Here is a 115,343-nt window from a genome sequence, read left to right as displayed (position 1 = left end):
CCGAGGCGCTCACCTGAAAGCTCAGGCCAAGCTGCTGATCAACAACGTCGGTTCCGAACCAGAGCAACGTTCGGGCCAGACGGTCAAAAGATTCTTCAACCGTTCTTTCCCCGAACGGAGGCAGATACTCAGATTCAAACCAGGGGTCTGACATTCGCGTACGATCATGGTAAAGCGCGAAGGCGGCGTTGGAGTGAACCAGGTTCCGATTACTGGAGGGCTTGAGACCACCCTGCTCCAGTGACATCTGACTGGAAACCCAGGCTGTGTCGCCATCATTGCCCAGTTTCCGATGAGCAACGATGCTCGCTCGCCTGGGCCAGCCTGAGTGGCGCTCAAGCTCCAGATAACCTTTAACCCGCTCGGCCCGAACCTCCTGAAAGCCTCGCCCTGAATCGTCAGCCACCACTCCGGAGCCGATACCGGCGGACTGGAACTTCAGGGTAACGGTGTCCTCATCAAGGTGACTAACTTCATAGCGAAGCTCGGGCAACTCCAAGCCACCCTCAACCAGAGGAGGAACTTGCCAGGCCATACCAATCTTCAGACTTTGTTGCGGCATACGCGGCTGCCAGGCCGCCATGATGCTTAAACCACGCCGCACCAATGCCGTTTCGTGAACCATGCCATCGAGCTTTGCAACGGCATCCTGATTCCCGAACCTTGCCTGAACCACTTGTCCATGATCGTCAATACGCTCGACCACACCCGATGTCAGTAGATCCTTCATCGCCATCAGCGACTCGCTAAACGCAGGATCCTTGTCGGTTGTAAACAAAATGTGGCCATTTTTCAGCAACAGGGACGACAGAGAACGGGAGTTCAGTTCAGCGATGCCATCATCAACGGTGGTAACCTCAGCCTTCACCAAACTGGACAGGTTGTATTCAACCTCGGTGCCCGGGAAGCCGTCGGTCGCCCAGAACAGCATGGACTCACTAACGTGGAAATAACGGACATCCCCTGGCCGGGGACTGAAGGAAAGCCGCTCACTCTGAAAGTGGGAGCAGCCGGCAAGACCAACAAAAAACAGCAGCAGCGCTGCAACACTGGCGCGCATCAACATTCACCCCTCCGTGGGTATCTGGATAAATTCCGGGCCCATTATAGAGACCGATATCGCCGAATGCCTCCCCTTTCTCAACGTTCAACGCCAGAGTGTGAGGCAGATAGGGTATCCTGACCTGATGAACACATTGCGCGCGCCACAGAACCTTCACCGATTCAAAACACCGGCCATACGCCATCTTGCCTGGCTGTGTGAAGCACCCCAGTTGTTGGCATCACCACTCACGTTCTATCCGGCCCGGTTCCTTCCTGAGGATTATCTTTCTGTACTCACACACTGGGACACCCACCCAGAGTCCGTTCCCGAACGCTTGCTGACGGCCACGGAAAAGCGCCTGGGGCACTACTTTGAGCGCCTGTACGAAGTCATGTTGAGTGAGCTGATGGGCTGGCCAATCCTTCTGAAAAACCAGCAAATACGTAAGGACGGCCGAACCATCGGGGAACTGGATTTTGTGGTAAGAAATCCACAATCGGGAGAACTTGAACACCACGAAATCGCCATCAAATACTATCTAGGCGTTCCCGATCCGGACGGGCCTACCTGGTGGTATGGCCCCAATGCACAGGATCGGCTTGACCTGAAAACCGGCCACCTGCTGTCACGCCAGAGCCAATTAGCGCAGCGACCGGAAACCCAAAGTGTGCTGGCAGAACTTGGCATCGACGATACCGCCAGGCCGCGCATTTTCATGCCCGGATATCTGTTCTATCCTGACGAGCTAAAAGTTACGTTACCCGATACCGTACCGGACAATCACCTGACCGGGCAGTGGTGCTACGCCAAGCACCTGGACGCACAGGACACAACACGCTGGGTGCCGCTGAACAAGCCGCACTGGATCGGGCCCTGGAGCCAGGCACAAGAGCCTCAGGCCGACGAAGCCCGGGCCGCCATTCAACGGGTTGAAGACCGCGGAATTCCGGCCCTGTTTGCAGAAACAACGTGGCACCCCAAGTTACAATGCTGGGCAGAACACGACCGCTGGTTTGTCGTGCCCCATGGCTGGCCACAACAAAAGAGCTAATGCTTGAGAGCACATCCTCACCCCACAGGAGATCACCATGCAATATCTGCACACCATGATCCGGGTCAGCAACCTGGATGACACACTCCACTTCTTCTGCGACCTGCTCGGCATGGTCGAAATCAGCCGGAAAGACAGCGAGCAAGGCCGCTTTACCCTGGTTTTCCTGGCAGCCCCTGAAGATGAGGCCCGGGCACGGGAACACAAAGCCCCCATGATTGAGCTCACCTACAACTGGGACCCGGAAGAATACACAGGCGGTCGCAACTTCGGGCACCTGGCCTTCCGCGTAGACGACATCTACGCCCTGTGCGAGAAGCTACAAACCCATGGCGTGACCATCAACCGGCCACCAAGAGACGGGCACATGGCCTTTATCCGCACACCGGATGGCATTTCGATTGAGCTGTTGCAGAAGGGAGAGGCGCTACCAGTTCAGGAACCATGGGCGAGCATGGGAAATGTGGGGAGCTGGTGAGCCTGGCTCACCAACCATCACGGGACACTAGATATCCCGAACCCTCAGAAAACTGGCAAACCGGGGTAGGCCCGTGGCGGTCAATCCCCGGTACCGAAACGTAATGATGGTGCCGGGCTTTGGCGGACGCAGCCTGTCCTCCTCCGTGAATCCTGTGCCGATACGAAACTCCCGGCCGTCTTCCAGCCTTACTTCCAGAGACCCCATCATGCCACGGTACTTGCCCTTGCCGGGAAGAATGGCAACCACCGTAGCCTCCGTATCCGCATGAGTTTTCACTTTCAGCAGATCGTCAGAACGCCCTGCCAGGTAGTGACTGGCCTTGCGCTTGAGCATCAGCCCCTCTCCGCCCGCCGCAACCACCCGCTTCAGTTCGGACATCAGTTCGCGGTGACTCTCGATCGCGTACTGTTCAACCAGCACCAGATAAGGCGATTCAGAGGCCTCAACGATGGAAGCCAGATCCCGGTACCGTTCATCAAACGGTACATCCGGCACGGGAAGGTCAAACACGTGGAACTGCACCTCCCGCCACTCCCGCGCCACCGGTTGAGCCTTGCGCACAACACCTGACAGCTCGGCAAATCGCCCACGCCCGTTCCAGAGTTCGCCGTCCAGTGGCTGCGCCGGGAACTGCTCCGTAAACCAGTCCGGAGCCGCATACACATGACCACCCCGGGACCAGAGTTGGCTGCCGTCCCAGTAGGCTCGTACGCCATCGAGCTTTTCACTGAGCCAGTAGTCAGCCAGATTGATTCCCGGGTGGTAGATATTGGCCAGGGGGATGGCTGGGGGACTTGCAAGTGCCTGGCCGGCGGTGAGGTACAAAACTGCTGTAATTAGCAGGCTTCTGGCCTGCACGAGAGGACTTGCCATTCCTTGGCTCCCTTATCTTGAATTCGTGATCTTGAGTTTTCGTCTCGTTAAAACCTGATCAGAGTCTCAGCCCATTCAGGTAGTACGTCCTGACACAGTATCCAGTCTGCTCCGCGAAGCTCAGCCACCCGCAGGAACGGTTTTTCGGCGCTCGAGTTGTCGACGAGGTAGAGTTCATCCACCAGGCCAATGCTTGCCTTCACATTCTGCAAAGTACGAGGGATGCGCGTTTCGATTTTCTTCTCGGGAACACCATGGCCTCCCGACTTCACCCGAGTAGAGACTCGCGCCTTATTCAACTCCACCAACTCCAGGTGAAAATAAACCATTCGAATGCGAAAACCTGCGGCTTTGGCAGCGCCCAGGAAGTCCACCTTTGATGGGTGGGAGAACACCGTTTCAAAGCAAAAGCTGGCGCCTTCCTCCAAAAAACGAAATCGCTCCTTTTCTGCGATCAAGGCTGCCGCATAACTATGCTTCTCTGGCTCTTCGGGCCATAGGCTTCTGGCAATGTTATCTGCATTGATAAACGGCAAATTCCGGCGAGCAAGGAATCGCTCATAAAAGGTCGACTTGCCGGAACCATTGCCACCAACCAGTAACCATAGTTCAGGCTGCGTCATCTCGATCATTCAGTGCCACAAAAGCGCCATTTTTGAAAACACCGGTTTGCCGGGTGCCGTCGGGATAGATCGCCTGTAAATAGCCTGGTTTATCAGGCGAACACTGATACACGGTACGATTGTGAGCGATCGCTTTTGCCAGCTCACCCGATTCCCGGGCTGCATCTACCTCGGCCCATAAGTCATCACTGGATACCGGCTCCGGAACCAATGGTTCCACCCTCACCCGGCGATTGCCCTGAGCGATAGAGATCAGGTCCTCTGCCGACACTTCCCCGGCCACAATTTTGCCTATCTCCGCCCAGTATTCGATCTGCTTGGGTGTAGAGCGCCGCTGAAGCTGTGCCTCCGCTGAGGCTTCGCGAACCAGCTTGTCATCAATTCGAATTGCTGTTGCCATGATGCCCTCCTGCAATGATTGCCACGGCTGGTGCATACAGATTACTACAGGCGTTGCATTTTGCAACGGTTGGCAAATTACCGAGATGACAACTTCCGCTATTCAAAGATGTAGTCTCCACCTTCGTCTTTCCTCACATCCAAAAACCCCATGTGAGGAAATAGGCGAACCTTGCGGCAATCTACAATCCTTGTAACATCAAATTGGCCAAGCACCCACAGGCCTTTGCTTACGGTATTCTTCCATCGATATTTTGCCTAGCTGCGGAGTCAGCTTGCAGGTTCGGCCATCCCAGGGATAACTGGTCTGGCGCCGGTGAACCTCAGTCCAGCCCTCACCCTCTTTCCAGGCCTCCAGATTCAGGTCACGCCAATACCTTGGATTACGCCCCGTTTTTTTGTCGTATTCGGCGGTGACGGGGTCCAGGAGACGGAAGGGCTCAAGCCGTGGGGTATCGGGCAATGGTTGCGTCACATCCATGTAGGTCTGGAGCATGTCCCAGGTTGCCAGCACTTCAAACTTACTGGGTTCGATGGAGCTGAACGCGGTGTTGTGAAAGGATTTCTGGGTGTAACGATGCACCAGGATCAGCCGATAGAACACACCACTTTGCTGGATCACCCTATCTACGTAGGCATCGAACTCCACAAAGGGGGCTTCAAAAAAACGTCTACCACCCATGGCCAGTCGGACTTGACCGGTGATCCGGTTAAACTCGCTGCAGCCGTCCTCTAGCGTTTCGTCTAGTTTTTTATTGATGGTCTTTTCGAAGGGCTTGAGAAGGAATCCAACACCGGTACTCATGAGCCAGTTGGTAGTGGGACGAACAACCCAAAACGAGAACAACAGCCACGCTGGCACCAAGATGAATAGCAGTAGTAAATGCAGAAAAGCAGGAAAATCATACGATTCAGTTAGCTGCACCACTCCCCAAACAATTGAACCCAAGCCCCCAATTATTAATGTGAAAACCCAAATCAACGGCAACAAAAGAACCAAAAATTTAAGGCTTAACTTTTCATTCAGGAATCGAATCCGCTGGTGATCCCACCACCAATCTTTGGATATAAATTCCGGGTCAGTTTTCTCATGATCCTGAAGCACTTCAGCGTCTTGAATTGTGCTCAGATAGGGGATAATGCCCGCATAGGTGCCAACAGGCTGAAGATCCTCGCCAATCCGCGTGCGCTCTTTGGGCGATTTCGGCAAAGGACCAATCTCAGTCGCCCGAAAGGCAGCAGCCTCAAAGACGGAAACCTGATGACAGGCAGGCTGAAGATTCCCACCGACTCGTGGTTTGCTTGTTAAAGGTTCCGAATCGTTCAAATTTTATCCCGATAGTCATATCTCAGATTGGCCATGCACCTTTCGGGCGTTTTGCCGGTACGCTTCCATAGAGATCTTGCCTAGTTGCGGCGTAAGCGCCCATGACACTTTGCCATCACCATCCCATGAAACAAACCTGAGCCAACCACTGCTCACTCAACTCTGTCTAAGTTGAGTTTGCTGTTACTGAGGCTGGATACCAACACTGTGGACACCAGAATGACGGGTATCGCAACAAAATAAGTCGGAAAGCCAGCGTCACCAAAGATGTTTATTAAGGCCACAATCGCAACGATGGCCGCGCCAATCGTCAAGGCAAACACCGAAAGCTTTGCGTTGCGCTCTGAGTTTGCGTCAGGTGTGATCTTCAGCATGGCGTCGCACTCGCTGCAGGGGAGCGGCTCCGATCTTCCAAGCTGCTCCAGGTCCTCTTGTGATAATTGAATGGTGTTGTTACAGGCTGTACAGATTGCGTTTATAGCCGTGGTCATAATGTCTTCCTTGATGATGATTTAGTCCCTAATCATAGGTTCGATGCCTGCGGCACTCGATCCTCTTCACTGTACACCTCAGCAAACACCTCATAGGGCAAGCGCCCTGGATTGGCTCGCTGCTTCTGGCGTACTTTTTCACTCAGCCGCATCAGCTCCTCACTCGGCTTTGCCGATTGCGCTTCCGGCAGCGGTTCTGACCAACGTTGGACAGCCTCCGGGGTTGCCCGGCGGTTCAGGCGTTTCAGTTTACGAACTTCCCATTCCGTCAGGTGGTTGGGCAAAGTCCACAAGGTCAGCAGGTGGTAGCAGTACCAAAAGAACGGGTAGAACCAACCCACCTCGCCTTCGCGACGACGGCGACGCATTCGCTCACGGGCATTGTAGAAGGTATGGACACCTTCCCAGGGCGGGTCGCCGGGCTTTTGTAGTTCCAACGGGTCCTGAATCTCCGCCAGGCTGTTTACCTCGTATTCCATATAAGCCCGCAGCGCTTCCCAGGTGCTGATGGCCAGGGGTAGCCCCGCCGACATCAGCTCAAGGCTTGTGCCTTTGCCGGTCTTCGGATCCGTACCCCCAAAGCCAAAACCAAACTGACGCTGGACACCATACTGGGTAACCCCCTGGGCCTGAACCACCCAGGCTTGCAGCTCCTCCCAGGGCACGATGACAGGCGTATCCGAATCCGACGGCACCAGGCAGACTTCCCGGCGTTGGCGATTGAAGCGGGTGGGGACGACTCCCCGGAGTTTGAAGTAGGCTTGCACACGTGGGGAAAGGGCTATCAGCAAGATAGTGCCCCCCCCAACCACGCTCAGCTTTGCCCCAATCAAGAAAAACTGACCAAACAATCCAATACCATCCATCAGGCCATCGCCGATTGTTAAGCCTCCGAAAAACATCAGCACAGGGAGAACAATGCACGACAGAACAACAACCATCATGGGCATCGCGAGAGTTAACTGCCAGCCAAACACATTCGGTGTAAACGCCCCAAGTTCCAGATATTCGTCCGTAACCTCCGCCACAATATGGCTGTGATCAACGGGGGGCAAACCGGTGGGCAACGGAAGTGGCGAAAGATGGTTCACCTTTCCGCTTTTGAACGTGTCAGAGTTGCCTGCTCTGGGTGCCTTGGTATCTGCTATTTTCGTCATGCAACTGCCTCAATGGGAACAAATGGCCAATCGAGTTCCCACCAAACTGCTTGCTCAATCGGCGCCTCCTGAACCGGCAACAAGGGAAACTCGCTATCCGGCTTGATGCGCAGCATGTAGACACTTCCGGTGTAACGCTCTTCGGTGTGCAAGGTCTCTATCTTTACCATCAAGGCCAACTCGCTGGTCTCGCGTCCATGTTCGGTTTTCTGGTGTTTGGGTGGGTAGAAGCCAACTCGAAGAAAATCTGCCTGCTCGTTCACCCACAGTGTTTCCGACAACGGCGCCATTGCCCTAACCCAAGTCTCTGGGTCCCGGGAAAACATCCACCAACTCGCTTCTGGCTGAACAAGCCAGCAAGCGAGTGAAACCTTGCGGGGTGGTGCCCCTGTAATTGGCTTTTTCAAGGCATCTGCAGGCAAACCATAACAATTCAGGTAGAAACCCTGACGGCCATCTTCATTGTCCTCCGCCCGCGTTAGTGTCAAAAAATCGCGGGTTCTCTCCAGCGCCGCCAAATAATCGTCAATAAGATGATCCTTTCTCTTTCGTGGGTCATTGCTCCATGGCGTGCTACTAATCCACTCATCAAGCTGACTGCGAGTGTTGTAGTTGTAATACCACGTAGAACCGAGCTCGATTACTGTAAATGCCAACCCAAACAAATTAAGTCTGGCAAACAACGAAGCCAGCCGGGGGCCAGTAGCGGCCCAAGCTGTCGCGCGAGCCTTGGCAACATCACCACCAAGCGTTTGTGCAGCTTCCCTGCCGGCAGAAGCTACTTGCGCCCAAGCACGCACAGAGGAAAACGCTCCTACCATATTAGTAGCAGCTAAACCACCACTTCCGATCATTGCAGTAATCGCAGCATACTCGGCCTGCTGATTACCGGCTTTCACCGCATCCAGCCAATTACTGCGATGTTTATTGATGCTGAACCCTGAGGCTATAAAGCCCGCCACATATGCAAATCCGCCCAGAAAAGCATGCATTCTTCCCATCTGGGCGTGAACACCTTTTAGCTCTGCGCCCTTCCAGGCATTTGCCAATTGCTGAGCCCGTGCATTGAGTGCTGAATCAACAAATCCTTGCGCACACGCAAGCCCTGCAGCAGAGCTACCCCAGAACGCTTCAACGAGTGGCAAAGCAGAGCGTCGGCCACTACCAAAAGCATTCTCGCTTTTCAAGAATTCGTCAAAAGCACTCCAAAAATTCGCTAACTGCACAAAAAAGATCGCAACACCTATCGCATCCCCAAGCGCGTTCGCTGCCGGGACCGCTGGCGAACCTCTGCGTACCGACTGCAACATCCTTCCAACTTCCCGCTGATCAGCGGCGGCAGATAAGATTATCGAAACCGCAGCCTTACCGTTTGCGGCATCCGGCGGAGCAAGGGAGATTCTTGGATCTGATTCATCGATAGGGCTCAATGCTGCAGCAAGGCGCTCACCCAACAAGCGCTGCTCATCCCTTAGCGAATGGAACTGGTCGACCAACTGCTTCGCAGTCTCGGAACGATGACCATGTGTCGACTTCACCTTATCATGCTCGGAATTTACATCTGATATTTTCTCGTTCAACTGCATTATCTTGTGGAGGTTCACCTTGAACTCTTCCAACTCGTCAGCAGACGCCAACCGGAACTCAACTTGCCCGCTCCTTGCAGCATCTAACAACTTTCCCTTAAGGAAGAAAGGCAAGTTTCGAAAAATCTCATCAAGGGATGGCATTCGATCAGCATCCAATCCGCGATAGAGTTCCTCCATAGTATTCGCAATGCTGAGCGAGATCGCCGGCGATAAGGCATCACCGATTGCTGCCGCGCTGAGCCTTATCTCTTCTGACATAGCTTCCAGCGCGGGTAAACGGCCTGCTTCCGCCGTAGATAGAGACTCACCGTACTCCTTTGCCTTGGTTACAATGCTATATCCGGCCGCCATGATGCTGGCATAGGTAGTAATCAGTTCTGCACTCGATGCCTGGTCGGCCAGCGACAGCGTATAGAACATCGGCCGGCTATACTGTGGGTTCTGTTCCATCCACTCAGCTATCTTTTCCGCTGTCTCATCCGTGCGGCAGAGATCTTTCAAACATTGATATTCGAGCATGAGTGACGTATTGACCTGGCCCTCATTCTCCGGATCAAAATACCAGGCCGCCTTCTGAAAACGACTCTCAGTAACCAAGTTTGTTCTGTCTTCGGTAATTAATGCCAATTCGGACTGCCAGCGCGCCAGCTTCTCGCGTTGCGTTTGCATAAATTCATTCATGCGCGGACGGTCGATCAGGTCGTTAATTCCCTGCTTACCAAATCCGACGCCGTTCAAGGTATTCTTGAGATTGGTATTGTGTTGCTTCTTAAGGCGCTTGATCGCTTCAAGATGTGCATCTACAAAGCTTTGCTGCGCACCCGCCAACGCCTGGCGTGTGTAGTAGTCTTCCGTCTCTCCATTCAACCGGTCAGCTATTTCCAGATAATTTGAACGGTTTGCACCTTTACGAATTTCATCAAGCTGTGCCTGAAGTTCTGGCGGATGGGGTTGCGTCGTCACACCGATACCATGGCCATCGTCACTGTCGGTATTTAACCAGTCGGTTAACGCGGCGATCGCTTTCTCTTGCTCGTCTTGCGGCAGTTCATCCAGGCTTGAAACCATGGCTTGAACATCACTGTCGGAATGACTTCTCATCAAACCTACAACAGCTGCGTCGTCCATAACGGTAATGGACTCAATGATTGTGCCGAGCATGTAATCTCGTTCAACGCTTCTCGTTCCGTCTGGGCCTAAAGTCCATGCTTCAAGCCAACCAACAACATCATTCTGATGTTGAGCGAGGTCGAGCATAACCCCGACGTCATCACGGAGCACGATGCAAAGGCAATCACTCGGGTCTTCGATCTCCTGCTGACTAAGCAGCTTACCGAGCCGAGTCTTATGGTAATAGGGCTGATTTTCCCAGAAATAAGCCTCGTATTCCTGAGGGTTTCCACCATCTGTCATTTCCGGCTCAAAATCCTCAGCAAACTCCGCAACCCACTGGTTGGCCTGATCCAAAGTCAGCAGATGCTCCCCCCCGGAAACTGGAGAAGCATTCCGCAAGTCAATCTTTTGCATGAATTCCGGCCGTTCACTCGGGCTTCCCAGCACCTGCGCCTTTTTCTTGTCTGTCAGGCGTACCTCAGAAAAGCACACATACAAAATATGGTTGAGCGGGTACTCGAGTTTACCTTCATTATGTCCGGATAGTGCCCCGTCCTCGTAGACATACTCATGAAGACTTTCTGCCCCCTCATCAAGGATGTAAATGTAGCCGTCCCTGATAAGCCGATACCCAAGAGCACGGGATTTCAGCTCATAGGGCATTCCTGCAGTCTTCCCTTCAGGCGGAACTTCTACCCTGCCATAACGAATGGGAAGTAACTTAACGGTTGTGAGCAAAGGACAGCTTGCGGGTTGATTGCTTTCAGCCCCAGATAATTCCCAAGACTTGAGTTCATCACTATTACGATCGTTAGCTGGACGTTGTTTGCGCATCGTTATTCATCCATGATTATGTATGCGGAAGAAGTCGGTCGTTACGGTAACGATCCAATAAATACAGAAACTTATGACGAGGCCCAACATGTCCAAGTGAGCCGGCCTCTTCAATGATCTGATCCAGTTTCCTGAACGCATCTTCTATTATCGCCGGCCCACCAAGCCACTCCCTCACAGAGCTATCCAGCATCTCCCAAAGCGCCAAGTTGTCACGCCGGCGATTAAAAGCACAGAACGCAGCCTCTAACGCTTCGATATTTGTTTGAGCACTTTCTCTGTCTAGATCGTCTACAGTTCTATGCGGCTCTTGAATATGCCAAGTACCTTCGACCAGGTTCGGGCTGACAACTTGGGATAACAACTCCTGCGGCAAATCCCTGCCAGGAGTGATCAACCCTTCACCAATCACTCTGCGGGCCATTTCAGGATGAGCAATCCGGATTAACTCTTCACACCCGGGTACACGCTCAATTACGATAAGTTGGCGAAGATAGCCGCGCAGAGCATCAGGGCTATAATTCGTCACCAAAATATACCCCCACTCCTGGGCTGCGCCTCTTTCCACAAATGCGGCCAGCACTGGATCGCTCTCATCCTCCAACCAAACAATCCATGGGGCAAAATCACTCACCGGTTCCCAGCGGGTGCCAGCATACAAACACTCAGTTTTTGCAGCACCGCCGGACCACTCATAGATAGAGCGTGCAACATTCGATACCGCCACCCCATCCAGAATCAATGCAACAGTGCCATTGGATGGCCACTTGATGTGAGCGCAGGGAGGCTCAGACAATAAACAGACATCTACCATCAGGCTGGCCCCATCTCGCAGACCGCACATGTGGCGTTCCCTTTCATCAATGCCGCTTTCTGTGACTCAACATTGATTGGCCTGCGATCCAATCGCTGCGCAACATCCGGCAACACCACGGGGTCTGGATCTTCGGGCTGCTCACGATCCAAAGCGTGAGGTACAAGTGGCGCCTGAGCTTTAGCTCCACTCCCACTCCCCGGCGCCCCACCAGAATTAATCTTGATCCCCGGCCCACTCAACGTCACCCCACTCGGATCCAGCTTGATAAAGCTCCCCCCACCCGAGATAGTCAGTTCCACCCCCGCATCCAACACCACTTTCGCACCGGCTTTATGATGCACCTCGGTACCTGCTTCAGAGGCCATCGTTTGGGCGGTTTTCTGATGGAAGCTGCCTCCGATGTTCTGGCTGCAGTCGGCACCGATGGATATTCGGTTTTCGCCATCGGTGGTGCAGTGGTCGGCCGATTTTATGTGGCTGTATTGGTGGTTTTCGACAGTGTGGTGGCTGTCGTTCCTGATGACTTCGGTGCGGTTGTGTTCGGTGAGCAGGTCCAGGTCTTTCTGGGCGTGGATGTAGATCTGCTCTTCACCGGCTTCGTCTTCAAACCGCAGTTCGTTGCTGCCTTCACCCTTGTGGGTTTTGGTTTTCAGGGTGGTTCTTGTTTTGTGCTCCGGCAGCGCATAGGGCGGTGTGTTGGTCGCGTGGTAGGTGCGGCCGGTGATGATGGGCTGGTCCGGGTCGCCGTCCAGGAAGGATACGATGACTTCGTTGCCGATTCTCGGCAGGGCCATGAAGCCGTATTGGCCGCCAGCCCAGCCCTGGCTGACTCGGAGCCAGGCGCTGCTGTGTTCGTCGTTTTTCGAATAGCGGTCCCAGGGGAACCGGACTTTCACGCGGCCGTATTGGTCGCAGTGGATTTCTTCGCCATCCGGGCCGGTGACGATGGCCATTTGCGGGCCGTCCATGGTCGGCTTGTGGTCACACATCGGGCGCCAGGTTTTGTCGGCCGGGATGGCGGTGAATTCGTTGTGGTAGCTGGTGGGTTCACTGCCACCCTCTTCCTGCAAGGCCGTGGGCTGTTTGCCGGTGTGGGTGATGGCGGTGAGCAGCCATTCCCGGTTCAGGGCCTGGCTGTCGTGGTCCTGCAGGGTCACTTTGGCGCCGGCGGTGAAGTCGGCACGGTTGCTTTTGCCTTTGCCGAGGGCGGCGTCGTTTCTCAGGGCGTCCAGCTTCGACTGGGTGAAGGGCTGGCCACTGGCATCGGCTTTGTAGCGGCCGGGGTAGTCGTAGTGCTGGTAGTCTTCGCGGTGGTTGACGCTGCCGGCGCTGGTTTCGTGCATCAGGGCGTAGGCGGGGTTTTTGAAGGTGTAGTCTTTCATCGCCACAGAGGCGGCTTTGACTCGCTCTTCGTAGGCGAAGCTGAACACGCAGGCCTGTCGGGTGCTGCCGCCGGCCTGGGTGTTGCAGGCGACCGGGTCCAGTTTGGGGGCATCGCCGTGGTGGTCAGCGATAATCAGGGCCGGTTGTTCTTCGCCGTCCACACTGCCGTGCTGGTAGCGGTAGTGCCAGCCTTCTTCGGCGGCCAGGCGTTCAACGAAGTTGAGGTCGGTTTCCCGGTGCTGGACGCAGTATTCCCGTTCTTCCGGGGTGCGTTTGAGGTCAAACACGGTGTCGATGATGCCCCGCTCTTCCAGCAGGGTGCGTACGATGGCGTCGGTGCTTTGGGTCTGGAAGATGCGGCTGTTGTGCATCAGGGCCAGGCGCCACACGGGAGGCTGGATCACCAGTTCATAATGGGTGCGGCGGTGGCCGGTGTTGCCTCGGGCAAACTCGTTCACGACACCGGTAAAACGGCGTTGGGGCTGGCCATCCTGCCACACCACCAGGTCCACCGGTTGCTCCAGAATGTCGGCTGGCTGAACGTCTGGATCGGTGCTGGCCAGTTTCAGGCGGCCGTGAGACAGCGAAGACAGGCCTTCGGTGAGCACGAAACTGACAACAACAAAGTGATCGGTGGGGAATTCGCCTACACGGGCGGTGAACTGCAATCCGCTTGCCTGGGGCATGACTTCGATCCCTGAAGATTGGTGATTTGTATCTGACTCATCCTGAGCGAGGCCGATTATAACCTCACAACCCCGGATTACAAACCACCCTTCTTTGCGCTACTCCTCAAACAAAACCATAACTCTGGGGTCAGACCCCGATACATTTAGCCTCATCAAATGTCTTGGGGTCTGACCCCGTCTTCACAGTGCAGACCGTGTAATCCGGTAGGTGTTGAGGTTCAGGCTCGAATCCGTGTCGGCCAGTCCCCTTGCTTGCTCGAATTGAGCCAGCACCGAGTTAATCCGTTCTGCCACATTCTGCGCTCCGGACCGACCGATAACGACGGCTAACGGATTCACGCAGCTGGAACGCTCCCAAAGCAAATGAACCCCGCCTCGGTACCGTTCCTCATAACCGTCCGCCGAAAACCCTTTCCAGTTACCTTCACGCCAGGCCACCTTATTGTATTTTGCCAACTTGGCCACGGAGAAAACGTCCGCATCCAGGCGGGCGTCCGTGAGGTGATCTTCCAGGTAACTGGACAGTCTTACCGCCTCTGCCTGGCTGCAGTTACCTGGCTCACCGGCTTTCAGGCCGATCTCATAAATATACTGCGGTGGCGCGCCCACAGCTTTCTTGTCGTTCGTTGTATCCGGAGCGGTGCCGGGAACCTGATCGTAGAGCTTCTCTATGGTCACATACTCAAGCTGATCCATCGTATAGCCTGGCGAATGCTCGTCGAAGCCGGCCTGATAATCTTTGAAAAATGAAGCCAACGCTGCCGGTAGGTCACCATTCTGCTCTTTCGACAGGTCAACCTCAGCCTGCAGGATCATGGTCCTGGAATCTTCAGAGATAAAATTCCCGACCATTCCAGCCTGAAGCATGCGCCGCTCAAGATAGGGGCGTTCGTCTTCGTTGTAATCGTTGCGCTGGGAGACTACTCGATGATGGGTGCCGGTGCTCCGGTCGATAACGATGTGAGTGTGATCTTCGCTCCAGAGGGATTTTACACGAAACAATCCGAGTTCTCTCTGCTCCGACAAGTCCCGGTGCAGTTGGTGAATGTCGTGAAACACGGCGGGGGTCAGTACATCTTCAGTTTCCGATGTCGCAGAGACGCTCACGGAAACCCAGGCCGCCCTGTCCTCCGGCACCTCGCCAAACGAACGACGAAAGCTGCTGGTGGTCAGGCCCAGAAACTGGATCATTTCCGGTCGATGCAACAGCGCTTTCGTCAGCAGATACCCGGTGTACGGATTCGCTTCATCCATGCCGTCAAAGTGGTAGTCTTCGTCAACGAGAAAGCCCACCCCTTGAGCACCAGTCACCAACAGTCGCCCATTCTGCCCTTCGACCACTCCGGTCAATGCCCCCGGAGGCAGCTGCTCCTCCTGCAGAAACATCGCCTCTCCGACCTTGCGACGAGCGACCATTCCTTCGCTACCCACAAGTACCACGCTGCCGTCACCAAGTCGTGCACCGGCCAGGTAATTGGCGGAACTGGTGGCTTCAACTTCAGTCCAGGTGGCGCCGGCGTCCATTGTTTCCAAAACCTGCCCATGGGCACCAAATGCCAGAACTCTGTCACTCCCCAAATCGACCATGCCGAGAAGCGCTTTGCGGTCAGGCCCATACTTCCGGCTCCACTGATTTTCTCCCGGCGCCCGCACAAGTATCTCGCCGGCACCCGTCGCAATCAGGGCGTGACCACTGTCGAGCAACAGCGCGGCATTGTGGGCAGAAGGGTATCGCCCGGCTTCATAAACTTCGCGATACCAGCTCTCTCCGCCGTCCCTGGTGGCAAATATCAGGTTGTCATCGCCCACAATCAGCCCCATCTGGTCTTTGCCAAACGCAACGTCCATCAACGCTGGGCCCTGGTGCTCTTCAGTGGCAACATGGACCGGTTGCCAGTTCCTACCCCCGTTGGCGGTTTGCAGAACGACACCGTTGTGCCCTACAGCCCAGCCCCGCTTTTCCGATGCAAACTCAATCGCTGTCAACGTATGCTCAACGCCGGAACTGACCGAATGCCAGTTCGCTGCATTGTCATCAGAAAACCGGATAACACCCTCTTCACCCACCGCAAAAATGCTTTCACCGCTGTGTGCCAGCCCCATAAACACCCGTTGAGATGGCCCTGTCTGCTCGGCATCCGCAAGGCCAGAGGCCTGATACCCAACAACAGCGAGAGGAATGGCGAGCAGCAGTAAAATCAGACTTTTCTTCATCGGGTGATCATCCGTAATGCTGAATCTGAGGGTACATCCATGTAGAAGGAGCCTTCACCGACCTGCACACCGTTGTCATATTCAATGCTGAACAGGTGCTGACCGACATCTCCGGTTTCCAGAAACTCGCCGTGGGGAACGTCATCACGGTAGCTTCGTTTGTCCGTCATCCGGCCCGAGCGATCAAAGCTGTACTGGGCACCGTGGAGGGCACCCCGGCGATAGTGACCTTTCTCGATCAGCCGGCCACGCCGGGTGTATTCCAGGTAATCCCCATCTGGCTCGCCTTCATAGAAAGAGGTGACGATCCGGGTACCGGACTCTGTCACATGGTCCGCCGGGCCATGCATTTCCCCATGCTGGTAGGTGATAAATGCCCTGCGATTACCATCGGCATCAATGACCTCCATCAGGCCATGCCGCTTGCCGTTTTCGTAACGGGTTTCTTCCCGGCTGCCATCCCGCGCCACGCTCTGCCACAAGCCGGTTTTTTTACCGTTCTCGTAATCACCTTCAACCCGTTCCCCGGAGGACTCCTCGAAATAACGCCCGTTCAACACACCATCCACATAGTGCGCGGTTATGACGCTTCGCCAGTCCCTTTGGATGAACAGCCCCTGGTAACCCTTCGGCCCTTCCTCCTTGCGAGCAACGATATTGCCATCTTCGTCATACTCTTCCTCGAGTTCCCAGTCGGGCTTTTTGTGATACAGCTTCAGCAACTGCTCTGCCTCACCGTAGTCCTCTTCCCGCCGCTCAACTTCGTTGCCGCCATCATCCAGAACGCGAACCACATTGCGCTTTAGTGGCCCAAACTCGCGATAGGTCCGATCTTCACCTTCCGGTTCATGATGCTGGCCGACAAAATAGATCCGCTTCAAGGCACCACTCGGGTAGTAGCTCTTCTGAATACCCTGGCGCCGACCATTCGTATATTGCTCTTCCAGCACCAGCTGGCCGCTCAGGTACTCGGTGTATGCCCCGTCCTTTCGGTAGTTTTTCACCGTATAGGCGCGGGTAACCCGGCCCTCGGCGTCAAATTCCTGATAGTCGCCATCGATCAACCCACCGCCATAGTAGGTCACTTTTCGCTTTAGCTGACCGTTCGGGAAATACTCCTCAGACTCACCATGCTCAACCGGTGTAGACCGCCCGCAATTGCACACCTCATCGCGCGTGACGTAGTGGGTTTGCCGCGCCAGTTGCCCGTCGGGATAGTATTCCCGCACGTCACCAAGCAGTGCGTAGCGATTGAATTCAGGGGTGAGGGACTGGCCTTCCAGTGCCAGCTGACCGTCCGGATAACGCAGCACAATCCGGTACCTTTCTCCCTCTTGGACAAACGGCACTTCGAGATACTTTGCCCTGCGGTGGTCCGGGTCTGCTGCATCGAAGTAGCGCCCGTCTTCCAGCAGCCAGATGCGCTGACCGGCCTGAACAAACAGGGGGAAAAGCAGAAGAATAAAAACGAGTCGTCGGTTCATCATTACTGTGTCCATTACAAAGGTTCGGCCTGATCAGGGCAGCGGCGGGAACTGCACAGGCAGCTGTATGGATTCACGATGCACGCGGGCCGGATACCGCACTTCAGCCACGTCACCCCAGAACCGGAAACGACGGCCCACAGGTTGATCATCCATACTGAAATGGCCGTACACACCGTCAGTCAGCGGCTCCAGCGCCAAACCGTCTTTGCTGAACGCCATGAACGGAAGTTCGCTTCTCAGACCAAATCCTCTGCGCGCCCATTCAAGATTCTGGTGCAGCGCTTCAGACACCTCCACGGTGTTGTCATCCAGCCACCGCACTTCAGGATCAGAACCCGGAGCCGACGTTTTCATCTCGACCTCCGTTACGCAGTCCACCAGCACGTCAACCGCGAAATCATAAAAGAACGAGACACCGTGCCTTGTTGTCAGAAGACTCCCTTGCCTCTCGCCATAACTCTGATAAGAGAAATCAAGCGGGCTGCTCTGGTATTCCGGTGCACCGGCAACAGAGAGCTCACAACGGTCAGTCAGCCCATCGGGCAACCCAACACTGAGCCAGTTCGTGGCGAGGCCTCTCATGGATACATCGTCCGGGTGCAGCGACACATAGGGCAAATCTGACAAATGCTTGCGGTTGAGGAAGCGCTCACCAATGACCGCCCCGCCACTGAGAGTGGCGTCGGCCTTTCGGGCCACCAGTGTTCGGGCTTCCGTTCGGGTGCTGTGAAGGTAGACCGTCAGGGCATGAAAACTGGAACCTCCCGGCACTGAGATCTCGTAGAGCATCTCGCCACGGCGCTCCCGAAGCGGCTTCGCCAGAATCGCTGTGGCTACCTGGTCGGCGAACGGTTCTGACAACAGGCTGGGCGAGGCGTAATCATAGTCCTTGAGCAAGGCTTCCCTCAGTGGTTCAACAAGAGAGTGACTTGTTCTCGGAGTAAAGGCAGCAACCGGCTCTCCATTACGGTCAAGGGGCACCACACTGACCAATGGCTGGTCCTGGGGCAGAAAGCCTTCATCCCGGCTCATTCGGACAAGCGCCCGGTCGTGCGACCAGGAATCAACGGTCAGGGTGACTCCGGCTTCGGCCACATGGTGCTCGGTGTCCCCACGATTTAAAGTCAGGGTATACAGTGTATCCGGGGCGGTAACGCTCAGATCCACCTCTACCCGATCGACGAGTTCCAGCTGCTCACGGGTCAGGCCGTCACTCAAAAAGGGCCGCAGTCCGGAGCCCGTTGAAAGCAATGATTCATTCCAGGCGCTCGACAGGAACCACGGATTGACCTGTACTTCCTCCGAAACCGGTTTGCCCTCTTCATCAAGCAAACGCACCGCCATTGGCGCATGAAACTCAGCACTGGATAAGTCCAAACCGTGAGATTGGTAGTTCAAACCATACTTCTCGCCCGATTGTGCCGGGCCAAACCAAAGCAACGTTCTATCCAACCAGGCTAAAGACTCCTGCGGTGTGTGTTGACCAAAAGGCGGCAGGAAATAGTTCTGAAATAATTCGGTATCCGTCTTCAACTCATAGGAAGACATCGCGCGTTCTGCATTAAACCGGATACGGTCAAGATGGGTTACCGGGGTAATTCCGGTTTGCTCAAGGGTGATTCGACTGATCTGGGTCACCGGTTCGCCATCCAGTTCGGCATCCTCGGTAAACGTTGCCCCGGCCCTCAGGGGCCAGCCACTGTGCCGTTCAAGCTCGAGATAGCCCTCAACGCTTCGCGCCCCTTCGGCGTCACCCTCGCGCGTCCGGAACTTGAGCGTTACCGAATCTTCGTCGACATAGCTGACCTCATACCGCAACTCAGGCATCGTCACGCCCGCCACCTGTTGCGGCGGGGTGGTCCAGCTTGCGCCCGTGTGTGGTTTACTGCCAGCCAGGTCAACCAGATAAGGCGCTGAGATACTGAGGCCACGATGCAACATTTTTCGCGCCACATCCTCATCACTGCGCTCGGACCTCAAAATCGAAGCCAGGCGCGGGTCCGCGTAGGTGCTTTGCACCAACCTGCCGCTTTCAGACACCCGCTGCACAACACCTGAAGTCGCCAGGCCCTCCATCGCATTGGCGCCTGCACCGTAGGCCACGCCACCATTAGTGTTGAAGAGTTCGCGGCCGTGCCAGAAGAATCTGGTCCGAAGGGCACGGGAGCGAATCTCCGAGCCTCCGTCTTCCGGAACCTGGACATCGGTCCGGAGAAGACTGTTCATAACCAGTTTGCTCAGGGGCGCCAGGCGTTTCTCCCCGTCCCAGTATTCAACTCGCTCCGCCACATTAAAGTACCGAACGTCCCCCTCGGAGGGACGGAACGAGAGCTCCTCACGTGGATAAACAAAGTACGTTGCAGCGCCGACCAACAGAATCAGGCTACACACAACAAGAGCTCGCATTCGTCCCCTCCCTGGGAATCCATTCATTAATCTTCACCTGGAGCCGGAGGCTTCCAGGACTACAGTGCTGTACGTGTCACCCTGAAGGTGGAAAGTTCCAATTCACCCGCTTTGCCAAACTGCTCGAGCATCTCCTTCAGGTGGTCCTGCTGGTCACCCGCACCGTGTTTCCCGAACACCACCACCAGGGGATTCACGCAATAATCTACCTCCCAATAGCCGTAGACACTGCCGCCGTAGTCGTCGAAATCATCGGTGCTGTACCACTTCCAGTTTCCACGGTGGCGCACAATCCTGTTGAGCTTTGCAAGGTCCGACACCGCGAGTGCGGGGCCTGGTATCTTTCGGGTAGCAAGGTAGCCTGCAAGCTCGTCGGCAAGAACAAGCGCATCTTCTGTGCGGCCACAGCTGGAGGAATCGGAACTCGCGGTGCTGATCACATAGACGTACTCAACATCGGGCGTGGCGGTTTCATCATGACTCTGCGCCAGGTCCGCACTTTCGAGCCGGGCAAGCTCAACCGCTGCAACTTTGTAGGAATGCTCGTTACGGCCAGCCTCGACACCAAGACTTTTCAATGCCGAGAGAACGGTTGCGCGTCGGGTGTTATCCCCCTCTGCTGTGGCGTACCCCGGAATATCGACGAAGGCATTCACCGTCTCAAAATCGCTCGATATTACGTTTCCCAGCAAACCCGCACGGGCAATCCTCTGCTCAAGATACGGGCGTTCAGCGTCATCGTAGTCCGGCTTCTCATGCACAACTGGCACGCTGGTCAAATCACCGTAGGGTCCGTGTAGCATCAAGTAACTGTAAGTCTCAGGGTCCCATAGCGACCGCACATTACTGCGCTCAAGTTCGGGAGACGCCGCCACACGGCCGTAGAATTTACCAAGATCGTTGAAGACTTCCGGGGTAAGAACGTCGGCATCGGACGAACCGGCGCGCAAGGCCACCTCCACCCATTCAACGGCCCAATCGTCGCCAGCTGGCGAATACCTTGAAGAGCGTTTGGCAACAAGCTGAAGCACCTTTGGAAGCTCGGTGCGATACAGCAAAGACCGCGCAACCAGTTGCCCCGAGTACCCATCGGGGCCGGCGCCATCAAAGTAAAAAGCGCCATCCTGCTGGTAGCCCACACCCTGGGCGCCAGTTAGCACTAAACGGCCGCCCTCACCCTCCGCCACCGACGTCAGCGCAGCGACCGGGATGGGCACCTCCGGGAGGAACACATCTGCGCCCACAGCGCGGCGAGCGATAATACCTTCAGCTCCAACCAGCACCACCTCGCCATCCGCCAGCTTCAGCCCGGCAAAGTAGGCACCGCGGCTCGCGCTTTTCACCTCAACCCAGGTTTCACCAGCGTCACTGCTTTCCAGCACCACTCCATACTCACCAAACACCATCGCCTGGCGGCCACCCAAGCCCATCACGCCAAAAATCGATCCACCCCGGACTTCCTGCGTTTGCCAGGTCGTGTCACCCGGAGCCTTCCTCAGAATCTCCAGGCCACCGTACGTAATCAAAACGTGGCCACTGTCCAGAACAGCAACCGAACTCATGTCCGGATAATAAGGGCTGGCCCCGAACATTTCCCGGGCCCAGGTTTTGCCTCCATCCTGGGTGGCAAGAACCCATTCATCCGGCCCGATGACATAACCTTCGCCCTCTTTGCCGAACGCAATGTCGATGAACACCTGGTCTGGCTCTACAACACCGTCGAGACTGACCTTCTGCCAGCTACTACCGGCATCGTCGGAGTGTAACAACACCGCCCCGTGTCCGACGGCCCAGGCTTCGCGCTCTGAGGCAAACACCACGGCGGTCAGCATAACGTCGACAGCGGAGTCCACCACCTTCCAGGATTCGCCGTTATCATCGGATACCCGAATCGCACCACGTTCGCCTACCGCGATGAAGCGCGATCCGGCCCGGGCAATATCGGTATACACCTGTGTTGGCGCCAGTTCTGGAGCTTCTGCTGAAGGCTGGCTTGCCAGCGCTGCGCTCGCAAACGCCAGCAATCCAGTCAGGGCCAGCCTTAAAATCCAGGTTTTACGCATGAATTTCTTATCCTTTCACTGTCCTTGTTCGGAAACGACACCCGGCGTTCAACCGGCTTCAATAGAGGCCCGGGGCGGGCAGTTCACTGAGGGTAATTTCACGCTCACTCAAGAGCTCACCCTGCTCGTAGGTTTTAACCACCCGTATACGGCCATCAAGCTCTGTTTTTACCCACTCCCCGTGGGGTTGGCCGCCAAGGTAGCTGCGTTTCTCACGCAATTGACCCAACTCCGAAAAATGGTAATGAACGCCTTCTGGCTGCCCCTTCACAAATTGGCCCTGTTGAACAACACCGCCATCAAGAGTGGTCACCCGATAGTCGCCGTCTGGCTCACCGTGATAGAAGTTTCCAATAATCCGACGGCCATTCGGGCCGATGAAATCCGCCGGGCCATGCTTTTCGCCGTTGTGATATGTGACCAGCTCTGTGGGCGAACCGCCCGCGCTATAGCGCTGCAGCGTGCCATGCTTCTGACCGTTGGCGTAGTGGGCTTCTTCTTTGGTGCCGTCTTTGGCGGTAGTCACCCAAAGACCGTCTTTTCTGCCCTGTTGGTACTGACCTTTTTCAACAGTTCCATCGCGATTTTCTTTGAAATAAGCGCCGTGCTCTTTGCCATTAAGGTAGTGTGCCCGCACCAACCCGGACCATTCATCGGCCAGGAAAAGTCCTTGCAGCCCATTCTTGTCCTGTTCACGGCGATGGGTGAGGTTACCGGCGCTGTCATAGGTTTCCGTTAACTGCCATTCCCCGGCCTTGTGATCCAGCTCTTTCAAGCGGCCCTGCTCATCAAATCGCTGTTCAATCACTTCAGCGACATTACCCTTGGCATCCAGTGTCGTGACTTGCTTTCGCGAAAGCGTTCCGTCTTTGCGGTAGTGCAGGTCTTCGCCTTCGGGCTTGCCCCGGAACTGGCTGGCGGTGTAGCTCCTCGACAGAGTGCCATCGGGGTAGAAGCGTTTCTGGGGCCCTGTTTTTTGACCATCCTGGTAGTTCTCCTGCTCCACCAGAATGCCGTCTCTGTACGTTTCCACAAGGCCGTGGTACTCACCGTCTACCAGGGTAGCGACTTTCAATGGCCGCCCCTGCGAATCGAACTCACGGTATGGGCCATGACGACGGCCGTTTACGTAATGGGTTTCGGTAATGAGCTGGCCGGCCTCGTACTTGGCATAGGCGCCGTGATAACGCACGCCCTTCACCCCGTATTGAAAGGTCACCCGGCCCTCTTCATCGTAACGGGTGTATTCACCGTCCGCTTGCGTACCGGCGACGTAGTTCTCCATCCGGTGTAACTGACCATTCGGGTGGTATTCCTTGAAGGTGCCATGGCGGACAATCTGATCGGAGCCACAGTTGCACACTTCGTTTCGGGTAACGTAAGTGATCTCGCTCGCAATCTGGCCGTTCGGATGGTACTCCACAACCGTGCCGATCAACTTATCCCTGTCGAACTCCGGCGTCAGGGATTCGCCCTCAAGTGCCAGCTGGCCATTGGCATGGTATAACTCGGCCCGATAGCGCTCGCCGATCAGCGGTAAAGGCAGATCAACGTAGGTCGACTTTCGGTGCCAGGGGTTAATGGGATCGTAGTAGTCGCCCCCCTTTTCATACCATATCCGCTGGGTGGCCTCTGCCAGCAGCGGGGCCAGTAACAATGCAGTCAATATCAGTAGTCTGGTCATAATCTCTTCCTGAGTGCGAGACCTGTTCCATCAAGGCAGAGGCGGAAATGACACCGTTTCCAGACGGCTTTCTCGCTTCAGACCGGTCGGGTATTTGACCGTGTCGATCTCACCCCAGAACCGCAGCTGCCTGCCACGCGGCGCAGCCTGGTTTTCGTCCTCATCGGCACGGACAGGCTCTAACGGCTGAAGGGCCTCGCCTTCGCGATTAAAGGCAAGGACAGGCAGCTCCCGGAGATTGAACCGGTCCTGGACAGCGACAAGATCCTGATACAGCGCGTCGCTCAGTTCCAGAGTGCCTGTACCGGCCTTCTTCAGGTTCACAGGCCCGCTTTCGGGAACCAGAATGGTTTCGACGATCGCATCGGTCACACAGGTGATCTTCACGTCGACATCAAGCCCGTAGAAAAATCTCTGGCCGCGCTCAGAGATCAGATGACTGCCGGGGTATTCCGTAGAATTGCGAGAACCGAACATCATGATGGCCTCGTCGCTCTCTTCATTCTTCACAAAGGTGAGAGGGCTATCCTGGTAGACTGGCTTACCTTCCAGCTCCGCATCACAACGATTTACCTCGCCCTCAGGCGCGGCGACGTTCAACCAACCAGCCTCAACCCCCTGCAGCACAACGTCCTCAATGTTCAGAGGCGTAAACTCCAACTTGGGTGTGTAGTAGGCGTCAAGCGTCCGCTCACCCACCACGGCGCCACCCATCAGGGTTTCGACGGCACTGGGTGCAACAAACGTTCGGGTGTCTTTTTTGGTGGTATAGAGGTAGACCATGACAGCCTCGATAGGGTGGCCCTCCGGGGCGGAGACGTCATGCCACATGTCGCCATACTGCTCGTGGGGAGGCATGGCCATTATCCGGCGGGCTTGCCTGGCCCCGAACAGCTCCAGCGCATCCCAGAAGTCCGTGCTGGCGCCTTCCTCCAGGTACTGCTCTCGGGGCTCCTCGAACAACTCGTGAGTCAACCGCATCTTGAAACCCGCCAGCGGTTTACCCTCTGCGGACAACGGGATGGTGCTAAGCAGGGGGTAATCGCCCGGCAGATAGCCTTCCGGACGACTCAATCGCAACAGAAAACGATCCGGGCCCCACTCATCAACGGTCAGGGTCAGGCCCAGTTCCTCCACAAACTTCTCAGTGTCGCCCGGCTGGAAAGGCACGGTAATCAGCTGGTCAGGCAACGTGACCGGCACATCCAGCTCCAGGCGGCCGATTGCCTGCAGCTGTTCGTCAGACAACCCATCGAGCAAAAACGGATAACGGGTGGCGGGCGCTTCACTCTGGTTCACCAGTGCGTCCTGCACACGGTAACGTTTATCGACAGTGATCTCTTTACCCAATTCCTGCCCATCAGAATCCAGAAGCCGAACGGCACTGACCGGGTGGAAATCGAGAAGCCCGAGCTCTTCAAGCCCCAGGTCAACCTCAAGGCCTGCGTGGCCATCAAGGTACTCTGAACCAAACCAGAGCATGGACTTATCCAGACGCTCAAGGCTTTCTTCAGCGGTGAATGGCCCAAAAGGCGGCAGATAGTAGGTTGTAAACTCCGGACTGGCCGTATCAATGCCAAAACCCTGCAAAGCCGAACCCGCCCGGAACTTCAGGGTTTCGAAGTTCATTGCGGGCTCAATACCCGCTTGTTCGAGCCTGGCAATGGTCGACACCTCCACTTCCTGGCCTTCGGCCGTCAGAGTTGCCGCCACTTCGCTATAAGCCCTGAGCGGCCAACCGGAGCTTCGCTCAACCTGCAGATACCCCGAGGCTGTGTAAACCGGCGACTTACCACTGCGGCCTTGTTCGGAGTCTGGCTCGTCCATCGAACGGAACTTGAGGGTAACGGACTGCTCATCCATATGACTGATTTCATACTGCAAGGCGGGCAGCCTTTCACCGGCAACCTCGCGCGTCTCGGTTTGCCAGCGGGCACCTACTTTCAACTCACCCTCGGGAAACGCCGGCTGGTAAGTTGAAAGCACACTGATATCGCGCTGCAAGGTCAATCTCAGGATTTCAGGCAGGTATCTATCGGCAATCAGGGTGTCCAACACTTCCTGATCCCCGTATGCAGACTCCAACACTCGGCCATCACGGGCAACCTGATCAACCACACCCGCCTTCAGAAGCTTGACCAAAAGCTGCTTCCGCTCACTGAACTCCGGCACATTATCCGTATCCAGAACGATTTTATCGTCCTGACGCACAACGGCCTGCGCGGCCCGGGATTCAAGACGGGTAACACCACCGGCAGAGCTCAACACCTCATTTCGCAACAAGCTGGAAAGCTCCATGCGAGACCGGTTCCGCCCATAAGGGCCAGGCGCGACAACGTCAGTGGTTTGCTGAAAGGAAAAATAACGAACGTCGCCCACATCGGGGCTAAAGGCGAGCGTGCTCTTGGAAAACCAGAAATAACCGGCAACACCAAGCACCAAAACAAAAGAAAACGCGACGAGACTCCGCATCGTCATCCACCCCTCCATGGGCAATCAAACATCGAATGGGCCGCGATTATAGAAACCTCGCCCCCAAAACTCAACATGGGGTCAGACCCGGGGTCAGACCCCAAGACATTTCACCCCACCAAATGCACCGGGGTCAGACCCCGGGTCTGACCCCAATTCAGTTTGAGAGCCAAACGCTTTGGTAGGGTTTGAGGGTGAGAACCCCGGCCAGGTCGTCGATGGCCATGCCGGAGAGCAGGTCCGTCCATTGGTCGGTGCCGATGAGATTGATGTCACTGAGGGCGACTTGCTGCACCTCGTCGCTGATGTTGTGGATGCAGAAGATGGACTGTTCCCGGCGCATGCTCTGGCGCCAGAAGCCAAACAGTTGTAAGCCCAGGTGCAAAGTGAACTGGGTCGCGTTGGGGTGGAAGGCAGGCTGAGCGCGACGGATGGCGATCAGGCGTTTGAGTTCCGTGAATGCTGCGCTGTGGTGGCTGAGCGGGTCCGCCAGAGTTGCCTCCAGGCTGTCCAATTGCCATTGGCCCCGATTGATGGAGCGGAAGCGACCGGTGTGCTCTACCCGGGCGTGGTCGTTTTCGGTGGCCAGCAAGCTGTGAATGTAGAAAGCGGGAATGCCTTCCAGTGCCAGCATGATGGTGTGGGCGCACAGGAATCGCTGCATCTGGAAGTGGTCTGCGCCGCCCTCGGCGGTGCCTTTCAGGGCGTCCCAAAGGGCAATATTCATTTCATAAGGCTGGTCCCGGCCATCGGCGGTTCGCCGGTATGAGACTTTGCCGCCGAAAGATTCCAGAGTGTTGATCAGCCGCTGCTTCTCCTCATCGTCAAGCAAGCCATCGGTCGGCCGCAACCCAACGCCATCGTGGGAGGCGATGAAGTTCAGATAAGTGGTGCCCATCTGCGCTGGCGGCATGCTCATCAGCCAGGTCTTCAGATGCCGGCAATTGCCGGTCACCAGAGTATTGATCAGCAGTGGCGGCAGAGAGAAATTGTAGATGGCATGGGCTTCGTTGGCATTGCCGAAATAGGTCAGGTTCTCTCGATTGGGCACATTGGTTTCGGTGATCACCACGGCATCCGGTGTGTGATGTTCAATCAACAACCTCAGTATCTTGATCAGTTCGTGGGTCTGTTGCAGGTGAATGCAGGGTGTACCCGGTTCTTTCCACAAAAACGCCACGGCATCCAGTCGAAAGATCTTTACTCCCCGCGCCAGGTATTCCCGAATAATGCCGGCGAATTCGATCAGTACTTCCGGGTTGGCGAAGTTAAGGTCGACCTGGTCTTCGCTGAAGGTGCACCATACATAGCGTTCGCCGTCGTCGGTCTGCACCGGGTTCAGCAGGGGCGACGTGCGGGGCCGAACCACCTGGCTCAGGTCGTCTTTCGGGTTGCCTTCGAAGAAGTAATCCTTCCCGGGCCCCACCCGCTTGCGGAAATTCTCGAACCATCGACTGCGGGCCGACATGTGGTTGATCACAAGATCTGACATCAACTTGTAGTCAGCGGCGATGGCTTCAATATCGTCCCAGCTACCGTGGGATTCATTTACCGACAGGTAATCCATTACCGCAAAGCCGTCATCCGAACTGTAGGGGAAGAACGGCAGGATGTGCACAGCGCTGATGGATTCCCGAAGGCTGTCGTCCAGGAAACGTTTCAGAGTCACCAGCGGTTTCTCGCCCGGGCTTTGCACGGTATCCGCATAGGTGATCAGCACCACATCGGATTCACTCCAGTGGTTCTGGTGCGCCGGCGGTGACTCCGCAGCCGGAGCCAGCGCCATGGCATCCAGTAATTGATCCGCCAGGAACTCACAATCCAGCGCCGGGTACACCACCTCCAGCATGGCCACCAGTTTGCCTTCCAGCGTCTGGCTCATGGCCGGAACTCCTCGTTATCCAGCTCCACCGCCTCCAGCAGCTGTTCGCGGATATCGGGAATCGCACTGGTTACCCGGTTCCAGCTTGGGATGAACGGCGTATCCATGGGGTTGTCGAGGAAGTAGGCGCCTGCCCGCATCACATTCTGGGCGAACAGTTCTACGGCCTTCTCCTCCTTATGACGATCGAAGCTTAAGCCATTGATGATCGCATCGTTCTGGTAGGTCTCCACAAAATCCAGGGCAATGCGGAAATAGCTTGCCTTGATGGTACGGAACTTTTCGTTGGAAAAAATCTCGCCATTGGTGGCCAGTTTTCGGAACAGGGCTTTGGAGATGTCTACGCTCATCTTGGACAAACCGCGGCTCGCGTCTTCCGGCGACAATTCCTGGTGTTTATGGTCGTACACATCGGCCACATCCACCTGGCAAAGCCGGTTCGTGGCGTAGTTGCGCTTCATCTCGGACAGCACGCCGATTTCCAGTCCCCAGTCGCTGGGAATGCGCAAGTCATTGATCACATCGGTGCGGAAGGAGAACTCGCCAGCCAGCGGGTAGCGATAGCTGTCCAGGTAGTCCAGAAAATCATTGGGCCCGCAGACTTTTTTCAGGGCACGAATCAGCGGTGTGACCAGCAGCCGGCTGACCCGGCCATTCATGCTACCGTCTGCCACGCGAGCGTAATAGCCCTTGCAGAACATATAGTTGAAGCCCGGATTGGCCACCGGATAAATCAGCCGCGCCAGCAAATCCCGGGAGTAGGTCAGGATGTCACAATCGTGCAGAGCGACGGATTTGCTGACGCCCGAGGCCAGCACATAGCCAAAGCAGTACCACACGTTGCGGCCCTTACCCATCTCTGTTGGCGCAAGGCCCTGCTCGCGCAGTTTCATATCAAGGGCACGCAGACGGGGCCCATCGTTCCATAGCACCTTGAACGGTTGCGGCAGCTCCGAAAAGTACTCCAATGCATGGCGGTATTGCGCCTCATTGGCTCGATCCAGGCCGATCACAATCTCATTCAGATAGGGAACCTTGGTCAGCTCCTGGACAATGTTCTTAAGGGCCGGCCCTTCAAGCTCCGAATACAGCGAAGGCAACACCAACGACATGGGCCGGGCTTTGCGAAAACTCATCAGATCCGCCTCGATGTCTTCCACGGGGCGGCGCACAAGGTTGTGCAGGGTGGTGATAATGCCGTTCTGGTAAAAGTCGCCCATGGCGGCTCCTCCTTTACTGGTAGCCGTACTCAAACAACAGATTGAGCACGCATTCATTCCAACCCTCCGGGCCGGGTTTCAGGGAGCGCATGGCGTGTCGATCTGACGGCAACTGCACCTGGTCGCTCTTCACCCCGCGAATGACCACCGGAATGTCTGCCTCCTCCAGCATGCCCTGATCATTGGGGCTGTCTCCCAGTGCAATGGTGAGAATCGGCACCTCGCCATAGAACTCCTGATAACGCTTCAGCAAGAACCGGGCCCCCTCAGCCTTATCGAAGGTACCCATCGCATGCCAGAAACGCCCGCCCTGCACTAACCGAAAGCCTTCAAACTCAAGCGCAGCAATGAATTGCGCCAGTTCGGCCTCGGTTCCTTCCCACAACAAAGGTTCCGTACCCAGGCGCTGTTTGGCGCGCACAGCCTCGGCGTTTGTCAGCCCCGCCAGGGCCGCCAGCTCATCGGCAGAAAGATCCAAAAAGCCCCGAAATCGTGCACCCTCCTCCCGTCGCACCAAAAGCGTGCGCATAACCTCCGCGTAGGAGGCACCAAAATGAACCACCTCTTCCTCGGTGCAGTTCAGACAACCGGCAGGAATCACCACCGCTGCCCCGTTCTCCACAATAAACGGCGCCCGAAGGCCCATAGCCCCCTGTAAATCCCGCATCTCGGCTGCGGTCTTGCTCGAATTCAGTACCAAAGGAATCCCGTTCGCCGCCAGCCGCTCCATCGCCGGCAACGCCGCCCGCCAGCTGTAGCTGTGGTGATCCAGCAAGGTCCCATCCAGATCCGTAAAAACAACCAGCTGTGGTTGCATTTGCACCCCCTGCTCTGCACTCTGTGGGGTCAGACCCCCGAACATTTCATCGCACCAAATGCACCGGGGTCAGACCCCGGGTCTGACCCCATTCAATAACCGGGCCAAAAAATGAGCACCAATGCTTTCAAGGTGGAACATCGTTACCTGGAGTTGCCCGACAGTTTTTACACTCGGGTAAAGCCAACGCCACTGTCGGAGCCAAAGATTGTGTGTTTCAACCACGCACTTGCGGCGCAACTGGGCTTTCATGTTCAGGATGAGCAGGACTGGGCCGGGATTGGCGCGGGGGCGGAATTGCTGGAGGGGATGGACCCGGTGGCGATGAAATACACCGGCCATCAGTTCGGCGTGTACAACCCGGAGCTGGGGGATGGCCGCGGCCTGTTACTGTGGGAAACCGTGGCACCGGATGGCACCCGCTGGGACTGGCATCTGAAAGGCGCCGGCACCACGCCCTACTCCCGGTTTGGCGATGGTCGCGCGGTGTTGCGCTCGAGCATTCGGGAATATCTGTGCTCAGAGGCGATGCACGGGCTGGGCATTCCCACCACCCGGGCGTTGTTCATCATCAGCGCGAAAGACCCGGTACGCCGTGAATCCATCGAAACCGCCGCCGCACTCATGCGGGTAGCCCAGAGCCATATCCGCTTCGGCCACTTCGAGTTCGCCGCCCATCACGAGGGGCCGGACGTATTAAAAACCCTGCTGGAACACGTCATCACCCTGCACTTCCCGCACCTGATCAGCCTGCCGGAAGAACAGCGCCACGCCCGCTGGTTTGAAGAAGTGGTGGAGCGCACAGCCCGAATGATCGCCGACTGGCAGGCGGTAGGTTTCTGCCATGGCGTGATGAACAGCGACAACATGTCGATCATCGGCGACACCTTCGATTACGGCCCCTACGCCTTCCTGGACGATTTCGACGCCGGCTACATCTGCAACCACACCGACCAGGGTGGCCGCTACGCCTACAACCGCCAGCCGCAGATCGGCTTTGCCAACTGCCAGTATCTGGCCAACGCCCTGCTACCGATTATGGACGAAGACGCTGTTCGGGATGGCCTCAGCCGTTACGAACACGCCTACAACCAGCGCTTTCTCAGCAATATGCGAGGCAAACTCGGGCTGGAAGAAACCGAAGAATCTGACCTCAACCTGATCATGGACACCTTCAGCATGCTGCACGAGCACCGGGTGGACTACACCCACTTCTTCCGCGGAATCTCCAACCTGCACCTCCACGGAAACGCCCCGGTGCGCGACCTGTTTGTCGATCGCAGCGTGGCCGACGAATGGCTGGAACGCTATGAAGCCCGGCTGCAAAAGGAAACCCGCGCCCACGACGAGCGGGAACACGCCATGCGCCAGGCCAACCCAAAATATATCCTGCGCAACTACCTGGCCCAGCAAGTGATCCTCGAAGCCCAGAATGGCGATTACACGCCAATGAAAGAACTGTTGAAAGTGCTGGAAAATCCCTTCGACGAGCAACCCGACTTCGAACACTACGCTGCCACGCCGCCAGACTGGGGCAAACACCTCAACATCAGCTGCTCGTCCTGAATTGGGGGCATGAATCGGGGTCAGTTCAGAAGGACATTTGGAGAGGTCAAATGCACCGGGGTCTGACCCCGGGTCTGACCCCAGCTATTTGGTCGGAGCAAGCGCGTCCAATCTGGCGCCGTTCCTGATCATGTAGATCACCAGAAACACCGCCGGGATGCCCATCGCGGCAGACAGGGTGAAGAACTCCGCGTAGCCGAAGTCCGCCACCACGATGCCGGAGAAGCCGCCCAGGAACTTGCCGGGCAACGTCATCAGGGAGCTGAATAACGCGTATTGAGTGGCGGTGAAGGAGGCACTCGTCATGCTGGAAAGCCAGGCGATCAGCGCCACGTTGGCGATGCCACCGCTCAGGTTATCGGCACTGACCACCACGGCCAGAGTGACAATATCGGGTGGATGCTGGGCCAGCCAGACAAACAACAGGTTCGTGGCCGCCGTCAGAAAGGCGCCCGCCAGCAGAATCTGCCGAACGCCATACCGCACTACCAGCACACCCCCCACCAGGGAACCGACAATGGTCATCAGGAAGCCAAACACCTTGGTCACGTCTGCCACTTCGGTTTTGCTGAAGCCCATGAAGTTCAGGTAGAACGGGTTGGCCATTACTCCCATGGCGATATCGGAAATCCGGTAGACCGCTACCAACACCAGAATGGCGATCGCCAGCTCTTTGTAGCGCCGGAAAAAGTCCAGAAACGGCCCGGCAATAGCGGCATAAAACCAACCCACCAAACGGGCCAGCCGGGGTGGCAAATGCCCGCGTATGGCTGCTTCTTCTTCAATCCTGTGGGCAATATCCTGAGCCGCAGCAAAGTGGTTCACCTTCGGCTCCCGCACCAACAGCACGGTCACCGCACCTACCCCCACCAACGCTGCCATCACCAGATAGGACACCTCCCAGGACCAGAAGGCCGCGAGATACAGAGCACCCGCACCCGCCACCAACAACGCCAATCGGTACCCGAAAATGTAGGTGCCGGCCAACGCCGCCTGCAACCGCTCATCGGCAATCTCAATTCGGTACGCATCGATGGCCACATCCTGTGTGGCCGAGGAAAATGCCACCAGCAAACCGAACAGTGCCAGGGTTTCCGGCGCGGCTACCGGATCCACCGTTGCCATCAGGAACAACCCCAGCGCAATTCCGGCCTGGGCCAGCAGAATCCAGCTTCGCCGCTTACCCAGTAATCGGTCCAGCACAGGCAGCTTCACCCTGTCCACCACCGGCGCCCAGACCACCTTGATGGAATAGGTAATGCCCAGCCAGCTGAAAAAGCCAATGGTGGCGGTATCCACCCCAACATCCGCCAGCCGCGCGTTCAGCGTTGAGAACACCAGCAAAAACGGCAAACCGGCGGAAAACCCGAGAAACAGCATGGCCACTGCCTGCCAACGGGTGTAGGTGTAGAAGGACTCCCTGATCAGGGCCAGAAGGCTGCCGATTTGAATAAGTTATTCTCCTGGTCTTCGCAGAATCAATCGCGGAAGTTATTGAACTGCAGAGGAATATCCAGCTCCGCCTCGCGCAGCATGGCGATGGCCTCCTGCAGATCATCACGCTTCTTGCCGGTAACCCGCACCTTGTCACCCTGAATGCTGGCCTGCACCTTCATCTTCTTATCCTTGATCATTTTCACGATCTTCTTGGCCATATCCGTTTCAATACCCTGCTTCAGCGCGAAGTGCTGCTTCACCAGCTTGCCGGATTTGCTTTCGCCATCTTCCGCCAATGCCCGGCTATCCAGGTTGCGCTTGGCGAAAGCCATTCTCATCATATCCACCAACTGCTCCAGCTGGAACTCCTGCTCAGCGCTCAAGGTAACGCGCTTGTCTTCCAGCTCGATGTCGGCGTCTACGTTCTTGAAGTCCCAGCGATTACCCAGTTCACGCTTGGCCTGGTCCACCGCGTTTGTAACTTCGTGCATCTCAATTTCTGAAACAATGTCAAAAGAAGGCATAGTCGTTGTTCTCCCAAGGCCGCCGGGGGGTATACTGTGGCGACGTTTTCAATTCCGGATGTTAAAAACCGCCAAAGCATACCAAGAGCGGCGACTGATCGCATCTGACAATGGACTGGTAAGAAGTAGACAAACAATGCCAAATCTGGACTTACCCATTCTCGTAGTAGACGACGCCAAATTCAGCAGTATGGTTGTCGGCCGCACCTTGCGAAATGCCGGCTACCGCGACATACGCATTGCCAACAATGCACCCGCAGCCCTGAAGCTGATGGAAGAGCGGGCTGTTAGCGTGCTCATTGCCGACTGGCTGATGCCTGAGATGGACGGCCTGCAACTCACAGACCACGTGCGCCAGCAGGATGAGCAAGACAACCACTACACCTACGTGATCCTTCTCACCGCCCGGGAAAGCGTAGAAGCGCTGTCAGAAGCCTTCGACCGGGGCGTAGACGACTTCATCTACAAATCTGACATGACCAAACAGCTGATTCCCCGCATTTTCGCAGCCGACCGCATGGCCGACCGCCAGAACACATTGCTGCGAGCCAACGCCCTGTTGGTCGAAAACAACCGGGAGCTGGAATCCAGCAACATCATCGATCTGGAAACCGGCCTGTGCAACACCAAATACGGCCGCCAACGCCTTCAGAAAACCCTGCGCCACGCAGAATCCCGTGGTGGCGCGACGGCCTACGTTATGTGCGGCATCCGCAATTGGCAGGATTTGAAACGCAAACACCCTCCCAGCGTAATGAGCGAACTCAGCGTCGGCATTGCCCGCCGCCTGAGCACCCTGATTCGCCCCATCGATGCCCTGTGCCGGGTGGGCGACAACCAGTTTGCCATCGTGTCTTACTTCCCGAACAACGACCACTGCACCACCACCGCCTTCCGTCGTATCTTCGACGGCATCAATCACAAGGCGCTGAAAACCACGGCCGGCTACATCTCTGTCGAAGCCGGCATGGTGCTGTGCCGGTCCAACGCTGAAGACGGCACCCCAACGGTTCAGGACATGGAGCGCGCGGCCGTACAAGGCCTGGTAGACGCCTACGAAACCCGCCTCTTTACTGAAACCACACCGGAGTTACGGGAAGGTGTGTAGCCCACACAAACAGTAACACTGGGACACACATCACAAACAGACAACGAGAACGCAAAGCCCTATCCTGAAATTGTGGAATGAAGCAGTATCCACCCCATGGTGGAGGAGCCGAGTAGTACCTCCGCCGCCGTTGGGTGACCTTCCACAGGATCAACGAATTTTTCAGGCACTTTCGTTCTCCGAATTTTTAAGCCAGCTCCTATGAGCTGGCTTTCTTTTTTGTGGGTTATCAGCCCTCCGACACCTTCAAAAGCGCCGACCGTTTCAATTCATCTTCAACCGTCTCCGGCGCGATGTCCTGGCCATTAGGCCAAGTGATAGCACCATAACTGATGCCGACCTGCCGAAAATAGTCCAGATCTCTCAGCTCTCGAAATACGCCTTTATCAAGATAAGGCGCCATATCCATCACGCCCTCAAGGCCATCAATACGAACCACCTTCAGCCTATAGTCATCCAAAGGCTCAACACTCTTGATATCCCAATACATGCGTCTCTCCCCTAGAGTGGAGCAACCCTGAAAGGAAGCTCACCGCTGACTGCCAGTTCCCAGTCTACCAGCAATTCTTCCCGGTGCAGTTCAATCCACGCCTGAACCAATCGAAGCTGTTTTCGTGGCAAATTTCCCGCCAGTACTTCTCCATCATGCAAACTTACTGAAGCTTCATACTCGGCATACCGGGCGTGAATATGCGGAAGATTATGATGTTGATTATCCAACAGATACATTCTGACGAGAATGCCGTAGAACATGGATATTACGGGCATTGGTCGCTCTCCTTAGCGAGTTATCTAAAAGTCAGTTTTGCGATAATCCCCAGGCGTCTTCCCTGCAGCCGCCTTGAACTTCCGATGAAACGACGTCGTTTCACTGTACCCCAGCCGCAATGCGATATCCGGAATACTCATGGCGGTGTTACGCAGGTAGTCTTGGGCCATTTGCTGACGCACCACATCCAACAACTTCTGGTAAGAAGCACCCTCCTGGCTGAGTTTGCGCTGAAGGGTTCGGCTTGTCATGCCCAGGTCTTCTGCGACCAGATCTTGCCGGGTAATGCCGTCAGCTAACTGTTTCTGAATGCTCTGCTTTACCTTGCTGGTCAGATCGGTATCGGTATCCAATAGCGCCAACTGTGAAAGCGCATGGGCCTCAAGGGTTTTTCGCAATACCGGATCTGGTTGGCGAAGGCGCGTGGCAAGCAAATCCTGGCGCATGATAACCACATTCTCCGGTGCTTCGAACACAACCGGGCAACGCCAGCGCTCGCGATACGCCGCCTCATAATCTGGCCCCGGAGAGGAGCGTTTAAGGAAAACCCGGACTGGAGAGGCTTTATCATTATCTGCTAGCCAATGAGCATACTTAATCCAGGAGGCAAACACGTTATCAACGACTTGAGGCCAAACAACCGGGTCCGTAAAGTTACAGGTCCACACCAGAGAAACCTCTCCGCTCTTCATACGCATGCGGGTGGTACCCATGTCGCCCACCAGCTTTTCATAGGGCGCAATGCGAGTGATTGCTTCGCCCAGAGTGGCACAGCTCATGGTGATGTAACCAAGAACACTGTATGAACCCGGTTGCACAAAATCGCCGGTTTCCAGGCCCAGAATCGGATTGGCGGACCGCTCAGCCAATAAGCGCAGGAAGGTTTGGAATTGCTCGCCGTCGATGCGGCCCTCATCGCTCTCAAGGGTATCCGCCGATATCCCCGCCTGACCGAGCAGATCCGCAACGACAATGCCGTTGGCGGCGGCAAAGCGGGTGTATTGACGAAGGGCGGCGACGGAGGCGGTTCCGAGGGGTGTCATAGCTACGGCTTTCGTTGTTGGTATTTTGCAGAAGAGTATAACCAAAAACGCCCAGCATGGGGCTGGGCGTTTTTGATCAGATAAGCAGCAATCAGAGCTTGCGCCCCTTACCAGCAGCAATCCGCAACCGCAGGGCATTCAGCTTGATAAAGCCTTCTGCGTCCTTCTGGTTGTAGGCACCCTGATCTTCCTCAAAGGTGGCAATCTTTTCATCAAACAAGGAGTCGTCAGACTTACGGCCCACCACATCCACGTTGCCTTTATAAAGCTTCAGACGAACGGTACCGTTCACATAGGTCTGGGTCTGATCGATCAGCGCCTGCAGGGCTTCACGCTCCGGGGACCACCAGTAGCCGTTGTAGATCACCTCGGCGTAGCGCGGCATCAGGCTGTCTTTCAGGTGGGCCACTTCGCGGTCCAGGGTGATGGACTCGATGGCGCGGTGCGCCCGCAGCAACACGGTTCCGCCAGGTGTTTCGTAACAACCGCGGGACTTCATACCCACGTAACGGTTCTCAACGATGTCCAAACGGCCAACGCCGTTGTCACCCGCCAGTTTGTTAAGAGTTTCCAGCACCTCGTGGGCTTTCAGCTCTTTACCATCAACGGCAACTACGTCACCCTTGCGGTAGGTCAGCTCAACGTAGGTCGGCTTGTCTGGCGCGGCTTCCGGAGACACGCTCCAGCGCCACATATCTTCCTCGGCTTCCGCCCAGGGGTCTTCCAGGTTCATGCCTTCGTAGGAAATGTGCAGCAGGTTGGCATCCATGGAGTACGGGCTCTTGCCCTTCTTCATTTCCACCGGAATGTTGCGCTCTTCGCAGTACTTCAGCAGTTTTTCGCGGGAGTTCAGATCCCACTCACGCCAGGGAGCAATAACCTTCACGCCCGGCTTCAGTGCGTAGGCACCCAGCTCAAAACGCACCTGATCGTTGCCCTTACCGGTCGCACCGTGGGAGATGGCATCCGCGCCGGTTTCATTGGCAATGTCGATCAGCCGCTTGGCAATCAGCGGGCGGGCGATAGACGTACCCAGCAGGTACTCGCCTTCATAGATGGTGTTGGCGCGGAACATCGGGAACACGTAATCGCGCACAAACTCTTCGCGCAGATCCTCAATGTAGATTTCCTTAACACCCAGCGCTTCCGCCTTCGCGCGCGCCGGCTCCACTTCCTCGCCCTGGCCGATGTCGGCGGTGAACGTCACCACCTCACAGTTATAGGTATCCTGCAACCACCGAACAATAACGGAAGTATCCAGGCCACCGGAATAGGCCAGCACCACCTTTTTAATATCAGACATGCTTTTGCTCCAGACTGAACAGAATGGATGTGTTGAAAAGAAGGGCAACATTGTACGGGATGGCGGGGGGAATGGCTATAAAGCCCCTACCCTGCCAAAGGATAGGGGCACCACGGGAGGCCGTCGTGTAGCTTTAGCCAGCGGCCTGGGATTGCTGGCTGACAACTTCCTCGCGAATGCCATCCCAGCCATCTTTCACCGAACGCAGCAGGTTCAGCACTTCATCCAGCTTGGCCACGTCGTTCTTGGCGCTGGCCTCCAGCAGGGTGCGTTCCATGTATTCATACAGCGCTTCAAGCTGAGCCGCCAACTCACCGCCTTTCTCGAAATCAAGGAAAGCACGCAAGCCGCCGATAATTTCCATAGCTTTATTGAGCAGTTGCCCCTTGGCTGCGTAGTCTTTGGCCTGAATGCGAGACTTGGCCATATTGATGCGTTCAATCGCCCCGTTGTACAGCAGCTGAATCAGCTTGTGCGGGTCTGCATCGGTGATGCTGGTCTGGGTGTTAACGCGCTGATACGCCTGTAAACCGTTCATAAATAACCTCGTTTCACCGTCATCCGGTAGCCATGTGTTGGCGGGCCATACCCCAGTATAGCCGGTTTAATCGCTCTGTCTGTTCGGCGCCAGTGCCGCCAGCTGCTGTGTTACATAGTCGCGAGTGCTGTTGAGCTGGGCGATTAAGGAGTCGGCAGCACTGAACTGGGACACAAGCCGGGCCTGATAGCTTTCAATCCGCATGTCCAGCTTGATTCGATCTTCCTGAATTCGCTCCAGGTCCCGGTTAAGGGCATCGGTACGAGAGCTCAACGCACCATTAGCACCAAGAATACTCGTAATTGCATCAACCGCTCGCTCGCTCACACCCTCAATGAAATTGACCGAACCCCGATTGCCCAGATTACCGCCAGTAATGCGCACCTGCAGGCCCGCGGCATCGCCACCTGTACTGCTGGCCAGAAACAATACCTGTCCATCACCCTCTGCAACCTGGCCGTCGATGGTGCCCTGCACATCCAGGCCCGCGGTGCCCGTTTTAGCGGAAATACCAAGATCATTACCGCCTTCGGCCCAAACGACACTTACATTTGAGTTGCTTCCATAACTACCCGAAGTAAATCTGAGCGCACCCGTTTCATCCAGATCAACTTTGACGGACTCTCCCGCAGCCTTCAGCGGTATACTGGCGTCCATCTGACGCTGCACCTCAGAGACCAAGTCTTCAGCCGACGCATAAGTTTGTTGGGTTAACTGAATGGAAAAGTTCGTGGAGCCATTCACCATAAACTCTATAGAGTCATTGGCCTCACCGATTACAACACCGTCTGCAAGAGCGGCATCACCTGTCACGCTGCCTCGAGTGGCAGCCTGAGAGATATTAATATCGTAACTGCCTGGACGAGTATTGGAGCCACTGCGAACAAATTCGACTTGGGAATCTGTTGTTCTTCCCTGCTCCGCGAACAGCGCGGTTACATCGTCCGGGTTGGCGAGGAGCTGCTGCTGAAACTTCTGACTATCAAACTGTAACTCGCCCGACCGGAAATCCGTCCCGATGCCCACGTCTGCTAAACTGCGCACACTGGCGTTTTCCAAACCCGGGATAATATCGGTCAGCACACCCTTCAACTGGTTTTGGATATTACGAACAGTCGAATCACCCGTCAGAATACTGCCTTGGCCTGCCTCACTGTCAAAGGACGACAATTCGCGGATGGTGTTCTGAAGCTCATTGAACTTATCAACGAACGCCTGAACACGCTCGGCCACCGCAGCGGTATCCTGCTCCACTTTGACCGTTGACTTACCCACATCCGTGAGATTGAACGTCAATCCATCCACTACGTTCTCAACGGTATTTGTTGAGCGAGTAAGCAGCACTCCGTTGACCTTCATCTGGGCATCAGCGGCTGCAATTGTCTGCTCCATTGCCGGATTGGCCGTCGGATCTGCTGGATCAAACGCAAATCGAGCCAAACCCTCTGCACCCACAGTTTCGTTAGCTGAAATTTTGACGGCGTTAGCCGAGCCAGTCTCATCGGCAGAAAGAGTCAACCGGTAGCCGCTGCCCGTATCGATCACACCGGCAGAAACTCCTGCATTGGCTTCGTTAATGGCATTGGCCAAGCCCTGCAGTGTGTCATTACTGGAATCAATCGTTATCTCGGTGGTCTTGTCGCCTACCTGAAGCGTCATCGTGCCTTGACCAACGCTGGTGGCATCACGATCAGCGAATGTCTCAGTGCTTGCCAAAGCCTGGGCTTCCGCCAGAGCAACGACCTCAACACTATAGGAGCCTCGAGCCGCCTTGTTGGCATCCACCGACACGTCCACATTACCGCTCGATGAGGTGGCTGAAAACGACCTCATCGCATCGGCTGAGCCAAGCTGGCGCATAGGCAACCGCAGTTCTGTAACAGCACTACGCAGCATGCCATAGGCAGAAATCAGCGCCTCGGTACGCTCTGTTTTCTGATCCAGCCGAACTTCCGTCGGCCTACGCTCTGCAGCCACCAACTGATCAACGAGATCGGAAGTAAGAACTCCCGACCCAACACCTAGCGATGATATAACTGCCATAACCGTGCCTCCTCAGGGGGGCGAATGTCTCTACTGTTCAGTTTATCGGCAGCCAGCGGCAAAACTTTGCCTCTTTTCAGAAAATACCTATGCCAATTTGTAACAGCCTGTAAACGCAGAGCACCGCCGGCCCCTTATCGGGGGCGGCGGTGCTGAAATACCGTTGCCAACATAACCGCGTAAAGCGGCAAGCTTTTACACTTTAATATTGAACAACGTCAGCGGTTCATCCTGCTGCAATTTTTCTGCCAACCTCAATGCAACTTCGTCCGGCATTTGGCGAATCACTTCCTGGGTTTGCTGATCAACCACCTTCACGATGGTCTGGCCCAATTCGTTATCCACTTCAAACTGAAGATCCCGCTGCACAGTCTGCACGAAATCATTCAACTGACTGACCGCCTGATCAAGCTCTTCCCGCTGGGCTTCACTGCGCGCCTGCAACCTTTCAGCTTTAGACGGCTCCGAAGCAACCTGGGTATTTTGAACCTGGCGACCACCAGCAGACGAAGCAGCAAGGTCAGGGGCGTTCCGGCCCTCGGCCTGAGATGACGACAGTGCCTTGGCCGGCGACTGGGCGCCAGAGCGCACCAGTTTGAGATCCGGGCTATTCAGGTTAACGTCATTCATAGCGCTACCTCACTATCCTCAAACGGCGTAAAACCGGAGCCCGAAGGCTCCGGCTGTTGCCGTCAGTCCCTTACTGCAGGAGGGACAGAACCTGCTGCGGACGGGCGTTCGCCTGAGCCAGGACGGAGATACCGGCCTGCTGCAGCACCTGGGATTTAGCCAGGTTGGCAGTCTCTGCCGCGAAGTCAGCGTCCAAAATACGGCTATTGGAGGCGCTGAGGTTCTCTACAGAAGTACTCAGGTTGGCGATTGTGGACTCGAAGCGGTTCTGAACCGCACCGAGTTGGCCACGGAGTTCGTTTACGTTCCCCAGGGCAGAGTCGACTCGAAGGATGGCATTGTTGGCACCTTGAACATCGGAGATATCAAGGTCAACAAGGCTTCCCTGGCTCGCGGAAATCAAAGTTGTGCTGTCCAATGAGCCCGCAGAGGCAGAGCCAATCGTTCCAAAGTCAGCGAATCGTAAATCGTCAGATGCGGAAAGCTTGACAACTGTTGCGGTTCCGCTCAAAACCACCTCAGCAAAAAGCCCCCCAACTCCAGCTGCATTGATCTTGTCAGCTGCAAATTGCGCAATATTTCCACTTGTCGCGGAGAGACCCAATTCAGCCAAGCCAGAGGCAATTCCCCCTATTTCGATTGCAATGGCCTTGTCGTCCCCTTCACCGATTGAAACGGCCAGCGCGCGTCCAGACAGGTCAGCTGAAGCATCAAGGCTAGAACCGCTGGAGGTTGCAATATCGCCAATTTGGCCTTCGCGGGTTCCATTCTGAATATTGATAGAAATCGTTTCGCCTGCATTAGCGCCTACCTGGAAGCTCTGCTGACCAAAGGAGCCATCCAAAACTTTCAAACCGTTAAATGCAGTTTGACCAGAAATCCGATCGATCTCGGCGATCCGTTGCTGAACTTCGTCGTTTAGAGCCTCCCGATCGGAAGCACTATTACTCCCGTTGGCGGCCTGAACCGACAGTTCACGAATACGCTGAAGATTGTTTGTAATCTCATCGAGGGCACCTTCGGTGGTTTGCGACAAGGAGATGCCATCGTTGGCGTTTCGTGTCGCCACATTCAGACCAGAAATCTGTGACTGGAAGCGGGTAGAGATCGCCAAACCAGCAGCATCGTCCTTGGCAGAGTTAATCCTAAGACCAGAAGACAGACGCTCCAAAGCCTGATCGTTCATACCCTGGGACTTGCTCAGCTGGTTTTGAGCTGAAAGTGACGCAACGTTAGTATTAATACCGAGAGCCATAGTGCTTCTCCTTTAAAACCGTTTCAGTTTTGCTTAGTGAAGGCCAGGTCCCGTTTCTTACTGGAGGTGCCCGCCCTGTTAATTCAGTTAACGGCGGTTCGAAGAGCTTCTTTAGAAATTTGTTCTTCAGATATGTAAAAAAGTGTTTCAGGCCAACTCAGTCGCCAGAGACAGCATCTTCCACCAAAAACTCCGGATCTCTGTCACCGATGAATCGCCGAGCCCACGGATCATCTTCCAAAGGTCTCGGATCGATCATCACTCTCGCATAGTGGCTCGGCACTACTGCCAAAAACTCAAGAAAGCCTTTCTCCCACATCTTCATGAAAGTTTCTAAGCTTTCGCCATCTTCACAAGCCATACCGTGACAAACGCCAACATACAGAAAATGCTGCACAGCCCCCTTCAGCAACTGGTGGGTCATAAGCTGAGCACCGCTCACCTTCTCTTTACCGGGAAGCGGGCGAACTACGTTCTGTTGTTCACGAATATCGTTAACCAAAGTGCACAGGTCCCTACGACCTTTAAGCCTTGCAGCCTTAATCATTTTTGTATAATGACCGCACACGCGCTCGAGATCCTTGTGCACTTCCGTCAGGGCATCGTCAAACGAGTCCACATCAAGTGGTTCTGAGAGAACATCAAACGTTTGCGCAGTATCGAAATGAGCGTCAGAGTTGTGCTCCGCAAAGCGGTCAAGAAATTCGTGCTCGCAAAGCCACTGAGCCCCCTCAACGACTGCGCCATCAGCACAGTTAAAAATTTGGGGCGGTGTGCCGGAAGTTTTCAGTTTATAAATCAGCTCCTCCACTGAGCGCTTGGCTGAATAGTAGTCATTGCGGGTTAATACGGTACCACCATCCACAGCCGGCGTATTGAATACGCGACGCTTTTTGACAGTGGATTGAACCCGCTTCTGAATCTCCTCCGCAATGGCAGAATCCGTATCATCGCCATAAACAGATTTACTTGAGTGATCTTTGCTCGCATCTTCGAAACCGTAGTCCGTACCGAACAAATAGATCGTTCCGAAACCAAGCGAATGACCAATCGACAGGGCAGCATTTGTGACAGTGGGATTGCAACTGGTAAACGAACGATGCGATAGACCCAAAAGCGCTGGCTGAGTGTTATCAGCTTTAAAATAATAGAAAACTTTATCAAACAACGTGGGTACAAAGGGGTTTACCTCATTGACTGCCAAAAGAGGTATACCTCGAATTTCATCGCCGCCAATGTCAGACAAAAGCTGATAAATTAAGTAAGACGGGTCCAACTCGGCATGGTAATCAGGCTTTACTCCGTGAGCCAGAAGTGGGCGCAATGCTGTACCGGCACTCACGACAACGACCTGATCACGAACCTTCTTGAGGCTTTCTACCCGCTTATCCAAAGACGGCCCACTTCCAACGACCACCAAAGGCTTGCTTTGTACAATGGAGTCTGGCCTCGGCAAATACGCCCCCCCTCGCCGAATGTTGTGAGCAGTGTTGGAAAGGCGCATCAACTCATTGTCATAGTTTGACCAATTTGCAGCAACCACCGCCAAATCTTTTGCGTTCTCCATCACCGCCTTTGCCAACTCGACATCTGCAAGATGGTTATAGTAGGTCGAAAAAAACGGATAGAAAGGCACATCTTTGACCATATACTGGCTGACAAGGCGATGAATCTGTTCCGGCTGGTCAGCTTTACCAATGGCGAAAGTCAGAGAAAACCCTTTCCGGGAAAATCGTGAACAGATTTCCTCCCAATCAACAGTATACAAACTGACGGCAAACTTCTCCGGCTCCCGCTCAATGATGATTCCATTGATAATGGGAGTTTTTTTTGTAAGCGCATCAATGTGGTACCCCAACCCACAACCCAGAAATACCATTGACGGAAAAATGTTACCGCGAATGTACCCCTTGAAGTTCGATGGTTTAACCGGGCTTTGTTCGACAATATTCCGCAAAATTTGATCTGCGAAATTCTCTTTTTGATAGGAGGCCTCCCACGGTGGGGAAAATGTGCGAATTCTCTTAGTCTCTGGATTCTCGTTAAAAACCCTTTCGGCTTCTTCAATAGAGTACTCCCGGGCCAGCCCGTGGTAGCAGGACTTCCCGTTAGCCACCATATCCACATCATCTTTGCCTGGGGTTACAACCAACTCCACCCGTTGCAGCTCCATGCTGGCAAGCAGTTTGTATATATCTGGGCGACGTTTCTTGAAGAACTCTAGATTCTTCTGCAGCCGTTGCATAAATACTTTGCTGTCGTCCTGAGATTGTTGTACCTGCGATTTACGCTTCTTCGCCATGAATTACTCCGGAGGCAAGGTTCAAAACTTGATAAGCCCTGAAAAGAATAGACCGATTCTGCCACAGCGCCGCCGCAATCTCACACATAGATAAAGGTTAAGAACCGGCAAGTTCTTTCCCCGCACCAGTGCCATAATTCTGCCGCACGCATCTCCCAAGTGTCATAGATAATAAAATATAACCATATTTATCAGGGCCTTAAACATAGAATAAGATAACTGGCACGATCCTCGCTTGGTTTAACGGAAACGGCAATTCAACGATTTTTGTCCGACAAACTCATGTGTGGGTTTTCGGCACTCTGAGCAGGGAGAACTGACAATGCCTCAGATCATCAACACCAACATCGCGTCTCTGAACGCACAGCGGAACCTCAACAGTTCTCAAGCCGATGCCAACGTGGCCCTGCAGCGACTGTCATCAGGTTTGCGAATCAACTCCGCGAAAGACGATGCGGCTGGCCTGGCGATTTCTGAGCGCTTTCAGTCTCAGATTACCGGCCTCAATATGGCACAGCGGAATGCAAACGATGGCATCTCTTTGGCGCAAACCGCTGAGGGTGCGCTCGACGAGGTTACCAACAACCTGCAGAGAATCCGTGAGCTTGCAGTGCAGTCTGCCAACGCTACCAACAGCAATTCAGACCGGCAGGCGCTGAACCAAGAGGTGCAACAGCGCCTCGAAGAAATCAACCGGATAGCCTCTCAAACATCCTTTAACGGACTGAAGGTTCTGGATGGAACTTTCCGCACCCAAACCTTCCAGGTCGGTGCCAACACCGGTGAAACAATCGGTGTTAGCGGCCTTGATACCCGGGGTAGCCAGATTGGCGCGATCATTGACCAGTCACAACTCTTCTCAGATCTGGCACTGGAACCCGCGGTATCGAGTGGAATCGCACTGGACTTTGCGTCGGCCATTACCGGCGACATCGAAATTACACTAGGCACCGGCACGGATCAGAATGTCATCGGAACAGTACGGATCGAAAACGCCACCAACCGTGAAGAGTTCATGTCGCAATTCCGGGAGCAGGTACGTAACAATCCAGACATTGAGGGCGTTACAATTGAACCTGACGCAGTATCTGGCTCAGTGGTAATCGGCAATAGCCTTGACGAAGGTTACGAACTGGATTTCGGGGCATTTGCAACCCCTTCTGGTGTCACAGTCGATGCAGCGACTAACGCCACAACTGTTGATGAATACTTCAAAGACGGCGGCAAAATCACGTTCGATGTCACCGTCACCAATCCGGAAACCGGAGATGCTGTTGCAATTGAGGTAAGAGATGCAGTGTCGATCAACGACATCGTTGCAAAGGTAAATTCAGAGTCCAATCGAACTGGCGTAAATGCAAACCTCGACGCAAGCAATCGCAACATCATATTCTCTTCTCAGTTCGGAGCGCCATTCGAAATAGACATTGAGGCACTGGATATCGGCGGAGTGACCAGCAACGACATATCTATATCAGTGGACGGCAACCCGGATGTCGATTCCCTATCAGCTGATTTTATCGACATTTCGACGCGCGAAGGCGCTGACCGAGCCATGATCGCCGTCGACTATGCCATCGACACTATCAACGGCTTCCGCGCTGAACTCGGTGCGGTGCAAAACCGATTCGAATCCACGATAGCGAACCTGAGCACTACTTCAGAAAATCTCTCGGCCTCCAATAGCCGAATCCGAGATGCCGACTTCGCAGCAGAAACGGCTGAGCTGGCCCGCACCCAGGTACTCCAGCAGGCCGGCCTCTCCGTGCTGGCTCAGGCCAATGCCAGGCCTCAGCAGGTGCTCCAGTTGCTTCAAGGTTAAGTAGATTCTAGCCATAACAGCCGGGCTTCATGATCGGCTGTTATGGCCCACACCTAGCGATTTAAAACTCAACCACTTAAAGGCTGATTACTGTATCAAGGAGATCAAGCCTCTCCAATGTAGCTTTACCATCATAACCCGGCTTAGCCACTACATTGTGGTAGACCCCCGTATTAACTCTAATCGTCAAAACACCCAACGGGTTTAGGTTAACGAAGTCTTTGGCGGGATTGTCACCTATATAGACCATATCTTCCCACTCACATCCTTCTCTTCTGCGGATAAGATCGAAGCAATATATTGATGGCTTAGCGTTGCGTATCCCGTACCTGTGGGTAATGAATATCTTTCTAAAAAAACGAGAAATCCCAAGGGCTTCAACTTTGTTGTACTGAACAACCTTGTGGCCATCGGTCACGACATACAAAGGATATTTCAATGATAAGCGCTCCAGAAGATCTTCAACTCCGGGTGTCATCTGCAGGGAAGGAACATGGTGGCGATACACTTTCACACACTCCTTAACTAGTGAACGGGTGCACTTCCCATGAGAGGCTAACCAAGAGTCAAATATCGCCCCTCTACCCGATGCATTCAACACTCCCTGCATGTAGTCAAACGACTCGACGGGATTCCAGCCAAAACGCTCGTGCCCGAACTTTGCTACCGCGCCAAGCCCGCTCAATACGTAGGCTTGTTCGTCGTAGAGGGTATCGTCCAGATCAAATATCAGGATCATAAAGTGCAACATCCTGCGGCACACGAATCTGGCGAACCTCCACCTCGGACCGGTGAAAGGGAATCGCATCCAGATCCTGGCCGTCCAGTTCCAGCAAGGTCCAGTACCAGATATCCAGGCCGGCTGAGATTGAAGCCGTAGAAGCCCCGCCAAAGCGTGCGTTCAGTTCAATAATCTGTGGATGCCCTGCCTGATCAATAACTAACTGAAGCACTACAGGCCCCCGAAGTGCAAGAGACTCGAGTACTCTCACACATTCAGATTCCAGTGACGGATCTTTGAAAGTGGTTGTGACTACCGACTCACCATTGGCCACTTCATTGCGTTCACGCAATACAAGACCCTTTACCCTGTGGCAGCGGTCCAGCCAGGCATCCACGCTGATCTCACGCCCTTCGATAAACGGTTGGAATATGGGGTGAGACAGCCTTTTAGCGTGCGCCTTCGCGTCGTCTTCCGAAAGGTTTAATCCGATTAAACGGCTCCCTGCTCCATACCGCTCCTTAACGACAAAAGGTCCCGATCCCATCGGCTTTTCCCATGCAGGGATTACAGGGAGCTGGTTTAATTGTCCGAATTCTGCGAAGGCCAGCTTATCAACACAGATGGCAATTGCCTGAGGCTCACTGACAAGAATTTCAGTTCCACTTCTCTCAAATTCCGCCCGATTTTGGGCCCAAAAATCAAGCTCGCCATCGCGGGTAGGGATAATCAATTTGATATCATTGGAGTCACATAAAGCCATGATAGATTGGATATTTTCCCGATCTGTCGGAGGAAGATGAACAAAACCATCAGCAAAATATTTCGCATGAACAGACGAACAAACATCCCCAGCCATGACTAAAGGCACACGGGGCATACGCTTTGCCGCACTTTTGATCGCGCTGATTAATGGAATCTTTTTTCCAGCGCTGCTGACGAGAATGTTATGCTTAGAATTACCTTTAAACACCGGACGTTGTTCATTCTGCTGGAATGCTGCATGGCAAACTGAATCAATATACTCTCCATTGATCAATACATGTCGTCTCAACCGGCCCTCGAAAGCGAAGCCATTCTCTTGGAGAGCTTTTATATAATCGGGTCGAATATCGTAAGTCTCTGTTGTCAGCTTACTCAATTCCACAGTGTCAAATGCGAAACGCTTGATCATTTTTAAATAAACTGAAAAATAACTTTTTCTTTTCTTTATATCTTTTGATATTTCAGTATCAAGAAGAAATGATAGCTCGGCACGGCAATGTTCCCACGAAATGTGCACCAGGCCTCCATAGCCGATTCGCCTTCCTTTCTCAAAAAAAGTGAGGAGTATGTTTGCCGGGCGCTCCAGCTCCATGGTCGGCCAAATTGCTTGTTCGAAGTATTCCCTCTGCTGCGCCGGCGAAATAAGTTCGGATTGCCTGAGAACATCAATCTGGTCGTTCCGCCAGTTCCTGATATCTTCGATGTCGTCATCCTGGATAGTTCTCAGGGCGAACGAGTCCGAAATCACTTCCTGGGACTGTAAGCATCGATAGGCTCGTGCTTCTTTCATGGCAAACTCTTCTCTTGTGTATACCGCAACACCGCCTTACGCAGGCGAGAGGAATGCAGTGACATTTCGCCCCAGCCCTACATCAGCAAGCGCCTCGTAAAGACGATTCGCTCGCTCATCCCCTTTGTTGCCGATCAACTGCTCGAGCATCAACCTCGCGCGATGTGCATGTGGACCATTCTCTCGATCGACGACATAGTTGGAGCCAATATGTGCCAGGTAGAAATCTATAGGGAAGTCCGCCAGAACGCTGTGACAATGCCAGCCTGTCGCAGTGGCTGTCGACTTCAAGCTGTCAGACGTAAAATAGGACAGATGGTCAGGCAAGGCTATCCAGAAGCGCACTGGTATCTCGCCCCCTGCGAGGAGAGTTTCCTGCAACTCGCTAAAATCATTAGGCACTGTTACCACTAAAACACCTTCATCAGCAATCAGCTTTCTCAAAGATTTCAGCAGATCCAGCGGCTCGGTAACGTGCTCTAGAACGTTATTCAACCAGACAACATCATAAGTATTGCCATTGTGCATTCGGCTCTCTAACAACTTGAAAACATTCCCTTGCTCAACATTATTCAGAATATCGGGATTCATAGTCCGGAGGCCTTCGACAGAGTGGTCTATGCCCTCAATCTCCCACCCCCGGCGCTGAAACTCCGCCAATGCAAAGCCTTCTCCACAGCCAACGTCAAGAACGCGACCCGGCTTTTGATCTCCCCCTCGAACTTTCTCAACTTCATGAAGCCGTTGAGAAACTTTCATCAGGATAACGTCGAGCTCTTCCTCCGGGTAGCTTTTCCGGTAGTTGGCTCGCTCAGACTGATAGTATTTGTTGGTGTAATAGTCTGAGAGCTCCTGGTCACTTGGTTTATCGACAACCTCCCAGAATCCCAGTGAATTTCGTTTCAGCCCTTCAATATCCATAAGACGACCTCAAGCATCAATTTACGAAAAAACACTCCTCTGCACCTTAGAATATGTATTAAAAAAATCACTCAATAACTATATAGGACGTGAGGGGGCTGCTTGGAAGTCGACGAATTGCATATTTCTGAAGCCCAAAAACTTCCCTCAGCGCTGCAGTTTCGCCCGGAAACTCTGGGCAGTTCAGTTCATCAAATGCCAGAACACTACCTTTCGTGATATGGGGCACGATGGCTTTCAGGCAGTCTTTCGTCGGCTGGTATATGTCAAAGTCGAAATACGCAAGAGAAATAATAGTGTGCGGATTTCTCACCAAATAAGCCGGGAGTGTCTCGGATGCATCACCTTTGACCAACTCATACTTCTTTTTTTGAGGTATGGGCGAATTATCATTATGGAAGTTCAAAATACTTTCGAGATCCACTTCCCAATTCTCAGCAACACTATAATCTCCAGACTCGCATGCCATACCATCTTTTTTATCCACTGAAGGAAATCCTTCAAAAGTATCAAATCCAATTATTTTTCGGTTATGGTTATATGGTTCAAGCATTCCTCTCAGTGACGAAAAAAGAGCCATATTCTGCCCCCATCGTACGCCAAATTCCATAATCACACCGTGAACAGGAACGATCATTTCGTAGAGAGCCTGGATAAAATTTATTCTGGACAGATTTTGGCGCGTTAAAAATACACCTAAATTATCCAATAGCTCTCCATCTGGTATTGGACTATTCCTTAAGCTCTGAGAAAGACTGATCTTAGATGCCACCTCCGCTCGCGTTGATCCAACGATGGTATTGTGGGGCTGATCTGTGAGTTTTTCCATCGACCTCTACCTATTACCTTTTTAGAAATATTAGTTACGCCAGATACTCAAACTTCAATGCTTCGCCAAACGCGATATCACACGCCGCTTTCCTGCCAAGAACGTCAGGAAGATACTTCGGCGGCAGACCGTTTGCTGGACGAATTGATCGGACGTTTTCTTTGGTAAACTCTTCTCCCGCCTTGATCGATTTGACGGCATACAAGGACCTGCGATGTTTGAGGACTCCGGCTTCACTCTTGGTGGGGCGGTAGCTGGGCTTGCCAAGCGCGGACCAGGCAATCCTGCTGTGCTCCACCAGCCGTTGAAGTTCATGGGGCTCCAGCGAAAAAGCGCTATCTACACCACCTTCAGCGCGGGAAAGGGTGAAGTGCTTTTCAATCACACACGCTCCCAGTGCGACCGCTGTGGTAGCCACCACAGTGTCCATTGTGTGGTCAGACAGCCCGGTAAGCAGCCCTGTGCGCTCCCTCAAGTCAGGAATGGTGGCGAGGTTTGCCTCTTCGGGTGGAGTTGGGTAGGCACTCGTGCAATGCAGGACCACAATTTCGGTAGCTCCCGCTCCGCGCGCTGCCGAAACGGCCTCAGCAATTTCTTCAGCGGAAGCCATTCCGGTCGAAATGATCATGGGCTTACCGGTGCAAGCCACGTATTCAATCAACGGTATATCTACTATTTCCGGTGACGCGATTTTGTACGCCGGAGCACCTAGCTCTTCCAACATGTCAACAGCGGTTGGATCGAAAGGTGCAGAAAACAGCGTGATACCAACAGATCGAGCCTTTTCGAAAAGCTGCGCATGCCATTCCCATGGGGTATGGGCCTCTTCATAGAGTTCGTACAACCGCCGACCATCCCATAGCCCACCGTGTACCACAAACTCAGGCGCATCATGATCTATCGTGATTGTGTCTGCCCTATAGGTCTGCAATTTGATTGCATCAGCCCCGGCTGCTTTCGCTTCTTCAATCAGGCGGAAGGCTCTTTCAATATCTCCGTTATGGTTACCGGACATTTCAGCAATAATATACGGCGGAGTTTCCGGACCGATGGCGCGGCCATCGATTACAACCTTATCCGTTGTTGCTTCAGACATGATGGAGGTTACCTTAATTTAAAAGTGTCGTATCTGACGCCTTCACTGCCTGTACTTCATCTGAGACTGGAACATCCATTCAGCACGGATCCAGTCTTCTGGAGTGTCAATATCCTGAACCCGGTGCCGCGGCAGTTTTACGGGAACGGAATATTCCGCAAAAACCATTTTTTCTTCTCGCCAGGCCTGGGCAGTGCCCCAGTAAAACTGCCCGGCATCATGCCAGGCTTCTTCAAGGTCCTGGGACCGGGTGTTGAAATACTCGGGACTGAACATGGCTACGCGGCCGTTTTCAGTAATCCGGATGGCACGCTGAATCGGAAACCCAAAGCTGGTGACGGCAAACGCATAGTTACACTCAGCCTGACAAATCAACTCCCAGCCACGACGCAGGTCGTCAGGGGAAACAAAGGGCGCGGTTGCGTACAGGCAGCAGGCGTAATCCACCGGAGTCTCATTCTGCCCGAGCCACTCGACTGCATGGCGCATGACGGGCAGGGTTCCGGTGAAATCATCCGACAGTTCCGAGGGGCGAACAAAGGGCACCGAGGCCCCCCACTCACTGGCAACATCCGCAATTTTTGTATCGTCTGTAGAAACAACCACTTTATCAAAACACCCACTGGACCTGGCTGCCTCGATGGACCAGGCAATCATCGGCTTACCGCAGAATTCTTTAATGTTTTTCCGCGGGATACGCTTGCTCCCGCCACGGGCAGGGATTATGGCCACGCGATGCATTTAATTTTCGCTCCCCGCCAATGCGAGCTTTAATGTTGCAACCACCTGATCCTGCTGGTTGTCCGTCAGGCCTTGAAACATTGGTAAACTGATCGCCTCGCGGTAATAGGCCATCGCTTCAGGGAAAGCTTCAACCTTGAACCCCATTGCCTGATAGTAAGGCTGAGTATGCACGGGGATGTAGTGAACATTTACACCTATGCCTTGCTCCCGCAGGGATACGAAAACCTGCCGACGAGTCGTGGTAATTTTTTCCCGCTGCAGGCGAATCACATACAGATGCAAGCCGGAATAGCTATCCGCATGCTGCCAGGGCGTGGTTACGGGTAAATCGGCCAACAACTGGTCGTAACGCCGTGCCAACTCATGCCGACGCGCAACAAAATCATTTAGACGATCCATCTGGCTCACACCCAGAGCGGCCTGAAGTTCTGTCATGCGGTAATTAAAGCCTAGATCGACCTGCTGGTAGTACCAGGGGCCGTCCGGTTCGCGGGTCATCAGGCTCTGAGCCCGGGTGATACCGTGGCTGCGCAGCAGATTCATCCGGCTGGCCAGCTTATCGCTGTTGGTCAGAGCCATACCGCCTTCGGCTGTGGTGACGATTTTTACCGGATGGAAGCTGAAAACGGTAATGTCGCTGTAACGGCAATTACCGATGAACTCTCCCTTATATTTACCGCCAATGGCGTGGGAGGCGTCTTCAATAATGCTGAAGCCGTATTGTAGGCTCAGCTTATGGATGGCCTCCATATCGCACGGCTGGCCACACAGGTGAACGGCTACCAGTACTTTCGGCAGACGGCTTTCCTGCTTCGCCTGCTCCAGCTTTTCGGCCAGTTGTTTCGGGCACAGGTTGTAGGTTTGTGGATCAATATCCACAAAATCCACTTTCGCGCCGCAATACAAGCCGCAGTTGGCCGAGGCCACGAAGGTGATCGGCGTAGTCCAGAGCCAGTCACCCTCACCAAGTTCCAGAGCCAAGCAGGCAAGGTGCAAAGCCGAGGTCGCGCTGTTTGCTGCCAAGGCATACTTAGCGCCAACATGGCCCGCCACCATCGCTTCAAATTCCGGTACCTTCGGACCTTGGGTCAGAAAGTCTGACTGCAGCACCTCCAACACGGCATCAATATCTGCCTGACTGATGTCCTGCTTGCCGTAGGGAATCATGATCAGATTTTTCCGATTTCGTTATAGTTTCGGTCGATCCAAGTCTGCAGCTCTTCATCTGTCATCCAGGTTGAATTGTTGTCACTGGCATAGATGAAGCCTTCCGGTACCTTATTTCCATCTTTGATACGCTCTCTACTTGTACCCCAATTGTTGATATTCGGCAGTATCTTGAAGTGCTCCGGATATTCGTAAGTAAAGTAGGAGTCTTCCGCACTAATCATCTGTTCGTGCAATTTCTCGCCAGGACGAATTCCAACGATCTCCTGACTTGCTTCTGGTGCTACCACACGGGCTAGGTCCGTCATTTTCATGGAAGGAATCTTCTTAACGTAGATTTCGCCACCCACCATGTCTTCAAATGCGTGCCAAACCAGCTCCACGCCCTGCTCCAGGCTGATCATGAAACGGGTCATGCGCGGGTCGGTGATTGGCAGAACGCCCTTATCTTTGATGGACATGAAGAACGGGATAACCGAGCCCCGGGAGCCCATCACGTTGCCGTAGCGCACCACAGAGAATTTGGTTTCGTGACCACCAGCATAGGAATTTCCGGCCACAAAAAGTTTGTCTGAAGCCAGCTTGGAAGCACCATACAGATTAATCGGACTACTAGCTTTGTCCGTGGAAAGCGCAACAACGCCTTTCACGCGCTTGTCTATAGCAGCATCAATTAGATTCATCGCACCATTGATATTGGTTTTGATGCACTCAAAAGGATTGTACTCAGCCGTCGGTACAATTTTTGTTGCCGCAGCATGGACTACATAATCAACTCCATCCAAGGCCCTATACAAGCGGTCGCGGTCGCGGACGTCGCCGATAAAAAAACGAAGCCGGTCGTCCCCCTCAAACAGCTTGGCCATTTCCCACTGCTTCATCTCATCCCTGGAGAATACGATGATTTTTTTTGGATTGTATCGCTCGAGCGTCAGGGGGATGAACTTGTTCCCAAAAGAGCCCGTCCCGCCTGTTACTAGAATGGTTGAGTCTTGGAGCATTAACACCCTGCCTTTAGCCAAGTAGTATTTTCTCTAACAATAGCATCGTTGGCCAAAGTTTGAAGCATCCGGTTATACCGCGTTCGGAGAACAATGCACTCTGGGGTCAGACCCCAAGACATTTCACCTCACCAAATGCACCGGGACCTGACCCCGGGTCTGACCCCAAACTAAAAACTGGCACACCTTTCGCAGCACCCCTTCCAAACCCCGGCAAACCGTCAAAAAACTGCAGACCTTTGCCGCATCGAATCATGGCTGGTAACGAGGTGTTCCATGCAAGTACAACATCATAATGCTCATCTTCCCCGCTCGGTTCAGGCCCAGGTGGCGCGGATGGTTTTGCAGGCTAACCTGGCGTATGGGGAGTCCAACAGCAATGGGCTGTCCTATGTGCAGCGGCTGAAGGCCCGCAGGGAATGCCGTGACTATCTCGATCAGGCATTAGCGCTGGAGGCCGACAACGCCGCTGCCCTGGGCCTGCTGGGCCGGGTGGAGATGGACGATGGCCAGCTGGAAAAAGCCCATGCCCTGTTCAATGCTAGCCTGAACAGCCAGCCGGCGCAGGCCCAGCAGTATGCCAACCTCGGTTACTGGGCACTGAAAAGCGAACGGCCCGCCCTGGCGGAAGAGTATTTCCTGAAGGCTCTGGAATGCGACCGGCAATCTGCCGCCGCTTTCTGTGGTGTCGCCCACGCTAAACGCCTGCAGGGCCAGTTTGATGTGGCCTACCTGCACTATCGCAAGCTGCTGCAAACCGGTTCCGAATGGAATTCGGTGTACTCCGGCATGCTCACCTGCGCCCAGCACCTGCAGGTCCACAAAGCGGATGCCGAACTGGCACAAGACGCCATCGCCCTCCTTCGCAACGACGGTCTGCCCCACCAGGAAATTGGCCGGTTTGTCGGTGCGATCATTGAGCAGCAGTACGACTTGAACAACCCGAGTGCTGAAGTGTTCCTGGATGCCGCCGCAGAAGACGAACTGCTGATCCTCGCATTGCAGAAAACCCTGATGCCCAGCGCCGCCGTTGAGGAACTGGTGATTCTGCTGCGCCGCGCCATCATGGCCGAAGTTGCTCAAACCGCCAGCCTGCGAGACGAGCTCCAGCCTCTGTGCCTGGCCATTGCCGAATACGCAGACCGCACCGGTTACGCCCTGGCGGCCGAAGACGATGAAGAGCGCCTGGCCGCCACCATCAACGACAGCATTGTGGCGCAGTTCGCCGTACGCGAGCCGCAGGATGCCCTGATTGGCTCACTGATGACCAGTGCCATGTACGGCGCCCTGTTCCACCACAGCTTTGCCATGCAGCTCGGCCAATGGAACCTGGTGGACTGGCCCCTCGCCATGCAGCCGATGATGGCCGCCAGCTACTACCACCGGGCCGAAGAGGAAGCGGTTAAACAGAATTTTGACGAGAAAGCCGAAGAGCTCTGCCTGGCCAAGACCGACGTACCCCAGGCCTGGCCAACCTGGAGCCAACTGGCGTACCGCACTGAAACCAGCCTGAAATCCGTCATGGCACAGGAACTGGGCCTGACTACCGAAAACCTGCCCGCCACCCTGCGCATCCTGGTGTGCGGCGCCCAGTCCGGCCAACGTGCCATGGAACTGGCGCAATACCTGGACGACGTGGAAGTGATCGCGGTGGATGAGTCCCTGGCCAACATCGCCAAAGCGACCCGCATGGCCCACTCCCTGAACATGGACAACATCGTGTTCTGGCCCTGGTCCATCGCCCAGCGGTTTGTGGCAGACGGCCACCAGGTGCACTGGGTCGAAGTCGGCCGCTTGCCGTCACCGGCCATGACCGAACTGTCTCTGGCGGCCCTCATCAACAGCGCCTCCGCCCGCGGTGCCGTGGTTCACCTGCACACCGGCATGGCGGAACAAACATCCGCCGACAAACAAGTACGCCGCCTGGTCGACGAACACCACCTGCAACCAACCCGAACCACCCTGCGCCAACTCCGCCGCATGGTACTGGCCAACCGGAAAGACACTATCTGGGCAGAGTTGCTGAAGGACGACGACTTCTACAGCCTCGGCGGCTGCCGCGACCGCTGGTTCCGCCCGCAGGACGCGAGCCAGCTGAAAGAGCTCCTGGCCCTGGTCAGCAACGAAGTGGAATGGAAACTCATCAAAGCCCGGGACGAAGACGGCCACAGCCTGGCCACCGCCCCGGTGCAACGCCAGATTCAGGCAGAGGCCCTCGGCAGCGAAGTGCAGAGTTTGATGGGGCAGAATTTGAGCGTTTACTTCCAGCGGCGGAGATGAAATAACGGGGTCAGACCCTGGCCTTTAATGACAAGCTTAAGGCTTGTCATTAAAGGCCAGGGTCTGACCCCGTTTTTTAGTTTGAGAGACACGGTAGGTTCAGGTAGCTTTCACCTTTCAAAAATCTACCGGTACCCACACTCTGCCATGCTCGTTACTCCAGCAAATCTTAACCTGAACTTCGATAGCAACAGCCTGCAGCGCGGTAAGCGTTATTTCAGTCAGGGGCGGGTGCAAAACCTGGTGCGTGAAACCGAGGGCATGAGCATTCAGGTGCTGCGGGCGGAGGTTTCAGGCAGCCAGCGTCAGCTTTACATCACCGAGGTTCGGTTCGATCGCTATCTGCCGGGGAAAATCAGCAGTTTCTGCAGTTGTCCGGTTGGAATTCGGTGCAAGCATGCCGCGGCGGTTATTCTGCAGGCCAATTATGAGGAAGACATTCGCACCGAAAAGAGCGAGCCGAAAACCGGCAGCCGGCCTCCCAGCCACACTGCTGAAACCTGGCTGGAGCGTGCGGCCGCCTTTTCAAACACTGACAACCAACCGCCCAGCCCGGAGTGCCTGGTCTACCTGCTCCACCTGGAGCCACACCGAAACCAGCAAACCCTGTCGGTGAACAAGGTTCGGCCTCGTAAATCCGGGGGCTATTCGAGCGGCGCCAAAACCACGCTCTGGAGCCGAACAAACCTGGAATACGACCGCCCCAAATACCTGCAGGAAAGTGACATAGCGCCGCTGACCTGGCTGGGTGCCATGCCGACCGCGTTTCGTGTTTCACCGGTTCTGGAGGGAACCACGGGTGCCTATTTTATTGAATCGGCGCTGAAAACCGGCCGTCTCTTTCTGGAGTCCAGCCAAAACCCGCCGCTGCAGCCCGGCGAATCTATAGAAACCGGGTTTGAGTGGGTGCAATTGGCAGACAAACAGCACTGGCAGCTGGTCAGCAAGGCGCTGCCTTCGCACATTCATCTGTTAAACACCTCGCCCACTTACTACCTGGACGAAAAAGAGCTCCGCATAGGCCGTGTTGCCCATTCGCTGGATGCCCAGACCACAGCCCTGCTCCAGCAGTGCCCTCCCCTGTCGGAACCTCAGCTGCAGGCGGCACTCCCAGCCCTCGCCCCCATCATCGAAAAAGCCGGCGCGGTGCTGCCAGACTCGTTCCAGATGCCAACCCTGGTACAAACAAGCCCAAAGCCAGTGCTGCAACTCTATAGCCTTCAGCATCCTGACCCCGCGGCCATGCCGCCGTTGCTGATGGCAAGGCTGTTATTCAGCTACGACGGGCACCGGGTATCCTTCTCAGAAAAGGATCCCCGGGTACTGGTGCAGGGTTCCGGAACACCAGCGCTGATTATTCGGGACGAAGATGCGGAAATCGAATTACTCCACCGCAACCTGCCCGAATTCCGGATGGCAGGAGTAATGACCGATGACCTGGACACAGACATGGTCAACGCACTGCCCCACAGCAGCTTTCTCGATTTCACTCTACCAAGCCGCAAAGACTGGCTGGATTTCATCGCCTTCGATTTGCCGAAACTGCACGCAGACGGCTGGCAAATCGAAATGGACGAGAGCTTTGATGTGCCGGTTATAGAAATCGACCAACTGCACGGCAGCCTGCAGTCGGATGAAGAATCGCCCGGCTGGTTTGATGTGGAAGTGGGCATCGACTACAACGGCACCCGGATTGACCTGATCCCCCTGCTGCAACAGGCGCTGGCCTACCTCGACATCGAAAACAACAGTGACGATGCCCTGCCGGAAACCCTCTGGCTCCATAACGGCGACGCCCTCATCCGGGTGGCTTCCGACCGCATCCGGCCACTGGCCCGAACCCTGCTGAGCCTGCTGGGCAAAGAGCGCAACGGCAAACTGACACTGCCAAAGCTGGACGCCGCCCAGGTGATGGGCGATGTGGAGGCCAACTGGCAAAGCAGCGCAGAATTGCGCAACCTCAGTGAAAAACTCACATCCTTCCAGGCACTGAGCTCTGTACCGGTGCCCGGCGAGGTCCAAGCACAGCTGCGCCACTACCAGCAAGAAGGCCTGAACTGGCTGATGTTCCTCCGGGAATTCGGCCTCGGCGGCGTTCTTGCCGACGACATGGGCCTGGGTAAAACCCTGCAAACCCTGACCTGCCTTCAAGCCGAAAAAACCGCAGGGCGGCTGAACGCTCCGGCTCTGGTGGTATGCCCGACCACGCTCATTGCCAACTGGGAGGCAGAAGCGGAAAAGTTCACCCCCGGCCTGAAACGGGTGATCATTCACGGCAACCGCAGAAAACCCCTGTTCGAACAGATCACCGACACCGATCTGGTCATCACCAGCTATCCGCTGCTGCACCGGGACCTTGAACAACACCAGAAACAGACCTACAGTCTAGCCTTTTTCGACGAAGCCCAGTATCTGAAAAATCCGGCAACCGTGATGTCCAAAGCCGCTCGCCGCCTGCCAGCAGAGAATCGCATCGCACTCACCGGCACCCCCATGGAAAACCATCTGGGTGAACTCTGGGCCCTGTTTGATCTTATTCTGCCGGGCTACCTGGCCGACCAGAAAAGCTTCCGCGAGTATTACCGCAAGCCCATCGAAGAACAGGGTAATCAAAGCCGTTACGCAGAACTCAGCCGCCGGGTGCGGCCATTCATGCTGAGGCGCACGAAAGACCAGGTAACCCCTGAGCTGCCCGAAAAAACCGAAATCGTGCGCAACGTAGAACTGAACCGCCAGCAGAAAGACCTGTACGAAACCATTCGCGCCACCATGGACAAGCGCATTCGGAAGCTACTGGCGGACAAAGGTGCCGCCCGCAGCCAGATTGAAATACTGGACGCCCTCCTGAAACTGCGCCAGATCTGCTGCCACCCAGCCCTGCTTAACCCGGAAGAAACCACCGGTTCGGCCAAGCTCGACTATCTGATGGACATGCTGGAACAGTTGCTGGACGAAGGCCGCCGGATCATCATCTTCTCGCAATTCACCAGCATGCTGGCGCTGATCGAAACCTCACTGAAAGAAGCCGGCATACGCTATGAAAAACTCACCGGCCAAACCAAAGACCGCGCCACCCCCGTCAAACGGTTTCAGAATGGCGACAGCCCGGTCTTCCTCATCAGCCTGAAAGCCGGCGGCACCGGCCTCAACCTCACCGCAGCCGACTGCGTCATCCACTACGACCCCTGGTGGAACCCCGCAGCCGAACAACAAGCCACAGACCGCGCCTGGCGAATCGGCCAGGACAAACCCGTTTTTGTATACCGATTGATCACAGAAGGCACCGTAGAAGAACGCATCCGCGCACTTCAGGCAAGAAAAAGCAAACTTGCGGATGGACTATACGGCAAAGCAGACTCATTCAGCGCCAGCATCACCGCCGAGGATATCTCCGTCCTGTTCGAAAAATGAATGGGGTCAGACCCGGGGTCAGACCCCACTATTAACGCTTAGTAATTGCTACAACGCGATCAACCAATCGGCCCACAAACTCGGCATTCAGGCAGGCAATCTCTTTAAGGAGAATGGATTCGTTGGCAGTGAATAACTTACCGGGGCGGGCGAAGCTTTGCCGATGCAACGTCCCGTGGGAAAAAGCATCTTCGCCCAACTCCAGCGACTCAGTGTCATAGGGCTTGCTTGTCACCTGGCACAAAATATAGTCGCCTTTCCCGGCACTTGCCAAAATCACAGCGGGTCTTAATTTCTGGCTACTGAGGTCCGAAAAAGGAAATCGGATCAGTACTACACTTCCTTTTTCAAATGCTCCCACGCCTCTTCTTCCTCATCCTTGAGCCAATCTTCCGCCAGCGCCGATTCGGCAGCGACCAGAACCTCATCTTGAGATTCATCTTCGTCCAACAGTGTAATCAAAACCCGGCGAGAGCCTTTAATGGACACTTTCTCCAGCCACTCAACCCGACCTTTCTCATCGATAACGGCTTCAACTGTGTGCAACACGCCAAGCCTCCTTAATGGATAACATTTGTACAATTATAACCCAGTTCAGGGCCTCTGTTGGGGTCAGACCCTGGCCTCTGATGACAAGCTGGCAGCTTGTCATCAGAGGCCAGGGTCTGACCCCACTACACAATTACATATAAGGGATCAAGGATTCGCCGTAGAGGTGCAGGTCTTCCAGGACTTGCAGCTTCTGCGGAGGGAGTTCCGGGTCAGCCGCCAGCTTCTGGAGTATCAGCCCGTAGTCTTCCAGTGAGCGCCAGCCTTTGCCGGGGCTCATCAGGCGTTGGCTGCGGAACTGTTCCCAGCGTTCGGCTTCTTCGCCGGTCAAGGTGCCAGGGTAGTTGCGAGCGCGGTAGCGGAAGAGCATTTCGGGTAGGCGTGGGTCTTCAAACGCCACGTCATGCTCGCCCAGGTCTTCTATTGGCTGGCTCAGCAGCCCGTTCAGTTTTTCCCGGTCAGATTTGCTGATGAAGCCACCAGCGTAGAGTTGTTCATCGGGGTCGGTCAGGTCGTTGCCGTCGAAGGATTTGTCAAAGGCCTGAGCAATGCGGGCTGGCAGGTCCGCTGCTTTGCGCAACTTCGCCAGGTTAGCCCTGAGCACATCCCCTTCAAGCTCTAGTTCCGCCAGGCGCTCCGGCGACAAAGTAGAAAGCATATTGGCCGGGGCCAATACCGGGCACTTGTTCAGCTGAACACCTTTTAAAGCAAATCGGCTAACACCCTCACCCAGCTCCGCCTGGGAAGTAAACACCCGCTCACGAATCTGCTCAGGGCTCGCAGCGATCAGCTCGCCCGGGTCCTGCCGCAGGTCATACACGATCACCAGATTCTTGTTGGTCGGGTGCTCCGCCACCGGAGCCACCAATGCACAACAACCGCGCGTGGCTGGATACTTGGCGGAAATGTGGAACACCGGCTTCATGGTGGCGGTATCGAGCATCTGGCGAGCGGCGTGTTTGTCTTTGTTGTTCAGAACAAAATCGAACAACTTGGGTTGTTTTTCCTTGATCAGCTTGGCGACAGCAATAGTGGCCAGAACATCAGACATAGCATCGTGGGCAGCTTCATGAGCGATGCCGTTGGCCACCGTCAGTTCTTCCAGGCGAAAGCTTGGGCTGCCGTCTTCCTTCCGGGGCCAGTTGATGCCTTCCGGGCGCAGCGCATACGTCAGCCGCACCATGTCGATGATGTCCCAGCGTGAATTGCCGTTCTGCCATTCCCGGGCGTAGGGATCGCGCAGGTTTCGGTACAGGGTGTGTCGGGTGACTTCATCGTCAAAACGAAGGCTGTTGTACCCTACCGCGCAGGTGCCGGGCTGACTGAAGGCTTCGTTGATCTGAGCGATGAACTCCGCTTCGGGAAAACCGTCTTCCAGCGCTTTCTGGGGCGTAATACCGGTAATCAGACAGGCTTCTGGGGAAGGCAGGTAGTCGTCCGCCGGCTTGCAGTAAATCACCAGCGGATCTTCGATCACGTTCAAATCCGCATCCGTACGAACCCCGGCAAACTGAGAGGGGCGGTCGTGCAACGGGTCAACGCCAAAGGTTTCGTAATCGTGCCAGTAAAAAGAGCGGATCAAGAGAAGACTCCTGCCTTGTGGATTAAGTGCAGGAGTCTAGCAAAATCAAAACAGGTTGTTACCCATATCCACCTGATGAGTACGTAGGCGATCAACCCCGGGACCCGTCAGTTTGCTCAAATCCACCGTCATATTGGTCGGCAAATTGATAAACACGCCTTTGCCGGCGTTAATAACATTCGCTCCGTCCAGGGTTTGCCAGTCGACGTTTTCATCACGCTGGAAGCCAATAAAGAAACCATCGGTAAAGGCTACGTCGCCCTCAGCCGCGCCTTCCGCGCCCACGATCACAGAGCGGAGGTTGGTGAGCGGCGCGCAGTTCACACCCGAAACACAGGAAACCGGCTCATTACCGGCAGGCTTTATTCCGATATACGAGGCACGGTAATTGGTGGCGGTTTCACCTTCCCCGGCAAACAGCGTGGTGTCATAAACTGTGCCAGACACTTCCTCGCGGAGCTTCAGGCCAGGAATGGCGCCACTGAAACTGGTGGTACGAGAGGAGACAGACCCCCGTGCCTGCTGGAAGCCCAAACGGAAGCCGGCCAGTCCGGTGGCGTCTTCAGCCAGTTCAATATAAGGGCGCTGTGCCTCGAAGGGGATCGGATCGCCTTCGTTATAGGTCACACCGTTGAACGTTTCGCCATCGGCACGGGCTATGTGCCCAAGCGCCAAATCACTTGCAGCGAAATCGGTGCCCCCATCAATCTGGCCAACTTGCACGTCATCGATATTGACCCGCGTTTCCACGTCCATACCCAGTGTCATCCGGGTAAAATCGTAATTCTGGCCGGCAATATTTTCAATCTGCATAAAGGCCTGCCCGGTCACCTCACCCATTGCATTGTCTGAAATGGGTGCTAATTCTGCCTGGGAAACGGGCGAAATACCCAGGCAAAACGTGGCAAGGGCAGCGCATCCGTACGCTTGCTTGTTCATAGATTGTGTCTCTGAATAATGTTTGTGAGCCAGATCCGACGCCCGACTCTCATGCCGCCCGTTTATTATGTTTTTCCGGTGCAGGCATACGGCTGTGTTTTTATATGTAACAAACTGTTTCTTTTTTGACCGCAGGCCAACTATAGCTGAGGGCTGCTCGTAAATAGAGTGAGCTGCATCACAATCAGCCATTACACGGCCGTCATTTGGAAACAAGCTTGAAGCTCGTCACAGGTTCAAGTTTTCAGCCGTGTAACCGTTAGCCAAATCAACAGTGTATAGAAAACCAAAGATGTAGCGCTCATGTACACATTCCAGTACTCTAACCCTCCTTTCAACACTCCCCGGGGCCCAAACTGTAAGCCATGAGCACCCAAATCCTGATCTGCGACGATTCTGCCCTCGCCCGCAAGCAAATGGCCCGTGCCCTACCCGCAGGCCTGGCAGATAACGTTCAGTTCGCCAATGATGGCGACGAAGCCCTGCAGATTCTGCGAAACGGCCAGGCCGAACTGCTGTTTCTTGATCTGAATATGCCCGGCATAGACGGCCACCAGGTACTTGAACACATCCGTAAAGAAGACCTGCCAGTGTTTACAATTGTCGTATCTGGCGACATTCAACCCGAAGCCCGGGAGCGGGTGCGCAAACTTGGCGCCATCGATTTCATCAAAAAGCCAACCGACACAGACATCGTGGCCAGCCTGCTTGAAGAGTATGGCTTCTATCGCCGCGAAGAGCTGAAAGCCGCTGCCGAGCAAGCCGCCAACCCGGAAGATCAGCCCAGCAAGGCACCTGAAATTTCCGTCAGCCTGAATGAATACCTGCAGGAAATTTCAAACGTTGCCATGGGACGCTCCTCCGACCTGCTGGCCCGCCTGCTCCGGGTATTCGTGCAGCAGCCGATCCCGAAAGTCGCCTTCATCGCCACGTCAGAGTTGCACATGGCCATTTCCGCTGCCGAGCGTGAGAGCAGCTACTCCGCCGTGTGCCAGGGGTTCACCGGTGCCGGCATTGCAGGGGAAGCTCTGCTGTTGTTTGAAGACGCCAGCTTCCAGGAAATGGCGGAATTGCTGCATTACGATGTAGTGGAAGGCGCGGAGGTCAACGTCGAAGTATTGATGGACATGTCCAGCATCCTGTTCGGCGCCTTTCTGAACGGTGTCAGCGATCAGCTCGCACTGAAACTCGGCCTCGGGCACCCAACCGTGCTGGGCCAGCACCGCCCGATCAATGAACTGCTGGAACATCACAGCAACCGGGAAGAGCAACTCCTGTGTATCGAAATCAGCTACGCTATTGAAAACCGAGATATTCGCTGCGACATGCTGGTTCTGTTTACCGAAGACTCCCTACCCTTCCTGGAAAAACGCCTCGAATACCTGGTGGACTGAACATGGCCTTTAAAACGCAAAACGCAGATGCTTTTCACTGGTTAATCGACATGCTCGAATCCGTCGAAGTTGGCCTGGTGGTGCTGGATCTTGAGTTCCGGGTTCAGGCCTGGAACGGCTTTATGGAAAACCACAGCGGCATCACCGCCAGCCAGATTCACAACAAATCCCTCTTCGACGAATTCCCGGACATACCCAAGGCCTGGCTCACCCGAAAAGTAGACGCCGTAGCCATGCTCAATACCCGGGCCTTTACTTCCTGGGAGCAGCGCCCCTACCTGTTCCAGTTCCGGAACTCCCGGCCCATCACAGGTACCGAAGAATACATGTACCAGAACCTGACCATCAGCCCCCTGAGTAGCACCACGGGCGAGGTGGACAAGGTGTGCCTGTTGATTTACGACGTAACCGAATTCGCCAGCAGCAAGCGGGCACTGGAACGCGCCAACGAACAGCTCGCCAAACTGAGCATGACTGACCGCCTCACCGGCCTCCTCAACCGCGGCACCTGGGAAAACCTGGTCGACGCAGAGTTCGAGCGCTACCGTCGCTATGGGCACGCCACCGCCCTGGTCATGTTCGACATAGACCACTTCAAACCCGTCAACGACACCTACGGTCACCTGGCCGGCGACGAGGTTATCCGCCACACCGCTCAGGTCACCCGCAATGGCGTTCGCCAATCAGATTCTGCCGGCCGCTATGGCGGTGAAGAATTCGGCATCATCCTGCCCGAAACCGACGCCGAAAACGCCCGCGTCATCTGTGAACGCATACGGGAAACCATCGAACAAAGCACCGTAAACACCACCGCGGGTGACATTCGATACACCATCAGCATGGGTGTCGCGCAATTAACAGACGAACCCGAAAACTATATGCAGTGGATGCAGAAGGCGGATGAGGCTTTGTACAAAGCCAAAGAAAGCGGGCGGAATAAAGTGGTTATCGGCGAGTGATTTTGGGGTCAGACCCCCGAACATTTGGCCTGCCTAAATGTCTTGGGGTCTGACCCCAGAAACAATTTCCTGGCTACTTGCGCGGAACGTTCGGGACATGATCGTGCCTACCTGACTGAACGAAGGCATCTTTGCGATGTGCGCATCTATTTGATCTGCGGTTTCAGTAAGCTTATTAGCCAGTCGCTTGAGGTCTTCGTTTACTTCACCCGTGGTCAAGCCGCAGGATTGGCGACCATAGACTTTCAAGTAATTCACAGGCCACCACAACTTTCGGCCAGCCAGGGTCAATGCAGGAACATCGTGGTGCAAGTAGGGCGTGGTGGACACAATGTCATATGTGGGTGCCAACCAGCGCTCACCAAAAGGTTCACTATACAGCAAGCCAAAATTCTTCAAATGGGCATCACCGTTACGAACGGCCCAGGAAACAAGCAAAGATCGAAACAGCCAACGAAGTCCCTCACGGCGATGCTTTGGCGAGAGAAATGACGAAAACGTCTTTGCCAGCCTTTCATAACTTCCAGAGTACTTATCCTGTGGCAGCAATCCTTGCAGAACACAGGCATCTTCAAAGCCCAACCAAGCGCCATCTGCCCGCCTGTCGAATCGAGACATGATGAACAACCTGCCATTATCAGAGAGATAGAACTCCGGTACCGGCAACCCGAATTCCTGGGCAAGGGTCATACAAAAATACTCGTTGGCGGCCAGTTGCGGGTAATCGTCGCCCGAGGCCTTAACAATATAACCCTCCGTGCGAAGCGTTGATTTTTCAGAGACCCGGGCGGGCACCAGCACCTTAGGTTGCACTCCCGAAATACCAGACCGGAGCGCATATTTTTCAACCAACTCCTCGAATAGCGAACCATCATCCCCAGCCAACAACCCGGCCAAAGATTCACCCTGATCTTGATCATCCTCGCCAGCGGAATCATCAGCGGTAACCACCACCCGGCCAACCTGATGCCGGCCCAGTGCCGCCAGCACCGTCAAATCTCCTGAGCCGTATACTTTGGCAACATGCTTTCTGATGATGTCACCCAAGTAGCCCTCTGGCAGGTTCTGGGCGAAGATAGGGTGCACGCCTCCGTCAAAGGCATAGGAAGTTTCGCCAACCGGCATCGTCACAGAGACAGACGACCACTCGGGCACCCCTTCACGATAAACAAATACTGCCGGTTCCGACCGTCCGGGCGAAAACACATCGCCAACGACAGCGCCGGCAACTTCTACCATGGCCCGACGCAAAGAAGTCATTCCCGCCCCCTCGCATTCTCTCGCTGGAGATCCTTTAACGTTGGCAATCCATCCACTGGTCTAACCGAAAACTCCAACCCAAGAATAGCCAGCACCCGCTCGAGTTTGGCGTACCCCATTTCTGGAAGGTGTTGGTTTTCGAGTTTGGAAATTGTCGTGCGGTCGACCCCTGCCATTTTCGCCAAAGCCAGCATGGACAAACCTGCACGCTTGCGTTCCTGACGGATATAGGGACCGAGTTCGAGAAGGGTCATGTGAATATACTCTACAAACCATCTTTAGATGGGATTATTGTAGCGTATATTCACACTTTTACCAGGAGCCTGCTATTAATCCTGCTGCCAGCTCTGAACAGCTTCCTTACCGTGCTTTTCACGCCACTCATTCAGAGTCTTGTGATTGCCGCCACGGGTTTTAACCACCTCACCGGTGTGCGGGTTTTTATAAGTCTTCATCGGGCGCTTCGCGCGGGTACCTGTGGAAACTTCCGCTTTGGCGCCTGTAATTGAAGGATCAATCGCGGCCAGAATCTGCAGGAAATCTCGTGGAGATTTGTCATAGTGCTTCATCAAATCACGAACTTTGTTTTCAAACTCCAGTTCGCCTTTGAGTGCCTGGTCGTTTTCAAGCTTTTCCAGCTCTGCCGCAAGCTTTTCCATAAGCTGTTTTTTCTGGTAATAATCGTTGATCTTTGCCATGGAAATATAACCTTATCTTTTGGACTTTGATTGCAGAATACATATGACCGAAAAGTCAGAGGCAATAATAATAAACAAATCAAGAATTGGCAAAGTATATTGTTTAAACCTTATTAATGAAAAAGGCTGACAACAATGTCAGCCTTTTTACATGGGGTCAGACCCCGGAACATTTCATACCACCAAATGTCTTGGGGTCTGACCCCAATATTATAACCTCAGGTCAGCGTGCCCCAGCGGCAACACGCCTTTCAGGTCAAACAGAACACCGTTACCATTGGCAAACGCCCGCAGTTCCTGCTCAGACAACTGAGCGTATTCCCGGTGCGGCACGGCCAGTAAAACCGCATCGTATTTACCCTGCTCAGGCTCAGCCACCAAGGAAATACCATACTCATGCACGGCTTCTTCACTATCGGCCCAGCAATCCGTTACATCTACCTGGCAACCAAAGTCCTCAAGCTCTTTAACCACATCAATAACGCGGGTATTCCGCAAATCGGGGCAGTTCTCTTTAAACGTCAAACCCATCACCAATACTCGTGAACTGGCAATGGTCTGGCCTTTTTTAATCATCGCCTTAACCAGTGCAGACGCCGCGTAAGGCCCCATGTTGTCATTCACCCGACGGCCCGCAAGAATAATTTCCGGGTTATACCCGATCGCCTGCGCCTTATGGGTGAGATAGTACGGGTCCACACCAATACAATGTCCGCCCACCAGGCCCGGCTTGAATGGCAGGAAGTTCCACTTGGTACCCGCTGCAGCCAACACCTCGTGGGTATCAATACCGAGCCGGGCGAAGATCATGGAAAGCTCATTCATCAACGCAATATTCAAATCGCGCTGAGTGTTCTCAATCACCTTTGCTGCCTCAGCCACTTTAATAGAGCTGGCCTTATGCGTACCCGCGGTAATGATCTCGGCATACAGGGCATTTACTTCATCAGCAATCTCCGGTGTCGAGCCGGAAGTGACTTTCATAATGGTTGTTACCCGGTGCTCTTTATCACCCGGGTTAATCCGCTCAGGGCTGTAGCCGGCGAAGAAATCCTCGTTGAACGCCAAACCAGACATTTTCTCCAGCACCGGTACACACACCTCTTCAGTGGCGCCCGGGTACACCGTGGATTCGTAGATAACGATGTCGCCTTGCTTCAGCACCTTACCCACACTCTCACTGGCCTTAACCAACGGGGTCAGGTCCGGTGTTTTGTACTCGTCAATCGGTGTGGGCACTGTGACGATATAGATCTCGCAATCGGCAATACCCTCCAGGGAGTCAGTAAACGACAGATGCTTCGAAGCCGCCAGCTCATCCGCTGAGACCTCACGGGTGAAGTCTACGCCATCCTTAAGCTCTGCTATGCGCTTATGGTTGATATCAAAGCCAACAACGGCCCGCTTTTCGCCAAAAGCCGCCGCCAAAGGCAAGCCAACATAGCCCAGGCCAACCACTGCGATTTTCTTCATCAATCCTCCAATTTTGGGGTCAGACCCCAAGACATTTTAACCGGTGAAATGTTCGGGGGTCTGACCCCAATCTTATGCGGCGCGCGTTGTAACTAACGGCCAAGCGCCACTTTCCTTGGCATCGATGACCACAATCTCGACGATCGAGCCGTCTTCGGCGTAGCTGACATGAGTGTTCCAGTCCTGGGAAACCTCTTTCACAATCGCTTTATCGCTGAGATGGATTGTCAAAATATCTTCTGATTCATCATAAACGGTACGCATATCATTAACCCTCCCAGGAAAAATGGTGCATTAAAGACAACTCCTGCTCACTGATAGCACGTGACTGCATGCGCTGAGCAGCATGCCGAGTAATCTGTACTTCCTTGGCGAATCGTTTCGAATGCATATCGTCTTTTCATCCTTGAACCTAAATCTACCCAGGTATCTTTACCTCAGCGTCACGTAACAACATCTGCAACTTCCCCTGCAAAGCGCGCTTCGCCCCCTCATCACCATGCACAATCCGAATCTCGCTGGGCGGTTGTGGAATACCCTCTACAAACCGCAACAAATCCTCCTGGCCAGCATGGGCGGAATAGCCGCCAACGGTGTGGACCTGCGCACGGATATCGTAGCGTTCGCCCTCCAATTCGACCCAACCGCCCCGGGGGCCAAACGTTAGAATGTCTCGGCCTGGAGTACCCGCTGCCTGGTAACCGACGAACAGGACATCGTTACGGGCGTCTCCCAACATCGCTTTCAGGTAATTTACCACTCTGCCGCCTGCGCACATACCGGAACCTGCAATCACCACGCAGGGGCGACGAGATTTCGCCAGGTAGTTTACGGCGTTCACGTGATCTTCATGGGAATTGATGACGGTCAGCTGTTCGAAGGAAAGCGGATGACGGCCGGAGTTGACCAGGGCGCGGGCTTCTTCGTCCCAGAAGGGTTTCAGGTCGCGGTAGATTTTGGTGAATTCGGCGGCCAGAGGGGAGTCTACGACGACTTCGAGGTTGTTCCACGTGAGAGGCTTGCTACGGGGTCTGTCCCCTTGGGGACTGACCCCAAACGCACCAAGCCTGGAGTCAGCCGCTGGCCTTTGGGTGGGGTCTGACCCCGAGGGGTCAGGCCCCTTTGTAGCCTGCCTGGCTTGGTGGTCAACTACCTGTTCATCACCAAACTCAGCAATCAGCCCTTCAATCTCATACAACAGCTCCTGAGTGCGCCCAATACTGAATGCCGGAATCAACACCGTGCCGCCGTCTTCAAGGGCATGCTCCAGAACAGCCTTCAAGCGGTAGCGCCGGGTTTCCCGGTCTTCATGATTCTTATCGCCGTAAGTACTTTCAATCACCAAACGGTCTGCCCGCTCAGGAGAAACCGGTTCCGGAAGAAGTGGCGAATGGCGTGCGCCAAGATCCCCGCTGAACACCACCCGCTCCTCGTAGTCGCCTACTCTGGCATCGCACTCCACATAGGCCGAGCCCAGAATATGTCCGGCACGCTGCAAGCGCACGGAAAGCGAACACTCACCTTCATCGAACACCCCATGCCACTCACCATAGGGCACCGGTACAACACGGGAACGGATGAGATCCAACACCCGATTGACCAAAGCCCGGTCCCGCGTGAAACCAATTTTCAGAGCGTCTTCCAGAATTTCAGGAAGCATGATGGCCGTGGGTTCAGAGCAAATGATAGGGCCGTCAAAACCGGCGGCGAGTAGGTAGGGAATGCGGCCCACATGGTCGATGTGCACGTGGGTGACGACCAGGGCGCGGATGTGACTTATGGGGAAATCGATGGCCAGGTCTTGGGCAGTGCTGCGGGTTTTGGCTTCGGTGCCTTGGAACAAGCCGCAGTCTATAAGGATGCCTTGTCCTGAAACCTGGAGTTCGTGACAGGACCCAGTAATACCGGTCACTGCACCGTGGTGGTAAATAGTAGTCGTCATAATAACTTCCATGTATTTAATTACAGTCCATCCGTAATAAAATCAGTCACTCAATCAACTATTCGACCTATGATATAAACTCTTCCGAGTGGCTGCACAAAAATAGCTCTCACAGTAAACCCTGTATAGCGGATTCGAACCATTATGGTCTGTGAAGCCGAAGGTAGCCAATAGGCACCAAACAATCCTCCAAGTCCACGACGCGAAATCCGGCCGTTAGCTAACTTCACCAAATTAAGATTGAGGCCTTACCGACTTCATATTGGGTCACACGAATCTTGCACCACTCCACCTAACGGATCGACACCGATCCGTTCGCCACCAACCAAAATCCCATCTAATTAACACTCTTCTAACCAGTAGAGCGCCCGGCTAACCTTCAGCATATATTCGCCAAACGCTCACTCCTCCGACCGAACCCAGAATCTCATATCCAACAAAAAGTCCAGCCCCACTAATTAATGACGTATATTTCACAAGCTTTTCTTCATCGCCTAAAAATAAAACTTCACCTTTCTTAAGCGAAAAATCCAAAACCTCTTTCGATGGAAACCCTTGTACTTTCCGTCCATCAATAGCTCCGGGATGCATCCAGGAACCATTAACAAAAACACAACTTGTAGCACTCTCGGCATACTCCCAAACTTTAGAAGGCTGAATCACAATCAACCGTTGAGGAAACGCTTGTGAATCACTGACAATTGAGCAGCCCTCTTCACCAACAGCGCCCTCAACAATTTCAATCATCGAAAAAATCTCTGATTTGGTCACCGCTTGAGATTTATTGACCGCCTTAAATATTGAAAAGTCATTTCTCACTTGGAACGACCCAAAAACGAGGATAGATACAATAATTATCGTGCTAGTAATCCCAAGTAGCCCTTTTGCCTTTGATGATATGCTCCACATAGCAACAAGAAACAATAGAAATATAATTGCCTGCTGAGCCCACAAAAACCATCGAGCAAAATCCACCGTGAGGCCTGAGGGCACGATACCAAAAGCCATTATCAACGATAAGAACATTGATGCCAGGCAAAAAAAGGATGCCTTAGCTAACCGCTCATCTTTAATCCAACGGCCAATCCCAAATGAAATCAAACTCAAAAATATTAGCAACAGTCCACGGAATGGTGAACCAGAGAGTCCAAAATTGCTATCCATAAAAATGACAATAGCAGGACGCTCCGACACAAGAACACCAAAGAGCGAGATGAGGCCAGAAATAGGGTTCCAGTCAAAACCTGCAGATCTTGGATCAAAAAGAGCTTCCCTAAGAAACAAAATCAGAAGCACAAAAACTGAAGATCCAATTAAAAAAAACCTCAACACTTGTAAAGCTCTAAACCTTCCTGTAGTGGTCAAGTGTTTTAGGCCACCGTCTTTTGAGTTTTCCAGTAGGCCTTCTCTGCCGCATTCGGCGGCAATCCACCGTTGTGTTTGTGCGGTCGCAGCGCACTGTAATAGCCGATCATGTAATCCGTGACCGATTGCTTCGCCGCGGCAAAGCATGGATACCCGATTTCCGGCACCCATTCTGTTTTCAGACTCCGGAAGAAGCACTCTGTCGGGGCATTATCCCAGCAATTCCCCCGTCGGCTGAGGCTCTGTTTCATCTGGTAGCTCCATAACAACTGCCGGAACCTCAGGCTTGTGTACTGACATCCCTGATCCGAGTGGAACATGACTCCTGATGGCTTCCCACGGGATTCATACGCAATCGTCAGGGCCTTCTTCACCAGATCCGTATTCGGTGATAGGGATATGGCCCAGCCCACCGGTTTACGGGAGAACAAATCGATCACAACAGCCAGATAAGCCCAGCGCGCACCGGCCCAAAGATAGGTGATGTCTCCGGCCCATACTTGATTGGGCTCCTCTACGTCGAACTCCCTGTCAAGAAGATTCGGAATATCCAGGTGCGGCTGATCGGCCTTCTTGTAAACGTGGCTTGGCGGCTGCGTACTGACCAGTCCCAGCTGCTTCATCCGTCGGCTGGCTCGGTAACGGCTCAGCGGTATTCCGGCCTGTGTCACCATGCTGGCAATCGTCCGTGCCCCGGCTGAACCATTGCTGGTCTCGTGGGCCTCAATAACCTGCTCTTGGAGTGCTTGCTCAGCGTCACAGGGCGTTCTATCCCGGTCACGCCATGCCCTATAGCTACTGCGATGCACCCCAAACACCTGACACAGGCGCTGCACCGCATGGCTCTCTTCAAGTCGCTCGATTATCGAGAATTGCTCAGGGAGTCCGACATCAAGAGAGCGGTAGCCTTTTTTAAGATTTCTTTCTCTTCCTCCGCCCGACGAAGGCGGCGCTTCAGTTCCTGAATCTCACGCTGCTCTGTGATCAGGGCCTCGCCTCTGGGCGCTTTGCCAGCCCGTTCGGAACGAAGTTTACGGACCCAGTACTCCATGGTGGATTTACCGACACCCATGGCATCGCAGGCAGCTTTCACTGTGTATCCTTGGTCGACCACCAGTTGGGCTGCCTCCAAACGGAATTCCGGACTGAAGTTTCTAGTTTTCGCCATCGTCTTCACCTGATTCATTATGTGAGTGATCATACACTCAAAATCAGGTGGCCAGATCCACTATGCCACTACACCCTTAGTGTAATCAGCTTCACCCCTAACTATTGGATCTATAAACTCATTTATGAGAGACGGGTCCATTTGGCCATCGCCATCTATTTTGACAACAATATCAACTCCGTCATGGACTGCGCTTTTATAGCCAGTGAGTACCGCGCCGCCGACTCCTTGGTTAGTTTCGTGATACAAAATTTTTATACGTTTATCCACTACATTTTCACGTACAAAATCACCAGACCCCTCAGGGCACTGATCATCAATAACGTAGATTGCATGGACCTCTTCACCTATAGAGGCGATTACGTCAAGAATATGCTTTTTAACTTTGAAACATGGAATCACTACACCGATTTTCATCGTTATCCTATCCTTCTCAGAATTCCAGGTAACCTAACTTTATCTTCGTGGCGGCCAAGCCAAGCTAAAGTCACTTGCGGTGAGCGATAGATTTGGGCTATAACAGGGATCATGAGCAATGTATTTGCCCCATTTTCTCATCATGTAGTTTGCCTCCTTGTTAAACCGTGCCACTTTCTCAGGGCTGTCCTCATAACCTCTAGTCGCTGATTCATGGTGGTAAAGTAAGGCATAGGGTGTCCATACGTTCCTTAAACCCATCTCCTTCAACTTGAGACAAAAATCCACATCGTTGAACGCAACGGTCAGATCTTCTTCATTCAAACCGCCAACTTTCTCAAAGTCTGATTTTTTTACCAGTAGACATGCAGCTGTGACGGCGGAGTATTCGTTAGTTACATTAAGACGACAGAAGTATCCCACGTCGTCACGGTGATAATTTAAGTGCACGTGCCCGGCCACACCACCTATACCTATAACAACACCAGCATGCTGTACGGTATTGTCCGGGTAGAGCAGCTTGGCACCGACAGCCCCCACATCTGGCTGAACAACAACACCCACCATTTCAGATAGCCAGTTAGGTTCAATAACTTCAATGTCGTTATTGATTAACCCTATAATCTCACCATTTGCTTCCGAAACGGCGGTGTTGTTCAACGCCGAATAATTAAATGGACGATCATCACGCTTCACACGAATAAATGAATATTGATCCTCAACCGTCGCAAAGTATTCCAGGCACTTGGGATCATCTGAACCATTATCAACAAGAATAATTTCATAATTCGGATAAGACGTTTTTTGGACAATGCTTTCAATGCATGTGCGGACTAGATCTAGTCCATTCCGGGTGGGGATAATTAAAGAAATGAGTGGCAAAACTTCCGGCAAAAGATATTGCACGCGATAACCGTAGGCATTGGATGTAACCTTTGCACTCACATTCAAGCGATCCAGATGTTCCTGAATTGCTCTCTCTCCGGCAAGGGCTGCGTAGGGCTTAGCATCTGCCCCCCCTGCGGTACTGGACGAATGAACACGCCAATGATAGAGCACATGCGGGATGTGTACGATCTGACTGTCATCTATACTTTCGATAAAACGCAAAGCAAGGTCGTGATCCTGCGCGCCCTCAAACCCCTCTCGGAATCCGCCAATGTCCTTGACGATATTCCGCTGATAAACCCCAAGGTGGCAAATCATATTCTGAGAATAGAAGAGGCTGCGGTTCCAATCACACTTAAAGTAAGGGTTATGTCTCTCGCCCGCCTCACTGATTTTATCCTCATCAGAATAGAAAAGCTTCGCATCTGGGTTGTCTTGAATCGCTTTGACAACTCGATACAGTGCCTGCTCGCTGAGCAGGTCATCCTGATCCAATAGTAAGACCCAATCGCCAGAAGCGACAGAGAGCGCGCTATTAGAGGCCGCAGATATATGACCGTTCTCTTTTCTGGACACCACTTTGATTCTGGAATCGTCTGTCTGCTTGGCCGCCAAATAACGACTTAATTCGGGATCAGTCGAGTGATCATCTGCTATACACAGTTCCCAATTTTCATAGTTCTGCGCGCGAACAGACTCAATGGCCTCGTCTAGCCAGGCAATATTTGCGTTATAAACCGGCATCACGATCGACAATAGGGGCTTATGGGGCAGTGCTCGAATTTCTTGCTCCATTTCAGAAATCGAAAAAGCCGCCGAAGCTTCGAATTCACTGAGCCATTTATGGTAATCGTTTCGCTGTCTATAGCCCAAATCAGAGGAACGTGTTGCCACGTGGTTGTAGCCCCGGAGAAGGCCCTGGAGGCCCTCCGATCGCCAAAGATTTTGAGCTTTACGAAGCGCAGGCTTGACGCCCCCCGCCAGTGCTATTGCGGCAAACACCATTCTGATCAGTCGAATGGGCTTGCGAAAAACCTTTCCCGACATTCTTACAGGAAACGTTAATTTCCAACTAGTTGAACTAATTAGATCATCTATCGTCTGATTGCTTTGAGCCAAGTGAGCCCCTAGCTCCGCAACGTTGGTGTTCGCTTCAGCAAGCTGCCTATTGGCAATATCAATTTCAGCCTCAAGATTCCTAACATCCTGCTTCAACGCAGCCATCTCCAACGCCGGGTGAAGCGCGTTATTGGAATGAGGATTGCTTTTTTGACTGAATTCCACAGCATTCGGGGCTGTACTCTCATTAAGGCCGGATACAACTGCCGCGTCAGAACCCACAACATGTCGGGTGCCGAGCAGGTTTTCTACCAGTGGCCGCTTCCTAACCACACAAATAGAGTTAATAAACTCAACCGAATGGATCGAAGCAAGTTGCTCCTCAGAAAAACGAACCTGGTACTTATCCGCAAAGAGATCCAGCAACTCAGAGCGGTCCATCTCAACACCCCAGTGCTCGAAATTCACCAAATCAGCCAGGTGCTTGAAAAAGCTCATCGAGGAATACGGGTCAAACAGACCGCCGCCAAACTCTTGCCAATAGCTGCAGTGCAGATCCTCAGCCACAAATACCCCACCCTCATTCAGGTGCGGAAAGTACCTGGAAAAACTGTGAACAATATCTTCAGAGGTGTGAGAGCCATCATCAATAATAATGTCAAACGTCGATGACTCAGTCAGTATGGCTTGCTCAGCGCTGTCGGTGTTGGCGTTCTCGACGATGACTGAAACCCTCTCATCATCGTATTTGAGCGCTTTGCATTTTTCGTTGATGTCACAGCCGACCAGAGACATTGCCTGGTCGAAATACTGACTCCATATCTCCAGAGACCCGCCGTTCTGGATGCCAATTTCCAGAAGGCGAACAGGTCGGTCTCTGTAGGGCTGAAAAATCCGATCGTATTCGTCTAAGTACAAACTCCACTTATCGGATACCTTACCCTGATGCTCTTGGTAAAACTCTCTCAACGTCTTCATGATTTTGCCACTAATGAAACATTTTTGAACTGAACGCCCACCAACCCCCAGCGCACTTTGCTGGATGACACATTGAGGATCACCGCGTCGTGCAGCCAATGGTGCTGAACGTTATTGTGCAGGTCACCTTCTGCGAACGAGGTCATAATCGAGTACTGGCCATTCGGCAGCATGGGTAACGTGAACTCGAATTCTGCCTCCAGCGTTTCTCCTTGTCGTACTTCGCAGGGGTTAAACGCTGTGAAGGGCAGCGTATTTTCGCCAAACAGGTCCTGGCCGAGCCGATCTTTCACAATAAAACCGATGATAGGCTGAGTGAAACTGTTTTGTGCTTCAACACAGACCCCAAGCCGCACGCGATCACCGCCTGAAAACACCGGGCTTGAATTGCCCTCACTATCGCGCAATGTAACCCGTGTTATTTTTGCCTCACCGGTCGTCCAACCGTTGGCATCATTCAAATTATCAACGACGTCATAGGAGGAGGCATACGGCTGAGGAAGCGACGCAGTAGTTGTATCCCTAGAGCGGTTGTCTGCTACTGACTCAGCGAGAACCGAACCATCCGTCACATCATTGGCGCTTTCGCCAACCGCGTTCAACTGTGCATCGTTTCCATAAATTTCCTGCAAGCTGTACTGCAGGTAGGCTTCGGATACGGAACGGGATGAGCCGATTTGCTGCACTTCCCCCTGGCTCAGCCAGATCGCGCTCTCACAGAGATTCTGCAAAGCCGCAGCGTCATGGCTTACGAACAGCAACGTACCCCGCTGCTGAAACGAGCGAATAAACCGCATACACTTCTGCGTGAAGATCGCATCGCCCACCGAAAGCGCCTCATCCACCACCAGAATGTCTGCGTCTACATGAGCAATCACAGCGAATGCCAAACGTACCATCATGCCACTGGAGTACGTCTTAGCCGGTTGATCAATGAAATCCCCGATTTCGGCAAAGCGGGCGATATCATCAAATCGTGCAGCCGTCTCTTCATTTGAGAGGCCGTATAGGGAGGCGTTCAGGAAGACGTTTTCACGCCCTGTAAATTCCGGATTGAAACCCGAGCCCAGCTCCAGCAAAGCCGCAACACGACCACTGGTCTCGATGCTTCCACTTGTGGGGTTCAAGGTGCCGCAGATCATTTGCAACAACGTGGACTTACCGCTTCCGTTCCTTCCGATTATGCCCACGGTTTCCCCGCGCTTGACGGTGAAAGACACGTCTTTTACCGCCCAGAACTCACGAAAATACGGAGTTGGCTGTTTGCCTACGGCGCGCTTTAAATGGGGAACAACCATCTGCTTGAGCCGATCACTAGGCTTATTAAAAATCTCGAAGCGTTTGCTGAGGCCTTCAATCCGAATAGCGATATCAGAGCACATCGGCAAACCCCTTTCGCGTTTTCTGGAACCAGGCAAAGCCCACCAAAAGGACAACCATAGCGATTCCCGTGTATACCAATAACCCCATAAAGTCCGGCACGCCGCGCCAAATAAGCACTTCCCTGGCCTGCTGGATAATGAATGTTAACGGGTTCGCCAAGAACAGCGGCTGGTATTGCTCAGGCAACCGCTCAATCGGAAAAAACACGGGAGACAGAAACAGCAAGACGGTGGCCACAATCCCCATCGTCTGCCCTATGTCGCGCAAAAACACGCCAAGGGACGCCAGAATATAAGCGACGCCCAGAGACAAAACCAATAAGGGCAGTAACACCAGAGGGAGAAATACGATCTGCCAGCCCGGTAAGCCGATCAGCAGACAGTGAGCCGCAAGCCACACTACCATGCTGATTGCAGCGTGAAACAACGCACTGAGCACCGCTGTAATCGGAAGGATTTCAAGGGGGAAAATCACTTTTTTGACGTAATTGACGTTGCCGAGTATAAGCGCTGGCGAGCGAGTCAAAATCTCCGCAAAAAGTGCGTGAACAATCAGGCCCACAAACAGCACGACGGCGAAAACGCCCTTTCCTTCTTCCTCTCCTTCGAGGGCAACACCCCATTTGGCCTGAAACACCACAGAGAAAACAAAGGTGAACACCGCCAACATCAGCAGGGGGTTGAGAAACGACCAGCCGATGCCGATCAGAGACCCGCGGTATCGGCCCACAACTTCACGTTTCGTGATCTGAACAATCAGTGCTCTATAGCCCAGGAAAGATCGTAACAACGCCAGCAAAGACAGCGGCTGTGGCGCATTCGGATTCATTCAAAAACCTCAGCATCCTTGAACAGCGGTGCCACACTGTCTTTCCCGGACAATGCAGGCTCGAGCGCTACAGGCCAGCCGATGTCAAGATCGGGATCATTCCAGATGATCGCGCGTTCACTCTCCGGGGCGTAATAATTAGTGGTTTTGTATAAGAATTCGGCGGTCTCAGACAGTGTGATAAAACCGTGGGCGAAACCGGGCGGCACCCACAACTGCTGCTTGTTCTCTGCCGAAAGCGTTGCTCCTACCCATTGACCAAACGTGGGCGAGCTTTTGCGAATGTCCACTGCAACGTCAAACACTTCACCCTGAACTACCCGCACCAGCTTTCCCTGAGCATGGGGCGGCATTTGGTAGTGCAGGCCGCGGAGCACACCCATTGCGGATTTTGAGTGGTTGTCCTGAACGAAGTTCACTTCGTAACCCACCGCCTCTTCAAACTGGCGCTGGTTGAAGCTCTCGAAAAAGAACCCTCGCTCATCCCCAAAAACCCGGGGCTCGAACAGAATAACGTCAGGAATTTCCAGTTTTGTCACTTTCATTACAGTACCTTGTCGTGCAGCGTACGCAGCAAATATTGGCCGTAACCGTTCTTTTTTAGTGGCTGCGCAAGCTCTTCCAGCTTGGCGGCATCAATCCAGCCATTGCGGAACGCAATCTCCTCTGGACAGGCCACTTTCAGGCCTTGGCGGTGCTCCAATGTCGCGATGAACTGGCCGGCATCGAGCAGGGAGTCGTGGGTGCCGGTGTCCAACCAGGCATAGCCACGGCTCATAATCTCCACATTGAGCTGCTGCTGCTCCAGGTAAATCCGGTTGAGATCGGTAATTTCCAACTCACCGCGAGCAGAGGGCTTCAGAGACTTCGCCATGTCGACCACCTGGTTGTCGTAAAAATACAACCCGGTTACTGCATAATTGGATTTTGGCTGCGCCGGTTTTTCTTCCAGCGACAACACTTTGTTATTGACGTCAAACTCGGCTACCCCGTAACGTTCGGGATCGTGCACGTGGTAGGCAAACACCGTAGCTCCGCTGTCACGCTCCATTGCACTGCCAAGCAACGAGTGGAAGTGATGGCCGTAAAAAATGTTGTCTCCCAGCACCAGAGCAGACTGATCATTACCGATGAAGCTTTCACCGATCACAAATGCTTGCGCGAGGCCGTCCGGAGAGGGTTGAACCGCATAGGCAATATTCAATCCCCATTGGCTGCCGTCGCCCAACAGTTGCTCGAACCGCGGGGTATCCTGGGGAGTGGAAATGATCAGAATGTCACGAATGCCCGCCAACATGAGCGTACTCAACGGGTAATAGATCATAGGCTTGTCATAAACCGGCAATAGCTGCTTGCTGATCGCGAGGGTAGCCGGATGCAGGCGGGTGCCAGAGCCTCCGGCGAGAATGATGCCTTTACGATTCATGGGTTATCCTTGTCCTTTCTGGATTTCAATCAGTTGTTCCACGGCTCGTGCTGCGTGCAGTCGCCAATCGGGCATCTCGATACCCAGAGCACGCTCGAGCGTTGTGCAGCCCAAGCGGGAATTAGCGGGCCTCCGCGCGGGCGTTGGAAACTCAGACGTTGGGATTGCCTCAATGGCATCCGGGTTCAACGTGAGTTGCAGCCCGCGCTTCCGGGCATGTTGTAGTACGAATGAGGCAAAGCCGTACCATGACGTCTCACCGCCGGCCGTCAAATGATACACACCGGTTTTTATCTGTTCGGCCCGATAGCCGGAAATGGCAAGCCCCGTGACATCCGCAATCAGTTCCGCGGATGTGGGAGCACCGATCTGATCCGACACCACGCGGAGCCCTGGCTTCTCTTGGCCCAGGCGGAGCATGGTTTTCACGAAGTTGTGGCCATGGCTCGCAAACACCCAGCTGGTGCGGAAGATCAGATGCGCGCAACCACTGGCCACAATCGCTCTTTCCCCATCCAGCTTGGTCTGGCCGTATACACTTTGAGGTGCGGCGGGGGCGTCTGGCGCATACGGTGTGACACCCTCGCCATCGAACACGTAATCGGTCGAGTAGTGAATGAGCAAAGCCCCGCTGGCTTTGGCGGCCTCCGCCATCACCGCAACGGCGTCTCGGTTGATGGCCCCGGCAAGCTCGGGCTCAGATTCTGCCTTATCGACGGCCGTGTAGGCGGCCGCATTCACAATGATGCTCGGGGCATGGGCGTCGATGGCTTCACGGATAGCGCCAGCGTCGGTCAAATCCACTTCGCTGCGACTCAGTGCCACCAGCCGCCCATGGGGCAGCAGGGTGCGGCGGAGTTCGGTTCCGACCTGGCCATTGGCACCAAACAGGAGAACCGTCATGAGTACTGGGCCTCTACCCATTCGAGGTACTGACCACTGGTAATGTTCTTCACCCACGCCTGGTTGGCCAGATACCACTCCACAGTTTTTCGAATACCGGTTTCAAACGTTTCAGCCGGCTTCCAGCCCAGTTCACGCTCAATTTTGCCTGCGTCTATGGCGTAGCGCCTGTCGTGGCCCGGGCGATCTTTCACAAACGTGATTTGTTCAAGGTAAGACTTCCCGGTTTCAGCCGGGCTGAGCTCGTCCAGAATGGTGCACAGTGTTCTGACCACTTCAATGTTCGGCTTCTCGTTCCAGCCGCCAATATTGTAGGTTTCGCCCAGCCTTCCGCCAGCCAGCACCGCACGAATGGCAGCACAGTGGTCGGAAACGTACAGCCAGTCCCTCACCTGCTGACCATCGCCATAAATAGGCAGAGCGCTGCCCGCCAAGGCGTTATGGATGATCAGGGGTATCAACTTTTCCGGGAAATGGTAGGGGCCGTAATTGTTGGAGCAGTTCGTCGTCACCACCGGCAGGCCATAGGTGTGGAAATACGAGCGCACCAGGTGGTCGCTTGCAGCCTTGCTGGCTGAATAGGGGCTGTTGGGTTGGTACTGATGTTCTTCGGTAAACGCAGGTTCGCTGGCGTTCAGGGTTCCGTAGACCTCATCCGTGGATACGTGCAGCAGGCGGAAGTCGGTTTTCGCATCTCCGTCCAGCGCGTTCCAGTAAGCGCGCACAGCCTCCAGCAAACGAAAGGTGCCCACAATATTGGTTTGAACGAACTCATCCGGGCCAAGGATGGATCGATCCACATGGCTTTCCGCCGCGAAATTCAGAACCGCACGGGGCCTGTACTCTTCCAACAACCGGCTGACCAAAACCTGGTCGCCAATATCACCACGAACAAACACATGGCGGCCATCGCCGTTCAAAGACTCTAAGTTTTGCAAGTTGCCGGCATAGGTCAACTTATCAAGATTGATCACCGTTTCCTCAGAATCGGCGAGCCAATCGAGAACAAAATTACTTCCAATAAAGCCGGCGCCGCCGGTAACAAGAATACTCATAAACCTATATTTTCCCAGTAATCGTTGCGAATAGAAGCCCGAGAGACCCAACTGCAGTTTGTCGATGCACGCCCGATTTTTTCAAGCTAACGACTCTTTTGCTAATCGGGCCGGACCTTGCTGCTATAAACAGGTCCAGACACTTCTGACAGTCCGGAAGCAATAAATGCCGCACACCCACCAAAGCGTCCAAATTCATGTCATTCCAACTTTTATAGCGGTTCCGAAAGACCATTTTCAGGCGTGCCAATTGGTCAAGAAGAGAGGTATTAGAACCAACAAGATTTGTCTCATGCTGCCGATACCTGATGTAAGAATCAGTATCGTAGATTACAGTGCCACCGGAACCTGTCACCAACATGTAAACCCACCAATCGTGACTTACCACCTCAGGCTGTCCGGCCGACACCACAAGCTCTCTGGCTGCGCGATTCAAAACCATAGTATTACCGCCGGCAATACTCTGTACCAGTGCGTTTCTAAAGGTAGGAGGCCGGCGAAAGCAGGTGGACAACCCAATGTCCACATTGCTCTCATCCACCAACAAAGTCCGGCCGCAATACACAGCCGGTATGTCCGGATTTAGCTTGGCCAACTCCCCTACCGCCACTTCGAGTTTATGCTCCAGCCAAACATCATCCTGGTCACTGAACGCGAAGTAGTCACCCGCTAAGCCTTGGTAAGCCAGCACGTGCAAAAAATTCGCGGCAAAGCCCTTACCAGGACCATCAATAACACGAGCAACATCAAGGCCGGCCAGGGAAAGCTCCCTCTCAATCTCCTTGCGCGCCTCTTTATCAGCACTGTCATCAGAAACAACAAACTGGAAGGGCGCAACCGTCTGTCGTGCAATGGACTCAAGCTGATCCCGTAAAAAATCTCTGCGGGGATGGTATGCGCACAGAAGAACCGACACCTTTGACTTACTGACCACTAAAAATCTCCTGAATGCACAGCTGAGTCGACATCAAGCGAACCTCAGGCAGCTCAGTTCTCAGAAGCTCTGTGGAAACTTCCAGGTTACCCACAATTCTTTCAACCATGTCGCCGCGCGATGCCAGCGCCCCCATCCACCTCATTACCTGAACCGGGAACGGAAACAGTCGAGCTTCGGTTCCGCTCGCAACAGCGAGCCCGCGCACAAGATCGGACACAGATACCGGGCTCGGATCTGCCACATTTAATGCATTAAAAGGCCAAGCTTTCAGGTTTAACAAACCGCGAACAACAGAGCCCAGATTCAATAAACTCAGAAGGCTGCGCCTGTTATCAATACTAGCCAAAGGCAGCGGAAATCCAGCTTCAGCCAAACGCTGCAAACGACGAAAGTTTGCTTTTGCACCAACGCCATACACCAGCGGTAAGCGCAAAGAGCATACATCCAGCTCACTTTCACCAAAGTGCTCTAATGTTCTCTCCGCATGAAACTTACTGCGCCCGTAATCGTCTTCAGGTAACCGTTGATCCGACTCATGAAACGGCAGGCGAAGGGATGTAGACTCCCCATATACCTTAACGCTGCTCAAGAACAATAACCGAGATACCCCAGAGCGAATACAGGCATCAGCAAGGTCTTTCACAGCCCTACAATTCACCCGGTGCAAGTAATCCTTTTGTTCCGGTGTATCCCCTAGTGGCTGATGAGCAATCGCTGCGCAATGGACAACGGTATCCACCCCCTTCAGGCACGAGTCCCAATCGGGGTTGAAACCAATATCACCAACAGCACGCGAATCCCCACCGCCACGACGAGTAATGCGAACAACCTTAAAACCTGCTGATTCAAGGTTCTGACAAAGGAAAGCTCCAACAAAGCCCGAGGCACCCGTGATTGCAACAACACCGGCCGAACATTGGCGACCAGAAAACTCAGCCATTCACCCGCCCAGCCCCAAGCCTCAACGCACACGCCGAAAACACCAAAAACAGCACCGAAAACACCAGCAAGCCGGAGCCCGGCACAGCATTGGCCATGAACGAAGCCGGCAAAAGCACAAACAGCATCACGGCCCCATACCCCAAAGTCACCGGTTTATGCTTGCCCAAACGCTGAGCTAACTTCTGATAAGCGTGAGAACGATGCGCCTGCAATACATTCTGGCCAGTCAACAGCCGCACTAACAGCGTGGTAGTCGCATCGGCAATAAACAATGCCAACAAAATGATCCAACTCCACATGCTGACCGTAGTCGTAGCAGCGGACAAAAGCATCAAAAAGCCGAGGGCAAACCCCAAAAAACCACTGCCGCCGTCACCCATAAAAATCCGCGCCGGGGGCCAGTTCCAGATCACAAAGCCCAGCACCGCGGCCAAGGTAAGCAAACAAATCCACATCCAGGTGTCTGGCCCCCAAATCATAAAATTGAGCGCCATTCCACCCAGCACCACAATGGCCTGCACAGCAGCCAGCCCATCAATGCCATCCATAAAATTGTAAAGATTGATGAGCCAAACCCAACCCAGCAGTAGCAATGGCCACATCAGAAATGCGGAAGAACTGTCTACCTCAAACCACAATACGGAAAATACCGGCAAACCAGGAATGGCCATCATGCCAAGCACCACCACTAACAAGTGCACACACAAGCGCCACTTGGCGGGCAGGTCGCCAAAGTCATCCCACACGCCAACGGCGAGCATCACAAGGCCCAGGGTGAGCATTGCCGCCATCGAAAAATCAGGCACCCAGTTAGAAATCGCAAAAGGAACCGTCAAAGCAAGAGACAGAATCGCGATGGCAATACCGCCACCGTGCGGGGTTGGCACCGTATGAGAGCCTCGGTCAGAAGGCTGCACCATGGCATTCTTATTAATGGCCCAAACGCGCAAACTGTAGGTAAGCGCGTAGCTGGCTGCCGCAACCAAAAGAAAAAAACCAATCATCATCAACGTCGTCAAGCTGCCACACCCACTTTAAAAACAAAAACGCCGCCTGAATATCGCAAACATCCACCCTAACCCAAGTGAAATCTGCCTATCCAAACGGCGCCCGAGGTTACCATAACTGCCGGTTAAAGTGTCATGAAAACCGCTTCATTTCGTAACATTGCACCACACCTGCTGCTACCGCAGAAGCATGACATTATCGCGAAGCTTTTCCTCCACTTCTCGATCAACCCCACACCAAACCAAATCAACCACACCCCCATTTGGCGCATAGCCCGTCCGCGCCTTCTTCAAAATATCCACCACTGCCTCACAGTCAAACATCTGGCTGGCCTGGCTTAGCTGGTTCAGGAACTCATCAACCAAAGCCCAGTTCAACGACACCTCACGCGCCATCATAATCCGGGGGTGGGTCGTTCCCTGCGGATTGTCGCCAATCAACAGTTCTTCATAGAGCTTCTCACCAGGACGAAGCCCTGAAAACACAATTTCGATATCGCCGCCCGGGTTCTCGTCACTCTTTTCCTCCAGCCCCATCAGGTGAATCATCTTCCGTGCCAGATCAGCTATTTTGACCGGCTCCCCCATGTCCAGAACGAAAACCTCACCGCCCTGCCCCATGCTCCCAGCCTGAAGTACCAGCTGGCTGGCCTCAGGAATGGTCATAAAATACCGGATAATATCCGGATGAGTGACCGTAACAGGGCCGCCGTCCCGAATCTGGTCCCGGAATAGCGGAACCACAGAGCCCGAAGACCCCAACACATTGCCAAATCGCACCATAGAAAACACAGTACCCGACTGCCGCTGCGCCAATCCCTGCAACACCAGTTCCGCAAACCGCTTACTGGCCCCCATCACGTTCGTAGGGCGAACCGCCTTGTCGGTGGAAATCAGCACAAACCGCTCAACACCCGCCGCAATCGCTGCTTCTGCGGTATGCCAGGTGCCGAACACATTGTTCTGAACACCTTCGATAACATTGTGCTCTACCAGCGGAACGTGCTTATAGGCCGCAGCGTGGTACACCGTTTGTACGGCAAACGTACGCATCACCGATTCACAACGGCGCCGGTGCGTTACGCTACCCAGCAAAGGGTGAATTTCTACCCCAAGCCCTTCTATGCTGTTAATAGCCTGCAGCTCACGCTCAATGCTGTACAACGAAAACTCAGATTGCTCAAACAGTACCAAAACCCGGGGCCGATGCTGGATAATCTGCCGGCAGAGCTCAGAGCCTATAGAACCGCCCGCCCCGGTCACCATCACCGACTTACCGTACAAGCTGCCCGCCACCTGAGCGTTGTCTGGCCGCACCGGGTCCCGACCCAGAAGGTCCTCAATTTCCAGATCCCGAATGTCGTTGATGCGCTTCTGCCCAGCAATCAGCTCCGCCATACTGGGCACGGTTTGCACAGGAATAGCCAAAGGCTCCAATTGCTTCAGTAACCGCTTGCGATCCACTCCAGAATCCACATCCAGCGCCAGTAGCAGGCGCTGAACACGGTGCAACCTGACCGCCTTTTCAATGTGGTTAACATCGTATACCGGCACCCCGTTAATCAAAGCCCGGTGGTTCGATTCCAGAAAACTGATAAACGCCACGGGCCGGTATTCCGTGCCCTGCTCCAGAGCCTGGCAAAGCTGCAGCCCAGTTTCACCCGCGCCCACAATCGCAACTCGCTCTTTATTATGCCGGGCCGGGTGCATCACCAACATCCGCACCCCCATGCGGCTGCCAGACACAAAAATAAACGCCAATGCGGCATAGATAACCGGCACGGAACGAGGCACCAATACCTCAAGCCAATAGCCCAACACAATAAGCATCAAGGCGGAGCCCGTTACACCGCCGATAACCGTCAGAAATGCCCGGTCACTCAGGTAGCGAACCACCGCACGGTACAATCCCAGGCGAACAAAAACGCCAATGGTGAACACCACCGTCAAGCCAGAAACCACCACTTGTTCCTGGTTCGGAACCCAGAACTGCTGCTCAAAACGAAGCGAAAACGCCGCCCAAAGCGCAAAAAACAACGCAATAACATCCGCCAACACAGAAATCAGGCGCTTGTGAAAACGGGGCAAGTTCAGGAATTTCTGGAACATTAACGCGATCCTTCGGCCATCACCGCAGTAGGTACAGCACAGGTTTTTTCGATCTCACTCTGTGTCAGCGTGGGGTGCACTAAAAACATCAGGCTAGTCTCCCCCAGCTCCCGGGCCACCGGCAAGCGTTCGCTCGGCTGCCAGCCAGTATTATCAAATGCCTTTTCAAGATAGATTTCAGAACAGGAACCCGAGAAGCAGGGCACGCCTCGGCTAACAATCTCATCCATGATACGGTCTCGACTCCAACCGGCTGACAGTTCAGAGGGCTCTACAAACAAATAGCACTTGTAGGCACCGTGTTCCAGGCCGGGCTGAATTTCCGGCACTCTCAACCCCTTAAGCCCCCTGGCGCAATCCATAATGGCATCCATATTGGCCTGCCGACGGTCACGCCAGTCTTCCATACGCCGCAGCTGAATGCGCCCAATGGCGCCCTGCATCTCCGTCATCCGCCAATTGGTACCAAAACTCTCGTGCAACCAGCGAAATCCTGACTCATGCTCACGCTCATACACCGCATCCCAGCTCTTACCATGGTCCTTATAAGACCACATCTTGGCCCACAGAGCCTTGTCATTTGTGGTCACCATGCCGCCCTCGCCGCCAGTGGTCATGATTTTGTCCTGGCAGAATGACCAACAGCCCACATGGCCAATAGAGCCCACCGATCGTCCCTTATAACGGGCACCATGAGCCTGGGCGCAATCCTCAATAACGTATAGCCCAAACTCCTCCGCCAGCGCCATAAAGCCGTCCATATCGCACGGCCAGCCGGCCAGGTGCACGCACACAATGGCGCGGGTACGGGGGGTAATCACCTGGCGCACGGATTCCGGTGTAATGTTCTGGGAATCCGGGCACACATCCGCAAACACCGGCACCGCACCGGCGGTAACGATACTGGAGGCAGACGCCAGGAAGGTGCGCGGCGTAACCACCACCTCATCGCCCGCGCCAATTCCCAACGCCTTCAACGCCAAATCCAGCGCCACCGTACCGTTGGCCAGGGCGATGGCGTATTCAGAATCCGCAAACTGCGAAAACTCCCGCTCGAACTCCCGGCACTCCTGGCCTGTCCAGTAATTCACTTTATTGGAGAGAAGCACATCGCGCACTGCATTGGCCTCTTCTTCAGAAAACGAGGGCCAGGGGGAAAAAGGTCCGTTCAGCATGGTTGCTCTGTTTGTCGTTTGAAAATTCGAATGGCGCTAAAAGCGAGATAGGGAGTGCTCGCTTGAGTTCGTATGATTCCCTAGAGTTGATTGGCATTCCTTTTCTTGGCCAGGATTTCGCTAAAAAAGCTCAGTATGGCTGCCAATTCTGGCCAGCTGCAACGTGCCGTTATCAACTCTGTAGATCAAAACCAGATCTGGCTTGATGTGACAGTCTCTGAAACCATGCCAGTTACCAGTCAGAGCATGGTCGACATTCTTGTCTTCCAATGGCTCATCACGCTGCAGCTTAGAGATAATGCGGCCCACCTCGACAATATCGGGGATAGGCAATTTCGTTACCTTTTTGAAGTCTTTTTTAAACTGGGTTGAGTATTCAAGGCTGTGCATGCGCGATTTTGCCATCCGTGAGCTCTTCTAAAAGGCTATCCAGCGACTCCGCGCGGTGCCCCCTCCCTTCCCTGAGTTCCTGCATAGCAGCAGTGCTCGTTTCGTTCGGCTGAGGCACCTTGATCTCAAAGGGAATTCCGCCGTGATTAATAACCGCTCGGGCGAACAACTTGATGGCCTGTGAAGGGCTAAGGCCAACCTCGTCACAAATATGCGAAAACGCAACCTTGGTGTCGTGGTCTATACGGGTGCTAAGCATCTCGGTTTTCATGATGCGCTCCATTTGTCTTACATTGTCAGACATTGTAACGCAAATTCCGGACAAATGATGATGTTCTTCATAGTGCTTCCTTACTCCCTGGAGTTAATTGGAAATCCTTTTTCTAGTCACGGACACTCACAGACCCACACGAACAAAGCAATTAAGGCTTACAAAGCCAACCAGTCTACAAAGGGGTCGTACTCCGCAGGGGTATGCCCCCACCCTTCTGCCAGCGCCAGTCACCAAAAGGCGGGTATATCCCTGCTCTTCTCAGCAATACCTGCACTATTCAAGCGCCGCCCCAACATCCTGACTACGCAGAATACGGACGATAACCACGCCACAGTCATCTAATCGGTAATAAATAGAATGACTTCTGTAGACACTCAGCCGGTAACCAGACCTCACATGCTCTATGGAAGGATACAACTCAGGCTGAGTAGCAATCTGTTCAATCCGCGCTTCCATGCCATCAGCGTAAATGTCAGCCTGACGCAATCCAAAATTCAGCAGTCCGAAAATATAAATAGACTCGAAATCCTCAGCGGCTTGCTCACTAAGCCTGTAACTTGCCATCCTCTATTAGCCTCTCCCTGGCTGCCCGACGAATCTCCTCCAGTGTGCGATGACTGAAGCCGCTTTCTTCTCCCTCTAGCAACGCTGCCCGTAATTGCTCCAGCCCGGCATTGCGCTCCTGATCCCTGCGGATCAAATCACGAAAGTATTCACTATCGTTTGTGAAATCACCACGAGCAATCCGAGACTTAACCCAGTTGCTCTGGGTATCTGTCAAAGTGATTGTCTTGCGAACAGTTGTCATAAAGCACCCCACCCCAAAAATCATACTATTGGTGCAGAATAGCATACTTTCCGGCTTACCAAACCAAGCAGTCTACAAAGGGGTCGTACCACGCAGGGGTATGACCCCACCCTTCTGCCAGCGCCTCAGGGGTTAACCTGACAAACTAAGCCACACTCTCACGCTTTGGGTGAGTCTGATCCCCCAACCCAGCCAACAGCCCCTGCACACTGATGTCTTCATCCAGGGCATCCCAGTGAATACCATGAACGCTCAGCTCAAAGTCTTTGCGGCTGGCACTATCAGCGTTCAACAAACGGGGAAACCAAACCAGCGGCGCACCAACCGTCCGGCCATCAGACAACAACACCCAAAGGTTATCCTCATCAAACCAGACTTTCTCAGGCGAAATAGTCATGCCACGCCCCCCTGGAGTTAATGGAAATTCCTTTTTCGCCACGGACACTCACGGACCCACACGGACAAAGCAAATACGGTTTACCAAGCCGGCCAGGCTACAACAGGGTCGTACCCTTCAGGGGTATGACCTCACCCTTCTGCTAGCGCCGATCCCCGTCAGTCACGGCCAAACAAATCCCGCGTATAAACCTTGCCTTCAACATCCGCCAAATTCTCACTCCGGCGATTGGCAACAATCACATCCGCCTCTTGCTTGAAGGCCTCCAGATCGCGAATAACCCGGGAGTGGAAAAACTCGTCTTCCTCCAGCTCCGGTTCATAAACAATCACCTCAATACCCTTGGCCTTGATGCGCTTCATGATTCCCTGAATGGCGGAAGCACGGAAATTGTCTGAACCAGACTTCATCACCAGACGGTACACACCCACCACCTTCGGATTGCGGGCAAGAATATCGTCGGCAATAAAGTCCTTACGGGTGCGGTTAGCATCCACAATGGCTTTGATCAGGTTGTTGGGAACGTCTTCATAGTTAGCCAACAGTTGCTTGGTGTCTTTCGGCAAGCAGTAACCGCCGTAGCCGAACGAAGGGTTGTTGTAGTGGTCTCCAATACGCGGGTCCAGCCCCACGCCATCTATAATCTGCCGGGAGTTCAGACCATGCCGGGCGGCGTAGGTGTCCAACTCGTTGAAGTAGGCTACGCGCATGGCCAGGAAGGTGTTCGAAAACAGCTTAATGGCCTCGGCTTCCGTGCTGTCGGTAAACAGCACCGGCACATCGCCTTTTAGTGCCCCCTGCTTGAGCAACCCGGCAAACACCTCCGCCCGCTCAGAGCGCTCGCCAACCACAATACGAGACGGATACAAGTTGTCATACAACGCTTTTCCTTCACGCAGGAACTCCGGCGAGAAGATAACATTGGCACAACCAAAACGCTCAGATACCTCTCGGGTGTAACCCACCGGCACCGCGGACTTGATCACCATCACGGCATCCGGATTAACCGCCATCACATCCTGAATAACCGACTCCACCGTTTTGGTGTTGAAGTAGTTGGTCTCCGGATCGTAGTCAGTGGGCGTGGCGATCACCACGTAATCTGCACCCTTGTAGGCCTGATCCTTGTCCAGAGTTGCGGCGAAGTTGAGGTCTTTATTGGCCAGAAAATCAGCAATCTCTGAATCTACAATCGGGCTTTTTCCGCTGTTCAACAGCTCCACTTTTGCTGGATCAATGTCCAGGGCAACTACCTCGTTGTGCTGAGCTAACAGCATAGCGTTGGATAAGCCAACATAGCCGGTACCGGCAATGGCGATTTTCATCTAATACTCCTGAAATTAATCTTTCCCTGGTACGCGATCACCTGCTCCCCTACCCGCCACTGTCATAAAGATGTACTTGAAGTAAGCGCCAACCGACAGGCTCGCCAACATCTTCTGGTCAGTTTCTGCCAGCAGCTCCGGCGTAGACATATCTATGTCATTCACCTGAGCCAATCCCGTAATTCCCGGCCGGGCAGCCAGCACACCACGGCTTTCACGCTCAGCAATCAGTTCTTCCTGATTAAACAAACAAGGGCGGGGCCCTACCAGGCTCATCTCACCCTTGAGCACGTTCCACAGTTGGGGGAGCTCGTCCAGTTTGGTGCGGCGAAGAAAGTGACCAAAGGGGGTTATGGCATCAGCGCTTGCAAGGTGACTGGCCACGGAAGCCGTATTCTTTTTCATGGTCCGGAACTTTACCAACGTAAACGGCTTTTTATTCCGCCCTACCCGCTGTTGCCGAAAGAGCGGCGAGCCAGTATCGAAGAAACCAATCACCCACAGAATCAACAAAACGGGGAAACCAAACACCAACCCAAGCAGGGAAAAGAAAAAATCAAACAGACGAATCAAGATACGTTCTCCGAATCAAAACAGCGGCGAAGCCCTTCTTCAACAGAAAGGGGCGGCTCCCAGCCCAACAGATGTCGGGCTTTCGAAATATCTACCTGCAAAGAGCCCAGTACACGTTGTGCTACATCCTTTTTGCCCATCAAGCTGGCTCCAAACATCAGCAATCCAGGCGGAACAGGAATCAAGCGGGCGGGTTTCCCCATGACTTGACCGATCCCCCGCAACAATTCAGTGGTTGAAAGATCGGTACCATCACCAGCCAGGAAAACCTGATTTGCGGCGGCCGGGTGGCCAATACAGGTAATGATCAAATCCACCAGATTATCGAGGGCTACCAACGAACGCTTATTGTGAACAGCACCAAGAGGTAGAGGTAAGCCTTTATGAACCAACTTAATCATTGTGGCAAAGTTACCCTTTACACCGGGCCCATACACTAGTGGCGGGCGGATAATTACCACCTCCATGCCGGTTTCCTCTGCCAAAGCTTGCAGCGCCTGCTCCGCTTCAAGCTTCGAGATTCCGTATGCGTCCTCTGGGGCTGGCAGCTGATCAGCCGTAAAGCGCATTCCCTCACCGGTTTCCTCGCCATTCACCTTGATTGAACTGACAAATACAAACCTGCTAACCCCGGCTTCGGCTGCCTGGCGAGCAAGGTTAAGGGTACCGTCAACATTTACCCTTCGGTACTCGGCTAATGGATTCTCGGTTTCATCGCGCATAACGTGGGCCCGCGCCGCTGCGTGGACCACCACATTTCGCCCGGCGAGCGCAGCATACCAATCCGTAGTGGCCTGCAGTTCGCCAACCGCAAACTCTTCACCACACTGAGGTGTACCGGATCGGCGAACGGCACACGCCAAAGAAACGCCCTCCATGCGTCCCAACTGCCGCGCCAACCCCTTACCAACAAACCCCGTCGCACCTGTTAACAGAACTTTCACAAGTTCAACCATCCATAGTTAACCATTGGCAGAAACCTCCTCATAGATCTTCACGTGCTGAGCGACGATTTTCTCGATAGAAAACGCCTCTTCTGCTAACTCGCGCCCTGCCTTAGCCATACGTGTTCGAAGCTCGGAATCTTCCACCAGTTTTTGAATCGCATCTGCTAAGGCAACAGAATCCTTAACCGGAACCAGCAGCCCCGTTTCATTGGGAGTGATTGCATCACGGCAACCCGGCACATCCGTTGTTACCACGGCCCGCCCACATGCCGCCGCTTCCACAAGACTCTTTGGCAGTCCTTCACGATAAGAGGGCAGGCAAACGATATTCGCTGCTGCGTATTGAGCAGCAATATCAGGGCGGAACCCCATTAGCTCGACTACCCCTTCTTTACGCCATTTATCAAGCTCCGCCTCCGTCACGCTGGTAAGGTTTCCGGCATCAGCAGAACCAATCAACTTCATCTCGACATCCACGCCGCGACTGCGCAACAGTCTGGCCGCTTCCACAAACTCAAATACACCTTTATCCCGCAACAGACGAGCAGCCATCACCACGACTGGCCTCGCGGCTTCAGGTTCAGGCAAACGAGAGTATTCATCCAGCGAAACGCCGGAACCGCGTATCATCCGGACATCACCTAGTTGAAGAGCGCCAAACGAAATCAGCGTATCTCGATCATCCGGATTCTGAAAAATAACTGCCAAGCGCTTCTGCTTTAACGCTGCCGAATACAGTTTAGCGATCAACCAGCGTCGAGCCCTTGCAAGCCCTGAATCAGCCAGAAACACTGTACCCAAACCTGAAACGGCTGCAACAACACCAGGTACCCGAGCGAGCCGCGCCGCGATGCCGCCATAGAGCACTGGCTTGATCGTTACAAGATGAACGACGTCTGCCCGAGCTCTGCGAAAGAGCCGAACCAAACTCACCAACGTTCTGAGCTCCACCCAGGGATTCTGGCCACTTCGCGCAAAACCAACCGAATGATGGATGAATCCCCTTGCCCGAATGCTCTGAACGCTGTCGCCGGGGGCGGAGGCAACGTGTACCTCGTACCCCGCTTTTTGGGCTGCAACGGCTATCGGCAACCGGTGCGACAGAAAAAACTCTGGGGCATTAACTACAAACAGTAGTCTTCTGGAATTGCCTGACAACGTGTGTTCGCCTTACGTGCTGGAATGTTATTGAGCCTTTCTTAATATTTGACCCGGCCGCTCACGCTGTGAATTACAACCGCAAATCCGCCTCACCCAAAGGCAACACACCCTTCAGGTCAAACAACACACCATCCGCCCTCAGATAACCGCGCAGGTCACCGGCACTCATGGCCGCGTATTCCCGGTGCGGCACCGCTACAATCACGCCGCTGTAGCTGCCCTGCTCCGGCTTTTCCGTCAGGCTGATGCCGTATTCATGCTCCGCCTCGGCACTGTCTGCCCAGCAGTCGGTTACATCCACCTGGCAGCCAAAGTCGTGCAGTTCTTTCACCACGTCAATCACCCGGGTGTTGTACCGAATTCCATGAGTGTCATTGCTGACGCCCCGATGCATCGTAGGCCATGTACTCCAAGGGTGTAGTTCTCCAGAATCTACGGTATGCGTGGTTAGTGACGATGCTGACTTTAAAAATCCATGAAGGTTTGCATTCGGGCGGTGCTTGAGATAAAAATCAATCACTCTCCATGGAACTTCATTCAACTCGTATACAAGCACTTTAGACACAACCACTTCTCCCTTTAATCATGATGCTGAAGGTTAACTGGACAGTCTCCAGCGGTGCGTTTCCTAAAAGTAAACGGTATTACTTTTCTCACGGAGCAATCAGCACAAACAAACAATACAAAAATGGCAATAAACGGGTATCTATAGCGTGCAGCTGTTCCGTAATTGAAAACAACCAACCCATACACTGTTAAAGCCAACGCCATAAACAGTAGCCAGAATATGAGTTTTTCAGGGGCTTTTTTCCACGATACCCTAACTAATAAAAACAGAACCATCAGAATAACCAGGTTTTCCCCTGCCTGAATGAGCTGCAGAATATTGGTCGCCTCCCACGGCAGAGGTTTTGCTAAAAAGTAAAAGCCACTTACCAGCCCCTCAAGTACAAATTCTGCCGGTGTTTCAAGAAACTCAACATCTGAAACATCCCCTCCATCTTCAACATACATAGCACCACGAAACTTATTTATCAGTGGTAATGCAACAGGAGAAACAGCAACCAGTGTTACTAGCCCTATCACCGAAACAACAACAGCCTTCGCAGCTGAAACCCCGGTTTTACGAATGCCGAACATTACATAAAGCAGCAGAACTGGTCCAAGAATGAAAAAGTTCTGGAACTTAATCATAAACAGAAGATAAAGTGGCAGTAACGCCAACCACCAACGACCTTCCCTCGCCCACTGAATGGCCATTACCATAAAGATAAAGATGAATGTATCTCTAAGCCCCATACCTGTATAAAGCGCCATGCTTGGATACAGAAGGAAAAACCAGACTGAGGCTGGCGTAAAAACACGCTTACTATAGAGCCAGAAAAACAGCGCGGCGTACAAAAATGTGTTAAAAAAACCAAGACTTAACGGCGTAACCGCTAAAGGGAAAGGTATTAATGCAAAAAGCGCCGCTGCTTGCTCCACATTGCCTTTTTGCCAGGCTGCCACCAGCGACAAATCTCCCCCGCGAATCTCGTTAAATGCGTGCCAGTATTTAAATGCATCCGGCATAAATGAGAAAGAGAACAAGACCCCGTTAAGGAAAAACGGAAGTAAGCAATGCAGTAACAGGACGAACTGAAAGATTGCAGGCACTTTGAGCCGCTGCCCGCATATCAAAACAAACAGGACGCACAGCATAAAATTAGGCAAATCGTAGAAACGCATGCCTGCAAATCCAGCGTCCAGTACCCAGCTCAAGTCAACCACTAATTATGATGCCCCGGCAAGTAAGGTTGAAAAAAGTTTAAAACCGCTCAAAGCCGCAAATCCGCCTCACCCAAAGGCAGAATGCCCTTCAGGTCAAACAACACACCATCGGCCTTAAGATAGCCGCGCAGATCACCGGCACTCATGGCCGCGTATTCTTTGTGGGGCACCGCCACAATCACACCGCTGTAGCTGCCCTGCTCCGGCTTATCCGTCAGGCTTATGCCGTATTCATGCAGCGCTTCGGCGCTGTCGGCCCAGCAGTCGGTTACATCCACGTGGCAGCCGAAGTCCCGCAGCTCTTTCACCACGTCAATCACCCGGGTGTTGCGCAGGTCCGGGCAGTTTTCTTTGAAGGTGAAGCCCATTACCAGCACTCGGGCATTGGCGATGGTGTGGCCGGCTTTGATCATGGCTTTCACCAGTTCAGCCGCCACATAGGGCCCCATGCCATCGTTGGTGCGGCGGCCCGCCAGGATGATCTCCGGGTGGTAACCAATGGCCTGGGCTTTGTGGGTGAGGTAGTAAGGGTCTACCCCAATGCAGTGGCCGCCCACCAGGCCGGGCTTGAACGGCAGGAAGTTCCACTTGGTACCGGCAGCGGCCAGTACTTCGTGGGTATCAATGCCCAGCTTGGCGAAGATCATGGCCAGCTCGTTCATCAGCGCAATGTTAAGATCTCGCTGGGTGTTCTCGATCACCTTGGCCGCTTCAGCCACTTTGATGGAACTGGCCTTGTGGGTACCGGCGGTAATGATATCCGCGTACAGGGCATCCACTTCCTCAGCAATGGCCGGGGTAGAGCCGGAGGTGACCTTCATAATGGTGGTTACCCGGTGTTCCTTATCCCCCGGGTTAATCCGCTCCGGGCTGTAACCAGCGTAGAAGTCCTCGTTAAACTTAAGGCCAGACACCCGCTCCAGCACCGGCACACACACCTCTTCCGTGGCGCCCGGGTACACGGTGGATTCGTAAATCACAATATCGCCGGATTTAAGCACCTTGCCCACACTCTCACTGGCCTTCACCAGTGGGGTGAGATCCGGGGTTTTGTAGTCATCAATGGGTGTGGGTACGGTAACGATAAACACCGTGCAGCCTGCGATGTCATCCAGGGAATCGGTGAACGACAACTGCGAAGCCGCGGCCAGTTCTTCGGAAGAAACCTCACGGGTAAAGTCCTCGCCTTGCTTCAGTTCGGCAATCCGCTTGGCATTAATATCAAAACCCACAACCGGGCGTTTTTCGCCAAAGGCAACGGCAAGGGGCAGGCCTACGTAGCCCAGGCCGATAACAGCAATTTTTTTCATAAGTTAATCCGTAACAAATCCACCAAAACCAGAAATCTACAAAGGGGTCTGACCCCACGGGTCAGACTCCCTACCCAAACCAGCGCCATTCACCAAACAGGCGTAACCACCTCAGTTCTCCAAATACCAAGGCATAGCCTTAGCAATCCCCTCACGAATCCGATACTCCGGTGCATACCCAAGCTTACTCGCCGCCTTACCAATATCGGCCTGGGAATGCCGAACATCCCCCGGTCGGAAATCCCGGTACACCGGCGCTTTGTCATACACTACGCCGTTCTCCGCCAGGGCACTCTTCAGCGCCGCGAACAGATCATTCAGCGTGGTGCGATCACCCACCGCCACGTTGTAAACCTCGTTCTTGGCAGAATCCTCCGCCGTGGCCGCCAGCAGGTTGGCCTGCACCGCGTTTTCGATAAAGCAGAAATCCCGGCTGGTTTCGCCATCGCCGTTGATGAACACATCCTCACCGCGCACCATGGCGGCGGTCCATTTCGGGATAACGGCGGCATAGGCACCATCCGGGTCCTGGCGCTTGCCGAACACATTGAAGTAACGCAGGCCAATGGCCTTGAAGCCGTAACTGCGGGCGAACACCTCCGCATACAGCTCATTTACATACTTGGTGACCGCATAAGGCGACAACGGCTTGCCAATGTTCTCCTCCTCCTTCGGCAACGCCGGGTGGTCGCCATAAGTAGAGCTGGACGCCGCATAAGTGAAACTCTTCACCCCCGCATCCCGCGCCGCCACCAGCATGTTCAGAAAGCCGGTGATGTTGGCCGCATTGGTGGTGATGGGATCATTCAGAGACCGGGGCACCGAGCCCAGCGCTGCCTGGTGCAGCACGTAATCCACGCCCTCGCAGGCCTGCTGGCAGTGTTCGAGATTGCGGATATCGCCTTCGATGAAGGTGAAGCGGGACCACTGTTCCGGCGACACTAAGGACTGAACTTCATCCAGGTTGCTTTGGTGGCCGGTAGCGAAGTTGTCCAAGCCTATTACGTGTTGGTTTAGTTTTAGGAGGTGTTCGAGGAGATTGGAGCCGATGAAGCCAGCAGCGCCTGTAATTAACCAGCGTCTCGGCTCTGACATTAACTGTTTGCACTGATCCTGATAATTAACATCGACGGACAACTTCATTTAAACCCCTAACTTTTAAATTTACCTAAGCAGCATTCGAAGAACATTCAGGCATTTTTTGGCACATTTTGAACCGAATATAAACGCATATGTCCGCCCCCGATGCGGCTTTTTCTATCTCGCCCCAGAACAGATACCAAAACATAGAAAATCATTGGCAAAAACATCCATTTCTGACGAACCGAAATACCAAGGTTAGCCGTAGTTAAAGCTAAAACAACCCAACAACCTAAAGAAAACAGAACCAAAAAAGACGTGTTTTCCGATTTGAATGTATATTTCCTGTTCTTCCAACTATAAACACCCATCAAAAAGACAATCAATAGCACAACATTGTCTAGCGAGGCCGCCAACTGAAAAACGGATCTTGCTTCAATAGACAGAGGCCGAAAAAGATATGTGAACAGTTGCATAGGAAAACTCATTGATGAAATATCAACTCCTCCTCCACCGTCCTGATTGTAGGATTGACGCGCTTCAATGTATGAACTTACTGCCTCAGGGCTGACTTGGCTTAGGCCTGCATAATTGATTGCAAAAGGTACAGCCAAAGCAGCGACTCCCGAACCAATCGCTATCAAAAGTGCGCGGGCGGCAAGCGAACGGTTGCTTTGCATTACATAACTGATGCACAAAGCCAACACCATGATGCCAGCAATATGCGGCCGAACCATAAACATGGCCAGAATTGAAAATGCCATCAGTAAATTTCGATGCTTTAGATCAAGCGCGGCCCACAGAGCTAAACCAGTGGCCATAAACGCGATTGAATCTTTACCTATGGCCACCGACCAAAAGCTGGCGGAAGGCAAAAACACGATCAATAGAACCAGCCTACGAGCCCAAAGTTTACTACCAGCTGACGCATGCCTTAAAGAGCTATAAAAAGCAAAAAGACCAACACTCCCGATTATATTGAACACCAAAAAAGAAGGAACATAACCGAAGCCCAAAACACTACTAAAAAAAGACAAGAAAACAACAACAAAGTCCGTCCCCACACTAAAGCTGACGGGACTCAGAGACCACAAATAATAAGTCGTTGCGTCAGCCACATCTGTAAGGGAAAAATAGATATAAAAAACACTAAAGAACGTGTGCCATATATACAGACATAAAACCCGGCTAAAAGGCGTTTTCGAATACCTCGACCACGAATAGGCCATGAAGAATCCAAAAATAAATACAATGCCGCTGTACAATACATCGACAATAGAGCCGAAGGGCGTCAACATGAGCGCGATTGTTCCATAACTATTTTCTTACCACTGCTCATAGAGCAACATTTACTGCTCTGCAAACCACGCCTGAAACATCAACACATTCCAAAGATGGTACTGCCAATTCATCTTGCCGCTCAGGTGCTGTGCCCACATAGTTCTGATAGGTTCCGGGTGGAAAAAACCTTCGCTTCTCAACCGTTGCTCGCTCAATAAAGACTCAGCCCATTCACGGAGTGGTCCCCGCAACCAAGCGTCCAACGGAATTCCAAATCCCGCTTTCGGGCGTTCGATAAGTTCCCGTGGCACATGTTTGTAGAGTACCTGCCTAAGCAACCATTTCCCCTGCCCATCACGAATCTTATATTCTAGGGGCATCTGCCACGCCAACTCGACAACCTGGTGGTTAAGCATGGGTACTCGTGTTTCCAAACTAGTCGCCATCGCCGCACGATCCACTTTTACTAAAATGTCGTCTGCCATATAGGTTTGGGCATCCATTGCCATCATGGCATGCTCAAGACTGTCGGTTTTGGGCCAGGCGCTGCTATTGGAAATGAGGGTTTCGGGCTCATTACCATTAATGACAACACTGGCCGGGTCATTCCAGTGACTGGTTAACTGGCGATAGAATGCATGGCCGTCAGTCAGTGATAACACATCCGCCAACTTCCGCGCCTTTTCACCCGGTATCGACAATCGTGCACGTTTTGGCAATATGGGTGAAAGCGTTTGAAAAAGGCGATCCCACTGCGCTGGCGTCATTGCACGCAAGGAAGCCGCACCAAACTTGCGAACGAAAGCTGGCAATCGCTGCACCGGCCCCCACACTTTTTGCGCCGCCATATAGCGATTGTAACCACCAAACAGCTCATCTCCACCATCGCCACTCAGCGCGACAGTCACATGCTGTTTCGCCATCTGACTTACAAGAAAGGTGGGGATCTGTGAGCTATCTCCGAATGGCTCACAAAACATCGTAGGCAGGCTCGGTATTACCCCAAGCGCATCGTCCGCGCTTACATACAGCTCTGTGTGATCCGTGCCTAGATGACGAGCAACCTGTTTGGCGTGTTCTGCCTCATTATAGCCTCCCTCTTCGAAACCAATCGTAAAAGTTTTTACTTTTCTATTGGACTGCGCCTGCATCAAAGCCACAATGGCTGAACTGTCTACGCCTCCACTGAGAAAGGCTCCCAAGGGAACATCTGAAAGCATCTGCTCTGAGACGCTAGCAGATAAACTGCTTTCGAGAAGACCAACCGCTTCAGAAGGACTTCCACAAAACTTGTTCGACTGACCATTTTCTACAACGTCAGTTAGACTCCAGTATGCTACGGGGTCCGCAGCTTTTGACTCGGCCACATCGCCTCTTACAGGAATCCGAACAAAATGCCCAGGCCTTAATTTTTGAATACCTTGATAAATGCTGTAAGGCGCAGGTATATAACAGTGCCGCAACAAAAGGGTTAACGCGTCACGGTCCACTTCCGCATTAAAAGCTGGGTGGGCTTTCAACGCCTTCAATTCAGATCCAAACAGTAGAACATCACCACACCAGCCCCAGTATAAGGGCTTCTCACCCATTCTATCCCGGGCTAGCGTTAACTCTTGCTCTTGTTTATCCCACAAGGCAAACGCGAACATTCCCCGAACCACTTGCAAAGTTGCCTCTAATCCCCAAGCCGTAAAACAGGCGAGCAGGGTTTCGGTATCGGATTGGCCACGCCAATTTGGCTCAGCCAAAAGACTCCGCAACGCCAGATGGTTGTATATTTCGCCGTTAAAAACCAAAACGTATCTGCCGCACTCAGAGTGCATAGGCTGATGACCTGCAGCAGACAAATCCAGAATCGATAACCGCCTATGCCCTATCGCCAAGGCTCCGTCGTCTGTTTGCCAATATCCTTCGCTATCTGGACCTCTGTGGCTGATTTGATCGCACATAGATTGAATGGTTGAACGACCAGAGGACTCTCCGTAGACAAAACCGGCTATTCCGCACATCAGCTGAAACTCTCCGACCGTTGCAAATCGCCAAACCAAGCATGCTCAAAATTCTCGACCATACTCTCTATCGAGAAATGCTCGACGATGCGATCACGACAAAACCGCTTTCTACTTGCCCATTTGTCAGGATTATTACGGCACTCACTTTCCATCGCCAATATAAGGTTCGCCAGTTCTTCCGGGCGGCCAGCAGGACAAACTGCCTTGGCGTCACCTATAATGTGCCTCGCATCACCGACATCGGTTGAAATGCAGGGCGTTCCACAGGCCATCGCCTCAGCAACAACATTGGGAAATCCTTCAGAACGGCTAGACAAGACGTGTAGATCTAGCGCATTCATAATGTCGGGTATATCAGCTCGAGGTCCAAGCAATTGAACGCGTGCCTCTAAATCAAGTTTTTCGATTAGCTCCAGCAGCTCCGGATTGTTTTCATCTATGTTGGTTCCGATTAAAACGCAGCGGAAATCATCTAATTCCTGAGCAATCAACTGAATAGCTCTGAGTAATGTTTCATGATCTTTTAAGGGGTCATACCTACCAACCATGCCTAAAAGAAAAGTATTTTCAGAAATTCCTAATTCGTTACGAACGCTGTTTCGTCGCTCTTTATCAACAGATAGGCGCGTTACGTCATACCCATTAAAAATGGTCTTCAGCTTTCTAGCAGAATAGCCAATTTCGGCATGCACCTTTTTTGCCTCTTCAGCACAGCAAATAATGCTGGCCGGAACCCAGCCCGAGATTCCGGCGCATAACCGAGCAATCGCACGTGTCGCGGCTGAACATCGCCCTTTTTCAAGTGAAGACATCCTCACCCCCCAGAAAACCCCGGGCACACCCGCAAACCGAGCCGCTAACCCACCAAAAAGGTCCGCATGGTACATCCAAGTTTGTACGCAGTCAGGCTGTTCTTTCTTGATGATTTGAATAAGTTTAAGCCACTTTCTCAAACTCAATTTACCGCGATCCATGCCAAGGCAATAAACTTTTACACCGCCCTTTTTTAAAATCGGTCCGTACTTCCCTTCATCGATTAAAGAGACCACAATGTGCTGCAACTCACTATTTAGGCAAAGCCTTGCCAGAACACCTTCCGCCCCACCGTCATTCAGCCCTGTAATCACATGCAGAACTTTCTTCATTGGGCTTCCAACCAAGCCTGAAACATCAACACACTCCACAATTTTCCAGAGTTATCACGCCGGCCTTTAATATGCTGCTGCCAGGCGTTGCGTATGGGTGCGGGATAAAAATATCCTTCCGCCTGTAAACGCTGCTCATCCAGCAAGGCCTCAGCCCAATCCCGCAACGGCCCTCTTAACCAATCACCCAGCGGTACAGAAAAGCCTTTCTTCGGGCGTTCAATTAGCTCACGAGGAACGTGTTTATATAGCACTTCCCTCAAAACCCATTTACCCTTGCCCTCTCGAATCTTCATGTGTAAAGGCAACTGCCAAGCAAACTCGATAATACGGTGGTCCAACAAAGGCACGCGTGTTTCCAAGCTGTTCGCCATGGCGGCCCGGTCCACCTTCACCAGAATGTCGTCGGGCATATACATCTGGGTTTCCATGGCCATCATCCAGTGTTCATAACTGTCGGTTTTCGGCCACAGATCGGGCGAACTCAAAACAGACGGAGGCTCGCAGGCGTTTCGCACCAGCATTTCAGGCTGCGTCCAATGGCTCATCATCAACCGGTAAAAGTCTTCTTTAGACCGTGCGGCCATTACCTCGGCCAGTTTAAGAAACTTATCGGGTGCAGGCGAACGCGGGATAACACCCGCCATCGCTGCCCGCAGTGGCCTTGGCACTTTGCTCAGTAAACGCCAGTACTTGGGCGCAAATTGGTAGGGTGAATAACCCCCAAACAACTCATCACCGCCGTCGCCGCTTAAGGCCACCGTTACGTGTTGCTTTGCCATCTTGTTAACCAGAAATGTCGGCAACTGGGAACTATCGGCAAAGGGCTCGCAATAAATGGAAGGCAAACGGGGAACCAGGTCCAGCGCATCTTGCGCTGACACGTACAGTTCGGTGTGATCAGTGCCAAGGTGCCTGGCCACTGCAGCGGCGTGTTCGGCTTCGTTATACCGTGGATCATCAAAACCTATTGCAAAAGTTTTCACCGGACGCGTTGCCTGTTTCTGCATTAGGGCAACAACAACACTGCTGTCGACCCCACCACTCAGGAAGGCGCCCAGAGGTACGTCTGCCAGCATTTGCCCACTTACGCTTTGCATGAGCAGGTTTTCCAGCGCTAAAACCGCATTGGCGTCGGCACCTTGAAACGGGCTTTCCCCCCCCGCTTTTATGGATTCATTAACCGTCCAGTAAGGAACAGGTACCGGTCTATCCACAAGCGAGCGAGCGTCCAAGTGGATATAGTGGCCAGGTGGCAGTTTAAACACATTTTTATAGATGGAATGCGGTGCCGGGATGTACTGGTGGCGCATGAATATCGCAAGCGCATCTCTGTTTACTTCACTCTCAAACCCGGGAAGAGCCTTAAACGCTTTAAGCTCTGAGGTGAATACGAAGCCACCTTTATGCCAGCCGTAATAGAGAGGCTTTTCACCAGCGCGATCGCGGCCGAGGGTCAATTGCTTTGTTTGCTTATCCCAGAGCGCGAAAGCAAACATACCCACGCATGCGGTTAGCGTATCTTCAATACCCCTTGCAGCAAAACTGGCGAGCAGCGTTTCTGTATCGGCATGACCTCGCCAGTCCCAGCCCTGTTGCTCACACTCCAACTTCTGCCGAATTTCTCGATGGTTGTATATCTCACCGTTGAACACCAACACATAACGCCCGCAAGGCGACTCCATGGGTTGGTGGCCTGCTGGTGAGAGGTCTATGATTGATAGGCGCTGGTGGGCAAGAAGAAGGTCATCTTCTCCGCTGTACCAATGATCTTGGGAGTCTGGGCCTCGATGTTGGAGTATGGCACTGACGTTTGAAACGGCAGCTTGAGCGGTTTTTGCTCCGATATTTAGGGTTCCGAAAATTCCGCACATTAGGTGAATGCACCACTCATATAACAGGATTTTTAAAAACGATGATGGATAAAAATTTATGGAGCGTCTGATTGATACCTTATTTTTCATCGAATAGCTTTTTAGCTGGAAAAAAACTTTTCAAATGAGATTTGGGCATTTTCAACCTATAGCCTGTTCCATTTTTTGGCCCACCTCCCCCAGTTTGGCAGAATTCAAGCGCACTAACCCTACGCCAGTATATTTATCAGCGATCGGCAGGTTGCTAAATGCGGGCAGCAAGTGCAATCGATTACTCTTTGAATCCATGAGCAACCTGCGATAGTGGTCATTACTGTAGCCGAAGACATGCCTTATACACCTGAACATATGCTCTACCTTGGTATAAACACTCGCTTTGCTTTTCTCGCCTTTCAGCTTGCCAACATCCAGCTTCTTGTGGATGTCATGACGTTTGACGATAAACCAAGAGACGTTTTCGCGGTGCTTGTGTCCATCCCGGCCTTAATGCAAAACTGCTCCGGCGTCTGTCACGCACATTCGCGGCTGTGGTATCCAGGCTAATGATCGGGCTCAGCATGTCATCGACACCAATGAGCGTCTTCATTCCGAGGTGAATCAGGCCCAGCGTGTTATCGAAGCAGACGTGCATCTTCATATCAAAGTAGTACCGCTTACCCTTCTTGGCCTAGTGCATCTCAGGCGATCCAACGATTCGGCCATGTTTGCCTCTCTCGTTCTTCATGGAACTCTGGGCAGAAAAGATGAACACCTCAATAACGCTGCCATCGCGCAGCATCAAGCTATACTTATCAAGTGTTTATTCAATTCTTTGAACAACATCTTGCCCAGACCGTGGCCTTCAGGGAAATGACGGAAATTGAAAATGGAGGTTTCATCCGGCAAGCGATCCAGCTTCAGGCCGCGAGGTGCAGCATGGATTAACTCTCATACAGGAGGTCTTCCATAACCGTGCCGCTTAGGTTGTAGCCAGCTACATGCAGTGGACTCTCCGCATCGTGAGCAGCGGGTACGTTTGCCGACCGATCTAGCTATTGAGAAAATACCGGTATGCCTTTTTCTCCACTTCCTTCCAGAGAATCAGCTTGTCCATTCGCTCAAGAAAGACCTCGCAACGGGGCCTGCGCTTTTTAATCTGGTACACGGCTTCGGACAAGGTGATCTGATCTATGGTGGCAAAGATCCTATGCGGTTAACGATGGCCGCATTATCGCTGATTTTGGAGGCTTATTCGGAGCCTCCCTAAACGAATTCAAATAATGCATTAAGCGCTTTTGATGGGCCCAAATATTTCTCGGCAAATACTTTTGATTCTGACGATATCCTACTTCGAAAATCAGCATCCTCTAAATGCCTGAGCCAGCTCGTTATTTCGCCTGGGGTGGACGCCGAACACACAGGGCTATTTTCTGGCCACGCTCCTGATTCCGTTAATCGCCAGTCGTTTGTAATTAAAGGCTTACCTAGCCATAGCGCATAACAGCCAATCGCACCGGGCCAGTGCGTTCCAACCTGATCGAAACAAATATCGGCCTTTCGGTAAAGTTCAAGCAACTCATAGAACTTCATTTCATCATGCCATACAACCAATTCACCTATACCCAAATCGTCGCATAATATTTCCGCCTTTCGAACATCAGGGCCTTTTCGAACAAAATGTATTTCAACATTCCTATTTTCACAACAGTACTCCCCAATGCCATATATTATAATGTCATTTCCCTTATTGTACTCATCATTCCCGTCATAAAAAGTTTCAAAATTAAATCGAACTCCGGAAAAAATAATCAGCTTTTCGCCCGCATTCTTGAAACTTCTATTCTCGTTTGCCAAAGGTTCGAAAGATATATCATGACGAGGAACATAGTTTACGCCTTTGTCAATCAACTTAGAGATAATCTCATCACCTGTAGAATTAAATCCTCTGGGGAAATATACTACTGAACTAGTGGAATAAAATCCAAAGAACTGCCGTTTTACAACAAACGGTATCAGCTTTTTGACGGCTGCGGCAGGTATGAATTTATAAAAAGATTGCTTTCCAAACGAACAACTTAATTTTTGCGCATTCTCCGTATCTGCCCACGTATCTAAATCCGAACCATGCGACAAGGCTATTTTAGAAATAGACTTTGGAAAAAACGGTAAAATTGAAACAAAGAAGCCATTTGCAACAATAGATTGTGGCTTTTGCTTTCGGATAGCACTCAATTTTTTCAATACCAGCCAAGCAAAAAAAGATCGAAAATATGGTAAAAACATTTGGGATTTTAGAGGAAATTCAACGATCCACTCAGGATAAGGATAGGAGATTTGTGGAAAGTGATTTTCTGGTCTATGAAGCTCATCGCTTTTGGGCGCATCCACAAAGTAAACTACATCATAACCCCTTTCCCGCAATTCCAGAGCATACATCATAGGCATTGCATTCATGCTTCCAAGGAACAGGATAGGACCAGCCGCTTTTGAGATAACTATCGTTTCCATAATCGTTAGACCCGTTTCGTCTTAGCTTTGAACCTTAACTGCTCTCGAACTTTACTTGATCCAAAGCTAGCTAGAAGTATGACAAATGCGGAATTCGCCAGAATAACTCCCCCTGCAGCTATCCGATCATAAGTTAAATCTTCGTTCAAAAACGCAAATAAAATATTCAGGAGCATCGGGATAAAAAGAATTTTGCAAACGTCCCCAGACAGCCATCCAATATGCAACCCTGGCACCAACCGCCCATGCACAAACCCCACCCAAAATAACAAATACCCGCCATTTACTCCCAACCAAACCCAGCCAGCGCCTACCCCGCCATAGAACGTAGCCGCAGCAATAATGCCAGGCATCAGCAGCGCCACCATTACCGCATTGCCAATCAGGTGGTAGCGCAAATTCCCAAGGGCGTATTGCAAATAGTAAGGAAACGCGCCTACGGCCAAAAAGCCATTGCCTATGGCATACAACCGCAGTATGGGCGCGGCCTGGGCGGCAAGTTCCCGGTCGCCGGTCCAGGCGAATAGCAATAGTTCTGCGTTAAAGGCGATCACGATAGCTGCAGAGCCCGCGATGATGGTCACGAGTTGTGTGGCGTTGCGGTATATCTGGATCATTTCCTCGCGCTTGCCTTCGGCGTTGAGGCGCGCCATTCGAGGCATGAGCGCGACGCTTACCGGGCCGCTGATCACCATAATACCGCTGGCCACCAGCACCGCCAGGGTGAAATAGCCGTATTCGGCCAATGGCAATATGCCGGAGAGCACCAGTTTATCGGTTTGGGTAACCAGTACCCACACAGACGATGTGAATGCAATGCTTAGTGCAAACTTCAGCACCGGCCTAACGGGTTTGAAAGACCAACCCACAGGGGCTGGAAGGGTGTTTTGATTGGGCGTCAGTTTTAAACTGAACAACCACAGCCCCATTATTTCAAATATTGCCACCGCCAACTGGTGCAAGAAAAACACCACCGGCGTAAAGCCGTACAGCGACATGGTGCCGAACACGGCTATAAAACGCAGAGTGGCGATCGCAACGTTGAAAACACTCAACCACACCAAGCGCTCCGAACCGGTCACCACGCCACGGTATAACCCCCCCATCCAACGCAGCGCAACGCTCACCGCCATGATCTGCACGGCCAGAATCACTTCTGTTACGTCCAGCGTTTCTGTGTTCAGCCATTGGTTGGCGATAACCTCTGAAAACAGCCATAAACCACCACCACCGATTACGGCCACGCCTGCGAAAATAAGCGTCAAGGCCCGCAATAACTGCCGATAAGCCAACGCCGACATGCTGCCACCGTGGTATCGCGCGGTCTCACGGCCTATGGTGGGCGTGAGCCCCATATCCAGCAGCCCGAACCAGGCTTGCAGCATGGTAAAAAAACCTACCAGCCCATAGGCTTCGGCGCCCATGTATTTGATGTACAGGGGCAGGATAAGAATGCCTACACCCGTCACATAGAGTTGGCTGGCGTAGTTGGCGATGATGTTTTTTTTGAGGGACACGTTAGCCTTGGTTTTTGCGCGAGTTTGTCATGCTGCTAAATCGGTCGTATTGATTTGCCTGTATTTCAAGATCTTGAAACGCAACGAGTCCGTATTACACCCAGACTTGCCTTAGTCCATACCCAGTTGGTTGTAACCTTTCTGGCCTTGCGGTGAATCTCCTATATACCGATATGCCTCTTGCTGGGCGTTTACGCGTTTTTCAAGGATAACACCGGCAACCCGAGTGCTTTCGTCTTTGCGTTTGAGGTAAAACGTAGTTACAAAACCTATAAGCAGGCCCCCACAACCAAAGGGGTGAAATTGAACAGGGTCTGTCGGAGGGGTATTGGGTAGTTGTGAAAGATATCAATAACAGAACGCACCGACTCTCACACGCAAAAGACTATGAAAAATTAACCATGCTTTTAAATCAAACCGCTCAGAACTCTGCCTTCAGGATGGACATATTGATCAAGCTTAGATATTCGCCATTTTTATAAACCGCTTGGCGGCGAACGCCATCAACTCTAAACCCAACTTTCTCATAAAGTGATTTTGCAACTTCATTTCTCTCTAAAACATCTAAATAGACAGAGTTTAGATTCAAATCATTAAAAGCATGCTTTAGTGCCGATACCGTTGCATACCTTCCTATACCACGACCGCGGGCTTGCGGCTCACCAATCCAAATCGCAAACTCGCACCTCCGCGAAATCCAGTCAATATTAAGAAGATAAACGGCCCCAACAATGTCATCGTCTAAACGACTACAAATAGCTAACCGAACACAATTTGCGCGATTCCTGTAATAATTAATTATCCAATCTTCGTCTACAGACTCTGAAATATATCTAAATGGTGCTCCCAATAAATCGATCAAATCGGCAGAGTTGCGCCATTCGTTAATCTTCTTGGCATCTGAATGCTTAAGCTCTCTAAGATAGAATTCTGTCATACGTTGCCCGATATACTTTTTCTTTATGAATTTCCAAAAAATACGGTCATTTCAATAAATTCACTAAACAATTAACGTGAGACAATGAATATCTCTGATCACAAGGAACAAACAGTCCATCGTTCACCATACACGCCTCAAAGCTCTCATCACTTACCTGAAATAAAACCTCGGTCCAATAACATGGCAAAAACACCCGCATTTTTATCAAATCTTCCCGTCTAATAGTGGGCAGCTTTGGCAAAAACGGATAGCACAGCGGCGCCGTATCCTTACTGATATCAATATTAAAATTATTTTTACTCTCAAGATTCTCATGAAGATAAGCAGCATTTCGATTTCTTGCCTGTTTTGCTGAATCAATATCAACAGAACGAAGTAATCTCTCGGTTAACTCCGACATAGCCATTACAGGCATCTCAGCTATGGATTGCTCGGCAGCAATGTACTCTTGATAAGCGTCTTCAGGGCTGTTGGTAAGCCTGCTAATCAGATGGGTGAGACGCGTATGGGAGCTGTCGTCTTTGTTCTTAGACTCTTTTACTCCCTGCTGATTTGTATAAAGCAAACCGCCATCTGGCAACCCAAAGAATTTACGAGGCGAATAGATGGTACCCAGGCAATCAAAAGGTTCGCTAAAAAACGCTTGGGCATTATCGATGATGACCGAATCTGAGCCATAGCGGTTAACAACTTTCTCTGCCTGAGCCTCACAGAGACCAAAATAATTCACATAAAGTAAAGGCGAAGATGAGGAGGGCTCTACTTTCTCAGCGATCTCAAAGTTCTGATCAATACTGTAAAAATGAATTTTTATTGCATTCGCTTTTACAGCGTTGATCATTGAGTCGCAAATATAACGCGGCATCCAGACGCTACGAATATCAAGCTGTAGCAGTAGGCTTACAAATGCCGACCTAGCGGAGTTGAACTTTAACGCCTTCTTTAACCAAGCGTCATCTCGTTCTGGCAACTCCAATTCCATGTAGCCACCAATGGCCTCATTCAACGACAACGCGTATATCCTTTTCCATGTTATCCACCATATCCAACATCTCATCCAAACTGGGATAGTTCAGGATCATAGTGCCTAGCGTATCATGGGAGCCACTGAAAACGCTTACCTTGGCGCCGGGTTGTACTTGCATGTCTTGCTCAACGATGTAACTTTTTGCCCGTTCAGACATGGATAGATCCTTGAATTTTCCATCCTCAATGGCGTGCACCATGTAACTCGACCAGAAGCCTTCAGTAGGCTTCATTGTCAGGCCGGTGCAGGGCAAGCCGAGTGCGGCGTCCACGGTGTAACTAATGAGGTCAACGCCCGTTGCGTATCGGATTACCTCCGGTATCAGGCAACCTCCGTTCCTAGGGCCGAGCTCGAGGAAGTAGAACTTGCCATCTTCAGAGAATACAAAATCAAAATTAAGAGCGCCTGTTTTCATTCCCAGCAATGTTAAAAGCCGCTGGCTTTCCTTGTGAGCTTCCTTCAGTAATTCGTCACTATGGGAGGTGGGAAAGGTTTGCCCAATGGGCACCAGGCCGTTGCACAGCTTATCGAAATGCTCGTCTGCCCAGCACCGGAACACCAGTTCCCCATTAAGCACAAAACCGTCACCGGCTACCTGATAACCTTGCCGAACAATTTTCTCTTCAACAACAACCTTTTTTTCACGGGAAAACTTGAGCGCGTGTTCAAAAGCTGCGCTGAACTCTTCTGCATTCTGTAAATGAGTAACACCTTTGCTGCCTGAAGAGTCGACGGGTTTTACGAACGCAGGCACGCCAATTTCTTGCAGCCACTCTTTAGCTTCGTCTTCTTTGTAAAACGCCTTTGAGCGAGGTACGTTGAAGCCGTGTTTTGCCAGGAAGTCACGAAACAGGTCTTTTCGTGCCAGAATCTCTACGGACTCATACGGGTTACCAGGCAAGCCCATTTTTTCAGCCACATAGGCTGCTGTGGGTGCAGCTGGGTCAGACGCATAGGCCACTATGCCGTCAATGCCCTCGTCACGGGCTACTTTAAGCACTGCCTCTTTGTCGGTAGTGGAAACGTTGTAATAACGATGGGCAAGTTTATGCCCGGGGTTATCCGGTAGATAATCGAGAGTAATTACCTCATGGCCTTGTTCAAGAGCGTATTTGATCGGCGGGATCTGAGTGGGTGCGCCGCCAAGGAACAAAACCTTTTTCATGCGTGAATTCCCTCTATCACAAACTCTGTAATTTTATCGATGCTTTCGACCGTAAGCTCTGAGTAGATCGGCAAACACAGTATCCGGCTGGCGATCTCTTTGGATACAGGCTGATCTACTTCTGCACCCAAACACGCCACCGATTCCAACGACGGATAGAAATACCGCCGCGCCATAACCCCATTTTCCTTCAGGGTGGCCCCTACCCGCACAGCCTGTTCCTCGCTTTCAAACACCACCGGGAAGTAGGCATAGTTGTAATCCAGTGCCTCCGGTTTCGCTTGCAGTTGCAGGGTCGGGCTTAAGGCTTCTTCGTAGTGATTCCACACGGCTTCACGGGCTTTCAGGTTTTCTTCCACTTCATCCAACACACACAAACCCATCGCCGCCTGCAATTCGTTCATCTTTGCGTTGATGCCCAGCTCATCAATGCTCTCCGGCCCGGTGATGCCGAAGTTGATCATTTTCTTCGCCCGCTCCAGGTCTTCCTTGCGCTTGAAGATGATGGCCCCGCCCTCGCCTGTGTGGAACAGTTTGGTGGCGTGGAAACTGAGGGTGGCGGCATCGCCGTGTTTGAGCAGGCTTTCGCCTTTGTAGTTCACACCGAAGGCGTGGGAGGCATCGTAGATGACTTTCAAGTTGTGCTTTTGGGCGATGGCACTGATGGCTTCTACATCGCAGGCGTTGCCGAAGACGTGCACGGGTACGATAGCCCGGGTGTTCGGGGTAATGGCCGCTTCGATGTTGGCCGGATTCAGGCACCAGGTGTTGGGGTCTATGTCTGCGAATACCGGCTGCACGCCGTCCCACTTCAGGGAACTGGCGGTGGCGATGAAAGTAAACGGGGTGGTGATGGCTTCCGGCTGTGCGCCGGGAGTTGCATCGCTCACGCACAGGGCGCGGTAGGCGATTTGCAGAGCCAGGGTGCCGTTGGAGACCAGCAGCAGGTTTTCAACGCCCAGGTATTCTTCCAGCCGTTGGGTGAGCTCTTGTACCAACTGGCCGTTGTTGGTTAGCCATTGGCGTTCGTAGATGCCATCTATGTACTTTTGGAGTTTTTCCCGGTTGGGGAAATAGGGTTTGGTGACGGGGATCATTTAATACGTTCCACAATGGCGAGTAAGTGATACAAGCTCTGCATTTTTAAGGCTGTTCTGTTTGCTGCTGCTTTGGTATCCAAGGCTCTCGATCAGGCACCGATAAACTCCGGAGTGGGATACTATCAGCAGGTGTTCGTGAGGTTCGAGTACGTTATTCAGGGCTGCAATCCGTTTGGTAAGGCTTTCCATGGATTCCACACTGGCTGAGGCGTTCATGGCTATTCGGTTCGTGCTGGTTTTCTTCATGCCCTCATAGGGCCCGAAGTCGCGCTCCGTCAGCCAGTCGGCAATGCGTACAGCCGGTGCTCCTGGGTGCTGCTGCGCTATGAGTTCGGCGGTTTGCCGTGCCCTGATCAGGGGGCTGGTTATGATCAGCTCTATGGGTAGCGTGGCAATCTTTTTAGCTGCGGCTTTTGCCTGATGAATACCAGTTTGGTTCAGTGGGAGGTCTTTTCGCCCCATCCACAGGTTGTTTCGGTTATCGTCGGTTTCGCCGTGCCGGATAAAGTAAAGCAAGGTCTTTTTTCTGGCTAGAACAGCAGGGCTTGATGAATTTGATGCTCTGCTGGGTATTGTTCTTTTAGCCACTCCGTCAGAGCGTTTGAAAGCTCAACGCCTTTCTCACGAAGCTCGCAGTATGACGGGCAGTTATCCCTGTCCTCTTTCTCGAGTCGCTCTAAGGTTTGGCGAATTTCTGGGTCAGAAATTTGTGCCAGGAAGTGTTCGTAAAGTTCCATCACTTTCCGGGTTTGCTGCAAGCCTGGTGCTGCCTCGTAAATTCGTTCCAGGCCCTGGTGGTCAAACCAGTCGCTGATTTTTTCCAGCGTTTGTTGCTGTGGCAAGTCAGCGGTTTCTGCTACGGCTACGATGCCGCTGAAATATAGAATCTTGCGCGAGAACCGAAGCTTTGCCTGGCGGAGCCCCCATTCTTTGTTTTGATCGCTGACTTTGTGCTCGAAGTCTGTGGCTATGGTGCGGTAATAGCGAATGATGTCATTCAGCAGAAAGCGGGCGAGTTTGCCGTCTGAACCGTTGGGCTTTATGTACCGAGCTAACAACTCTTGGCGATATTGACTGAAACGCTCTTCGCCGTAGAGCCATGTACCTTCTAGCAGAAAGAGCAAGCGCCGAGTGATGTCGGCGTTCTTATCATCTTTGCCGCCAATGTTACTGAGAATATCAGTAAATTTTACACATACCTTTGAGCCGAAGGTCTCTGTGCTGCCTGTATCCTTCTTTATGTAATCTTTTAGCAGGCTTTCTATACTATCTAACTCGCCGCTGATTACGTCTGTTGCATGCCGGTCTGAATCGAACAACACATATAAGTCTAAATCCGAAGCTTCCGAGGCCTCGCCCCTACTGTAAGACCCAGCCGTTACAATCGTTATTCTCTCTTTGTGGGGACTTTCAGCCAACAGTGAACTCAAGGAGCTGCGGATTTGCTTCAACTGTTGCTCGGTGAACTCATTTGCTTTAAGTAAAGCTGGATAGTCAGCTAATACGCTTTTATACACTGGTTGCATCCGTGCTTGTTATTTGATGATTGCAAACTTGAGTTGCCGGTTTCTGGAAGAAAAGTCCGGCAGTGATGTGGTTGCCGCAATCTTTGTACACTGGTAACGGCTGAAACCTCTCTGGCTTTCATCAAGGTAGTAACGGCGGGCGGTGTAGCCCACTTCCGCACCAGACATCCACTTAATACTAAGCTTCTGCGTGTTGATGCCCTGCAAACCTTCGAACAAGGTAACGTAGCGTTTTTTCCACTGCTTTTCGGAAGTAAAGATGTCCTGCTCTGACAATCCGCAGTTTTCGTGCTGAAAGTACAGCTGTGAGAGCTTGTCTGCTACCAGTCCGCGTTTGCTGGTGATTAGTCCTGCATACACTCGGTGCTTCATTTTCCAGAACTGATCCAGCTTTTCCCATGGGTTACTGATTTCCGGCAAAAATGACGCTGCGGCAATTTCTATTCGGTTTTGGCTTAGACTGGCTTTACTGGTACGACCAAACACCTGATGGCTGCGGGTTATCCCTTCTATCGTGTCGATATTAATGGGGCTGTTAAACAGGTCTCCGCCGTCAATATCCAGGGCGTTCTGGTCTATCAGGCTTATCACAAAAGAAAGATCTGTGTTCTTGGCC

At 53.2% G+C, this 115,343-nt stretch carries 97 protein-coding genes and 1 pseudogene (2 of these 98 only partly in view); 9 read left to right on the top strand and 89 right to left on the bottom strand.

Annotated elements, in window-relative coordinates:
* Positions 1 to 1,066, bottom strand: partial view of a hypothetical protein gene (locus tag QPL95_RS09710; RefSeq protein ID WP_303290783.1) — the 5' portion only. 1,127 nt of this gene lie to the left of the window's left edge; 1,066 of the gene's 2,193 nt are visible here — the first part of the coding sequence; its start codon is at positions 1,064 to 1,066; its stop codon lies off the left edge, out of view.
* A gap of 121 nt (positions 1,067 to 1,187) precedes the next feature.
* On the opposite strand from QPL95_RS09710, the gene QPL95_RS09705 reads away from it, so the two are divergent.
* Together QPL95_RS09705 and gloA are read left to right on the top strand one after the other, a co-directional pair.
* A complete protein-coding gene (locus QPL95_RS09705) occupies positions 1,188 to 2,096 on the top strand; it encodes a DUF1853 family protein (RefSeq protein ID WP_303290782.1) in 909 nt (302 codons plus the stop codon).
* A 37-nt stretch (positions 2,097 to 2,133) separates the two neighbouring features.
* Complete coding sequence (gene gloA, locus QPL95_RS09700) at positions 2,134 to 2,574, top strand: lactoylglutathione lyase (protein WP_303290781.1); 441 nt, start codon at positions 2,134 to 2,136, stop codon at positions 2,572 to 2,574.
* Between the two features lie 27 nt (positions 2,575 to 2,601).
* Here gloA and QPL95_RS09695 read toward each other — a convergent pair whose 3' ends face one another.
* The 18 genes from QPL95_RS09695 to QPL95_RS09610 form a co-directional block, all read right to left on the bottom strand.
* The gene (locus QPL95_RS09695) at positions 2,602 to 3,450 is read right to left on the bottom strand and encodes a DNA ligase (protein WP_303290780.1); all 849 of its coding nucleotides are present in this window, start codon (positions 3,448 to 3,450) and stop codon (positions 2,602 to 2,604) included.
* 47 nt (positions 3,451 to 3,497) lie between these two features.
* Positions 3,498 to 4,073 (bottom strand): AAA family ATPase, encoded by a 576-nt coding sequence (locus QPL95_RS09690; RefSeq protein WP_303290779.1) that lies wholly within the window; start codon positions 4,071 to 4,073, stop codon positions 3,498 to 3,500.
* Positions 4,060 to 4,473, bottom strand: coding sequence for a hypothetical protein (locus QPL95_RS09685; RefSeq protein WP_303290778.1), 414 nt, complete (start codon positions 4,471 to 4,473; stop codon positions 4,060 to 4,062). Before QPL95_RS09685 ends, QPL95_RS09690 begins: the two co-directional genes overlap by 14 nt.
* Positions 4,474 to 4,671: 198 nt before the next feature.
* Positions 4,672 to 5,799, bottom strand: a complete 1,128-nt coding sequence (locus tag QPL95_RS09680; protein ID WP_303290777.1) for a hypothetical protein — start codon at positions 5,797 to 5,799, stop codon at positions 4,672 to 4,674.
* 152 nt (positions 5,800 to 5,951) lie between these two features.
* A complete protein-coding gene (locus QPL95_RS09675) occupies positions 5,952 to 6,290 on the bottom strand; it encodes a hypothetical protein (RefSeq protein WP_303290776.1) in 339 nt (112 codons plus the stop codon).
* A gap of 32 nt (positions 6,291 to 6,322) precedes the next feature.
* Positions 6,323 to 7,447 carry a hypothetical protein gene (locus tag QPL95_RS09670; RefSeq protein ID WP_303290775.1) on the bottom strand — a complete coding sequence of 375 codons (1,125 nt, stop codon included), beginning with the start codon at positions 7,445 to 7,447 and terminating at the stop codon, positions 6,323 to 6,325.
* Positions 7,444 to 10,983: a toxin VasX gene (locus tag QPL95_RS09665; RefSeq protein ID WP_303290774.1), complete on the bottom strand. Its 3,540-nt coding sequence runs from the start codon at positions 10,981 to 10,983 to the stop codon at positions 7,444 to 7,446. Before QPL95_RS09665 ends, QPL95_RS09670 begins: the two co-directional genes overlap by 4 nt.
* Before the next feature lie 16 nt (positions 10,984 to 10,999).
* The gene (locus QPL95_RS09660; RefSeq protein WP_303290773.1) at positions 11,000 to 11,797 is read right to left on the bottom strand and encodes a DUF4123 domain-containing protein; all 798 of its coding nucleotides are present in this window, start codon (positions 11,795 to 11,797) and stop codon (positions 11,000 to 11,002) included.
* Positions 11,797 to 13,869, bottom strand: coding sequence for a type VI secretion system Vgr family protein (locus tag QPL95_RS09655; RefSeq protein WP_303290772.1), 2,073 nt, complete (start codon positions 13,867 to 13,869; stop codon positions 11,797 to 11,799). Before QPL95_RS09655 ends, QPL95_RS09660 begins: the two co-directional genes overlap by 1 nt.
* Positions 13,870 to 14,052: 183 nt before the next feature.
* Entirely contained in the window at positions 14,053 to 16,086 is a 2,034-nt protein-coding gene (locus QPL95_RS09650) for a YCF48-related protein (RefSeq protein ID WP_303290771.1), read from the bottom strand.
* A complete protein-coding gene (locus tag QPL95_RS09645) occupies positions 16,083 to 17,573 on the bottom strand; it encodes a toxin-antitoxin system YwqK family antitoxin (protein WP_303290770.1) in 1,491 nt (496 codons plus the stop codon). The genes QPL95_RS09650 and QPL95_RS09645 overlap by 4 nt, the downstream gene beginning before the upstream one ends.
* A 30-nt stretch (positions 17,574 to 17,603) precedes the next feature.
* The gene (locus QPL95_RS09640; RefSeq protein ID WP_303290769.1) at positions 17,604 to 19,979 is read right to left on the bottom strand and encodes a hypothetical protein; all 2,376 of its coding nucleotides are present in this window, start codon (positions 19,977 to 19,979) and stop codon (positions 17,604 to 17,606) included.
* Between the two features lie 59 nt (positions 19,980 to 20,038).
* Positions 20,039 to 22,042, bottom strand: coding sequence for a YCF48-related protein (locus QPL95_RS09635; protein WP_303290768.1), 2,004 nt, complete (start codon positions 22,040 to 22,042; stop codon positions 20,039 to 20,041).
* 58 nt (positions 22,043 to 22,100) lie between these two features.
* The gene (locus tag QPL95_RS09630; protein WP_303290767.1) at positions 22,101 to 23,726 is read right to left on the bottom strand and encodes a toxin-antitoxin system YwqK family antitoxin; all 1,626 of its coding nucleotides are present in this window, start codon (positions 23,724 to 23,726) and stop codon (positions 22,101 to 22,103) included.
* A gap of 30 nt (positions 23,727 to 23,756) precedes the next feature.
* On the bottom strand, positions 23,757 to 26,204 hold the full coding sequence (locus QPL95_RS09625; RefSeq protein WP_303290766.1) for a hypothetical protein: 2,448 nt from the start codon (positions 26,202 to 26,204) through the stop codon (positions 23,757 to 23,759).
* Between the two features lie 151 nt (positions 26,205 to 26,355).
* Entirely contained in the window at positions 26,356 to 28,080 is a 1,725-nt protein-coding gene (locus tag QPL95_RS09620; RefSeq protein WP_303290765.1) for a sugar phosphorylase, read from the bottom strand.
* Positions 28,077 to 29,300, bottom strand: coding sequence for a glycosyl transferase (locus QPL95_RS09615; protein ID WP_303290764.1), 1,224 nt, complete (start codon positions 29,298 to 29,300; stop codon positions 28,077 to 28,079). The genes QPL95_RS09620 and QPL95_RS09615 overlap by 4 nt, the downstream gene beginning before the upstream one ends.
* Before the next feature lie 13 nt (positions 29,301 to 29,313).
* Positions 29,314 to 30,117, bottom strand: coding sequence for a mannosyl-3-phosphoglycerate phosphatase (locus QPL95_RS09610; protein ID WP_303290763.1), 804 nt, complete (start codon positions 30,115 to 30,117; stop codon positions 29,314 to 29,316).
* 111 nt (positions 30,118 to 30,228) lie between these two features.
* On the opposite strand from QPL95_RS09610, the gene QPL95_RS09605 reads away from it, so the two are divergent.
* Positions 30,229 to 31,683, top strand: coding sequence for a YdiU family protein (locus tag QPL95_RS09605; RefSeq protein ID WP_303290762.1), 1,455 nt, complete (start codon positions 30,229 to 30,231; stop codon positions 31,681 to 31,683).
* Positions 31,684 to 31,767: 84 nt separating this feature from the next.
* Here QPL95_RS09605 and QPL95_RS09600 read toward each other — a convergent pair whose 3' ends face one another.
* Both QPL95_RS09600 and QPL95_RS09595 read right to left on the bottom strand, forming a co-directional pair.
* Positions 31,768 to 33,063 carry an MFS transporter gene (locus QPL95_RS09600; RefSeq protein ID WP_303290761.1) on the bottom strand — a complete coding sequence of 432 codons (1,296 nt, stop codon included), beginning with the start codon at positions 33,061 to 33,063 and terminating at the stop codon, positions 31,768 to 31,770.
* 98 nt (positions 33,064 to 33,161) lie between these two features.
* Positions 33,162 to 33,644 (bottom strand): YajQ family cyclic di-GMP-binding protein, encoded by a 483-nt coding sequence (locus tag QPL95_RS09595; RefSeq protein WP_303290760.1) that lies wholly within the window; start codon positions 33,642 to 33,644, stop codon positions 33,162 to 33,164.
* 136 nt (positions 33,645 to 33,780) lie between these two features.
* Here QPL95_RS09595 and QPL95_RS09590 point away from each other — a divergent pair, with 136 nt between their 5' ends.
* Positions 33,781 to 34,752: a response regulator gene (locus QPL95_RS09590; protein WP_303290759.1), complete on the top strand. Its 972-nt coding sequence runs from the start codon at positions 33,781 to 33,783 to the stop codon at positions 34,750 to 34,752.
* A gap of 229 nt (positions 34,753 to 34,981) precedes the next feature.
* On the opposite strand, the gene QPL95_RS09585 is transcribed toward QPL95_RS09590, so the two are convergent.
* From QPL95_RS09585 to QPL95_RS09545, 9 genes are all read right to left on the bottom strand, one after another.
* A complete protein-coding gene (locus tag QPL95_RS09585; protein ID WP_303290758.1) occupies positions 34,982 to 35,242 on the bottom strand; it encodes a DUF2442 domain-containing protein in 261 nt (86 codons plus the stop codon).
* 11 nt (positions 35,243 to 35,253) lie between these two features.
* Complete coding sequence (locus QPL95_RS09580; protein ID WP_303290757.1) at positions 35,254 to 35,520, bottom strand: DUF4160 domain-containing protein; 267 nt, start codon at positions 35,518 to 35,520, stop codon at positions 35,254 to 35,256.
* 24 nt (positions 35,521 to 35,544) lie between these two features.
* On the bottom strand, positions 35,545 to 36,564 hold the full coding sequence (locus QPL95_RS09575; protein WP_303290756.1) for an AraC family transcriptional regulator: 1,020 nt from the start codon (positions 36,562 to 36,564) through the stop codon (positions 35,545 to 35,547).
* A 91-nt stretch (positions 36,565 to 36,655) separates the two neighbouring features.
* A complete protein-coding gene (locus tag QPL95_RS09570) occupies positions 36,656 to 37,867 on the bottom strand; it encodes an argininosuccinate synthase (protein WP_303290755.1) in 1,212 nt (403 codons plus the stop codon).
* Between the two features lie 133 nt (positions 37,868 to 38,000).
* Complete coding sequence (fliS, locus tag QPL95_RS09565) at positions 38,001 to 38,405, bottom strand: flagellar export chaperone FliS (RefSeq protein ID WP_303290754.1); 405 nt, start codon at positions 38,403 to 38,405, stop codon at positions 38,001 to 38,003.
* A gap of 66 nt (positions 38,406 to 38,471) precedes the next feature.
* Entirely contained in the window at positions 38,472 to 40,448 is a 1,977-nt protein-coding gene (gene fliD, locus QPL95_RS09560) for a flagellar filament capping protein FliD (protein WP_303290753.1), read from the bottom strand.
* 195 nt (positions 40,449 to 40,643) lie between these two features.
* Entirely contained in the window at positions 40,644 to 41,078 is a 435-nt protein-coding gene (locus tag QPL95_RS09555; RefSeq protein WP_303290752.1) for a flagellar protein FlaG, read from the bottom strand.
* Between the two features lie 70 nt (positions 41,079 to 41,148).
* Positions 41,149 to 42,333: a flagellin gene (locus QPL95_RS09550; protein ID WP_303290751.1), complete on the bottom strand. Its 1,185-nt coding sequence runs from the start codon at positions 42,331 to 42,333 to the stop codon at positions 41,149 to 41,151.
* Positions 42,334 to 42,490: 157 nt separating this feature from the next.
* Positions 42,491 to 44,635, bottom strand: a complete 2,145-nt coding sequence (locus QPL95_RS09545) for a 6-hydroxymethylpterin diphosphokinase MptE-like protein (protein ID WP_303290750.1) — start codon at positions 44,633 to 44,635, stop codon at positions 42,491 to 42,493.
* Positions 44,636 to 44,957: 322 nt separating this feature from the next.
* On the opposite strand from QPL95_RS09545, the gene QPL95_RS09540 reads away from it, so the two are divergent.
* Positions 44,958 to 46,457, top strand: coding sequence for a flagellin (locus QPL95_RS09540; protein WP_303290749.1), 1,500 nt, complete (start codon positions 44,958 to 44,960; stop codon positions 46,455 to 46,457).
* 76 nt (positions 46,458 to 46,533) lie between these two features.
* Here QPL95_RS09540 and QPL95_RS09535 read toward each other — a convergent pair whose 3' ends face one another.
* The 8 genes from QPL95_RS09535 to pseB form a co-directional block, all read right to left on the bottom strand.
* Complete coding sequence (locus QPL95_RS09535; RefSeq protein WP_303290748.1) at positions 46,534 to 47,196, bottom strand: HAD family hydrolase; 663 nt, start codon at positions 47,194 to 47,196, stop codon at positions 46,534 to 46,536.
* A complete protein-coding gene (locus QPL95_RS09530; RefSeq protein ID WP_303290747.1) occupies positions 47,180 to 48,733 on the bottom strand; it encodes a GNAT family N-acetyltransferase in 1,554 nt (517 codons plus the stop codon). The genes QPL95_RS09535 and QPL95_RS09530 overlap by 17 nt, the downstream gene beginning before the upstream one ends.
* 36 nt (positions 48,734 to 48,769) lie before the next feature.
* Complete coding sequence (locus tag QPL95_RS09525) at positions 48,770 to 49,654, bottom strand: bifunctional 2-polyprenyl-6-hydroxyphenol methylase/3-demethylubiquinol 3-O-methyltransferase UbiG (protein ID WP_303290746.1); 885 nt, start codon at positions 49,652 to 49,654, stop codon at positions 48,770 to 48,772.
* Positions 49,655 to 49,721: 67 nt separating this feature from the next.
* The gene (locus tag QPL95_RS09520; RefSeq protein WP_303290745.1) at positions 49,722 to 50,483 is read right to left on the bottom strand and encodes a TylF/MycF/NovP-related O-methyltransferase; all 762 of its coding nucleotides are present in this window, start codon (positions 50,481 to 50,483) and stop codon (positions 49,722 to 49,724) included.
* A 34-nt stretch (positions 50,484 to 50,517) separates the two neighbouring features.
* Positions 50,518 to 51,579: a pseudaminic acid synthase gene (pseI, locus tag QPL95_RS09515; protein ID WP_303290744.1), complete on the bottom strand. Its 1,062-nt coding sequence runs from the start codon at positions 51,577 to 51,579 to the stop codon at positions 50,518 to 50,520.
* A gap of 42 nt (positions 51,580 to 51,621) precedes the next feature.
* Positions 51,622 to 52,320: a pseudaminic acid cytidylyltransferase gene (gene pseF, locus QPL95_RS09510; protein WP_303290743.1), complete on the bottom strand. Its 699-nt coding sequence runs from the start codon at positions 52,318 to 52,320 to the stop codon at positions 51,622 to 51,624.
* Complete coding sequence (gene pseC, locus QPL95_RS09505) at positions 52,321 to 53,490, bottom strand: UDP-4-amino-4,6-dideoxy-N-acetyl-beta-L-altrosamine transaminase (protein WP_303290742.1); 1,170 nt, start codon at positions 53,488 to 53,490, stop codon at positions 52,321 to 52,323.
* 2 nt (positions 53,491 to 53,492) lie between these two features.
* On the bottom strand, positions 53,493 to 54,491 hold the full coding sequence (pseB, locus tag QPL95_RS09500; protein WP_303290741.1) for a UDP-N-acetylglucosamine 4,6-dehydratase (inverting): 999 nt from the start codon (positions 54,489 to 54,491) through the stop codon (positions 53,493 to 53,495).
* A 276-nt stretch (positions 54,492 to 54,767) separates the two neighbouring features.
* On the opposite strand from pseB, the gene QPL95_RS09495 reads away from it, so the two are divergent.
* Together QPL95_RS09495 and QPL95_RS09490 are read left to right on the top strand one after the other, a co-directional pair.
* Positions 54,768 to 56,771: a hypothetical protein gene (locus QPL95_RS09495; protein WP_303290740.1), complete on the top strand. Its 2,004-nt coding sequence runs from the start codon at positions 54,768 to 54,770 to the stop codon at positions 56,769 to 56,771.
* A 147-nt stretch (positions 56,772 to 56,918) separates the two neighbouring features.
* The gene (locus QPL95_RS09490; RefSeq protein WP_303290739.1) at positions 56,919 to 60,182 is read left to right on the top strand and encodes a DEAD/DEAH box helicase; all 3,264 of its coding nucleotides are present in this window, start codon (positions 56,919 to 56,921) and stop codon (positions 60,180 to 60,182) included.
* A gap of 31 nt (positions 60,183 to 60,213) precedes the next feature.
* On the opposite strand, the gene QPL95_RS09485 is transcribed toward QPL95_RS09490, so the two are convergent.
* The 4 genes from QPL95_RS09485 to QPL95_RS09470 all read right to left on the bottom strand — a co-directional run bounded on the left by QPL95_RS09485 (position 60,214) and on the right by QPL95_RS09470 (position 63,252).
* Positions 60,214 to 60,543 carry a type II toxin-antitoxin system PemK/MazF family toxin gene (locus QPL95_RS09485; RefSeq protein ID WP_303290738.1) on the bottom strand — a complete coding sequence of 110 codons (330 nt, stop codon included), beginning with the start codon at positions 60,541 to 60,543 and terminating at the stop codon, positions 60,214 to 60,216.
* Positions 60,516 to 60,731, bottom strand: coding sequence for a hypothetical protein (locus QPL95_RS09480; protein WP_303290737.1), 216 nt, complete (start codon positions 60,729 to 60,731; stop codon positions 60,516 to 60,518). Before QPL95_RS09480 ends, QPL95_RS09485 begins: the two co-directional genes overlap by 28 nt.
* Positions 60,732 to 60,864: 133 nt before the next feature.
* Complete coding sequence (sbcB, locus tag QPL95_RS09475; RefSeq protein WP_303290736.1) at positions 60,865 to 62,313, bottom strand: exodeoxyribonuclease I; 1,449 nt, start codon at positions 62,311 to 62,313, stop codon at positions 60,865 to 60,867.
* 45 nt (positions 62,314 to 62,358) lie between these two features.
* On the bottom strand, positions 62,359 to 63,252 hold the full coding sequence (locus tag QPL95_RS09470; RefSeq protein WP_303290735.1) for a DUF6160 family protein: 894 nt from the start codon (positions 63,250 to 63,252) through the stop codon (positions 62,359 to 62,361).
* Between the two features lie 365 nt (positions 63,253 to 63,617).
* On the opposite strand from QPL95_RS09470, the gene QPL95_RS09465 reads away from it, so the two are divergent.
* Positions 63,618 to 64,646, top strand: a complete 1,029-nt coding sequence (locus QPL95_RS09465) for a response regulator (protein ID WP_303290734.1) — start codon at positions 63,618 to 63,620, stop codon at positions 64,644 to 64,646.
* Positions 64,647 to 64,648: 2 nt separating this feature from the next.
* Positions 64,649 to 65,605, top strand: coding sequence for a sensor domain-containing diguanylate cyclase (locus tag QPL95_RS09460; RefSeq protein ID WP_303290733.1), 957 nt, complete (start codon positions 64,649 to 64,651; stop codon positions 65,603 to 65,605).
* A gap of 33 nt (positions 65,606 to 65,638) precedes the next feature.
* On the opposite strand, the gene QPL95_RS09455 is transcribed toward QPL95_RS09460, so the two are convergent.
* The 47 genes and pseudogenes from QPL95_RS09455 to QPL95_RS09225 form a co-directional block, all read right to left on the bottom strand.
* Positions 65,639 to 66,844, bottom strand: coding sequence for a type II toxin-antitoxin system HipA family toxin (locus QPL95_RS09455; protein WP_303290732.1), 1,206 nt, complete (start codon positions 66,842 to 66,844; stop codon positions 65,639 to 65,641).
* A gap of 17 nt (positions 66,845 to 66,861) precedes the next feature.
* Positions 66,862 to 67,119 (bottom strand): helix-turn-helix domain-containing protein, encoded by a 258-nt coding sequence (locus QPL95_RS09450; RefSeq protein WP_303290731.1) that lies wholly within the window; start codon positions 67,117 to 67,119, stop codon positions 66,862 to 66,864.
* A 75-nt stretch (positions 67,120 to 67,194) separates the two neighbouring features.
* A complete protein-coding gene (locus QPL95_RS09445) occupies positions 67,195 to 67,563 on the bottom strand; it encodes a histone-like nucleoid-structuring protein, MvaT/MvaU family (RefSeq protein ID WP_303290730.1) in 369 nt (122 codons plus the stop codon).
* A 210-nt stretch (positions 67,564 to 67,773) separates the two neighbouring features.
* Positions 67,774 to 69,036, bottom strand: coding sequence for a Vi polysaccharide biosynthesis UDP-N-acetylglucosamine C-6 dehydrogenase TviB (gene tviB, locus QPL95_RS09440; RefSeq protein WP_303290729.1), 1,263 nt, complete (start codon positions 69,034 to 69,036; stop codon positions 67,774 to 67,776).
* Between the two features lie 72 nt (positions 69,037 to 69,108).
* Positions 69,109 to 69,300, bottom strand: coding sequence for a DUF2283 domain-containing protein (locus tag QPL95_RS09435; protein WP_303290728.1), 192 nt, complete (start codon positions 69,298 to 69,300; stop codon positions 69,109 to 69,111).
* A gap of 154 nt (positions 69,301 to 69,454) precedes the next feature.
* The gene (locus QPL95_RS09430) at positions 69,455 to 70,978 is read right to left on the bottom strand and encodes an MBL fold metallo-hydrolase (protein WP_303290727.1); all 1,524 of its coding nucleotides are present in this window, start codon (positions 70,976 to 70,978) and stop codon (positions 69,455 to 69,457) included.
* Between the two features lie 372 nt (positions 70,979 to 71,350).
* Entirely contained in the window at positions 71,351 to 72,343 is a 993-nt protein-coding gene (locus tag QPL95_RS09425) for a hypothetical protein (protein WP_303290726.1), read from the bottom strand.
* Between the two features lie 5 nt (positions 72,344 to 72,348).
* A protein-coding gene (locus QPL95_RS09420) for an IS3 family transposase (protein WP_303290725.1) occupies positions 72,349 to 73,511 on the bottom strand; the annotation gives its coding sequence in 2 pieces (ribosomal slippage) (positions 72,349 to 73,262 and positions 73,262 to 73,511; 1,164 coding nt in all).
* 60 nt (positions 73,512 to 73,571) lie between these two features.
* Positions 73,572 to 73,928, bottom strand: coding sequence for a glycosyltransferase family 2 protein (locus tag QPL95_RS09415; RefSeq protein WP_368389738.1), 357 nt, complete (start codon positions 73,926 to 73,928; stop codon positions 73,572 to 73,574).
* Between the two features lie 39 nt (positions 73,929 to 73,967).
* Entirely contained in the window at positions 73,968 to 76,853 is a 2,886-nt protein-coding gene (locus QPL95_RS09410; protein WP_303290724.1) for a glycosyltransferase, read from the bottom strand.
* The gene (locus tag QPL95_RS09405) at positions 76,850 to 78,235 is read right to left on the bottom strand and encodes an ABC transporter ATP-binding protein (protein WP_303290723.1); all 1,386 of its coding nucleotides are present in this window, start codon (positions 78,233 to 78,235) and stop codon (positions 76,850 to 76,852) included. The genes QPL95_RS09410 and QPL95_RS09405 overlap by 4 nt, the downstream gene beginning before the upstream one ends.
* A complete protein-coding gene (locus tag QPL95_RS09400) occupies positions 78,225 to 79,064 on the bottom strand; it encodes an ABC transporter permease (protein ID WP_303290722.1) in 840 nt (279 codons plus the stop codon). Before QPL95_RS09400 ends, QPL95_RS09405 begins: the two co-directional genes overlap by 11 nt.
* Positions 79,061 to 79,609 carry a dTDP-4-dehydrorhamnose 3,5-epimerase gene (gene rfbC, locus QPL95_RS09395; protein ID WP_303290721.1) on the bottom strand — a complete coding sequence of 183 codons (549 nt, stop codon included), beginning with the start codon at positions 79,607 to 79,609 and terminating at the stop codon, positions 79,061 to 79,063. Before rfbC ends, QPL95_RS09400 begins: the two co-directional genes overlap by 4 nt.
* A complete protein-coding gene (rfbA, locus tag QPL95_RS09390; protein WP_303290720.1) occupies positions 79,609 to 80,490 on the bottom strand; it encodes a glucose-1-phosphate thymidylyltransferase RfbA in 882 nt (293 codons plus the stop codon). Before rfbA ends, rfbC begins: the two co-directional genes overlap by 1 nt.
* A 3-nt stretch (positions 80,491 to 80,493) precedes the next feature.
* Complete coding sequence (gene rfbD / locus QPL95_RS09385; RefSeq protein WP_303290719.1) at positions 80,494 to 81,393, bottom strand: dTDP-4-dehydrorhamnose reductase; 900 nt, start codon at positions 81,391 to 81,393, stop codon at positions 80,494 to 80,496.
* Positions 81,390 to 82,448, bottom strand: a complete 1,059-nt coding sequence (gene rfbB / locus QPL95_RS09380) for a dTDP-glucose 4,6-dehydratase (RefSeq protein WP_303290718.1) — start codon at positions 82,446 to 82,448, stop codon at positions 81,390 to 81,392. The genes rfbD and rfbB overlap by 4 nt, the downstream gene beginning before the upstream one ends.
* Positions 82,449 to 82,452: 4 nt before the next feature.
* A complete protein-coding gene (locus QPL95_RS09375; protein ID WP_303290717.1) occupies positions 82,453 to 83,382 on the bottom strand; it encodes a glycosyltransferase in 930 nt (309 codons plus the stop codon).
* Positions 83,372 to 84,325: an NAD-dependent epimerase/dehydratase family protein gene (locus tag QPL95_RS09370; RefSeq protein ID WP_303290716.1), complete on the bottom strand. Its 954-nt coding sequence runs from the start codon at positions 84,323 to 84,325 to the stop codon at positions 83,372 to 83,374. Before QPL95_RS09370 ends, QPL95_RS09375 begins: the two co-directional genes overlap by 11 nt.
* The gene (locus QPL95_RS09365) at positions 84,318 to 85,346 is read right to left on the bottom strand and encodes a glycosyltransferase family 4 protein (protein WP_303290715.1); all 1,029 of its coding nucleotides are present in this window, start codon (positions 85,344 to 85,346) and stop codon (positions 84,318 to 84,320) included. The genes QPL95_RS09370 and QPL95_RS09365 overlap by 8 nt, the downstream gene beginning before the upstream one ends.
* Before the next feature lie 165 nt (positions 85,347 to 85,511).
* On the bottom strand, positions 85,512 to 87,443 hold the full coding sequence (locus tag QPL95_RS09360; protein WP_303290714.1) for a nucleoside-diphosphate sugar epimerase/dehydratase: 1,932 nt from the start codon (positions 87,441 to 87,443) through the stop codon (positions 85,512 to 85,514).
* On the bottom strand, positions 87,443 to 88,618 hold the full coding sequence (locus tag QPL95_RS09355; protein WP_303290713.1) for a DegT/DnrJ/EryC1/StrS aminotransferase family protein: 1,176 nt from the start codon (positions 88,616 to 88,618) through the stop codon (positions 87,443 to 87,445). Before QPL95_RS09355 ends, QPL95_RS09360 begins: the two co-directional genes overlap by 1 nt.
* 120 nt (positions 88,619 to 88,738) lie before the next feature.
* Complete coding sequence (locus QPL95_RS09350; protein ID WP_303290828.1) at positions 88,739 to 89,008, bottom strand: type II toxin-antitoxin system YafQ family toxin; 270 nt, start codon at positions 89,006 to 89,008, stop codon at positions 88,739 to 88,741.
* Positions 88,995 to 89,312, bottom strand: a complete 318-nt coding sequence (locus QPL95_RS09345; protein ID WP_303290712.1) for a type II toxin-antitoxin system RelB/DinJ family antitoxin — start codon at positions 89,310 to 89,312, stop codon at positions 88,995 to 88,997. Before QPL95_RS09345 ends, QPL95_RS09350 begins: the two co-directional genes overlap by 14 nt.
* Positions 89,313 to 89,555: 243 nt before the next feature.
* A complete protein-coding gene (locus tag QPL95_RS09340) occupies positions 89,556 to 89,846 on the bottom strand; it encodes a type II toxin-antitoxin system RelE/ParE family toxin (RefSeq protein ID WP_303290711.1) in 291 nt (96 codons plus the stop codon).
* On the bottom strand, positions 89,827 to 90,090 hold the full coding sequence (locus QPL95_RS09335; RefSeq protein ID WP_303290710.1) for a type II toxin-antitoxin system ParD family antitoxin: 264 nt from the start codon (positions 90,088 to 90,090) through the stop codon (positions 89,827 to 89,829). The genes QPL95_RS09340 and QPL95_RS09335 overlap by 20 nt, the downstream gene beginning before the upstream one ends.
* Positions 90,091 to 90,235: 145 nt before the next feature.
* The gene (locus tag QPL95_RS09330) at positions 90,236 to 90,487 is read right to left on the bottom strand and encodes a DUF2442 domain-containing protein (RefSeq protein WP_303290709.1); all 252 of its coding nucleotides are present in this window, start codon (positions 90,485 to 90,487) and stop codon (positions 90,236 to 90,238) included.
* A gap of 158 nt (positions 90,488 to 90,645) precedes the next feature.
* Positions 90,646 to 91,812: a nucleotide sugar dehydrogenase gene (locus tag QPL95_RS09325; RefSeq protein WP_303290708.1), complete on the bottom strand. Its 1,167-nt coding sequence runs from the start codon at positions 91,810 to 91,812 to the stop codon at positions 90,646 to 90,648.
* A gap of 15 nt (positions 91,813 to 91,827) precedes the next feature.
* On the bottom strand, positions 91,828 to 92,385 hold the full coding sequence (locus tag QPL95_RS09320) for a sugar transferase (protein WP_303290707.1): 558 nt from the start codon (positions 92,383 to 92,385) through the stop codon (positions 91,828 to 91,830).
* The gene (locus QPL95_RS09315; RefSeq protein ID WP_303290706.1) at positions 92,382 to 93,341 is read right to left on the bottom strand and encodes an SDR family oxidoreductase; all 960 of its coding nucleotides are present in this window, start codon (positions 93,339 to 93,341) and stop codon (positions 92,382 to 92,384) included. The genes QPL95_RS09320 and QPL95_RS09315 overlap by 4 nt, the downstream gene beginning before the upstream one ends.
* A 6-nt stretch (positions 93,342 to 93,347) precedes the next feature.
* Positions 93,348 to 94,490 carry a glycosyltransferase family 4 protein gene (locus QPL95_RS09310; RefSeq protein ID WP_303290705.1) on the bottom strand — a complete coding sequence of 381 codons (1,143 nt, stop codon included), beginning with the start codon at positions 94,488 to 94,490 and terminating at the stop codon, positions 93,348 to 93,350.
* Between the two features lie 73 nt (positions 94,491 to 94,563).
* A pseudogene (locus QPL95_RS09305) lies at positions 94,564 to 94,854 on the bottom strand (UDP binding domain-containing protein); the annotation flags it as partial.
* Between the two features lie 218 nt (positions 94,855 to 95,072).
* A complete protein-coding gene (locus QPL95_RS09300) occupies positions 95,073 to 96,254 on the bottom strand; it encodes a hypothetical protein (RefSeq protein ID WP_303290704.1) in 1,182 nt (393 codons plus the stop codon).
* Between the two features lie 56 nt (positions 96,255 to 96,310).
* Complete coding sequence (gene tviB, locus QPL95_RS09295; protein WP_303290703.1) at positions 96,311 to 97,573, bottom strand: Vi polysaccharide biosynthesis UDP-N-acetylglucosamine C-6 dehydrogenase TviB; 1,263 nt, start codon at positions 97,571 to 97,573, stop codon at positions 96,311 to 96,313.
* A gap of 111 nt (positions 97,574 to 97,684) precedes the next feature.
* Positions 97,685 to 98,668 (bottom strand): SDR family oxidoreductase, encoded by a 984-nt coding sequence (locus QPL95_RS09290; protein ID WP_303290827.1) that lies wholly within the window; start codon positions 98,666 to 98,668, stop codon positions 97,685 to 97,687.
* Between the two features lie 95 nt (positions 98,669 to 98,763).
* On the bottom strand, positions 98,764 to 99,951 hold the full coding sequence (locus QPL95_RS09285) for a hypothetical protein (protein ID WP_303290702.1): 1,188 nt from the start codon (positions 99,949 to 99,951) through the stop codon (positions 98,764 to 98,766).
* Between the two features lie 51 nt (positions 99,952 to 100,002).
* Positions 100,003 to 101,943 (bottom strand): asparagine synthase (glutamine-hydrolyzing), encoded by a 1,941-nt coding sequence (gene asnB, locus QPL95_RS09280; protein ID WP_303290701.1) that lies wholly within the window; start codon positions 101,941 to 101,943, stop codon positions 100,003 to 100,005.
* On the bottom strand, positions 101,943 to 103,091 hold the full coding sequence (locus tag QPL95_RS09275) for a glycosyltransferase (RefSeq protein ID WP_303290700.1): 1,149 nt from the start codon (positions 103,089 to 103,091) through the stop codon (positions 101,943 to 101,945). The genes asnB (QPL95_RS09280) and QPL95_RS09275 overlap by 1 nt, the downstream gene beginning before the upstream one ends.
* Positions 103,088 to 104,965, bottom strand: coding sequence for an asparagine synthase (glutamine-hydrolyzing) (gene asnB / locus QPL95_RS09270; protein ID WP_303290826.1), 1,878 nt, complete (start codon positions 104,963 to 104,965; stop codon positions 103,088 to 103,090). Before asnB (QPL95_RS09270) ends, QPL95_RS09275 begins: the two co-directional genes overlap by 4 nt.
* A 1,242-nt stretch (positions 104,966 to 106,207) precedes the next feature.
* Positions 106,208 to 107,452, bottom strand: coding sequence for a hypothetical protein (locus tag QPL95_RS09265; protein WP_303290699.1), 1,245 nt, complete (start codon positions 107,450 to 107,452; stop codon positions 106,208 to 106,210).
* Positions 107,453 to 107,457: 5 nt separating this feature from the next.
* Complete coding sequence (locus QPL95_RS09260) at positions 107,458 to 108,969, bottom strand: lipopolysaccharide biosynthesis protein (protein ID WP_303290698.1); 1,512 nt, start codon at positions 108,967 to 108,969, stop codon at positions 107,458 to 107,460.
* A 421-nt stretch (positions 108,970 to 109,390) separates the two neighbouring features.
* Positions 109,391 to 109,906, bottom strand: a complete 516-nt coding sequence (locus QPL95_RS09255; protein ID WP_303290697.1) for a GNAT family N-acetyltransferase — start codon at positions 109,904 to 109,906, stop codon at positions 109,391 to 109,393.
* 46 nt (positions 109,907 to 109,952) lie between these two features.
* Entirely contained in the window at positions 109,953 to 110,921 is a 969-nt protein-coding gene (locus QPL95_RS09250) for a hypothetical protein (RefSeq protein WP_303290696.1), read from the bottom strand.
* Complete coding sequence (locus QPL95_RS09245) at positions 110,908 to 112,101, bottom strand: ATP-grasp domain-containing protein (RefSeq protein WP_303290695.1); 1,194 nt, start codon at positions 112,099 to 112,101, stop codon at positions 110,908 to 110,910. The genes QPL95_RS09250 and QPL95_RS09245 overlap by 14 nt, the downstream gene beginning before the upstream one ends.
* Positions 112,098 to 113,198: a DegT/DnrJ/EryC1/StrS aminotransferase family protein gene (locus tag QPL95_RS09240; protein WP_303290694.1), complete on the bottom strand. Its 1,101-nt coding sequence runs from the start codon at positions 113,196 to 113,198 to the stop codon at positions 112,098 to 112,100. Before QPL95_RS09240 ends, QPL95_RS09245 begins: the two co-directional genes overlap by 4 nt.
* Entirely contained in the window at positions 113,199 to 113,717 is a 519-nt protein-coding gene (locus tag QPL95_RS09235; protein ID WP_303290693.1) for a histidine phosphatase family protein, read from the bottom strand.
* Positions 113,718 to 113,731: 14 nt separating this feature from the next.
* Complete coding sequence (locus QPL95_RS09230) at positions 113,732 to 114,718, bottom strand: nucleotidyltransferase domain-containing protein (protein ID WP_303290692.1); 987 nt, start codon at positions 114,716 to 114,718, stop codon at positions 113,732 to 113,734.
* Positions 114,719 to 114,736: 18 nt separating this feature from the next.
* Positions 114,737 to 115,343 carry the 3' portion of an HD domain-containing protein gene (locus tag QPL95_RS09225; protein WP_303290691.1) on the bottom strand. It continues 449 nt past the right edge of the window, so 607 of the gene's 1,056 nt are visible here — the last part of the coding sequence; the start codon falls outside the window, past its right edge; it ends in the stop codon at positions 114,737 to 114,739.

The organism is Marinobacter sp. SS5-14b, from assembly GCF_030541005.1.
Classification (GTDB): Bacteria; Pseudomonadota; Gammaproteobacteria; order Pseudomonadales; family Oleiphilaceae; genus Marinobacter.
This window is presented reverse-complemented; position numbering and strand designations above follow the sequence as displayed.

What these genes read in the sequence shown, in the direction of transcription:
- pseB (WP_303290741.1), bottom strand. Translation starts at nt 54,491, where the DNA reads ATGCTCCAAGACTCAACCATTCTAGTAACAGGCGGGACGGGCTCTTTT.
- QPL95_RS09660 (WP_303290773.1), bottom strand. Translation starts at nt 11,797, where the DNA reads ATGGTAGATGTCTGTTTATTGTCTGAGCCTCCCTGCGCTCACATCAAG.
- QPL95_RS09255 (WP_303290697.1), bottom strand. Translation starts at nt 109,906, where the DNA reads ATGACAGAATTCTATCTTAGAGAGCTTAAGCATTCAGATGCCAAGAAG.
- QPL95_RS09430 (WP_303290727.1), bottom strand. Translation starts at nt 70,978, where the DNA reads ATGACGACTACTATTTACCACCACGGTGCAGTGACCGGTATTACTGGG.
- rfbB (WP_303290718.1), bottom strand. Translation starts at nt 82,448, where the DNA reads ATGAGTATTCTTGTTACCGGCGGCGCCGGCTTTATTGGAAGTAATTTT.
- QPL95_RS09555 (WP_303290752.1), bottom strand. Translation starts at nt 41,078, where the DNA reads ATGAATGACGTTAACCTGAATAGCCCGGATCTCAAACTGGTGCGCTCT.
- QPL95_RS09575 (WP_303290756.1), bottom strand. Translation starts at nt 36,564, where the DNA reads ATGACACCCCTCGGAACCGCCTCCGTCGCCGCCCTTCGTCAATACACC.
- QPL95_RS09400 (WP_303290722.1), bottom strand. Translation starts at nt 79,064, where the DNA reads ATGAATCCGAATGCGCCACAGCCGCTGTCTTTGCTGGCGTTGTTACGA.
- QPL95_RS09405 (WP_303290723.1), bottom strand. Translation starts at nt 78,235, where the DNA reads ATGTGCTCTGATATCGCTATTCGGATTGAAGGCCTCAGCAAACGCTTC.
- QPL95_RS09330 (WP_303290709.1), bottom strand. Translation starts at nt 90,487, where the DNA reads ATGACTATTTCGCCTGAGAAAGTCTGGTTTGATGAGGATAACCTTTGG.
- QPL95_RS09525 (WP_303290746.1), bottom strand. Translation starts at nt 49,654, where the DNA reads ATGGATATTGAAGGGCTGAAACGAAATTCACTGGGATTCTGGGAGGTT.
- fliS (WP_303290754.1), bottom strand. Translation starts at nt 38,405, where the DNA reads ATGAACGGTTTACAGGCGTATCAGCGCGTTAACACCCAGACCAGCATC.
- QPL95_RS09530 (WP_303290747.1), bottom strand. Translation starts at nt 48,733, where the DNA reads ATGAAAGAAGCACGAGCCTATCGATGCTTACAGTCCCAGGAAGTGATT.
- QPL95_RS09325 (WP_303290708.1), bottom strand. Translation starts at nt 91,812, where the DNA reads ATGAAAATCGCCATTGCCGGTACCGGCTATGTTGGCTTATCCAACGCT.
- pseF (WP_303290743.1), bottom strand. Translation starts at nt 52,320, where the DNA reads ATGCATCGCGTGGCCATAATCCCTGCCCGTGGCGGGAGCAAGCGTATC.
- QPL95_RS09245 (WP_303290695.1), bottom strand. Translation starts at nt 112,101, where the DNA reads ATGAAAAAGGTTTTGTTCCTTGGCGGCGCACCCACTCAGATCCCGCCG.
- QPL95_RS09470 (WP_303290735.1), bottom strand. Translation starts at nt 63,252, where the DNA reads ATGAACAAGCAAGCGTACGGATGCGCTGCCCTTGCCACGTTTTGCCTG.
- QPL95_RS09450 (WP_303290731.1), bottom strand. Translation starts at nt 67,119, where the DNA reads ATGACCCTTCTCGAACTCGGTCCCTATATCCGTCAGGAACGCAAGCGT.
- QPL95_RS09640 (WP_303290769.1), bottom strand. Translation starts at nt 19,979, where the DNA reads ATGCGAGCTCTTGTTGTGTGTAGCCTGATTCTGTTGGTCGGCGCTGCA.
- QPL95_RS09465 (WP_303290734.1), top strand. Translation starts at nt 63,618, where the DNA reads ATGAGCACCCAAATCCTGATCTGCGACGATTCTGCCCTCGCCCGCAAG.
- QPL95_RS09355 (WP_303290713.1), bottom strand. Translation starts at nt 88,618, where the DNA reads ATGCTGAACGGACCTTTTTCCCCCTGGCCCTCGTTTTCTGAAGAAGAG.
- QPL95_RS09535 (WP_303290748.1), bottom strand. Translation starts at nt 47,196, where the DNA reads ATGATCCTGATATTTGATCTGGACGATACCCTCTACGACGAACAAGCC.
- fliD (WP_303290753.1), bottom strand. Translation starts at nt 40,448, where the DNA reads ATGGCAGTTATATCATCGCTAGGTGTTGGGTCGGGAGTTCTTACTTCC.
- QPL95_RS09370 (WP_303290716.1), bottom strand. Translation starts at nt 84,325, where the DNA reads ATGGCTGAGTTTTCTGGTCGCCAATGTTCGGCCGGTGTTGTTGCAATC.
- QPL95_RS09350 (WP_303290828.1), bottom strand. Translation starts at nt 89,008, where the DNA reads ATGCACAGCCTTGAATACTCAACCCAGTTTAAAAAAGACTTCAAAAAG.
- rfbC (WP_303290721.1), bottom strand. Translation starts at nt 79,609, where the DNA reads ATGAAAGTGACAAAACTGGAAATTCCTGACGTTATTCTGTTCGAGCCC.
- pseI (WP_303290744.1), bottom strand. Translation starts at nt 51,579, where the DNA reads ATGTCTGAAGCAACAACGGATAAGGTTGTAATCGATGGCCGCGCCATC.
- QPL95_RS09580 (WP_303290757.1), bottom strand. Translation starts at nt 35,520, where the DNA reads ATGCCCGTAATATCCATGTTCTACGGCATTCTCGTCAGAATGTATCTG.
- QPL95_RS09620 (WP_303290765.1), bottom strand. Translation starts at nt 28,080, where the DNA reads ATGAGCCAGACGCTGGAAGGCAAACTGGTGGCCATGCTGGAGGTGGTG.
- QPL95_RS09675 (WP_303290776.1), bottom strand. Translation starts at nt 6,290, where the DNA reads ATGACCACGGCTATAAACGCAATCTGTACAGCCTGTAACAACACCATT.
- QPL95_RS09495 (WP_303290740.1), top strand. Translation starts at nt 54,768, where the DNA reads ATGCAAGTACAACATCATAATGCTCATCTTCCCCGCTCGGTTCAGGCC.
- QPL95_RS09645 (WP_303290770.1), bottom strand. Translation starts at nt 17,573, where the DNA reads ATGATGAACCGACGACTCGTTTTTATTCTTCTGCTTTTCCCCCTGTTT.
- asnB (WP_303290826.1), bottom strand. Translation starts at nt 104,965, where the DNA reads ATGTGCGGAATTTTCGGAACCCTAAATATCGGAGCAAAAACCGCTCAA.
- QPL95_RS09690 (WP_303290779.1), bottom strand. Translation starts at nt 4,073, where the DNA reads ATGACGCAGCCTGAACTATGGTTACTGGTTGGTGGCAATGGTTCCGGC.
- QPL95_RS09630 (WP_303290767.1), bottom strand. Translation starts at nt 23,726, where the DNA reads ATGACCAGACTACTGATATTGACTGCATTGTTACTGGCCCCGCTGCTG.
- QPL95_RS09455 (WP_303290732.1), bottom strand. Translation starts at nt 66,844, where the DNA reads ATGGTAGAAGTTGCCGGCGCTGTCGTTGGCGATGTGTTTTCGCCCGGA.
- QPL95_RS09540 (WP_303290749.1), top strand. Translation starts at nt 44,958, where the DNA reads ATGCCTCAGATCATCAACACCAACATCGCGTCTCTGAACGCACAGCGG.
- rfbD (WP_303290719.1), bottom strand. Translation starts at nt 81,393, where the DNA reads ATGACGGTTCTCCTGTTTGGTGCCAATGGCCAGGTCGGAACCGAACTC.
- QPL95_RS09610 (WP_303290763.1), bottom strand. Translation starts at nt 30,117, where the DNA reads ATGCAACCACAGCTGGTTGTTTTTACGGATCTGGATGGGACCTTGCTG.
- QPL95_RS09490 (WP_303290739.1), top strand. Translation starts at nt 56,919, where the DNA reads ATGCTCGTTACTCCAGCAAATCTTAACCTGAACTTCGATAGCAACAGC.
- QPL95_RS09545 (WP_303290750.1), bottom strand. Translation starts at nt 44,635, where the DNA reads ATGGCGAAGAAGCGTAAATCGCAGGTACAACAATCTCAGGACGACAGC.
- QPL95_RS09615 (WP_303290764.1), bottom strand. Translation starts at nt 29,300, where the DNA reads ATGGGCGACTTTTACCAGAACGGCATTATCACCACCCTGCACAACCTT.
- QPL95_RS09650 (WP_303290771.1), bottom strand. Translation starts at nt 16,086, where the DNA reads ATGAAGAAAAGTCTGATTTTACTGCTGCTCGCCATTCCTCTCGCTGTT.
- QPL95_RS09445 (WP_303290730.1), bottom strand. Translation starts at nt 67,563, where the DNA reads ATGGCAAAGATCAACGATTATTACCAGAAAAAACAGCTTATGGAAAAG.
- QPL95_RS09290 (WP_303290827.1), bottom strand. Translation starts at nt 98,668, where the DNA reads ATGTCAGAGCCGAGACGCTGGTTAATTACAGGCGCTGCTGGCTTCATC.
- QPL95_RS09655 (WP_303290772.1), bottom strand. Translation starts at nt 13,869, where the DNA reads ATGCCCCAGGCAAGCGGATTGCAGTTCACCGCCCGTGTAGGCGAATTC.
- QPL95_RS09415 (WP_368389738.1), bottom strand. Translation starts at nt 73,928, where the DNA reads ATGAAAATCGGTGTAGTGATTCCATGTTTCAAAGTTAAAAAGCATATT.
- rfbA (WP_303290720.1), bottom strand. Translation starts at nt 80,490, where the DNA reads ATGAATCGTAAAGGCATCATTCTCGCCGGAGGCTCTGGCACCCGCCTG.
- QPL95_RS09285 (WP_303290702.1), bottom strand. Translation starts at nt 99,951, where the DNA reads ATGTTGACGCCCTTCGGCTCTATTGTCGATGTATTGTACAGCGGCATT.
- QPL95_RS09315 (WP_303290706.1), bottom strand. Translation starts at nt 93,341, where the DNA reads ATGGTTGAACTTGTGAAAGTTCTGTTAACAGGTGCGACGGGGTTTGTT.
- QPL95_RS09570 (WP_303290755.1), bottom strand. Translation starts at nt 37,867, where the DNA reads ATGTCTGATATTAAAAAGGTGGTGCTGGCCTATTCCGGTGGCCTGGAT.
- QPL95_RS09590 (WP_303290759.1), top strand. Translation starts at nt 33,781, where the DNA reads ATGCCAAATCTGGACTTACCCATTCTCGTAGTAGACGACGCCAAATTC.
- QPL95_RS09410 (WP_303290724.1), bottom strand. Translation starts at nt 76,853, where the DNA reads ATGAAGACGTTGAGAGAGTTTTACCAAGAGCATCAGGGTAAGGTATCC.
- QPL95_RS09335 (WP_303290710.1), bottom strand. Translation starts at nt 90,090, where the DNA reads ATGACAACTGTTCGCAAGACAATCACTTTGACAGATACCCAGAGCAAC.
- QPL95_RS09605 (WP_303290762.1), top strand. Translation starts at nt 30,229, where the DNA reads ATGAGCACCAATGCTTTCAAGGTGGAACATCGTTACCTGGAGTTGCCC.
- tviB (WP_303290703.1), bottom strand. Translation starts at nt 97,573, where the DNA reads ATGAAAAAAATTGCTGTTATCGGCCTGGGCTACGTAGGCCTGCCCCTT.
- QPL95_RS09520 (WP_303290745.1), bottom strand. Translation starts at nt 50,483, where the DNA reads ATGGAAAAACTCACAGATCAGCCCCACAATACCATCGTTGGATCAACG.
- asnB (WP_303290701.1), bottom strand. Translation starts at nt 101,943, where the DNA reads ATGTGCGGAATAGCCGGTTTTGTCTACGGAGAGTCCTCTGGTCGTTCA.
- QPL95_RS09705 (WP_303290782.1), top strand. Translation starts at nt 1,188, where the DNA reads ATGAACACATTGCGCGCGCCACAGAACCTTCACCGATTCAAAACACCG.
- QPL95_RS09435 (WP_303290728.1), bottom strand. Translation starts at nt 69,300, where the DNA reads ATGCGTACCGTTTATGATGAATCAGAAGATATTTTGACAATCCATCTC.
- QPL95_RS09240 (WP_303290694.1), bottom strand. Translation starts at nt 113,198, where the DNA reads ATGATCCCCGTCACCAAACCCTATTTCCCCAACCGGGAAAAACTCCAA.
- QPL95_RS09550 (WP_303290751.1), bottom strand. Translation starts at nt 42,333, where the DNA reads ATGGCTCTCGGTATTAATACTAACGTTGCGTCACTTTCAGCTCAAAAC.
- QPL95_RS09625 (WP_303290766.1), bottom strand. Translation starts at nt 26,204, where the DNA reads ATGACGATGCGGAGTCTCGTCGCGTTTTCTTTTGTTTTGGTGCTTGGT.
- QPL95_RS09695 (WP_303290780.1), bottom strand. Translation starts at nt 3,450, where the DNA reads ATGGCAAGTCCTCTCGTGCAGGCCAGAAGCCTGCTAATTACAGCAGTT.
- QPL95_RS09585 (WP_303290758.1), bottom strand. Translation starts at nt 35,242, where the DNA reads ATGTATTGGGATATCAAGAGTGTTGAGCCTTTGGATGACTATAGGCTG.
- QPL95_RS09265 (WP_303290699.1), bottom strand. Translation starts at nt 107,452, where the DNA reads ATGGAAACGATAGTTATCTCAAAAGCGGCTGGTCCTATCCTGTTCCTT.
- QPL95_RS09670 (WP_303290775.1), bottom strand. Translation starts at nt 7,447, where the DNA reads ATGACGAAAATAGCAGATACCAAGGCACCCAGAGCAGGCAACTCTGAC.
- QPL95_RS09275 (WP_303290700.1), bottom strand. Translation starts at nt 103,091, where the DNA reads ATGAAGAAAGTTCTGCATGTGATTACAGGGCTGAATGACGGTGGGGCG.
- QPL95_RS09600 (WP_303290761.1), bottom strand. Translation starts at nt 33,063, where the DNA reads ATGCTGTTTCTCGGGTTTTCCGCCGGTTTGCCGTTTTTGCTGGTGTTC.
- QPL95_RS09340 (WP_303290711.1), bottom strand. Translation starts at nt 89,846, where the DNA reads ATGGCAAGTTACAGGCTTAGTGAGCAAGCCGCTGAGGATTTCGAGTCT.
- QPL95_RS09345 (WP_303290712.1), bottom strand. Translation starts at nt 89,312, where the DNA reads ATGTCTGACAATGTAAGACAAATGGAGCGCATCATGAAAACCGAGATG.
- QPL95_RS09685 (WP_303290778.1), bottom strand. Translation starts at nt 4,473, where the DNA reads ATGGCAACAGCAATTCGAATTGATGACAAGCTGGTTCGCGAAGCCTCA.
- QPL95_RS09595 (WP_303290760.1), bottom strand. Translation starts at nt 33,644, where the DNA reads ATGCCTTCTTTTGACATTGTTTCAGAAATTGAGATGCACGAAGTTACA.
- QPL95_RS09460 (WP_303290733.1), top strand. Translation starts at nt 64,649, where the DNA reads ATGGCCTTTAAAACGCAAAACGCAGATGCTTTTCACTGGTTAATCGAC.
- QPL95_RS09665 (WP_303290774.1), bottom strand. Translation starts at nt 10,983, where the DNA reads ATGCGCAAACAACGTCCAGCTAACGATCGTAATAGTGATGAACTCAAG.
- QPL95_RS09360 (WP_303290714.1), bottom strand. Translation starts at nt 87,443, where the DNA reads ATGTTCCAGAAATTCCTGAACTTGCCCCGTTTTCACAAGCGCCTGATT.
- QPL95_RS09635 (WP_303290768.1), bottom strand. Translation starts at nt 22,042, where the DNA reads ATGCGTAAAACCTGGATTTTAAGGCTGGCCCTGACTGGATTGCTGGCG.
- gloA (WP_303290781.1), top strand. Translation starts at nt 2,134, where the DNA reads ATGCAATATCTGCACACCATGATCCGGGTCAGCAACCTGGATGACACA.
- tviB (WP_303290729.1), bottom strand. Translation starts at nt 69,036, where the DNA reads ATGAAGAAAATCGCAGTGGTTGGCCTGGGCTATGTTGGCTTGCCTTTG.
- pseC (WP_303290742.1), bottom strand. Translation starts at nt 53,490, where the DNA reads ATGATTCCCTACGGCAAGCAGGACATCAGTCAGGCAGATATTGATGCC.